This window comes from Streptomyces thermocarboxydus (assembly GCF_024760485.1).
GTDB classification, from domain to species: Bacteria; Actinomycetota; Actinomycetes; order Streptomycetales; family Streptomycetaceae; genus Streptomyces; species Streptomyces cellulosae.
On record NZ_CP058273.1, the window covers coordinates 769,562 to 881,646 of the forward strand.

Here is a 112,085-nt window from a genome sequence, read left to right on the forward strand (position 1 = left end):
AGGAGCACCACGTCTTCGTCGGTTCCCTCCGCGACAACCTGCGGCTCGCCCGCACCGACGCGGAGGACGCCGAGCTGTGGGCGGCGCTCGGCGCGGTCGACGCGGACGCATGGGCGCGGGCGCTGGAGGACGGCCTGGACACGGAGGTCGGCTCGGGCGGCTTCGCGCTCACCCCGGCGCAGGCGCAGCAGATCGCGCTGGCCCGGCTGGTGCTGGCCGACCCGCACACGCTGGTCCTCGACGAGGCGACCTCGCTGCTCGACCCGCGCGCGGCACGTCACCTGGAGCGCTCCCTGGCCCGCGTCCTGGACGGCCGAACCGTCGTCGCCATCGCCCACCGCCTGCACACGGCCCACGACGCGGACGTCATCGCCGTCGTCGAGAACGGCCGCATCAGCGAACTGGGCAGCCACGAGGAACTGGTCGCGGCGGACGGGGCGTACGCGGCTCTGTGGCGCAGCTGGCACGGGTGACCGGGGCGCGCCCGGGGGCTGTCCTGGGGTGGGGGTGGCCTCGAGGCAGGGTGAGCCGCAGCCCGGGTCTTCGGGACCAAGGTGTCCCGCGACCAATGGCCGGCCGCCTCTCGGGGGCGGCGCCGTGCCGCGCCGCCCGCGAGAGGCGGGTGCGCGCCCGCGCGCCTCGCGTGGCTCGTCGGCGGGCCGGCCCGCCGACGCCCTGCAGCGCGCCGTGGCCTCGCGGGGCGGGCGCCCCGGGTCGGAGGCACTCGCGGCACGGTGCCCCGAGTCGGAGGTGCCGACGCCCGGGACTGCGGGCCGGCGTCCGCCGGTCACCACGTGTGGCGTTGCGGGGTCGGGAGATCCGGTGGAAGGCTGGAAGCAGGCATCGGCTACGGGAGCGTCCGGGGCCCGGTGATCGGGTCTTGGCGGGTCCGGTGCCCGTGGAGCCGGCCCAGTGCGGGCCACGGCGGGCGTCGCGGCCCGCCCCACCCCCTGGAGGTGTCCGTGAACAGCGGTGACGGTTGGGGAGACGACGTCTACCAGCCCGACGGGTCCGAGATTCAGGACGACGCCGGGCTGCTGGACGCCGAGGACACGCTGGAGAGCGACGGTGTCGCCGACCCCCTCGACCGGGGCTGGTCCCCTCCCGAGCGGCCCTGGGCGGTGGAGCACTACGGCGTGACCGCCGCCGAGCAGCACGAGGGCGAGACGCTGGACCAGCGGCTGGCCGAGGAGCTGCCGGACCTGCCCGTGCCGGACGGCGACGACCTCGGTGATTCCACCGGCACCGACGGGGAACTCCTGGACAGCGAGGTCGGCGAGGCACGCTCCGGCCGGCTCGTCGCCCCCGACGAAGGGGCGCACGAGGACGAGGAGGAGGCGCTGGTCGCCTACGACGTCGGCATCGACGGCGCCGCCGCCTCCGCCGAGGAGGCCGCCGTGCACATCGTCGACGAGGACAGCCTGCCCGGCTGACCCCGCCGTGCCCTGACGCGGACGCGGAACCCAGACGCCCGAGGAGCACCCATGCAGAAGGACAAGCACCCCGACTACCACCCGGTCGTCTTCCGCGACCGGGCCGCCGGATACGCCTTCCTCACCCGGTCCACCGCGTCCAGCGCGCAGACCATCGAGTGGGACGACGGCGAGACCTACCCGGTGGTGGACGTGGAGATCTCCTCGGAGAGCCACCCGTTCTACACGGGCAAGGCCAGGACCGTGGACACCGAGGGCCGCGTCGCCCGCTTCCAGCGCCGTTACGGCGGCGAGAGCAGCGAGGGCGGGGGCGGAAGCAGCGGCTGATCCGCCGTCTATATGACGTTGAGCGCCACCGCGCAGCCCACTCCGCCCAGCAGCATGAACGCCGGCATCAGCACCTTCAGCTCCACCCAGCTGCCGGCGCGGAACCGCAGCGCCTTGGGCGGGCCGATCGGGTACCAGCGCTTGCGGCCCACGGGTATGGGCCACAGGATCGGGCAGCCGGAGACGGTCAGCGCGTCCCCGATGTCGTGCACGATCGCGCCGAGCACGATGGGCAGGCCGAGCCACAGGTATTCCTGACCGGGCTCGGTGAACAGCCAGCCGGCGCCGTTGCCCGGCTCGTCGAGGATGCCCGCGATGATCCAGGCGCTGGTCGCCGCCAGCAGCCACACCAGCACGTCGCTGCTGGAGCCTCGGGTCGCCCGCCACAACAGGCCCTCGATCGCCAGCACCATGTGCACGAAGAGGATGAAGAGGACCGCCCAGCGGCCGCCGGTGATCGCCAGGACCGAGGTGCCGCCGCCGATGAGGACCGCCCACAGCCAGGTGTGGGTGAGGGTGCGGTGACCGCCCGAGCGACGGGGGTCGGCCGGTTTCTTCGTCGCTTTGTAGACCGCGTAGGACAGCTTGTCGACGATCTCGCACAGCCAGCGGGAGACGGGCCCGAAGGCCCGCGAGATGGTGGCGGCCTTGTGGTCCAGGTCCGGGGCCAGCGCCGCGCCGGCGCAGATCAGCGCACCGGCCAGCAGCACGGGCCACGGCATCGGACGTCCGGCCGCGGCCGCCGCCGCTCCGACCCCGAGCCAGGCCGCGGCGCCCGACAGTGAGTGTGCTGGTCCCATCATGGCCTGTGCCCGCCCCATTCCTCTTTCGCCGCCGCCCGGTTGACCGGTGACGTTGACGCTGCGCCGGCGACACAGCGTAGCGGTAGTGATCTTCGGGCCGACAGCCGATTCCCGCATCGGGCGAGTGGGCAGGCAAGATGGGGTGGTGACCCTCATCGATCAGCTGCCGAAGACCGCCGACCCCGACGCCCTGTACGAAGCCTTCGAGTCGTGGGCGCAGGAGCGCGGTCTCACTCTCTATGCGCACCAGGAGGAGGCGCTGATCGAGGTGGTGTCGGGGGCGAACGTGATCGTCTCGACGCCCACCGGCTCCGGCAAGAGCATGATCGCCGCGGGCGCGCACTTCGCGGCGCTGGCGCGGGACGAGGTCACCTTCTACACGGCCCCCATCAAGGCGCTCGTCTCGGAGAAGTTCTTCGAACTGTGCAAGATCTTCGGCACCGAGAACGTCGGCATGCTCACCGGCGACGCGTCGGTGAACGCCGACGCCCCGGTGATCTGCTGCACCGCCGAGGTGCTCGCCTCGATCGCGCTGCGCGACGGCAGGAACGCCGACGTCGGCCAGGTCGTGATGGACGAGTTCCACTTCTACGCCGAGCCGGACCGCGGCTGGGCCTGGCAGATTCCGATCCTCGAACTGCCGCAGGCGCAGTTCGTGCTGATGTCGGCGACGCTCGGCGACGTCTCCTTCTTCGAGAAGGACCTCACCCGGCGCACCGGCCGGCCCACCGCTGTGGTCCGCTCGGCGACGCGGCCCGTGCCGCTGTCGTACGAGTACCGGTACACGCCGCTCACCGAGACGCTGACCGATCTGCTCGAGGCCCGGCAGGCGCCGGTGTACATCGTGCACTTCACGCAGGCGCAGGCCGTGGAGCGGGCGCAGGCGCTGATGAGCATCAACATGTGCACGCGGGAGGAGAAGGACAAGATCGCCGACCTGATCGGCAACTTCCGCTTCACCACCAAGTTCGGCCGCAACCTCTCCCGTTACGTGCGGCACGGCATCGGCGTGCATCACGCCGGCATGCTGCCCAAGTACCGGCGTCTGGTGGAGAAACTGGCGCAGGCCGGCCTGCTGAAGGTCATCTGCGGCACCGACACCCTCGGCGTGGGCGTCAACGTGCCCATCCGCACGGTGCTGTTCACCGCGCTCACCAAGTACGACGGCAACCGGGTGCGCACGCTGCGGGCGCGCGAGTTCCACCAGATCGCGGGGCGCGCCGGCCGGGCCGGCTTCGACACCGAGGGCTTCGTGGTGGCCCAGGCGCCGGAGCACGTCATCGAGAACGAGAAGGCGCTGGCGAAGGCGGGCGACGACCCGAAGAAGCGCCGCAAGGTGGTGCGCAAGAAGGCTCCCGAGGGGTTCGTCGCGTGGAGCGAGCAGACCTTCGAGAAGCTCATCGGGTCCGAGCCGGAGCCGCTGACCTCCCGCTTCCGCGTCACTCACACCATGCTGCTGTCGGTCATCGCCCGGCCCGGCAACGCCTTCGAGGCGATGCGCCGCCTCCTCGAGGACAACCACGAGCCGCGCAAGCAGCAGCTCCGCCACATCCGCCGCGCCATCGCCATCTACCGGTCGCTGCTGGACGGCGGCATCGTCGAGAAGCTCGACGAGCCGGACGCGGAGGGGCGCATCGTGCGTCTCACCGTCGACCTGCAGCAGGACTTCGCGCTCAACCAGCCGCTGTCCACGTTCGCGCTGGCCGCGTTCGAGCTCCTGGACCCCGAATCGCCGTCGTACGCGCTGGACATGGTGTCCGTGGTGGAGTCCACGCTGGACGACCCGCGGCAGATCCTCGCCGCCCAGCAGAACAAGGCGCGCGGCGAGGCGGTCGCCGCGATGAAGGCCGACGGGGTGGAGTACGAGGAGCGCATGGAGCGCCTCCAGGACATCACTTACCCGAAGCCGCTGGAGGAGCTGCTCTTCCACGCGTACAACACGTACCGCAAGTCCCACCCGTGGGTCGGCGACCATCCGCTGTCGCCGAAGTCCGTGGTCCGGGACATGTACGAGCGGGCGCTGTCCTTCACGGAGCTGGTGTCCCACTACGAGCTGGCCCGCACCGAGGGCATCGTGCTGCGCTACCTCGCCAGCGCCTACAAGGCGCTCGAGCACACCATCCCCGACGACCTGAAGTCGGAGGACCTGGAGGACCTGATCGCCTGGCTGGGCGAGACGGTGCGCCAGGTCGACTCCAGCCTGCTGGACGAGTGGGAGCAGCTGGCGAACCCGGAGGAGATGACCGCCGAGGAGGCCCAGGAGAAGGCCGACCAGGTCAAGCCGGTCACCGCCAACGCCCGCGCCTTCCGCGTCCTCGTCCGCAACGCCATGTTCCGCCGGGTGGAACTCGCCGCCCTCGACCAGGTGGACGAACTCGGCGAGATGGACGGCGAGTCCGGCTGGGACGCCGATGCGTGGGGCGAGGCGATGGACAAGTACTGGGACGAGTACGAGGAGCTCGGCACCGGTCCCGACGCCCGCGGCCCCAAGCTGCTCATCATCGACGAGCAGCCGGAGAACGGGCTGTGGCGGGTCCGGCAGATCTTCGACGACCCGAACGACGACCACGACTGGGGCATCAGCGCCGAGGTCGATCTGACCGCCTCCGACGCGGAGGGCCGTGCCGTCGTGCGGGTCACCGACGTCGGCCAGTTGTGAGCACAGGAGAGACGCACCCATGACGAACCCGGCCGAGAGCCTCGTCGATCTGCTCGACCTGGAGCAGATCGAGGTCGACATCTTCCGCGGCCGCAGCCCCCAGGAGTCCCTCCAGCGGGTCTTCGGCGGGCAGGTCGCCGGCCAGGCACTGGTCGCCGCGGGCCGCACCACGGAGGGCGACCGCCCGGTGCACTCGCTGCACGCGTACTTCCTGCGCCCGGGCCGGCCCGGGGTGCCGATCGTGTACCAGGTGGAGCGGGTGCGGGACGGCAGGTCGTTCACGACCCGCCGGGTCACCGCCGTGCAGCAGGGCCGCACGATCTTCAATCTGACCGCCTCCTTCCACAAGCCTGAACGGGGGGGTTTCGAGCATCAGTTGCCGCCGGCCCGCGAGGTGCCGGACCCCGAGTCGCTGCCGACGGTGGCGGACGAGATCAGGGAGCATCTGGGCGCGCTGCCGGAGCAGTTGGAGCGGATGGCGCGCCGGCAGCCCTTCGACATCCGCTACGTCGACCGGCTGCGCTGGAAGCCGGACGAGATCGAGGGCGCGGAGCCGCGCAGCGCGGTCTGGATGCGCGCGGTCGGGCCGCTCGGCGACGATCCGCTGGTGCACACCTGCGCGCTGACCTACGCCAGCGACATGACGCTGCTGGACGCGGTGCGGATTCCGGTGGAGCCGCTGTGGGGTCCGCGCGGCTTCGACATGGCGTCGCTGGACCACGCGATGTGGTTCCACCGGCCGTTCCGTGCGGACGAGTGGTTCCTGTACGACCAGGAGTCCCCCATCGCCACGGGCGGCCGCGGGCTGGCCCGCGGCCGGATCTACGACCGGGAAGGGCGCATGCTGGTCTCGGTCGTGCAGGAGGGGCTCTTCCGGGCGTTGTAGGGCGCGGGGCGGGCGCCGGGCGCGCCGGCGCTGTGTCTCCGGGTCGTCGGACACACCAGGGTTTCCGGACACGCCGGGCCCGCCAGGGTCACCAGGCACGCCCGACCTGGGCACCAACCTGGCCCCGCCCACTTCACGGGCGCCCCGCGCTCCGGACGGTTCGATGACGCCAGCGGGCGAGCAGGCCTCGGCGTCTGGCGCGGTCGCCGGCGGCCGGGGTGTCCGGGCGGGCCGGTGCGGCCGGCCGCCCCCCGGACGGGGGCGCGAGCGCCGGCCGACGCGACGCGGGTGGCTCGGGACTCGGACGCCGTCCGGTGCGAGGGAAACGGCCGGGACCCGGACGGCCGGGGCGCCGGACGGTGCCCCCGGGCCTCGTCCACCAGCCGGGCCAGGTCGGCCCGTAGCCAGGCGATCTCGTCCGGGTCGCGCGCGGTCATGAGGTCCGCCGCGATCCGTGCCCCTGGCGAGTCGGGGCTCCCGCCGCCGGGCGGACGGCGGCGGAACCCGTGTACGTGGGACCGCTCGTAGGGGTCCCGCACCACCTGCGCCACATGCAGCGGGTCGAGGAACGACGCGACCGCGCCCGCACGGGCCCAGGGGTCCTCGGCCTCCCGGAGCAGGAAACCCAGGTGCCTGCTGCGCCAGTTGCGGGGCCGCAGATCGATCCCGGAGTCCAGCAGGCCGCGCAGCCCCTCCGGCGTACGCCCGGTCAGCAGCGCCGCGTTCTTCTCGTCGTCACCGAACAGCCGTAGCTCGTCGGCGAGATAGAGCCAGACCACGGCGCGGTAGCGGTTCAGGTGGAACGCCACCGGAACGACCAGCCCCAGCCTCGCCAGCCGGGTGAAACGGGCCTTCGCCACCCCCAGCAGGGCGGCGCCCTCCGCGGTCCCCACGGCGTGGACGCTGCGGCGCAGTGCCTCAGGGAAGTCCGGTCCGGCGCGCAGCCGTTCGATCTCCGCCCGCGCGACCCGCCGCTCCGCTGCCACCCTGCCGGGCTCGGTGCGGATGCGGCCGAGTCGCACGGCCAGGTCGAACTCGGTGCGCCGCAGGCCGAGTTCCCGGGCCGCGCGGCCGGTCGTGATCCAGGTGTCGTCCTTCGCCACGGCCGGGCGGCCGACACCCGTGTCGAAAGCGGTGACCGTGCGCTGCGCGGTGGTGGTCGGCGTCTGTCGGGACATGCTCGTCTCCCCCGTGGGTCCGGTGGGCCGGCGCCGGTTGCGCCCGCTCCGGGAAAGACGGTAGCCGTTCCGTCACACTCCGCGTTCAGCCTGTGGATAACCCTCGCCGCACCCTCCACTCGGACGGTGAATCCGCAGGTCAGAGGTTCGTACCCGGTTCCGGTCGGTGGCGGGTGTCGACGTCCAGATGTTCGCCGACCCGGTTGACGAGCAGCGTCATCTCGTACGCGATGTGCCCGATGTCGGCCTCGGCGCCGCTGAGGACGCACAGGCAGCTCCCGGAGCCGGCCGCGGTCACGAAGAGCACCGCCTCGTCGAACTCCACCATGGTCTGCCGCACCCCGCCCGCGCCGAAGTGCCGCCCCGAGCCCTTGGCGAGGCTGTGCAGCCCGGACGAGACGGCGGCCAGATGCTCGGCGTCCTCGCGGCGCAGGCCCGTGCTCGCCCCCGTCACCAAGCCGTCGTTCGAGAGGATCAGCGCGTGCCGTACGTGTTCGACGCGCTGGGTCAGGTCGTCCAGCAGCCAGTCGAGTCCCTGGTTCTGCCCCATGTCGTGTGTCTCCCCCTGTTGTCCCCGTGTACCCCGTGTGTCGTCCCCTCCGGTCGGGAGGGTCCCTGCGCCAGCCTTCCCCACGACCGGGCGGCGGGCAAGGAAGATGAGGGCCCTGGGACACAAGATGACCGAGGAAGAGTGGCGGGCGTTCGTCTCTCAGGACACCCGCACCGGGAGACTGGCCACCGTCCGTGCCGACGGACGGAGCCTCTGGCGCCGGTCGGTTCGTGCTCGACGGGGACGACGTCGTGTTCAACACCGGCGCGGCGACCGTGAAGGGGCGCAACCTGGCCCGGGACGGGCGGGTCGCCCTCTGTGTGGACGACGACCGGCCGCCCTTCGCGTACGTGATCCGGAAGGGCCGGGCGCGCCGTCGGAGGACCCCGGGGAGCTGCGGCACTGGGCCGCCCGGATCGGGGGGCGGTACGTGGGCGAGGACCGCGCGGAGGAGTTCGGCGCCCGCAACGGCGTGCCGGGCGAGCTGCTGGTCCGGGTCCGGATCGACAAGGTGCTGGCCGAAAAGGGCGTGGCGGACCCACACCGGGCGGGGAGCTGAACTGAGCGCGGCGGACGGACGGACCCCGCCGCGCTCAGCCCACCGAGTCGAGCAGCCGGGCGGTGTGCATGCGCCCGGCGTACTCGACGAGCTGGATGAGCACCTCCTTGCCCGAGTCGCGCTCGCGGGCGTCGCACAGCACCACGGGCGTCCCCGGGTCGAGGTCGAGTGCCCGGCACACGACGCGCGCGTCGTGCCGCCGGGCGCCGGAGAAGCAGTTGACGGCGACGACGAACGGGATCTTGCGGTGCTCGAAGTAGTCGACCGCGAGGAAGCAGTCCTCCAGTCGCCGGGTGTCCGCGAGCACCACCGCGCCGAGCGCGCCCTGCGCCAGTTCGTCCCACAGGAACCAGAAGCGGTCCTGGCCCGGGGTGCCGAAGAGGTACAGGGAGAGCACGGAGCGGATGGTGATGCGGCCGAAGTCCATGGCGACGGTCGTGGTGACCTTGTGGTCGACGCCGTCGGTGTCGTCCACCGTCCGCCCGGCTTCGCTGAGCGTCTCCTCGGTGCGCAGCGGCCGGATCTCGCTGACCGCGCCCACCAGCGTGGTCTTCCCCACGCCGAAACCACCGGCGACCAGGATCTTCAGCGCCAGAGCCGTCGTCTCACCGGCGGGGGCGTCGGGGTGTTCGGGGACCATCGTTCGCTCTTTTCGTGAGGGTGTTCCAGACGCTCTTTCGTCACAGCGGGGAATGCGACACGGCTCTTGGCCAACGAGTGCTCACAGCGCCCGCAACCCCGCGATCACCTCGCGGAGCACCCGCTCGTCGGGCAGCTGGGCGGGCGGTACGGGCCGGCTGACGGTGACCCGGCCGCGTTCCAGCAGGTCGCCGAGGAGGACCCGGACGACGCCCACGGGCAGGTCGGCGCAGGCCGCGAGTTCGGCGACGGACTGGGTCTCCGGGCGGCACAGGTCGATCAGCGCGCGGTGCTCGGGGCCGAGCGCGGGGTCGTCACCGGCGGGCGCGGCGGGGTCGAGGCTGACGAGGGCGATGAGGTCGAAGCGCACACCGGAAGGGCCGGGTGCGGTGCGTCCGCCGGTCACGGCGTAGGGCCGGACCAGGGGGCCGGCCTCGTGGTCGTACCACTGGCTGCCCGGCTCGCGCGGGGCGCCGGTCGTGTCGTCGGTCATCTGCTCGGACCGCTTTCTCGTCTCATCCGGCCGGCGGCCGTGCGGCGACGCGCGGCGCGGTGTCCAGGTGCTCGCCCACGCGCCGGACGAGCCGTGCCATCTCGTAGGCCACGAGACCGATGTCGGCGGTGACGGAGGTGAGCACCGCGAGGCAGGAGCCCTCCCCCGCGGCGGCCACGAACAGGAATCCGTCGTCCATCTCGACCATGGTCTGGCGCACGCCGCCGGCCCCGAAGTGCCGTCCCGCTCCCTTGGCGAGGCTGTGGAACCCGGAGGCGACGGCGGCGAGGTGCTCGGCGTCCTCGCGGCCGAGGCCGCCGGAGGCGCCCATGGCGAGTCCGTCCCCGGACAGCACCACGGCATGCCGTACGTCGGTGACGCGGAGCACCAGGTCGTCGAGCAGCCAGTCGAGTTCGCCGGAGCGCCGGCCTGCGCCGGTGCGGGGTTCCTGGATCATGCGGGGTCTCCTTCGGTGCTGGGCCTCGCCGTGCCGCGTGCGGCGCCGGGCGGCCGGCCGCCGCCGCGCGTCCAGCCGTCGCGGTAGGCCGCCATGCGGTCCCGTACGAGTTCGGGGGTGCGGTCGTCGTCCCGGCTTTCGCCGCGTGCCGGCCCGGATGTGTCCGGCCGGCCGTCGCGGAGCTGGGGCGCCAGGCTGGCCTGGCGTACCCGGCGGGGCAGGTCGTCGGAGCCGGCCGGCTCCTCTGTGCGGTGCAGGCGCAAGGTGGCGGCTCCCTGAGGGCTCTGGGGCTCGTCGCCCGGGCCGGCGCCCCCGTACACGCCGGTGCGCGGCACGGCGTGAGGCACGGGGCGAGATGCCGGACGCGGCACTGGGTGGGGCTCGGACCGAGGTTCCTGATGCGGTACGGCGTGCGGCGCCAAAGGCGGCACGGCGTCCGGCGCGCGTCGGGGTTCCGGCGCGGAACGCGGCTCCAGCGTGGAACGGGGTTCCGGCGCCGACCGGGGTCCCGCCTCGGACGGGGGTTTTGACGCAGGTCCGGCTTCGGACGGCAGGTCGGCGACAGGGGCCACCAGGGCGCGCCGCGTGTCGGGGGCGGCGACGGCCCTGGGCTGCCGCGGCACCTGGACGGCACCGGGATGCGGGGCGGGGGCGGGTTCACGCGGCTCCCGGCCGGCCTCGGCGGACGCCCTGGCCGGCGTGCCGGGACGTTCCTGCTCGGTACGGTCGTCGAGGAGCGCGGTGGGGAGGAGGACGACCGCGGTGGTGCCGCCGTAGGGCGAGGTCTTGAGGTGCACCTTGACTGCGTGGCGGGCGGCGAGCCGGCTGACCACGAAGAGGCCGAGCCGGTCGCTGTCGAACAGGTCGAGCGCCTCGGACTCGGTGATGCGCCGGTTGGCCTCGGCGAGGGCGTCCTTGCCCATGCCGAGGCCGCGGTCCTCGACCTCGACGGCGTAACCGTTGCCGACGGGTTCGCCGGTGACGCGCACCCGGGTGTGGGGCGGGGAGAACTGCGCCGCGTTCTCGATGATCTCGGCGAGCAGGTGGGTGAGGTCCGCCACGGCCGCGCCCGCGACGGACGCCTCGGCGAGCTGCCGCACCTCCACGCGCGCGTAGTCCTCCACCTCGGAGACGGCCGCGCGCACCACGTCGGTCAGCGGGACGGGTTTGCGCCAGGCGCGGCCGGGGGCGGCGCCGGAGAGGATGATGAGGCTCTCCGCGTGGCGGCGCATGCGGGTGGTGAGGTGGTCGAGGCGGAACAGGTCGCTCAGCTCGTCCGGGTCGTCGGAGCGGCGCTCCATGCTGTCGAGCAGGCTGAGCTGACGGTGCACCAGGACCTGGCTGCGGCGGGCGAGGTTGACGAAGACGCCGCTGATCCCGCCGGCCAGCTCGGCGCGTTCCACGGCGGCGCGCAGGGCGGCCCGGTGGACGGTGCCGAGGGCCTGGGCGACCTGGCCGGTCTCGTCCTGCGCGGGTGGTCCGTGCGGGGCCTCCGCCCGGATGTCGATCTCCCCGCCTCCGCGCAGTTTCCGCATGGCCTCGGGGAGTTTGCGGTGGGCGATGTCGAGGGCGTCGTCGCGCAGGGCGACCAGTTCGATCACCAGGCCGCGTCCGATGCGAACCGAGATCACGAGCGAGGCCGCGGCGGCGAGGAGGCCGAACAGCACGGCGGCCCCCGCGGGTCCGAACAGGCCCCGTTCCACGGGGTCGGCGCGTCCGGCGACCGACTCCGCCGCATGCCGCTCGACGGTCCGCAGTTCGTCGCTCACGCGCGCGTGGGCGGCTTCCCAGGTGGCGCGGGGGACGGCTTCCGCGGCCCGCGCCCCGGGGTCGGCGGTGAGGATCTTGTCCTCCGCCGTGTACAGGACGGCGTAGGGGCGGCTGTCGGCGAGGGTGCTCCAGGCGGTGCGGGCCGCTCCGGGCAGGTCGGGCGCGGCGGAGGCGGTGAGGGTGCGGCGCAGTTCGACCGCCCCGGTGAACAGGCGCAGGCGGTCGCCGCCGAGGCTGCCGTGCAGCCGGGCCGCGGCGAGGATCGCGTCCTCCTGGGCGAGGGCCTCTCCCGCTCGGGAGAACTCGAGCAGTACGCGCGCGTCGGCGCCGAGTTCGGCGTCCTGGACGCCAGTGAGGGCGCCGCCCACGCGGAAGGCGCCGTCGATGGCGGCGGTGTACCGCTCGTACGTGCGGGCCCAGCCCGCGCGGCCTTCGCGGACCTCGGCGCGCAGCGGACGCAGCCGTTCCGCGGCGGTGACGAAGGCGTCGAGCCGTTCGGCGACCGCGCGGGGCAGCGTCTGACCGTCGGCGACGGTGCGGTCGTCGCCGAGCCTCAGCCGGGCGACGGCGCGGTCGGTGCGCTGCGCGAGACGGGTGAACTCCGCGGCCCCGACGGCCGCCGTGTCGGCCGCGCGGCGGACGGCGGCCGCCCGCTCGGCCTGGAGGGCGGTGACGGTGTCGGCGACCGGGGCGCGGACGGCGGAGTCGGCGCGCTGCACCTGGCGCAGCCGGGAGACGTCCTGGGCGGTGGTGACGGTGGCGTACCCCCACAGGGCGAGCAGGGAGACGACCGGCACCATCAGCAGGCAGATGACCTTGGCGCGGACGGTCCGGGGACCGGAGGGGCCGCGCAGACGCGGTACGCCCGCACCGGCCGGGTCCCCCGGGGGCATCGGTCCCTCGTCGGCGGGCGGTCCTGCGTGGGCGCGCCGGCCGCGGACGGGCGGCGGGGACGGCGCCTCGGCGCGGGCGCTCGGGGTCCTCCGGGGTGTGCGCATGGACTCCTCGCTCGTAGGGGCGTGCGGACCGCGGCGGTCAGTGGGCCGGACGCTCGGCCGGCCGCCGTGCGGAGGCGGACGCGTGGCGTTCCCCGGCCGCCGGGGACAGCGCCACGAAGGCGGACGTGATGAAGAGATACGCGCCGAGGCCGACGGCGAGCGGGAAGACGAACGACATCGCGCTCGCCCCGGGCAGCGGCTCGCCGGACGGCGTGACCCGCACGCTGACCGCGTACATGCCCGTGTAGTGCATGCTGCTGACGGCCGCGCCCATGATCAGGGAGGCGACGGTGACGGCGGCCGGGGAGCGGATGGCGAGGGCCGCCCACAGCGCGGCCGTGGCGGCGACGACGGCGATGAGGACGGACAGCGCGACGCGCCCCGGGTCGTAGCTCACCTCGCCGTGCAGCCGGACCGCCGCCATGCCCAGGTAGTGCATGCCGGCGACGCCGAAGCCGGTGGTGAGCCCGCCGAGGAGCAGGGCCTGGACCCGGCCGGGGTGACGGCCGACGGCGAACACGCCCGCGCAGACGAACAGCATGGCGACCACCAGGCTCAGCAGGGTGAGCGGCACGTCGTAGCGGATGTCGCTGCCGCTCACGCCGAAGCCGAGCATGGCCGTGAGGTGCATGGTCCAGATGCCGGTGGCGATCGCGGAGGCGGCGGTGAGCAGCCAGTTGCGCCGCACGGGGCCCGTGGCGGCGAGCGCGCGGACGGTGCAGCGCAGCCCCAGAGCGGCGCCGGTGCAGGCCATCGCGTACGACAGCACGGGGGTGAGCCACCCGAGGGTGGCGTGGTCCAGATGTCCCATGACCCGGGGACGCTAGGGGGCGCAGGCGCGCCGAGGGGGCGCGTTTCGAAAGCGGCGCGAAGTTGGCGCACCGGTGGCATGGTGCGACCGCATCGCGCTCGAACGTGCGCACACTGTGTCGCCGGTTCCGGTGAGGGATCATGCGGTGCATGAGCGACGACCACACACATGTGCAGGAGTTCTTCGGCGCCCGCGCCGCCGGCTGGGACCGCCGCTTCCCCGACGACGGCCCCGCCTACGCCGCGGCGGTGGCCGAGCTGGGGCTGCGCGAGGGCGGCCGGGTGCTGGACGCGGGCTGCGGCACCGGGCGGGCGCTGCCCGCGCTGCGCGCGGCCGTGGGACCGTCCGGGGTGGTACTGGGCGCGGATCTGACGCCGCAGATGCTGCGGGAGGCGGCGCGGGCCGGCCGGGACAGGGACGGGACGCTGCTGCTGACGGACGTGGCGGCGCTGCCGTTGCACTCGTCCTCGCTGGACGCGGTGTTCGCGGCCGGGCTGATCGCGCATCTGCCGCAGCCTGCCGAGAACCTGCGGGAGCTCCGGCGCGTGGTGCGGCCGGGCGGGGTGCTCGCCCTGTTCCACCCGATCGGACGGGCCGCCCTCGCCGCACGCCAGGGGCGCGAACTCACCCCGGACGACCTGCGCGCCGAGCCGAATCTGCGGGCCCTGCTCACCGGCGCGGGCTGGCGCATGACGTCGTACGCCGACGAGGACACGCGGTTCCTGGCGCTGGCGGTGCGGGACGCCTGAGGGGTGTCCGGCGTTCGCGGGGCTTTGGTGCAGGGTCGGCGAACAGGCACGCGCGCAGGGTCGATTCGCCCCGTCCGACCGGAAAGCTGCAGCTCCGGGCACGGGTGCGGGGTCGTGACAACGGGTGCGGGGTCGGCATATGGTGCGCGCCGACGGACGAACCGATGGGGAGGCTGGGATGGCCGGGACGGACCAGGAAGCCGTCGCCGCCGACGACGACGCGCTCTATGTGCTGACGGCGGCGCTGCTGACGCCCGCGAAGTTCCCCAGTGTGCTGGGCGACGACTACCCCGAGGCGTGCGCGGCGCTCGGCCTTCCGCCCGTGGCCGACGGCTACGGGCTGGTGCTCGGGCAGGACGGTGAAGGCGCCCGGTGGACCGTGGTCGTCGACGACGTCTCGCTGGTCGCGGTCGCGATCGCGTCCTGGGACTGCGGCATGGAGCACGACCTGTCACCGGACGAGCGCACGGTCGTCGCCGCGCTGCCCGGCTGGCCCCTCGCGGTGGCGGTGGCCGCGCCGAACGTGCCCGCGCCGCACGACCCCTCCCCCGACGTGGCGGACATGCCCCCGCTGACGCCGCCGACCGCGGAAGTGTGGGGACCGGCGCAGCGGCGCCTGGGGGCCGACGAGATCGCCCTGCAGTGGGCGACGTGGCGGGAGCAGGTGGACGACTCGCAGTTCCCCACGCCGGACTCGGCGCCGTCGGACGGCGGCGAGGATACCGGTGAGGGCGGGGCTGCCCCTGTGGGCGGGCACAGCGGGATCCGCCGGGTGCTGGCCGAGGCGCGCGCCTACGTCGACTCGCCGCCGCCGCTCGGGCGGGTGCGGTCGTCCTTCGCACCGGGCGGTGCGCGGACGCTGCGCGCGGACGGGCCGGGGTGGTCGCTGGTCGCACGGACCGACGACATCGCCTTCGTCCTGCTCGACGACGAACCCGGCGAGGTGCTTCCGGTAGGGCGGGGACCGGAACTGCCGGGGCTGCTGAAGGCGCTGGACGAGATGGCCGTACGGCCGCTGTGAGGCGGAGGGCGGGGTAGGGCGCCCGTCCGGTCCGCCCGCCCCGGCCCCCCCCCCCGGCGGGCACGCGCTACGGCCGCTCCGAGGCGCGTGTCCTCGGCGCACGGCGGGACGCACAGTGCCGTCCGCGCCTCGGACGTCCGGTATCTCGGGTGCCGCCCCTCCCCCGGGGCGGGGTCAGCCCGTACTCCGCCTCAGCGGCCCAGCTCCTTGCGGGTGGTCCTCCTCAGGCGTCGCCTCTGGGACGGGTCCAGGGCGAGGTAGGCGGCTGCCGGGACTCCCAGGATGATCAGGAGCGCGGCCCACCAGGGCAGCCATATCAGCAGGATGAGCCCGACCGCCGCACCCCCCGCGGCGATCTTCGCGTTCTTCGACATCTGCGTCGCCTCCTTCGCGGCCACTGCCGCTCTCTGACGTGAAAACGGGTCCGCGTCGGCGGCGGTTCCTGGCCGCCACCCTGAGACGCCCCTGAGATGCGACCCCTAAGGTCTCGGGCGGCTCACGGCCTCCTCCCCCACCATGGTGACTCACCTCACAGCGCAGGGGTACCCGCGGGACGCGTCGGGCGCCGGGAGGCGTCAGCGGGTGTCCACGCCCTCCAGCCCCGGCAGCAGCGACTCAAGTCCGCTGGGCAGCGCGGTGGGCAGTCCGCTCGGGAAGTCGCTGGGCAGCGCGGTCGGGAAGCCGGAAGGCAGTTCCGTGGGGAAGTCCGAGGGCAGCAGCCCGGTCGGGAACTCCGAGGGGAGGTCCAGCGACGGGCCGCCGGTGGCGGTCTCGGTGGGCTCCGTGTCGGGGCCGTCCTCGTCCGAGGTGACGAGCACGGCGATGGTGACGACCAGGGCGGCCACGATCACGGCGAGCACGAGGATCACCAGACGGCGCCTTCCGGGACCGCCTCCCGGTCCACCCCCGCCTCCGCCGTCGCCGGGCGGGCCGGAGGAGGACCCGTCGCCGTAGGACGGCGGGCCGAAGCCTCCGCCGTGCGGCGGGGGTGCGTCGTCCGGCGGGCCGGGCGGCTGCTGGGGCGGTTCGGGTGGCGTGGCCATGAACACATCGTCACCGCGGGGGCGCGGCCGCGCGAGAAGACGGCGGCGAAACCGCCCGCCAGTCGTGGCATTCCCGCGCGGGAAGCGCGCGGGGCGCACATCAGGCGCGCGGGTGCCTATGACGCCCGTCGGGGGCGGGTCGTCGTGGGTTGCTCGCGCAGTTCCCCGCGCCCCTGAGGGTGTTGCGGCGAACCCCGCCGCCGACGGCACGGCGCCCAGAACCCCCCACTCCACGTCGGGTGCGGGACGTCGTGGGTCGCTCGCGCAGTTCCCCGCGCCCCTGAGGGTGCTTCGGCGAACCCCGCCGCCGACGGCACGGCGCCCAGAACCCCCCACTCCACGTCGGGTGCGGGACGTCGTGCGTTGCTCGCGCAGTTCCCCGCGCCCCCGAGGGTGTAGCGGCGAACCCCGCCGCCGACGACACGGCCCCCGAACACCCCACTCCACGTCGGGTGCGGGACGTCGTGCGTTGCTCGCGCAGTTCCCCGCGCCCCCGAGGGTGTTGCGGTGAACGCCACCCAAGAAAGGGGCGCGAGGAACTGCACCACGCCCCACCCCGCCGCGGAGCCGCGACGACAGCTGGGGCCCGCCCCCAGGAGGACGGGCCCCAAGGGGGTCAGCCCCGCGCACCCAGCAGGTGGTCCATCGCCAGCTGGTCCAGCCGCTCGAAGGCCATGCCACGGGCCGCCGCCGCGTCCGGGTCGAAGTCCTCGAAGGCCGAGCGGTCGGCCAGCAGGGACTGGAGGCCGTCGCCCGCCGTCGGCTGGGCGAGCTCGTCCAGGCGGGCCGCGCGCAGCGCCTCCTGCACCTCCGGGTCCGCGCGGAAGGCGGCCGCGCGCTCCTTGAGGATCAGGTAGTTGCGCATGCAGCCGGCCGCGGAGGCCCACACGCCGTCGAAGTCCTCGGTCCGCGGCGGCTTGAAGTCGAAGTGGCGCGGGCCCTCGTAGCCGGCCGACTCCAGCAGGTCCACCAGCCAGAACGCGGCGCGCAGGTCGCCCGCGCCGAAGCGCAGGTCCTGGTCGTACTTGATGCCGGACTGGCCGTTGAGGTCGATGTGGAACAGCTTGCCCGCCCACAGCGCCTGGGCGATGCCGTGCGGGAAGTTGAGCCCGGCCATCTGCTCGTGGCCGACCTCCGGGTTGACGCCGTACAGCTCAGGGCGCTCGAGGCGCTCGATGAAGGCGAGGGCGTGGCCGATGGTCGGCAGGAGGATGTCGCCGCGGGGCTCGTTCGGCTTGGGCTCGATGGCGAAGCGGATGTCGTAGCCCTGGGAGGTGACGTACTCGCCGAGGAGGTCGAAGGCCTCCTTCATACGGTCCAGCGCGACCCGGACGTCCTTGGCGGCGCCGGACTCGGCGCCCTCGCGGCCGCCCCAGGCGACGTAGGTCTGCGCGCCGAGCTCGACCGCGAGGTCGATGTTGCGGATGGTCTTGCGCAGGGCGTAACGGCGCACGTCACGGTCGTTCGCGGTGAAGCCGCCGTCCTTGAACACCGGGTGGGTGAACAGGTTGGTGGTCGCCATCGGGACCTTCATACCGGTCTCGTCCAGCGCCTGGCGGAACCGCTTGATGTGCTCGGCGCGCTCGCTGTCGCTCGAGCCGAAGGGGATCAGGTCGTCGTCGTGGAAGGTCACGCCGTGCGCGCCGAGCTCGGCGAGGCGGCGGACGGACTCGGCCGGGTCGAGGGCGCCGCGGGTGGCGTCGCCGAAGGGGTCCCGTCCCTGCCAGCCGACGGTCCACAGGCCGAACGTGAACTTGTCCTCGGGGGTGGGCTGGTAGCTCATGCCGCGGCTCCTTGCTCGCTGAGACTATTTCGTCATGGCGGTTTACAAATTAGTATGCAGGAACACTTCTGGGAAGAGACACACCCCGCCGGTGCGCGGAAGAGGGAGAGACCGATGTCAGCAGCCGAGGGTCCGCTCGTCGTCGGCGTGGACACATCCACCCAGTCCACCAAGGCCCTGGTCGTCGACGTGGCGACCGGCAGGGTCGTCGCGAGCGGCCAGGCGCCGCACACGGTGACCTCGGGCGCGGGCCGGGAGAGCGACCCGCGCCAGTGGTGGGACGCGCTGACCGAGGCGCTGCGGCAGTGCGGCGAGCCGGCGCACGAGGCCGCGGCGGTGTCGATCGGCGGCCAGCAGCACGGGCTGGTCACGCTGGACGAGCACGGTGAGCCGGTCCGCCCGGCGCTGCTGTGGAACGACGTGCGCTCCGCCCCGCAGGCGAGCCGCCTGGTGGAGGAGCTGGGCGGCGCGAAGGCGTGGGCCGAGCGGACCGGCAGCCTGCCCACCGCGTCCTTCACGGTCACCAAGTGGGCCTGGCTGGCCGAGCACGAACCGGACGCGGTGCGCGCCACGAAGGCGGTGCGCCTCCCCCACGACTACCTGACCGAGCGGCTCACCGGGCAGGGCACCACCGACCGCGGCGACGCCTCGGGCACCGGCTGGTGGGCGTCCGCGACGGAGACGTACGACGAGGAGATCCTGGCGCACGTCGGTCTCGACCCGGCGCTACTGCCGCGCGTGGTGCGGCCGGGCGAGGTGGCGGGCACCGTGCGCGACGGGCACGACCTGCCGTTCTCCAAGGGGACGTTGGTGGCGTGCGGCACGGGTGACAACGCCGCCGCCGCGCTGGGCCTCGGGGTGCGTCCCGGCACGCCGGTGATGAGCCTCGGCACCTCGGGCACCGTGTACGCGGTGTCGCGGCACCGGCCCGCCGACCCGACCGGCACGGTGGCCGGCTTCGCCGACGCGCGCGGCGACTGGCTGCCGCTGGCCTGCACCCTCAACTGCACGCTCGCCGTGGACCGGGTCGCCGCCCTCCTCGGCCTGGACCGCGAGGCCGTCGAGCCGGGCCGGGGCGTCACGCTGCTGCCGTTCCTGGACGGCGAGCGCACCCCCAACCTCCCCCACTCCTCGGGCCTGTTGCACGGTCTGCGGCACGACACCACCGGCGGCCAGCTGCTCCAGGCCGCGTACGACGGCGCCGTGTACTCCCTGCTGGCCGCGCTCGACCTGGTCCTCGACGAGGACGCCGACCCGTCGACGCCGCTGCTGCTGATCGGCGGCGGCGCGCGCGGCACGGCCTGGCAGCAGACCGTACGGCGGCTGTCCGGGCGGCCGGTGCAGGTGCCGGAGGCGAAGGAGCTGGTCGCGCTCGGCGCGGCGGCCCAGGCGGCCGGCCTGCTGACCGGGGAGGACCCGGCCGCGGTGGCCCGGCGCTGGGGCACGGCGGAGGGGCCGGTGCTGGACGCGGTGGAGCGGGACGAGGAGACCCTGTCCCGGCTGGCCGGGGTACTCTCCGACGCGGCCCCGCTGCTGGAGCGCGCCCCGGGCAACGGCTGACGACGCCCCGGCGGGTGTCGCCCCACGGCGGCCCCGTGACGGCCGCCGTGGACGTCCGCCGGGCGTGGACGGCACCGAACCGAGGATTGACGGAGGAATGAGCGCACCGCTGCACAAGGCCCGCCCGGCAGGTCAGGGCCGTGCCCTGCCCGACACCCAGCAGGGCATGCGCCGCCGCAACCTGTCGCGGGTGATGCACACCGTCCGGGACGAGGGGCCGCTGTCCCGGGCCGCCGTCGCCTCCCGTATCGGGCTGACCCGTGCGGCGGTGTCCACACTCGTCGACGAACTCATCCGTACGGGGCTGCTGGAGGAGCTGGGCCCGGAGCGGCCCGGTCGGGTCGGCCGGCCCGGTTCCGCCCTCGCGGTCAGCGGGCGGGGTCCGGCCGGGATCGGCGCGGAGGTGGGCGTCGACCATCTCGCGGTGTGCGCGGTCGACCTGCGCGGGGAGGTGCGGGCGCGGGCGGTGCGGCATGTGGCGAACCGGGACCGCTCCCCCGAGCCCGTGCTCGGCGAACTCACCGAACTGATCCACCGGGTGGTGGCCGAGGCGGAGGGTGAGGGGCTGTGGCCGGCCGGACTCGCGGTCGCCGTCCCCGGTCTGGTGGCCCGTGACGCCCGCACGGTCGTCCGCGCCCCGAACCTGGGCTGGCTCGACACCGACCTCGCCCCGCTGCTCCCCGCGAAGCTGCCGCTGACGGTGGCCAACGAGGCCAACTTCGGCGCGCTCGCCGAACTGTGGCTCGGCGAGGACACCCCGCGCGACTTCCTGCACGTGTCGGCGGAGATCGGCATTGGCGCGGCCGTCATGGTGGACGGGCGCGTGCTGCACGGCAACCGGGGCTTCGCGGGCGAACTGGGCCACGTCCCGGTGTGGCCCGACGGCCCGTCGTGCGCCTGCGGCGGCCGGGGCTGCCTGGAGCAGTACGCGGGCGAGGAGGCGGTGCTGCGCGCGGCCGGCCTCGAACCCGGCGAGGACCGGGTGGGCCTGCTCGCGGGCCGCGCCGAACAGGGTGACGCCGCGGTACGACGCGCCCTGCACGACGCGGGCACGGCACTGGGCATCGCCCTGACCGGCGCGGTCAACCTCCTGGACCCCGAGAACGTGGTCCTGGGCGGCGCGCTGTCCGGCCTCGCCCCCTGGCTGCTGCCCTCACTCCGCTCGGAACTGGCCCGCCGCACGGCGGGCCCGCCCTGCCCGGTCTCGGTCTCGGCCCTGGGCCCGGAGGGCCCACTCCTGGGCGCGGCCCACTCGGTGGTCCGGGGCGTCCTGGACGACCCGGCGGCGGTGGCGGAACGGGGCTGAGGCAGGCGGGGACGCCTGTGGGCAACCCTCAGGCGTCCCGTCGGGCGAATCTACGGAGCTGTCCTTGGAGGCACCGCCGCGGCGAGGGCGCCGACGGCGATCGCGAGCCACATTCCGCCGCGCACCACAAGCAGGAGCACGGCGTGACGAACGGCATCACGCCACGCAGCGCACCCGCCACCGTGGCGGTGGCCGGGCCGAACACGGCCGTACTCACCGCGAAGGCCGCGAGCGTCGCGGTGGAGTGGTTGCCGAGCAGTGCGGTGTCGACCAGGGCCCCGGCCGAGGCGGCGATCATCGTCAGATACAGCGGAAGCGCTGCCGCCGCGATCTCGGTCCAGGTCCTGCGTCCGGCCGGTTCCGGCTTCTCGCTGATCACGGATTCGATCATCACACCGCGACAGCGGGAAGGTCAGCGGAATGGACCAACTCCGCAGCGGCACACGCCGGCTCACCCCGGCCGTGAAGGCTCCGTCCTCACGGCCGCAGGCTGCCGACGATGTCCGCCGTGGCCGTGAGGCCGCTGTGGATCGTGGGGGCGATGCTCGTGCTGGCCAGGTAGAAGCCCAGCAGCAGGCAGACCAGGGCGTGGGAGATCTTCAGCCCGCCGTTGCGCAGGAAGATCACCGCCAGGACCGAGAGCAGCAGCACCACAGAGATGGAAATGGCCATCGTCAACCTCCTCCGCCACACCTGTTTCGCGGCGTTCGGCCGCAAGTGTGGCGTAGCGGAGGGTTCGTCCGGGCGGCTGACCTGTCCTCCGAACGTGTGGTGTCACACCTTCCGGTGGGCGTCGAGGAACGCTTCCAGGCCCGCGAGGTCGTCGGTGTTGAGGTGGTCGACGTCCGCCGCGACCAGTTCGCCCCACAGCGCGTCCCGCGCGGGCCCCGGCACGTCCGGGGTGGCCCAGAACCGCACCCGCTGCCCATGGGCGTGGGCCGTGCCCACCAGTGTGCGCAGTTTCCGGCGTTCCGCCTCGGGGAACGCGCCGACGCCCTGCCAGGTGAAGTTCAGCGCCCAGTTGTCGCTGATGAGCGGCACGAACGAGGCCGGCGCGGGGCCGCCGAGGTCGGCCGGCCGGCCGTCGTAGAAGGCGTGACGGACGCGCTGTGCCTCCATGGGCGCGCGGGCGGCGCGGTCGCCCGAGACGACGGCGGTGACCGGGCCGGGGTGCACCCTGCCGTGGGCGTACGTCGTGAACAGGCCCTGGTAGCGGCGCAGTCGCCGGTCGAGTTCCGCGTAGGTGGACGCCCCCTCCGTCTTGAGGTCGATCAGCAGCTGGAGCGAGCCGCGGTCGCCGCGGTACACCGTGCCGCGGTTGGCGCGGACGCGGGCGGCGAGCGGGTCCAGGTACAGCGACTCCAGGGTGCGGGCGGGGTCGAGGTCCTCGGGGTCGTGGGCGACCAGCAGTTGTCCGCCGACAAGGTAGATGTCCGCCTCGACGCTGCCGAAGCGGTGGTCGAGGGCGTCGAACAGGGGGCGGGGGTGCTCGTAGTCGTTGTGGGCGTGCGCGCGCCACAGCGGGCGCGGGCGGGGCGGGTGTTGGCCCGCGAGGGCCCGCGTCGCGGGGAGGGCGAGAGGGCTCGCGAGGGCGACGCCCAGGGCGGTGAGGGCTCCGCGACGGGTGGTGAGGGCCATGCTCTGCCTCCCTGAAGTGCCGTACGGGGTCCCCGCGAGTATGGGGTCCCGTGGCACGCAAGGAGCAGAGGCGTGCGAGGAGTTGGCCGGTTCGTCGTCGTCCGTTCACCCAGGTGCGAGCGGCCCGCCCGCCCCGGACGGGGAGGACGGGCCGCCGGTGCGACATCCCGTCAGGGCGCGCGCAGATCCACCAGTTCCGCCAGCGCCTCCCGGTGGGCGCCCGCCGTGCCGTAGGCGATCGAGTCGGCCTTGGCACGCTTGAGGCGCAGATGCACCGGGTGTTCCCAGGTCATGCCGATGCCGCCGTGCAGCTGCAGGGCCTCCTCGGCGGCGCGGACGGCGACGGGCGCCGCGTAGGCCTGCGCCACGGTGACCGACACGTCCGTGTCCTCGCCGGTCGCGAGGGCGTCGGCGGCGGCCCGTGCGGCGGCGCGGAGGTTGACGATCTCCAGCCACAGCTGGGCGAGCCGGTGCTTGAGCGCCTGGAAGCCGCCGACAGGGCGGTTGAACTGCTTGCGGTCCTTCAGATACCGCACTGTTTCGGTCAACGCCCAGTCGGCGAGGCCGAGTTGCTCGGAGGCGAGCAGTCCCGCCCCGGCGCGCAGGGCTCGGCGTACGGCGGGCTCCGCGTCGCCGACGCGGCGGCCCGGGGCGGCGTCGAGGGCGACGCGGGCGAGGGGGCGGGTGAGGTCGAGGGACGTCTGCGGGATGACGGTGACCGCGTCGGCCGTCACCGCGTACAGCCCGCCGTCGTCCGCCGGCACGAGCAGGACGTCGGCGACGGCGGCGTCCGCGATGCCCGTCAGCTCGCCGTGCAGCGTGCCGCCGTCCGCGCGGACGGTGGCGTACGCGGCGCCGGGTGCGGTGTGCAGGCCCACGGCGAGCGCGCCGATCACGCGCCCGGACGCCAGGCCCTCGAGCAGGTCCCCGCCGTCCGCGCAGGCCAGCAGCGCCTCGGTCGCGACGACGGCGCTGGTCAGGTACGGCACGGGGGCGACCGCGCGCCCCAACTCCTCCAGGACGACCGCTGCTTCGCGGTGGGTCGCGCCCTGGCCGCCCCGGTCCTCGGGGACCAGCAGCCCGGCGAGGCCCATGCCGTCGGCGAGGGTCTTCCACAGGGCCGGGTCGTGCGGGGCGTCCGACTCGGCGCGGGCGAGCACGGACGTCGTGTCGCAGTGGTCGGTGAGCAGGTCCCGGACGGCGGCGCGGAGCGCCTCTTCCTCCTCCGAGTACAGAAGATCGCTCATCGGGCGAGGTCCTTCCAGGCGACGTCCTTGTCGGTGCGCGGCTCGGCGGGCAGGCCCAGGACGCGCTCGGCGACGATGTTCAGCAGGACCTCGCTGGTCCCGCCCTCGATGCTGTTGCCCTTGGAGCGCAGATAGCGGTAGCCGGCGTCGCGGCCGGTGAAGTCGACCAGTTCGGGGCGGCGCATGGTCCAGTCGTCGTACAACAGCCCTTCCTCGCCGCGCAGTTCCACCTCCAGGCCGCTGATCTCCTGGTTGAGGCGGGCGAAGGCGAGCTTCATGCCGGCGCCCTCGGGGCCGGGCTGTCCGGCGACGAGCTGCTGGCGGAGGCGTTCGCCGGTGAGCCGGGCGACCTCCGCCTCGACCCACAGCTTCAGCAGCCGCTGGTGCAGGTCGTGGGTGCGCAGTTCGGGGCGCTCGCGCCACGTCCTCGCGACCGGGCCGATCATGCCGCCTTCGCGGGGCAGCCGCATGCCGCCGATGGCGACGCGCTCGTTGTTCAGGGTGGTCTGGGCGACCCGCCAGCCGTCGCCGACCCCGCCGAGGCGGCGGTCGTCGGGGATGCGGACGTCGGTGAGGAACACCTCGTTGAACTCGGCCTCGCCGGTGATCTGGCGCAGCGGCCGCACCTCGACACCGGGGTCGGTCATATCGCACACGAAGTACGTGATGCCCCGGTGCTTGGGCACATCCGGGTCGGTGCGGGCGATGAGAATCGCCCAGCGGGCGAGGTGGGCGCTGGACGTCCACACCTTCTGCCCGTTGACCACCCAGTCGCCGCCCTCACGCACCGCGCGCGTGCCGAGCGCGGCCAGGTCGGAGCCGGCGCCGGGCTCGCTGAACAGCTGGCACCAGACCTCCTCCCCGGTCCACAGCGGCCGCAGGAAGCGCGCCTTCTGCTCGTCGGTGCCGTACTGCAGGATCGTCGGGGCGGCCATGCCCAGACCGATACCGATGCGGCGCGGGTCGTTGTCGGGGGCGCCCGCGGCCTCCAACTCGGCGTCGACGACGACCTGGAGGGAACGCGGCAGGCCGAGCCCGCCGAGCCCTTCGGGGAAGTGCACCCAGGCGAGTCCGGCGTCGAAGCGGGCGCGCAGGAAGTCCAGGCGCTCCGTCCCGGCGGGCGGGTGCGCGGCCAGGAACTCCCTTGTGCGGCGGCGCAGTTCGTCCGCGTCGGTCATGCTGCGGCTCCGTTCTCCAGCGACGGCAGCACGGTGACGCGGCCGGTGGTGACGCCGTCGGCGACCCGCTGCACGGCGTCGGCGGCCCCGGCGAGCGGGACGCGCTCGCTCACCAGCGGCTTGATCGCGCCCCGGGCGGCCAGCTCGGTGAGCTGCTCGTGGCAGTGCTGGACCAGCTTGGGGTTCTTGGTGTTGTACAGGCCCCAGTGCAGGCCGAGGATCGCGTAGTTCTTGATCAGGGCGTGGTTGAGGCCGGGGCTGGGGATGGTGCCGCTGGCGAAGCCGACGATCACGATGCGGCCCTCGAAGGCGACGGTCTTGGCGGACTGGGTGTACGCCTCACCCCCGACCGGGTCGAAGATCACGTCGGCGCCGCGTCCGCCGGTGGTCTCCTTGACCGCGGCGACGACGTCCTGCTCGCGGCGGTCGATCACCACGTCGCAGCCCAGCTCGCGGGCCACGACGGCCTTGTCGGCGCCGCCCGCCACGCCGATGACGGTGGCGCCGGCCGCCTTGCCGAGCTGCACGGCGGCGCTGCCCACCCCGCCCGCGGCGGCGTGCACGAGCAGGGTCTCGCCGGCCTCCAGGTGAGCTCGCCGGTGCAGGGCGAACCAGGCGGTCTGGTAGCCGATGTGCAGGGCGGCGGCCTCGGCGTCGTCCAGCGCGTCCGGGGCGGGCAGCAGAGCCGCGGCGTCCGCGAGGGCGTACTCGGCGAAACCGCCGTGCGGCAGGGCCGGGTTGGCGATCACGCGGCGGCCGTCCTCGGTCTCGCCGCAGATCTCCACGCCCGGCGTGAACGGCAGCGGCGGCCGCACCTGGTACTGGCCCCGGCACATCAGGGCGTCCGGGAAGTTGATGTTGGCGGCGCGCACCCGGAGCAGCACCTGCCCCTCGCCGGGGGTCGGCCGTCCGACGTCCGCGAGGCGCATCACCTCACGCGGCTCGCCGAGTTCGTGCACTTGCCATGCCTGCATGCGGGGCCTCCACGGGACGGTGAACGTCGTCTTCGCTGACCGGGTCCCCGCATACTAAGCGGTCGCTTGCCTCAAGGGAACCGTCCAGGAACCGTCCCGTGTCCCCGGACCGCGCCTCACCCCCTCTTCGGCCGGGCCCGGACATGCATCCGCTCCCCCTGCGGCCCGAAGAGGCTGAGGAACTCCACCGGCCCCTCCCCCGTCGACCCGAACCAGTGCGGCACGCGCGTGTCGAACTCGGCCGCCTCCCCCGCCGCCAGCACCACGTCGTGGTCGCCCAGTACCAGCCGCAGCTTCCCGGAGAGCACGTACAGCCACTCGTAGCCCTCGTGCGTGCGCGGTTCCGGCTCCAGCTTCCGCTTCGGCTCGAGCACCTTGTACGCCTGGAGCCCGCCGGGCTGCCGGGTGAGCGGCCAGTGGGTGCGGCCGCCGTGCACGATCGGCCGGGAGCGCACCCGCGGATCGCCCACCGGGGGCGCGCCGACCAGCTCGTCCAGCGACACCTGGTGGGCCTGCGCGATGGGCAGCAGCAGGTCGAGGCCGGGTTTGCGCTGCCCGGACTCCAGCCGGGACAGGGTGGACACCGAGATGCCGGTCGCCTCCGCCAGCGCCGCGAGCGTCACCTCCCGCTCCTTCCGGATCCGGCGCAGCCGGGGGCCCACTTCCGCGAGAACGTCGTCCGTCACCATGCGGACATTGCAGGTTCGGCAAACTTGTTTGTCAATCCGCCGGTGCCGAAGCGACCGTCGGCGGTGGAGGTGGTCACGATGACCGAGCAGGACCTGAACGAGCGGGACGACAGCCGCTACGACGTGGTCGTGGTGGGCGGCGGTGCGGCGGGGCTGTCCGCCGCGCTGGTGCTGGGGCGTGCCCGGCACCGCACGCTGGTGGTCGACGCGGGCGAGCCGCGCAACGCCCCGTCGGCGCACATGCAGGGCTATCTGAGCCGGGACGGCATGCCGCCGGCGGAGTTCCTGGCGCTCGGCCGGGAGGAGATCGCGCGCTACGGCGTGGAGCTGGTCCGGGACCGGGTGACGGACGTGGCCCGCGCCGGGGACTTCACGGTGACGCTGGAGCGGGGCGGCAGGGTGCGCGCGCGGCGGATCATCGTGGCGACCGGGCTGAAGGACGAGATGCCGGACGTTGCCGGGGTCGCCGAGCGGTTCGGGCGGGACGTGCTGCACTGCCCGTTCTGCCACGGCTGGGAAGTGCGCGACGAGCCCTTCGGGGTGCTGGCGTCGAGCGCGGCGGGCGTGCACCAGGCGCTGATGGTGTCCCGGTGGTCGAAGGACGTCATGTTCTTCCTGCACCGGGTCGCCGAGGAGGAGCTGACCGACCTGGACCTGCGCCGGCTGGCCGCGGCGGGCGTGGACGTGGTGCCGGGCGAGGTCGCCGGACTGGTCGTCGAGGACGACCGGCTGACCGGCGTACGGATGGCCGACGGGACCGTTCACTCCCGGTCGGTGGTGTTCGCCGCGCCGCGCCCGGTGCCGCAGACCGGACTGCTGGAGCGGCTGGGCGCGGAGATGGACGAGACGCCGTTCGGCACGTACCCGGTGGTCGACGGGAACGGGCTGACCAGCGTGCCGGGCGTGTGGGCGGCGGGCAACGCGATCGGGTTCACCGAGCAGGTGGTGCACGCGGCGAGCGGCGGCTACCGCGCGGCGACGGCGATCGTCGGGGACCTGCGGATGGCGGACCTGGACGCGGCGCTGGACGGCTGACCGAACGGTCCGGCACCCGGCCCCGGAGCAACCCCGACCGGCTCGGCGGCTGACCGAACGGTCCGCCACCCGGCCGCAAGGAGCAGGGCCGGTCCGGAAAACACGGAGGTGTGGAAGGCCCGCCTTCGTAGCACGATGACTGCATGTTGCTGTCCCGGCTGGCCCAGGTGTCGCAGGAGGTGGCCGCCACCTCGGCGCGGTCGCGGAAGACCGCGCTGCTCGCGGAGCTGTTCCGGGAGGCCGAGCCGGACGACGTCCCGGTCGTCATCCCGTATCTGGCGGGCCGGCTGCCGCAGGGGCGGATCGGGGTCGGCTGGAAGGTGCTGGGCAATCCGGTGCCGCCCGCCGCCGCGCCGTCCCTGACGGTGCGCGAGGTGGACGCGCTGCTGACCCGGCTGGCGAAGGTGTCGGGGCCGGGATCGCAGGCCGAGCGGGCCCTGCTGGTCGGCGAGCTGCTGGGCGCGTCCACCGAGGCGGAGCAGCGGTTCCTGCGGGGGCTGCTGACCGGCGAGGTGCGCCAGGGCGCCCTGGACGCGGTGGCGGTGGAGGGGCTGGCCCAGGCGACCGGCGCCGCCTCGGCGGACGTACGGCGGGCGGTGATGCTCGCCGGGTCGCTGCAGCCGGTCGCCGGGGCGCTGCTGGCGCAGGGGCCTCAGGCGCTCGAGCGGTTCCGGCTGACCGTCGGGCGTCCGGTGCAGCCGATGCTGGCGCACAGCGCCTCCTCGGTCGCCGAGGCGGTGGAGAAACTGGGCGTCTGCGCGGTCGAGGAGAAGCTCGACGGCATCCGCGTCCAGGTGCACCGCGACGGCGACACCGTACGGGTGCACACCCGCACCCTCGACGACATCACGGACCGGCTGCCCGAGGTGACCGAGGCGGCGCGCGGGCTGGACGTCGGGCGGTTCATCCTCGACGGGGAGGTGATCTCCTTCGACGTCACGGGGCGTCCGCGGTCCTTCCAGGAGACGGCCGGGCGGGTCGGGTCCCGGGTGGACGTGGCGACGGCGGCCCGGGAGACGCCGGTCTCCCCCGTGTTCTTCGACGCGCTGTCGGTGGACGGCCGCGACCTGCTGGACCTGCCGTTCGCCGAGCGGCACGCCGAGCTGGCCCGGCTGGTGCCGGAGCCGATGCGGGTGCGGCGCACGGTGGTGAACGGCCCCGGCGATCTGGAGGCGGCGGAGCGGTTTCTCGCCGAGACGCTGGAGCGCGGCCACGAGGGCGTCGTGGTGAAGGGCCTTCAGGCCCCGTACAGCGCGGGGCGGCGGGGCGCGTCCTGGCTGAAGGTCAAGCCGGTGCACACGCTGGACCTGGTGGTGCTGGCCGCCGAGTGGGGACATGGCCGGCGCACCGGCAAGCTGTCCAACCTGCATCTGGGCGCCCGCACCGCCGACGGCGGATTCGCGATGCTCGGCAAGACCTTCAAGGGCATGACCGACGCGATGCTGGAGTGGCAGACGGAGCGGCTGCGGGAGATCGCCGTCGACGAGAGCGGCTACACGGTGACCGTGCGCCCCGAACTCGTCGTGGAGATCGCCTACGACGGCCTCCAGCGCTCCAGCCGCTACCCGGCCGGCGTCACCCTGCGCTTCGCCCGGGTGGTGCGCTACCGCGAGGACAAGCGCCCGGAGGAGGCGGACACGGTCGAGACGGTGCTCGCCGCCCACCCGGAGGTACGGCCGTGACGGCGTCCCGCAGCGCGGGCCTGCTGCTGTTCCGGCGCACCGGTGAGGGCGTCGAGGTGCTGCTCGGCCACATGGGCGGCCCGTTCTTCGCGCGCCGGGACGCGGGGGCGTGGACCGTGCCGAAGGGCGAGTACGACCCGGCCGAGCCCGCGTGGGACGCGGCGCGCCGCGAGTTCGAGGAGGAGCTGGGGCTGCCCCCGCCGGAGGGTGAGGCGGTGCCGCTCGGGGAGGTCCGCCAGTCGGGCGGCAAGGTGGTCACGGCGTGGGCGGTGGAGGCCGACCTGGACCCGGCGTCGGTCGTGCCCGGCACGTTCACGATGGAGTGGCCGCCGAGGTCGGGGCGGACGCAGGAGTTCCCGGAGCTGGACCGGGTCGCGTGGTTCCCCCTGGACCGGGCCCGCGAGGTGATCGTGTCGGCACAGGCCGCGTTTCTGGACCGCCTGGCGGAGCACTCGCTCTAGGGGAGCCGACCGACCGCAGCCCCTCCGGCCCTCCCGCGTTGCGCGGCCCACCGGCGCGCGGGAAGGTCGTAAGCGCAGCCCGTCCCATGGAGGCCAGTGATGCACATCGCCACGGTGAATCCGGCGAACGGCGAGACCGTCAAGACGTACCACCCCATGGACGAGGACGAGGTGGAGCGCCGGCTCCAGCTCGCGGAGGCCACCTTCCGCACGTACCGGACCACCAGCTTCGAGGAGCGGTCGCGGCTGATGCACCACGCCGCCCAGCTCCTCGACGAGGACCAGGACGCCGTCGGCAGGATGATCACCACGGAGATGGGCAAGCCGGTCGCGCAGGCCCGCGCCGAGGCCGCGAAGTGCGCCAAGGCGATGCACTGGTACGCCGACCACGCGGCCGGGCTGCTCGCCGACGAGGAGCCCGCCGCGTCCGACGTGAAGGACTCCGGCGCCTCCCGGGCCCTGGTGCGGTACCGGCCGCTGGGCCCGGTGCTCGCGGTGATGCCGTGGAACTTCCCGCTGTGGCAGGTGGTGCGGTTCGCCGCCCCCGCCCTGATGGCGGGCAACGTCGGGCTGCTCAAGCACGCGTCGAACGTGCCGCAGACCGCCCTGTACCTGGAGGACCTGTTCCATCGCGCGGGCTTCACCGAGGGCACGTTCCAGACCCTGCTGATCGGCTCCGCCGCCGTCGACGAGATCCTGCGGGACGACCGGGTCAAGGCGGCCACCCTCACGGGCAGCGAGCCGGCCGGGCGGGCGGTGGCCTCGACGTGCGGCGAGATGATCAAGAAGACGGTGCTGGAGCTGGGCGGCAGCGACCCGTTCGTGGTGATGCCCTCGGCCGACCTGGACCGGGCCGCCGAGGTCGCGGTGACGGCGCGGACGCAGAACGCGGGCCAGTCCTGCATCGCCGCGAAGCGGTTCATCGTGCACACGGACGTCTACGACGCCTTCGTCGAGCGGTTCGTCGCCGGGATGAAGGCGCTGAAGGTCGGCGACCCGATGGACGAGGGCACCGACGTCGGCCCGCTCTCCAGCGAGCAGGGCCGCCAGGACCTGGAGGAGCTCGTCGACGACGCGGTACGGGCCGGCGCCACGGTGCTGTGCGGTGGCGAACGCCCGGACGGGCCGGGCTGGTTCTACCCGCCGACCGTGCTGGCCGGGATCGACCGGGAGATGCGCATCCACCGCGAGGAGGCGTTCGGCCCGGTCGCCACCCTGTACCGGGCGGACGATCTGGACGAAGCGGTACTCATCGCCAACGACACGCCGTTCGGGCTGAGTTCGAATGTGTGGACCCGTGACGAGGCGGAGATCGACCGGTTCGTCCGGGATCTCGAGGCGGGCGGCGTGTACGTCAACGGCATGACGGCGTCCCACCCCGCGTTCCCCTTCGGCGGGGTCAAGCGGTCGGGTTACGGGCGTGAGCTGTCCGGGCACGGAATCCGGGAGTTCTGCAACATCACCACGGTTTGGCACGGCGCGTGACGCCCGCACGGCTACGATCCCGACTGTGAACCGCGAAGTGACACTGCCTCTGATCGTCGACGACCGCGGCACCCTTCAGGTGGCGGCCGCCGACGTCAGCAAGCTGCTGCGCACGGTCGGCGGCCGGTGGGTCCGGCTCGTCGAGTCCGGCGAGGGCGGGCTCGACGAGGACACGGTCGCCGCGCTGACGATCGAACTCGCGAAGCTCGCCGACCGTATCGACGTGGCGTGCATCGCCCACAGCAGCGGCACCACCCCGTAGGACGTCAGGCCGGCCGCTGGAGGGTCCGCCAGAACAGCGCTTCGTAGCTCTGCAGCAGGTGTCCGTAGGCGCGGGCGCGGCTCTCGTCCAGGCGGCCGGTGTCCAGGGCCGCCTGGACGGCGCGTTCGGCGGCGCGGTCCAGATGCCCGGCCGGTGCGGCGAAGAAGTCGAAGAAGGCGCAGGCCTCGTCGTCGAAGCCGTAGTGGGTGCGCAGGGCCCCGGCGATGGCGGCGCAGTAGCCGCCCCAGGCGGAGAAGTTGGCGGTGATCGCGAGGACGGCGTCGGCCGGGGCGGCGTTGAGGGCCAGCCAGGCGACGTAGGCCGGGTAGGCCTGGCAGCCCGGCAGCGGGGCGTAGGCGGCGGCGCGGGTCTCGTCGACTCCGCAGGCCGCGGCGAAGGCGGGCAGCTTCTGCCGGGCGAGCGCCTCGCCCTCGGCCAGGGCGGTGAAATACGCGTCGGCCTCGGGTTGGCCGGAGGACCGCACGGCCAGCTGCAGGAAGGCGCGGCGGTCCGCCGGGATCACCCGCAGCTGCTCCAGGGCCAGGACGGCCAGCACCTCCCGGTCCGCCTCGCCGGAGGCGATCAGCGGCACCAGGGGGTTGGAGCGCGGGTCGGGAGCGAGCTCCGCGGTGAAGGTCGTCAGCAGGTCCCGGGCGTTGCGTGTCATCGCGTCCTCCGAGGCGTCGGTCACCCCGAGGTTGGCCCGGCCGCCGTGCGGGGGCAACCCGGCAGACCGGACCGCCCCCGCACGGGTGGGTCAGCGGATGGACATGCCCGAGAGGGTGCGGGCGATCACCAGGCGCTGGATCTCGCTGGTGCCCTCGAAGATCGTGTAGATCGCGGCGTCGCGGTGCATCCGCTCGACCGGGTACTCGCGGGTGTAGCCGTTGCCGCCGAGGATCTGGATGGCCTGGGCGGTGACCTTCTTCGCCGTCTCGCTCGCGAAGAGCTTGGACATCGAGCCCTCGGCCGCGGTGAACGGCTTGCCGTTGATCCCCATCCAGGAGGCGCGCCACACCAGCAGGCGGGCCGCGTCGATCTGGGTGCGCATGTCGGCGAGCTGGAAGGCGACGCCCTGGTTGTCGATGATCGGGCGGCCGAACTGCTCACGCGTCTTGGCGTAGTCGAGGGCGACCTCGTAGGCGGCGCGGGCGGTGCCCACGGCCATGGCGCCGACTGCCGGGCGGGAGGCCTCGAAGGTGGCCATGGCGGCGTTCTTCACGCGCTCGCCGCCCTTCTTGGCCTTCTCACGGGCGCGGGCGAGGCGCTCGTCCAGCTTCTCCTTGCCGCCGAGCAGGCAGGAGCCGGGCACGCGCACGTTGTCCAGGATGACCTCGGCGGTGTGCGAGGCGCGGATGCCGTGCTTCTGGAACTTCTGGCCCTGGGACAGCCCGGGGGTGTTCGGCGGGATGATGAAGGACGCGTGGCCCTTGGAGCCGAGCTCGGGGTCGACGACCGCGACGACGACGTGGACGTTGGCGATGCCGCCGTTGGTCGCCCAGGTCTTGGTGCCGTTGATGACCCACTCGTCCTTGGCCTCGTCGTACACCGCGCGGGTGCGCATCGACGCCACGTCGGAGCCGGCGTCGGGCTCGGAGGAGCAGAAGGCGGCGACCTTCACGTCGTTCACGTCGCCGTACATCTGGGGGATCCAGGTGCCGATCTGCTCCTCGGTGCCGTTGGCGAGGACGCCGACGGCGGCGAGGCCGGTGCCGACGATCGACAGCGCGATGCCCGCGTCGCCCCAGAACAGCTCCTCCATGGCCATGGGGATGCCGAGACCGGTTGCGTCGAAGTACTGCTGGGCGTAGAAGTCCAGGGAGTAGATGCCGACCTTGGCCGCCTCCTGGATCACCGGCCAGGGAGTCTCCTCACGCTCGTCCCATTCGGCGGCGGCGGGGCGGATGACGTCGGCGGCGAAGCCGTGCAGCCAGTCCCGCACCTCCTTCTGTTCGTCGTTGAGCTCCATGGTGAACTCGGCCATGACCCCTCCAGCGGCGGCGCACGTGCATGTTACTTGCGGTAACCCCAGTCTGTTACCGGCAAGTAGGAAAAGTCAACTCCCCAGGCAGGCCGGTATCCCGTTCGTTGTCGGGGCCGTGATCAGTGTTAGTTTGCGCAGGCGTCACCGATTCAGCACGGGTGGGGAGAGCACATGGACACCACACAGCGGACCGAGCAGCAGCGGTCCGCCGACCGACGCCGGCGCGAGCTGCTGGAGGCCGCCGACCGAGTGGTGCTGCGCGACGGGCCCGGGGCCTCGATGAACGCCATCGCCGCGGAGGCCGGGATCACCAAGCCGATCCTCTACCGGCACTTCGGCGACAAGGGAGGACTCTACGCCGCCCTCGCCAAGCGCCACACCGACGCCCTGCTGGACTCCCTGCGGGCCGCGCTGGACGCGCCCGCGGAGCGGCGGGAGCGGGTCGAGGCCACGCTGGACACCTACCTGGCGGCGATCGAGGCCAGGCCCCAGGTCTACCGCTTCCTGATGCACCCGGCGGAGGGCTCGCCCAGCGAGCAGGGCTTCGACGTGGGCAAGCACTCGGCGCCGCTGCTGCGCCGGATGGGCGAGGAGCTGGCCCAGGTGATCGAGGACCGCCTGGACCTCGGCCCCGGCAGCCACCAGCTGGCCCGGGTCTGGGGCCACGGCATCGTCGGCATGATGCACGCCGCCGGCGACTGGTGGCTGGGCGAACGCCCCTGCTCCCGCGCGGAGTTGGTGCACAGCCTGGCCGACCTGCTGTGGGGCCGGCTGGCCGCGGCCGGCGACAAGGTGGGCGGCCCGGGCTTCTGACCCGGGCCGGACCCCGGCTCAGGCGGGGCGGTGCCAGGAGGCGCGCGCGACCTGGCGCATCAGCTTGCGGTGACGGCGGCCTTCGAGGCGGTCGGCGTAGACCGTGCCGTCCAGGTGGTCGCTCTCGTGCTGGAGGCAGCGGGCGAAGAACCCGGTGCCGTGCACGGTGACCGGCTCCCCGGTCACCGTGAAGCCCTCGACCACCGCGTGGTCGTACCGCTCCGTCCCCGCCTCCAGGCCGGGCAGCGACAGACAGCCCTCGGGTCCGCGCACCACCACCCCGTCCGTCACCACCGGCCGCGGGTTCACCACGTGCCCTAGGTGCCGTACGTCCTCGTCGTCGGGGCAGTCGAAGACGAACACCCGCAGCGGCACGCCGATCTGGTTCGCGGCCAGACCCACGCCCTGGGCCGCGTACATGGTCGCGAACAAGTCCTCCACCAGATCCGCCAGTTCCGGACCGAACTCGGTGACCTCCCCGCACGGCGTGTGCAGGACGGGGTCTCCGAGCAGGGTGAGGGGCCGAACGCGTCCGTGGACGCCGGGGAGTGAGCCGAGTCGCATGGCCGCAAGGGTACGGTCCTGGTATCACCGCCCGTCCCACGACGGAGCCGCGGTACTGGAGGGCGAATGGATCTCGATAGGCTGAGCCCACACCACGTGGCCGTCAGGCACAGACGCGGCGCGTACGCAAGGAGGATCGAGAACTGATGGCAGGCAACTCGGACCCGCTCACGCCGCGGGCCAAGCTGGCCGTGACCGCGGGCAAGGCGGTCGCGGCGGCATCCCGCGCCGCGGGGCGCGGAAGCGGTTCGGTGATCGGCGGCCGGGTGGCCCTGAAACTCGACCCCGAGCTTCTCCACCGGCTCGCCGCGCACCTGGACGTGACCCTCGTCTCGGCGACCAACGGCAAGACCACCACCACCCGGCTCATCGCCGAGGCGCTCAAGGCGGCCGGCCCGGTCGTCTCCAACGCGCTCGGCGCCAACATGCCGGCCGGCATCACCTCGGCCCTCGCGGCCGGCGAGGACGCCCGCTACGGCGTCATCGAGGTCGACGAGAAGTACCTGGTCGGCGTCGCTCAGGCCACCGAGCCCAAGTGCATCGCGCTGCTCAACCTCTCCCGCGACCAGCTCGACCGCGCCGCGGAGACCCGCATGCTCGCGGAGGCCTGGCGCGAGGGCCTGGCCGGCTCCAAGGCCGTGATCGTGGCCAACGCCGACGACCCGCTGGTGGTGTGGGCCGCGTCGTCCTCCCCCAACGTGATCTGGGTGGCCGCCGGCCAGATGTGGAAGGACGACGCCTGGTCCTGCCCGTCCTGCGGCGGTGTGATGCAGCGCCCCGGCGACGACTGGTTCTGCGGCGAGTGCGGCTTCCGCCGCCCCACCCCGAGCTGGGCGCTCTCCGGCGACCACGTGCTCGACCCGCACGGCTCCGCCTGGCCGATCCACCTCCAGCTGCCGGGCCGCGCCAACAAGGCCAACGCCGCGTCCTCCGCGGCCGTCGCCGCCGTCTTCGGGGTGCCCCCGCAGGTGGCCCTGGAGCGCATGTACCAGGTGCAGGCCGTGGCAGGACGCTACGACGTCGTCCAGTTCCAGGGCCGTGACCTGCGGCTGCTGCTCGCGAAGAACCCCGCGGGCTGGCTGGAGACGTTCTCGCTGATCGACCCGCCGCCGACCCCGGTGATCCTGTCGGTGAACGCGCGCTCCGCCGACGGCACCGACACCTCCTGGCTGTGGGACGTCGACTACACCCGGCTCACCGGTCACCCGATCTGCGTCATCGGCGACCGGAAGCTGGACCTGGCGGTGCGCCTCGAGGTCGCCAACCAGCAGTTCCAGGTGTGCGAGAACCTGGACCAGGCGGTCCAGATGTCGCCGCCGGGCCGGATCGAGGTCATCGCCAACTACACCGCGTTCCAGGACCTGCGCCGCCGCGTCGGCAACTGACCACGACACCTCAGGGGACTTGAAGTGAGCGACAACCAGCTGCGGGTCGTCTGGATCTACCCGGACCTGCTCAGCACCTACGGCGACCAGGGCAACGTCCTCGTCGTCGAGCGCCGGGCGCGGCAGCGCGGCCTGGACGTGGCGCGGCTCGACGTGCGCAGCGACCAGCCGATCCCGACCTCCGGCGACATCTACCTGATCGGCGGCGGCGAGGACCGCCCGCAGCGGCTGGCCGCCGAGCGGCTGCGCCGGGACGGCGGGCTGCACCGGGCCGTGGAGAACGGCGCGATCGTCTTCTCGGTCTGCGCCGGCTACCAGATCCTCGGCCACGAGTTCATCAACGACCTCGGCCAGCGCGAGCCCGGCCTCGGCCTGCTCGACGTGGTGTCGGTGCGCGGCGAGGGCGCGCGCTGCGTGGGCGACGTCCTCGCGGACATCAACCCGCAGCTGGGTCTGCCCCCGCTGACCGGGTTCGAGAACCACCAGGGCATCACCCATCTGGGTCCCACGGCGCGCCCGTTCGCGCAGGTGCGCTTCGGCAACGGCAACGGCACCGGGGACGGCACCGAGGGCGCGTACAACGACACCGTGTTCGGCACGTACATGCACGGTCCGGTGCTGGCGCGGAACCCGCAGATCGCGGACCTGCTGCTGAAGCTGGCGCTGGACGTCAACGCGCTGCCGCCGACCGACGACCGCTGGTACGAGGCCCTGCGCAACGAGCGCATCGCCGCCGCCCAGCAGCCGGCGTAGGGCGCCGGAACAGCACTCCCGAGGAGGCGTCGGAGGGGCCTGACACGGCCCGTCTGACGCCTCCTCCGCACAGGTGAGCGGCGTCGTCCAGCAGGCGGACGCGGGATGCGGCGCAGGCCCCCTCAGCGGCTAGGGTGGCGGAGATCGAGCCGGACAGCGCGGTCCGGTCCCGGCCCACTTCGAGAAGGTTGTTTCGGGCTATGCGCATTGGTGTCCTCACGTCCGGCGGCGACTGCCCCGGCCTGAACGCCGTCATCCGGTCCGTCGTGCACCGCGCCGTCGTCGACCACGGCGACGAGGTCATCGGCTTCCGCGACGGGTGGAAGGGCCTCCTGGAGTGCGACTACCTCAAGCTCGACCTCGACGCGGTGAGCGGCATCCTGGCCCGCGGCGGCACGATCCTCGGCTCCTCACGGGTGCGCCCGGAACATCTGCGGGACGGTGTGGAGCGGGCCCGGGGCCATGTCGAGGAGCTCGGTCTCGACGCGATCATCCCCATCGGCGGTGAGGGCACCCTCAAGGCGGCCCGGCTCCTGTCCGACAACGGTCTGCCGATAGTCGGCGTGCCGAAGACCATCGACAACGACATCGCCGTCACCGACGTCACCTTCGGGTTCGACACGGCCGTCGGCGTGGCCACCGAGGCGCTGGACCGGCTGAAGACCACCGCCGAGTCGCACCAGCGCGTGCTGATCGTGGAGGTCATGGGCCGCCACACCGGCTGGATCGCGCTGCACTCCGGCATGGCGGCCGGCGCGCACGCCGTCGTGGTGCCCGAGCGGCCCTTCGACATCGACGAGCTGACCGCGAAGGTCGGCGAGCGGTTCTCGGCCGGGAAGCGGTTCGCCATCGTCGTCGCGGCGGAGGGCGCCAAGCCGAAGGCCGGGACCATGGACTTCGACGAGGGCGGCAAGGACGTCTACGGCCACGAGCGGTTCGCGGGCATCGCCCGGCAGCTCTCCCTGGAGCTGGAGGAGCGCCTCGGCAAGGAGGCCCGGCCGGTGATCCTCGGCCACGTGCAGCGCGGCGGCACGCCCACGGCGTACGACAGGGTGCTGGCCACCCGGTTCGGCTGGCACGCGGTGGAGGCCGTGCACCGCGGCGACTTCGGGCAGATGACGGCCCTGCGCGGCACGGACATCGTGATGGTGTCGCTGGCGGAGGCCGTCGAGACGCTGAAGACGGTGCCCGAGGAGCGGTACGCCGAGGCGGAGTGCGTGCTCTGACACCGCGGGCGCCCGGCGCCTGAGACCGGCTTCACAGACCCGCCCCCGGTGACGGACGTCGCCGGGGGCGGTTCTAGTCTGGTGCGGACCGATTGCGTACAACCTGGACGAAAATGGAGCCGGCGGATGGATCACAGCGGGCACGGCATGACCATGGATCTGCCGCCGTTCACGCTGGGCCGAGGGCTCGCCTGGTCGGCGGACCCGTTCTTCCTCGTCGCCTGCCTGCTGGCGCTCGCGCTGTACGGCTGGGGCGTGGTGCGGCTGGTCCGGCGCGGTGACCAGTGGCCGGTGGGCCGGACGGTCGCGTTCGTCGCCGGTGTGCTGAGCATCGGGCTCGTGATGTGCACCGCGCTGAACGACTACGGCATGGTGATGTTCAGCGTGCACATGGTGCAGCACATGGTCATCAGCATGGTGTCGCCGATCCTGGTCCTGCTCGGCGCCCCGATCACCCTGGCCCTGCGGGCCCTGCCCCCGGCGGCCGTGCGCGGCACGAAGGGGCCGCGCGAGCTGCTGCTGATGCTGCTGCACAGCCGCTACATGCGGGTCGTGACCCACCCGCTGTTCACCATCCCGATGTTCATCGCCAGCCTGTACGCCCTGTACTTCACCCCGCTGTTCGACTTCCTGATGGGGTCGGCGGTCGGGCACGCGGCGATGATGGTGCACTTCCTGGCCGTGGGCCTGGTGTTCTTCTGGCCGATCATGGGCGTGGACCCGGGTCCGCACCGGCCGGGTCATCTGATGCGGATGCTGGAGCTGTTCGCGGGCATGCCGTTCCACGCGTTCTTCGGCATCGCGCTGATGATGGCCTCCACCCCCATGGTCACCACCTTCCAGGACCCGCCCGCGTCGCTGGGGATCGACGTCTTGTCCGACCAGAGTGCGGCCGGCGGCATCGCCTGGGCGTTCAGCGAGGTCCCGTCGGTGCTGGTGCTGATCGCGCTGCTGTTCCAGTGGTACGCCTCGGACCAGCGGCAGGCCCGCCGCAAGGACCGCGCCGCCGACCGGGACGGCGACAAGGAGCTGGAGGCGTACAACGCCTATCTGGCCTCCCTGAACGCGCGCGGCAACTAGCGCGGCCCCGGGTTCCGTCCCGCACCGCCCTGCTTTTTCGAAACCGGGGCACCATGGAGGGAACGGACCTGGAGGAGGGTGTCGCGATGCCCGGTACCACGAACGGTTCCACCTCGACGAAGACCATGGGCGTGCTCACCGTCGGCGGCCTGGTGGCCGTGACGGCGTACACGGTGGCGCTCGGCAGCAACGGCTGGCTGTGGTTCATCTGGGTCGTGCTGGGCCTGCTCACCCTCGGCATGGTCGCCACCAGCAACGGCTGACCGGCAGCCACGGAGGGCGGCTCACCGCGGGGTGAGCCGCCCCGCCAGATGGACGCCCGGCTGGTACTTCGGCAGCCGGACGGTGATCTTCATGCCCGCGCCCGGGGCCGTCTCGATGACCAGGCCGTGGTCGTCGCCGTACACCTGGCGCAGCCGGTCGTCGACGTTGGACAGGCCGATGCCGCCGGTGGGGCTGACCTCGCGGGCGAGGATGCGGCGCAGCAGGCCGGGGTCCATGCCCGCCCCGTCGTCCTCGATGACCACCAGCGCCTCGGCGCCCGCGTCCTGCGCGGTGATCTGGATGTGGCACTTGTCGGCCTTGCCCTCCAGGCCGTGCTTGACGGCGTTCTCCACCAGCGGCTGGAGACACAGGAAGGGCAGCGCGACCGGCAGCACCTCGGGGGCGATCTGGAGGGTGACGGAGAGCCGGTCGCCGAAGCGCGCCCGCACCAGCGCCAGGTAGTGGTCGATGGCGTGCAGCTCGTCCGCGAGGGTGGTGAAGTCGCCGTGCCTCCGGAACGAGTAGCGGGTGAAGTCGGCGAACTCCAGCAGCAGCTCACGGGCTCGCTCGGGGTCGGTGCGCACGAAGGACGCGATCACGGCGAGCGAGTTGAAGATGAAGTGCGGGGAGATCTGGGCGCGCAGGGCGCGGATCTCCGCCTCGATCAGCCGGGTGCGGGACTGGTCCAGGTCGGCCAGCTCCAGCTGGACGGAGACCCAGCGGGCGACCTCCCCCGCGGCCCTGACCAGGACGGCCGACTCGCGGGGCGCGCAGGCGACGAGCGCGCCGTGCACCCGGTCGTCGACGGTGAGGGGGGCGACCACCGCCCAGCGGACCGTGCAGTCGGGGGTGTCGCACGTCAGCGGGAACGCCTCGCCGCGGCCGGTGTCCAGGGGGCCGGTGAGGCGCTCCATGATCTCGGTGCGGTGATGGGCGCCGACGCCGTCCCAGACGAGCACCTGCTCGCGGTCGGTGAGGCACAGGGCGTCGGTGCCGAGCAGGGAGCGCAGTTTGCGGGCCGATTTGCGGGCGGTCTCCTCGGTGAGGCCGGCCCGCAGCGGGGGCGTGGCCAGCGAGGCGGTGTGCAGGGTCTCGAAGGTGGCGTGCTCGACGGGGGTGCCGAGACCGGCGAGGCTCGTGGGCCGTGCCGTGCGCCGCCCCAGCCAGAACCCGGCGGCCAGCAGGGGCAGCACGGCCACGAGCAGCCCGGCGAGGAAACCGCTCATGCGGACACCTCCGTACGCAGCTCTTCCGGCAGGTGGAAGCGGGCCAGGACCGCGGCCGTGCCGGGCGGCACCCGGCCGGGCGTGGCCAGGGAGACCAGCACCATGGTGAGGAAGCCGAGCGGCACCGACCAGAGGGCGGGCCAGGCGAGCAGCGCGTGCCAGGGCCCGGCGCCCGGGTAGCCGGCCATGGTGGCCGCCACGGCGAGGAACGCCGAGCCGCCGCCGACGAGCATCCCGGCGGCCGCGCCCGGCGGGGTGAGCCGCCGCCACCAGATCCCGAGGACGAGCAGCGGGCAGAACGAGGAGGCGGACACGGCGAAGGCGAGGCCCACGGCGTCGGCCACGGGCAGCCCGCCGACGATGATGCTCGCGGCCATCGGCACCACCATGGCGAGCACCGTGCCGAGCCGGAAGTGGCGCACGCCCCGGGAGGGCAGCACGTCCTGGGTGATGACGCCGGCGACGGCCATGGTGAGTCCGGAGGCGGTGGACAGGAACGCGGCGAACGCTCCCCCGGCGACCAGCGCGCCCAGCAGGTCGCCGCCGGTGCCGCCGATCATCCGCCCGGGCAGCAGCAGGACGGCGGCGTCCGCGTCCCCGGTGAGGGTGAGCTCGGGGGCGTAGAGGCGGCCGAGGGCGCCGTAGACGGGGGGCAGCAGGTAGAAGGCGCCGATCAGGCCGAGGACGGCGACGGTGGTGCGGCGGGCGGCGACGCCGTGCGGGCTGGTGTAGAAGCGCACCACCACATGAGGCAGGCCCATGGTGCCGAAGAACGTGGCGAGGATCAGCCCGTACGTGGCGTACAGCGGGCGTTCCGCGCGGCTCTCGGCGCGGGACGGCGACAGGGCGTCGTCGGCGCCGTTCCCTGTGACGGGCACCTCGGAACCCTCGGCGAAGGTGAGGCGGGTGCCGCCGTCGATGCGGTGCGTGCCGGCGGGGAGGGCGACCTCCGCGTCCTTGTGTGCCAGGCCGTCGACGGTGCCGTCCACGGTGACGGTGAGCGGGGCGGTCAGGCGCAGGTCGACGGTGTCGTCGACGCGCACCACGCGCTGTTCCCGGAACTCGGCGGGCTCGTCGAAGGCGTGGCTGGGGGCGCCGTCGCTCTGCCAGGCGATCACCAGGAACAGGGCGGGCACCAGCAGGGCGGTCAGCTTCAGCCAGTACTGGAACGCCTGGACGAAGGTGATGCTGCGCATGCCGCCGGCGGCCACGATCACCGTGACGACGACGGCGACGATCACCGCACCGAGCCAGTCGGGCGCGCCGGTGAGCACGGTGAGGGTGAGTCCGGCGCCCTGCAGCTGGGGCAGCAGGTAGAGCCAGCCGACGCCGACGACGAGGGTGCCCGCGAGCCGCCGTACCGCGTGCGAGGAGAGCCGGGCCTCGGCGAAGTCGGGCAGCGTGTAGGCGCCGGAGCGGCGCAGCGGGGCGGCGACGAACAGCAGCAGCACCAGATAGCCGGCGGTGTAGCCGACCGGGTACCAGAGCATGTCCGGGCCCTGGACGAGGACGAGGCCCGCGATGCCGAGGAAGGAGGCGGCGGAGAGGTACTCGCCGCTGATGGCGGCCGCGTTGAGGCGGGGTCCTACGGTGCGGGAGGCGACGTAGAAGTCGGAGGTGGTGCGGGATATGCGCAGGCCGAAGGCGCCGACGAGGACGGTCGCGACGGCGACGAGCGCGACGGCGGTGACGGCGTAGGCGGAGTTCACGGCGGTGCGGTTCCCGGGGTCTCAGCGGTCCTCGACGAGCCGGACGAAGTCGCGTTCGTTGCGTTCGGCGCGGCGGACGTACCAGCGGGCGAGCAGGACCAGCGGGGGGTAGAGCCCGAAGCCGAGGACCGCCCACTCCAGACGGCGGGCGTCCGGGGCGGCGGCGAAGACCAGCGGCAGCGGGCCGACGAGCAGGGCGAGGACGGCGAACACGGTGAGTCCGGTGCGCAGCTGGATGCGCATCAGGGAGCGCACATAGGTGTGGCCGAGGGTGGTCTGCTCGTCGATCTCGGTGCGCGGGCGGTAGTAGCCGGAGGTGGGGCGTGCGCGGCGGGGCGGGCCGGTGACGACCACCCGGCGCTCGGCGGGTTCCTGGGGCATGTGCGGCTCTCCCCCTCGCCTAACCGGTGGTCCGGCGCATCAGCAGGTCCCGCAGCTCGCGGGCGTGGCGCCTGCTGACCTGGAGTTCCTCGGTGCCGATCAGGACGCTGACGGAGCCGGCGTCGAGCCGCAGCTCGCCGATGTGGCGCAGGGCTACCAGATGGCGGCGGTGGATGCGGACGAAGCCGCGGGAGCGCCAGCGCTCCTCCAGGGTGGACAGCGGGATGCGCACGAGGTGGCTGCCGCGGTCGGTGTGCAGGCGGGCGTAGTCGCCCTGGGCCTCGACGTGGGTGATGTCGTCGACGGCGACGAAGCGGGTGACGCCGCCCAGTTCGACGGCTATGTGGTCGGGGTCGGGCTCGTGCACGGGGATGCGCGGGGCGGGTTCGGGCGGGGCGGTGCCGCGCTGTGCGGCGGCCCGACGCACGGCTTCGGCGAGGCGTTCCTTGCGGACGGGTTTGAGCACGTAGTCGACGGCCTTGAGATCGAAGGCCTGGACGGCGAAGTCCTCGTGGGCGGTGACGAACACGACGAGCGGCGGCCGGGCGAAGCCGGTGAGCAGCCGGGCGAGGTCGAGTCCGTCGAGGCCGGGCATCTGGATGTCGAGGAAGACGACGTCGATGGCGTCGGGGCCGTCGGGTCCCGACTCCAGGGCGCGGTTGATGCGGCGCAGGGCCTCGGTGGCGTCGCCGGCGCCTTCCGCGCTCCCGATGCGCGGGTCGGCGTTCAGCAGGTAGAGCAGCTCCTCCAGCGAGGGGCGTTCGTCGTCGACGGCGAGGGCGCGCAGCATGAACGTGGAGTGTAGGGGGGATCTCCGGGTCGGGACCACGTGCCGGACAAGGGCGTTCCACCCGGTTCCGCGCCGGTCCCCCTCCGGGGGCGCACCCGGGGTGACCGTGGGGCCGGCGTGGATACAGTGCCCGCATGAGCAGCAGGCCCGCGCCGTTCGACGAACTCGACCGGAAGATCGTCACCGCCCTGATGGCGAACGCCAGGACGTCCTTCGCGGAGATCGGCGCCTCGGTCGGGCTGTCGGCGACGGCCGTGAAGCGCCGGGTGGACCGGCTGCGTGAGACCGGGGTGATCACCGGGTTCACCGCGACCGTGCGGCCGTCCGCGCTGGGCTGGCGCACCGAGGCGTACGTGGAGGTGTACTGCGAGGGGGCGGCGCCGCCGCGCAGGCTGGCGGAGGTGGTGCGCAATCATCCGGAGATCGCGGCGGCGATGACGGTGACCGGGGGCGCGGACGCCCTGCTGCACGTGCGGGCGCGGGACGTGGAGCACTTCGAGGAGGTGCTGGAGCGGATCCGTCAGGAGCCGTTCATCCGGAAGACGATCAGCGTGATGGTGCTGTCGCACCTGCTGCCCGACAGTCCTGAGGCAGGAGTGACACAGCCCGCCCCGGACGACGCACCGGACATGCGCTGAGGCCGGAGAAGACGCAGCATTCCTGCGTGGACACGCAGGATCTCTCACTTGTCGGCCGTGCGGCCGCGTTCCTACCGTGGACTCACCCCCTAGTCGGCACCGTGTGAAGCGGAGGAACCCCTTCGTGCCCGAATCACGTGTGGCGCGCCCACGGCGTTTTCTCGTCTGCGAACCCAGATTCTTCGCCGTGCGGTACGCGATCAATCCCTGGATGCGGCCGGACCGGCCCGTCGACGTCTCACTCGCCCGGCGGCAGTGGCTGTCGCTGGTCGACGCCTACCGCCGTCACGGCCATACCGTGGAGACCGTGGAACCGCTGCCAGCTCTGCCCGACATGGTGTTCGCCGCGAACGCGGCGGTCGTCGTGGACGGGCGTGTGTTCGGCTCCCGGTTCCACGCGCCGGAGCGGCGTCCGGAGTCGGTGCCGTACGCGGCCTGGTTCAAGGCACACGGGTTCGACGTCCAGCATCCGGAGTCGGTGTGCGAGGGCGAGGGCGACCTGGTGCCGGCCGGGCGCTGGATCCTCGCCGGGACCGGGTTCCGCACCACGCCCGAGGCGCACCGGGAGGCGCAGGAGTTCTTCGGGGTGCCGGTGATCGGCCTGACCCTGGTGGACCCGTACTTCTACCACCTGGACACGGCGCTGTTCGTGCTGGACGAGGAGAACGTCGCGTACTACCCGGAGGCGTTCTCGCCGGGCAGCCGTGAGGTGCTGGAGCGGCTGTACCCGGACGCGGTCCTCGCCACCCGTGAGGACGCCATGGCGTTCGGACTGAACTCCGTCTCGGACGGCCGTCATGTGTTCATCTCGCCGGGGGCGACGGCGCTCGCCGACCGGCTCGCCGGCCGCGGTTACGTCCCCGTCCCCGTCGACCTGTCCGAGTTCCACAAGGCGGGCGGGGGCATCAAGTGCTGCACTCAGGAGATCCGCTCATGACCTCTGCTCCCCGTACGCGTTCGTCCGCCGAGCTGATCGCGGCGGAGGAGCCGGTCCTCGCGCACAACTACCATCCGCTGCCCGTGGTCGTCGCCCGCGCGGAGGGCGCCTGGGTGGAGGACGTCGAGGGCCGGCGCTACCTGGACATGCTGGCCGGCTACTCGGCGCTGAACTTCGGCCACCGGCACCCGGCGCTGATCGAGGCGGCGCACCGCCAGCTGGACCGGCTGACGCTGACCTCGCGTGCCTTCCACAACGACCGGCTCGCGCAGTTCGCGGAGCGGCTGGCCGCGCTGACCGGCCTGGACATGGTGCTGCCGATGAACACCGGCGCCGAGGCGGTGGAGAGCGGCATCAAGGTGGCCCGCAAGTGGGCCTACGACGTGAAGGGCGTCCCCGCCGACCGGGCGACGATCGTGGTCGCGGCTGACAACTTCCACGGCCGGACCACGACGATCGTCAGCTTCTCCACGGACGAGACGGCCCGCGCCGGGTTCGGCCCCTTCACCCCCGGGTTCCGGGTGGTGCCGTACAACGATCTCGCGGCGCTGGAGGAGGCCGTCGACGAGACGACGGCGGCGGTGCTGATCGAGCCGATCCAGGGCGAGGCGGGCGTGGTGATCCCGGACGACGGCTATCTGGCCGGGGTCCGGGAGCTGACCCGCCGCGCCGGGTGCCTGTTCGTCGCGGACGAGATCCAGTCGGGGCTCGGCCGCACCGGGCGCACGCTGGCCGTGGAGCACGAGTCGGTGGTGCCGGACGTGGTGCTGCTCGGCAAGGCGCTGGGCGGCGGCATCGTCCCGGTGTCGGCGGTGGTGGCCCGGCGCGAGGTGCTCCAGGTGCTGCATCCGGGTGAACACGGGTCGACGTTCGGCGGGAACCCGCTGGCGGCCGCCGTGGGCACGGCCGTGGTGGAGCTGCTGGAGACGGGCGAGTTCCAGCGGCGCGCGGCCGAGCTGGGCGTGGTGCTGCGGGAGGGCCTGGAGGCACTGGTCGGCAAGGGCGTCACCGGGTTCCGCAGCCGTGGGCTGTGGGCGGGCGTGGACGTCGACCCGGCCCTCGGCACCGGCCGGGAGGTCAGCGAGCGCCTCATGCGCGAGGGCATCCTCGTCAAGGACACGCACGGCTCGACCGTCCGGCTGGCCCCGCCGCTGACCGTCACCGCGGACGAGCTGCGGGAGGCGCTGCGCACGCTGGAGAAGGTGCTCAGCCGCCACGTCTGACCGTCTTTCCGCCGCCCCCGCCGGACCTCTCCGGCGGGGGCGGCGGCGTGTCCGGGGACGTGCCGGACGACGGGCGCGGTGCACCGGTGGCCCACCTTCGGGAAGCCCTCGGCCGGTCATTGGGGTGAAGATGGGGTCTAGCGGGGACATATCGTGACAGAACACTCTCAGCGACAGAGAGGCCGTCTGTGGGCGGACAGAAGGAGCAGGGAGGAGTCCGGCAGGGGTTCGACGTGGCCGACGCCGCGCCGCTGCTGCTGGACCCGCACGGTCTGGTGACGGGCTGGACGGTGCACGCGGAGCGGCTGCTGGGCCACGGCGCGGCGGAGGCGGTGGGCCGGAAGTTCGCCGATCTGCTGGCGAACGAGGACGCCGAGCGGATGGAGGACCTGCTCGACCGGTGCCGCGCCGGCAAGGACTGGACGGGGCTGATGACGGCTGTCCGCCGGGACGGGCACCCGGTGGAGGTGGGGGCGCGGGTCACCCCGACCACGGCGCCGCAGGGCCGCCCGGCGGTGCTGGTGCTGCTGTCGGAGCTGGAGGAGGGCACGCGGGGCTGGGACATGAGCCGCGGCGTGCTGGAGCAGATCGTCGTCGGCAACCCCATCGGCATCGCCATCGTGGACACGGAGCTGCGCTACGTGTGGTCCAACGCGGCCCTGGAGCAGTGGGGCGGCGGGGAGGGCCGGACCCGTCTCGGCCTGCGGGTCGCCGACGTCCAGCCGGGCATGGACAGCGAGGCCGTCGAGGAGCGGATGCGGCACGTGCTGGAGACGGGCGAGCAGGTGGTCGGCTACGAGTACGTCGGCCGGGTGCGGTCGGCGCCGCTGCGGGAGACCGCGCACATGCTGTCGTTCACCCGCCTCGAGGACGACCGGGGCGACCCGATGGGCCTGTACTACACGGTCGTGGACGTCACCGACCGGCACCGTGCCCGGCAGCGCCTCGCCCTCCTGGACCGGGCCGGCCAGTACATCGGCCGCACCCTGGACGTGATGACCACGGCACAGGAACTGGCCGACGTCGCCGTGCCCGGCCTCGCCGACTTCGTCACCGTGGACCTGCTGGAGACGGTACTGCGCGGCGCCGAGCCGGCCCCGCTCACCGGGTCGGAACGGGTGCCGCTGCGCCGCGCGGGCCACCGGTCCCTGTACGAGGACCTGCCACGCACGGTCGTGGACAGCGGCGCGGTCGTCTCCTACCTGACGGACTCCCCGCCCGTGTGGTGCCTGACCACGGGGCGGTCCTGGCGGCAGGAGCAACTGGACCCGCTGGCCATGGAGTGGGCCGAGGGCGCGCCGGGCGGCCGGGAGTCCACGTTCCTGGAGCTGGGCCTGCAGAGCGTGATGATCGTCCCGATCCGGGCGCGCGGCATCACCCTGGGCCTCACCACGTTCTTCCGCCGCCGCCAGAACCCCTTCGACGCGGACGACCTGAACCTGGCCGAGGACCTGGTCTCGCGCGCCGCCGTCTGCGTGGACAACGCCCGTCGCTACACCCGCGAACGCGACGCCGCGCTGGTGCTCCAGCGCAGCCTGCTGCCGCGCCGGATGCCCGAACAGGACGCCGTCGAGGTGGCCGCCTGCTACCGGCCCGCCGACGAGCTGACCGGCCTGGGCGGCGACTGGTACGACCTGATCCCGCTGGCCGCCGCCCGGGTCGCGCTGGTGGTCGGCGAGGTGCCGGGGCACGGCATCGACGCCGCCGCGGCCATGGGGCAGCTGCGCACGGCGGTCCGCACGCTGGCCGCGATCGACCTGCCGCCCGAGGAGGTGCTGGCGCACCTGGACGACCTGGCCCTCCGCTCGGGCCATGACGACGGTGGCCTGGAGGGGGACGACAGCCGCGGGGAGGGCGGGGGCAGGCAGGGCAACACGGTCGGCGCCGCCTGCGTGTACGTGGTGTACGACCCGGCGGACGGGCGGTGCACGATGGCCGCCGCGGGCCATCCCGCGCCGGCGGTGGTGGCGCCGGACGGCACGGTCGGCTTCGTGGACCTGCCGCAGGGTCCCGCGCTGGGGGTGGGCGGTCCGCCGTTCGAGGCGGTGGAGGTGACCCTGGAGGAGGGCAGCACGCTGGTGCTGCACACGGACGGGCTGCTGGCGCACGGCGACGACAGCGCGGAGCAGGCCGGGCGGGAGCGGCTGCGGCGGGCCCTGGAGGGCACGGCGCGCGAGCTGCGGCCCAGCTGCCAGACGGTGGTCGACGCGCTGGTGCCGTCCCGTCCGGAGGACGACGTGGCGCTGCTGATGGCGCGGACCAAGCGGCTCGCACCGGAACAGATAGCGGCGTGGGAGCTGCCGCCGGACCCGGCGGTGGTGGCGGACGCCCGCAGGACCACCCAGGACCAGCTGGCCCGCTGGGGTATCGACGAGGAGCTGAAGTTCACCACGGAGCTGCTGGTGAGCGAGCTGGTGACGAACGCGATCCGGCACGCCTCCGGGCGGGTGCGGCTGCGGCTGATCCGGGAGCGGACGCTGGTGTGCGAGGTGCTCGACAGCGGCGCGAGCGCCCCGCATCTGCGGCATCCGCGCGCGATGGACGAGGGCGGCCGGGGACTGCTGCTGGTGTCGCAGCTCGCGGAGCGCTGGGGCACGCGGTTCGTACCCGACGGAAAGATCATCTGGGCGGAGCAGCCGCTGAGCACTCACCTGGAGTGAGGCGGGGCCATGGCAGGCACGACGATCGACTTCGAGGCGGTGTACCGGGCGCTGCCGGGCATGGTGGCGCTGCTGACCCCCGACCTGGTGTTCGCCGACGTCAACGAGGCGTACGTGCGCGGCACCGGGCGGTCACGCGAGTCCCTGCTGGGCCGCTACGTGTTCGACGTGTTCCCGGAGTCGGTGAACGCCCCCGCCGCGAACCACTCGCACCAGCTGCGGGCCTCGCTGCTGCGGGTGCTGGCCAGCGGCCGGCGCGACTCGATGGCCCTGCAGCGCTACGACGTCGAGTCCCCCGAGCACTCGGGGAACTGGCACGAGCACTACTGGTCGCCGGTGAACAGCCCGGTCCTCGGTCCCGACGGGCGGGTGCGGCTGATCGTCCACCGGGTCGAGGAGGTCACCGAGTTCGTGCGGGCCCGGGGGCTCGGCGGCGACGCGGCGGGACAGGTGCTGGAGGCCGAGCTGTACACGCGCGCCAGGGAGCTGCAGGAGCTCAACAACCGGCTGCGCGAGGCGCACGCCCGGGAGCGTGAGGTGGCCCTGGTGCTGCAGAAGGCGATGCTGCCCGCGAACCGGCAGGTGGGTCACCGGGCCGCGGTGCGCTACCGGCCGGCGGTGGGCGCTCTGAACGTGTGCGGGGACTGGTACGACCTGGTCGACCTGGTGGGCGGCGACCGCATCGGCGTGTCGGTGGGCGACGTGGTGGGCCACGGCCTGGAGGCGGCCGGGGTGATGGGCCAGCTGCGCAGCGCGCTGAGCGCCGCGTCGCGGGTGGCGGACGGGCCTGCCCAGGCGCTGAACGTGCTGGGCCGGTACGCGAACGTGGTGGACGGCGCCGAGTCGGCGACGGTGGTGACGACGTTCATCGACTTCGACCGGAACAGCATCACCTACAGCAGCGCCGGCCATCCGCCGCCGGTTCTGCTGCACGACGACGGCCGGGTTGAGTTCCTGGACCGGGCGACGGACCCGCCGCTGGACGCCCGTCCGGATCCGCGGCCGCGGCCGGAGGCGTCGACGGTCTTCTCGCCCGGGGCCACCCTCGTGCTCTACACGGACGGGCTGATCGAGCGGCGGCGGGAGGACATCGACGTGGGGCTGCGGCGACTGGCGGAGTCCCTGCGCCGGCACCGCACGCTGGCCCCGGAGCCGCTGGCGGACACGGTGCTGCGGGAGCTGCTGCCGCCGGGCGGCGCCACGGACGACACGGCGCTGGTGGTCGTACGACTGTGACGGGAACCGCGGTCAGGCGCCGGCGCGTTCGCGGTCGAGGCGGGTGGTGCGCTCCACGTCGGCCCGGTCCTCGGGGTCGTCGCTGGGCCGGCCGGCGAACCAGGCGTCGAGGATCTCCTGGAGCACCGGGACCGAGGTGAGCCGCAGGCTCAGCGCCAGCACGTTGGCGTCGTTCCAGCGGCGGGCGCCGTCGGCGGTGTACGCGTCGGTGCACAGGGCGGCCCGTACGCCGGGCACCTTGTTGGCGGCGATCGAGGCGCCGGTGCCGGTCCAGCAGCACACCACCGCCTGGTCGGCCCTTCCCTCGGCGACGTCGCGGGCGGCGGCCTCGGAGCAGGCGGCCCACCGCGGGTCGTCGCCGGGGCTCAGGGCGCCGTGGGCGCGCACCTCGTGGCCGCGCTCGCGCAGGGTGTCGACCAGGGCGCGGGCGACGGGTTCGTCCATGTCGGAGGAGACGGAGATCCGCATACCGTCGAGCGTACTCGGCGGTGCGCGGACGGCGACCGGACGGCGTGCGGGCGGCTGTCCGGTGAGGCGGGTTCCGGTTCCCGTCGAACCCGGTGCCGGGGCCCGTCACCCGGTCCTAGACTGGCAGTTCACGACGTGCCGGATGACCTGCTGGAACGCGGCGATCCCGTCGTTTCCCAGAGTCGAGGAGCGTGCTTTTGTTCTACTACCTGCTCAAATACGTGCTGTTGGGCCCGCTGCTCAGACTGGTCTTCCGGCCCCGGATCGAGGGTCTGGAGCATGTCCCGTCCTCCGGCGCCGCGATCGTCGCGGGGAACCATCTGTCGTTCTCGGACCACTTCCTGATGCCGGCCGTGCTGAAGCGCCGCATCACCTTCCTCGCGAAGGCCGAGTACTTCACCGGTCCGGGTCTCAAGGGGCGGCTGACGGCGTTCTTCTTCCACAGCGCGGGACAGATCCCCGTCGACCGCTCCGGCAAGGAGGCGGGACAGGCGGCGATCCGTGAAGGGCTCGGGGTGCTGGGCAAGGGGGAACTGCTCGGCATCTACCCGGAGGGCACCCGCTCGCACGACGGCCGCCTCTACAAGGGCAAGGTGGGCGTGGCGGTGATGGCCCTCAAGGCGGGCGTCCCGGTCGTTCCTTGCGCGATGATCGGCACGTTCGAGGCGCAGCCGCCCGGCCGGAAGATCCCCCGCATCCACCCGGTGGTGATCCGCTTCGGCGAGCCGCTGGACTTCTCGCGCTATGAGGGCATGGAGAACGAGAAGGCGGTCCTGCGGGCGATCACGGACGAGATCATGTACGCCATCCTCTCCCTCTCCGAGCAGGAGTACGTGGACCAGTACGCGGCCGACGTGAAGGCCGCGGAGGCCGAGCGCAAGGCCGAGGAGAGGCGGCGGACGCCGCGCCTGCCGCAGCGGTGAGTCTCGCGGCACATGAGTGACGGGACATGTATGAGGGGCGGCCGGGGAGTTCCGGCCGCCCCTCACTGTCGTGCGGTTACGGCTTCGGCGTGGCGTGCGGGGCGCAGGTCACGTCGGAGCGGTCCAGCTTCCCGGTGAGCAGGTAGGTGTCGACCCGGTCGTTGACACAGGGGTTGACCAGCCCGGTGACGCCGTGGGAGCCGGCGTCCCGCTCGGTGATGAGACGGGAGCCCTTGAATCGCTTGTGCAGTTCGACGGCGCCGCCGTACGGGGTGGCCGCGTCCCGCTCGGACTGGACGATCAGCACGGGCGGCAGGCCCTTGCCGGTCTTCACGTCGACCGGGGTGCGCTGGGCCACCGGCCAGGTGGCGCAGGGCAGGTTCATCCAGGTGTTGGCCCATGTCAGGAACGGGTGGTCGCGGTGCAGCCGCGTGGTGTCGCGGTCCCACGTGCGCCAGTCGGTGGGCCACTTGGCGTCGGTGCACTCGACCGCGTTGTAGACGGCGTTGCCGTTCTCGGCGGCCGCGTTGCCGACCGTGTCGGACAGGTCCGGGGCGGCGGCGTCGACCAGCGCCTGGGTGTTCCCGGCGGCGGCCTGGCTGAACACCTCGGCGACGGGGGCCCACGCGGAGTCGTAGTACGGGGCGCTCTGGAAGAAGCCGATCAGCTCGGCGGGGCCGACGACTCCGCCGAACGGCTCCTTCGCGGCGGCGGCGCGCAGCTTCAGCCACTGCTGCTGGACGGCGGCGCGGGTGGTGCCGAGGTGGTAGGCGGCGTCGTTCTTCGCGACCCAGTCCTGCCAGTCCTGCCAGCGGGTCTCGAAGGCGACGTTCTGGTCCAGGTTGGCCTGGTACCAGATCTTCTGGCGGGACGGGTTGACCACGCTGTCCACGACCATGCGGCGCACGTGGTCCGGGAACAGGGTGGCGTAGACGGCGCCGAGGTAGGTGCCGTAGGAGACGCCCAGGTAGTTGAGCTTCTTCTCGCCGAGCGCCGCGCGGATGACGTCGAGGTCGCGGGCGGTGTTCGGGGTGGTCATGTGGGGCAGCATGGTGCCGCTGCGCTCCAGGCAGCCCTCGGCGTACTCGCGGGCGAGCTTGCGCTGGGCGAGCTTGTCGGCCTCGGTGCGGGGCACCGGGTCGGCCTTGGGCGCCTTCACGAACTCCTGCGGGTCGCCGCAGGAGATGGGCGCGGACCTCCCCACGCCGCGCGGGTCGAAGCCGACGAAGTCGTACGCCTTGGCCGTGTTGGCCCAGACGGGGTTCTTCGACGTGACCCGGGCCGGGAAGCGCAGGCCCGAACCGCCGGGGCCGCCCGGGTTGTACAGAAGCGCACCCTGCCGTTCGGCGGGCGTGCCCGTGTTCGCGATGCGGTCGACGGCGAGCTTGATCTGCTTGCCGTTCGGCCTGGCGTAGTCCAGCGGCACGGAGACCCAGCCGCACTGGATGGGCCGGGGCAGGTTCCAGTCGGCGGGGCAGTCCTGCCAGTCGATGCCGGCCTTGGCGGCCCGGGCCGCGGCGACGGCCACGCCCTGGGCCTCACGGTCCTTGCCGTGGCGGGTGTCCGCCGTCGCGCTCGCGGTGGGCGCCGCGACGGCGCCGGCTATGAGCGCGGATGCGACGAGCACGCCGGCCGAACCGGCCGCCGCCATCCGCCTCTTCGGTCTGCTGTCCCTCAAGGGGGCCTCCCCGTACAAGGTTTCGATGTGTACGGGGGAGGATCCTCGTCTCCCTGAGGTCACGGGCGACAGAGGGGATGCGCCTTCTTTGCCAATCCGATAAGCGGACGTGGGAGTGGCGTCATGCGGACGCGGAGGTCGCGGGGGTGAAGGAGGCGGGCGCCCGGTCGAGCAGCCGGCTCAGGCGCAGGGCGTCCGGCGCCACCGCGCCGACCAGGACGGCGGGTCCGGTGAGCGGGAGGACGGCGAGACCCTCGGCGGGCACGCCGGGCGCGACCGGCTTGTCCTCGAACTCCGGGTCGCAGACGACGAGTTGCCCGACGGCGCGGTGTCCGCCCAATACAGCGGGGCCGTCCCAGCCGCCTTCGGCGCCGGGGCCGCAGTCGAGTTCCTGGTCGAGCACCGGGCGCCCGTCGACGCGCACGGTCAGCCGGGAGGTGAGCCGTCCGGGGTCCTCCCCGGTCCGCCCCAGCACGAGTTCCTCACGGAGGACCAGGCGGGCGCCGGGGGCGAGGTCGACGTGGGTGTGCACGGCCAGCTCGCTGCCCGTGACGGAGATCAACGGCTCGGGCAGCCAGTGCAGTTCGCCTCCGGCGGCGACGGTGATCCGTACGTCCTGGCGTGCCTGTCCTCCGTGCTGGCCCGGCAGGGCAAGGGTGGCGGCGGCCGAGCCGACCCGCAGCCGGGCGCCCGGTCCGACGTCGGCGCGGACGGTGAAGTGGTCCCCGCCGTGCGGGCCGCTCATCGCGCCGACGAGCACGACGTGCGCGGTGGCGCCGCTCCCCCGGGTGCGCCGCAGGGCCAGCGGACCCCGGCTCTCCAGCACGGGCAGGGCGGTGCCGCCCCGGCCGTCCGCGCGGGCGCGGATCTCCGCCTGGGCCCGGACGCCCGCGGTGTTCACGCCGCCCACGCGGCGAGCCGCTGCCGCACCCAGGCCGCCACCGCGGCGACCCCCTCGTCCTCGCGCAGCGACTGGAACACCACCGGCAGGTCCGCGCGTTGCGCCTTGGCGTCGACCGCCATCCGGCCGAGGTCGGAGCCGACGTACGGAGCGAGGTCCGTCTTGTTCACGACCAGCAGGTCGGCGGTGGTCACGCCGGGGCCGCCCTTGCGCGGGATGTCGTCCCCGCCGGCCACGTCGATCACGAAGATCTGCGCGTCGACCAGCCCCTTGGAAAAGGTCGCGGTGAGGTTGTCCCCGCCGGACTCGACGAGGACGAGGTCGAGCGGGCCGACCGAGTCCTCCAGGTCCTCCACGGCTTCGAGGTTGGCGGAGATGTCGTCGCGGATCGCGGTGTGCGGGCAGGCGCCGGTCTCGACGGCGGTGATGCGCTCGGGGGGCAGCACGGCCTCCCTGAGCAGGTACTCGGCGTCCTCGCGGGTGTAGATGTCGTTGGTCACGACGGCCAGCGACACCTCGTCCCGCAGCACCCGGCAGAGCGCGGCGACGGTAGCGGTCTTCCCCGACCCGACGGGCCCCCCGAGCCCGATCCGCAGGGCACGGCGCGCCCCGTCAGGTCTCCGGGCATCACCACCGAGGGCGGGGGGACCGGGGTAGGGGTCGATGTGATCACGATGCATGAGGCACCTCCGGGCGATTGGGGTGGACATATCGGGTGGGGAGCGGGCAACCCCCCAAGGGGACGCGGGGAACTGCGACAGCCCCCACGCACCCGCACCCAGCAACGAACCGAACCCGCAGGCCCGGCGAGCTGACGAACTCCGGGACGGCCACCCCCTCAGGGGCGCGGGGGACTGCGCGGACAACCCCCACGAACCCGCACCCGACGACGAACCTCATGACGCGAACAACCGCCCCGCGCGCCCCGCATGCGCCTCGGCGTACATCTCCAGCGCAGGCGCCGACGCCGCAGGCAAAGCATCGGTACCTTCCCGCACGACCCGCCGCGCGGCCCGCACCGCCGCCTCCGCCACCCGGTCCGCCTCCGGCGCCAGCCGAGCCAGCACCGCCGTCGCGTCGAACGGGTCGAGACTCAGCAGCCGTACCGTCGCCGTCGCGGGACCACCGACACTCTCGTACAGCGCACAGTGCGCCGCATCCTCCGCGCCGAGCCCGGCCGCCCGAGCGGCCACCCCCAGCACCACCGGCTGGTGCGCCCCCTTCGGGAACTGACGCCCCAGCGCGTCCAGTTCAGCACCGGGCCAGGCGGCCCGCACCGCCCGCAGCAACTGCCGTCCCAGCCTGCGTGCGGCCGCCCGCAGCGCCGGCGACGGCGTACGGGCGTCGGCGGCCGCGTCCAGAGCCGCCGGGTCCACGCCCAGCGCGGCGGACGCGGCCAGCGCGGCCGCCACCAGCCCCACCGTGTGCAGCCGCCCCCGGCAGAACTCCTCCAGGCTCGCCGCGCCGGTGATCCGCCCGGCGTGGACCGCGGCCTCCGCCCCGCCGGAGTGGGCATGCCCTCCGGCGGGAAAGCGGCCGTCGGCCAGGACGAGCAGCGCTGCCCTGGACATCAGAAGAGGAAGTAGCGCTGGGCGAGCGGGAGTTCCTCGGCCGGGGTCGCCTCGACGAGTTCCCCGTCGATGCGCACGGCGAAGCTGTCGGGGTCGATCCGCACATCCGGCAGGGCGTCGTTCTCCCGCATGTCCGCCTTGGTCACCGCACGCGTGGAGTCGATGACCGCCCACCGCTTGCCCAGCCCGAGCCGGTCGGGCAGCCCCGCGTCGAGGGCGGCCTGGGCGACGAAGTTGACCGAGTTGGCCGCGGGCGCCCGCCCGGTCGCGCCGAACATGGGCCGGGGCAGCACCGGCTGCGGGGTCGGGATGGACGCGTTGGCGTCTCCCATCTGCGCGTACGCGATCTGCCCGCCCTTGATGACCAGTTGAGGCTTGACCCCGAAGAACTTCGGCTCCCACAGCACCAGATCGGCCAGCTTGCCGCTCTCCACCGAGCCGATCTCGCCCGCCATCCCCTGCGCCACCGCCGGGTTGATGGTGTATTTGGCGACATAGCGACGGACTCGGTGGTTGTCGGCCCGCCCGTCGCCGGGCAGCGCGCCGCGCCTCCGCTTCATCACATGGGCCGTCTGCCAGGTCCGCATGATCACCTCGCCGACGCGTCCCATCGCCTGGGAGTCGGAGGAGATCACGGAAATGGCGCCCAGGTCGTGCAGCACGTCCTCCGCGCCGATGGTGGACGGCCGGATCCGCGACTCGGCAAAGGCGAGGTCCTCCGGCACGGCGGGGTTGAGGTGGTGGCACACCATCAGCATGTCGAGGTGCTCCTCGACCGTGTTGACGGTGAACGGCCGCGTCGGGTTGGTGGAGCTGGGCAGCACGTTCGGCTGGGAGACCACGGTCATGATGTCCGGAGCGTGCCCGCCGCCCGCACCCTCGGTGTGGTACGCGTGGATGCCGCGCCCGGCGATCGCGGCGAGCGTGTCGCCCACGAAACCGGCCTCGTTGAGGGTGTCGGTGTGGATGGCGACCTGGACGCCGGTCCGGTCGGCCGCGGTCAGCGCCGCGTGGATGACGGCCGGGGTGGACCCCCAGTCCTCGTGCAGCTTCAGCCCGACGGCGCCGCCCCGGATCTGCGACAACAGGGCGTCCTGCGACACGGTGTTGCCCTTGCCGAGCAGCCCGATGTTCAGCGGGTACGCCTCCATCGCCTCCAGCATCCGCGCCAGATGCCAGGGTCCGGGTGTGACGGTGGTCGCCTTGGAGCCCTCGGCGGGTCCGGTGCCGCCGCCGACCAGGGTGGTGATGCCGGAGGCCAGCGCCTCGTCGGCGATCTGCGGGCAGATGAAGTGGACGTGCGCGTCGATCGCCCCGGCGGTCAGGATGCGTCCGTTGCCGGCGATGATCTCGGTCTCGGGTCCGATCACCAGGTCGGGGTGGACCCCGTCCATGGTGTCGGGGTTGCCGGCCTTCCCGACGCCGGTGATCCGGCCGTCGCGGATGCCGACGTCGGCCTTGACGACACCCCAGTGGTCGACGACCACCGCGCCGGTGATCACCGTGTCGGGGGCGCCCTCGGCGCGGGTGACGGTGGCCTGGCCCATGGACTCGCGGATGACCTTGCCGCCGCCGAACACCGCCTCGTCACCGGCGCGTCCGGGGCCGCCCGAGCGGTCCTCCTCGATCTCGACCAGCAGATCGGTGTCGGCGAGACGGATGCGGTCGCCGGTGGTCGGCCCGAACAGGTCGGCGTACGCCTCGCGGGAGATCTCAGGCATCGAGCGGGCCCCCCGTCTCCCCACGGAGCCCAGGCACGGTGCGCGCCCCGGCGAGCGGTACAAGCTCCACCTCGACGGGGATGCCGGGCTCGAACCGTACGGCGGTGCCGGCGGGGACGTCGAGCCGCTTGCCGCGGGCCGCCGAACGGTCGAACCGCAGGCCGGGGTTGGCCTCGGCGAAGTGGTAGTGCGAGCCGACCTGGACGGGCCGGTCGGCCGCGTTGAGAACGGTCAGCCGGGTGGTGTCGCGGCCCTCGTTGTAGACGATCGGGCCCTCGGCGAACAGGATCTCTCCGGGTGTCACGGCGCTCCTTCCCGTCAGACGATGGGGTCGTGGACGGTGACGAGCTTGGTGCCGTCCGGGAAGGTGGCCTCCACCTGCACGTCGGGGATCATCTCGGGGACCCCCTCCATGACGTCGTCCCTGGTCAGCACCTTCCGCCCGGACGCCATCAGTTCGGCGACGGTCCGGCCGTCGCGGGCGCCCTCGAGGATGTGCGAGGTGATGAGGGCGACCGCCTCCGGGTGGTTGAGCTGCAGACCGCGGTCGCGGCGCTTCGCCGCCACGTCGGCCGCCACATGGATGAGCAGCCTCTCCTGCTCGTGCGGGGTCAGTTGCACGGCATCCACCTCACCGTCCTCACTCCGGGCCGTGCGGGGCCCGGTGGCCGCGGCCACGGGAAGGATCCCCGGTGGCGTGGACCCGGAGGCTAGCCGGGCGGCGTTTCCAGGACGTTAACCGCGCGCGGCCGGACGAAGGGTCCTACTGGCCGCGACCGACGTTCATCAGGGCGCGGGTGCCGTCGGCGAGGACCTGCGGCGGAATGTCGCCGAGCAGGGCCATCTGGGTGGCGAACCCCTGCACGAGCGCGATCATCGCGCGGGCCCTCGCGTCCACGTCGGCGTCCTCGGGCAGCAGTCCGGCGTCCTTGCAGCTCTCCGCCCTGCCGCCCCACGCCGTGCGGATCGCGGCGTAGCCGTCGGTCGGTACGCCCGTCAGCGCCGGGGCGCGGGTGGACTCCGTCCACACCTGGATCATCAGCCGCGGGAACAGCCGCTCCCCCGTGTGCCCAGGGTCGCCGGGCACAGCTCCCGCATCCTCGCCAGGGCGCGCGGGACCGGCCCCGCCGGAGATCAAGAAGGCCCCGTGCCCCGGTGTTCCGCGGCGATGCCGAAGCGGCCGTGTTCCCGGGGCGTGGACGCGGCCTCGTGCAGGCCCGACACCGCGCTGATCACCGGCTCCTCCCCCGCCCCCGCGACCTCCTCCAGCCGTCGCAGGTCCTCCGCGGAGACGAGGGCGACGAGCGGCTTCCCGTGCCGGGTCACGACGACCCGCTCACCGCCGTACACCACGCGGTTGATCAGGTCGGCGAGCTCGGCCCTGGCCTGGGTCACCGGAATCTCGTAAGCCATACGGCCATCATAACGTGACGTACGTCCTGTACATTTTTTACAGACAGCGAAGACAGGAGGGGCACCATGACGACGCGCCCGCCCGACCGGACCTTTGACCCCTACGACCGGCTGCTGGAGGAGCGGATCGTCGTCCTGGGCACGCGGATCGACGAGACCGCGGTGAACGACGTGACGGCCCAGCTCATCTACCTGGAGCACCACTCCCCGGACCGCGACATCTCCCTCTACGTGACCTCCCCCGGCGGCCCCTTCCACGCCATGTCCGCCCTGCACGACGCCCTGACGTACCTCACCTGCGACGTCGAGACGGTCTGCCTGGGCCGTGCGGAGGGCACGGCCGCGCTGCTGCTGGCCGCCGGCACGCCGGGCAAGCGGTACGTCCTGCCCGGCTCCCGGCTGGTGCTCCGTCAGCCCGCCCTCCCCGAGCCGGCGGAGGGCAGCGCGAGCGACCTGGCGATCCGGGCCGACGAACTGGCCCGGATCAGGGCCCGCACGGAGGAGCTGCTGGCCCGGCACACCGGCCGTCCCGTGGACCGGGTGCGGGCGGACCTGGAGCAGGACCTGTTCCTGGACGCGGAGGCCGCCGTGGAGTACGGCCTCGCCGACCGGATCGTGCCCCACCGCAGGGCCGCCCGCACCGCGACCGGCGCGAGGTGAGCCGAGGATGCTGCCGGAACTGCCGCCGCTGCCCGCGCTGACCCGGGCGGAGGCCGAGCTGATCGACCGTTACCTCGAGGTCGTCGACCTGTTGGGCCGGGTCAACCCGGCCCAGGGCGGCGACACCTACCGCGGCCTGCGCGCCGCCCAGGCACTGGTCGGCAAGGCGGTCGCGCTGCGCGACGCGCTGACCCTGATGCACCGGCGGGGCGAGAGCGAACTGCACGCCGAGACCCTGGCGCGCGCCCTGCGGGTGCTGGACGGCGAGCGGCGCACCGCGAGGGTCACGCTGCCGCCGCAGACGGGACGTTGACCGGAGCGGGCCCGGAGCGACGGGCCCGCTCGACGGCACACTCCGCGCCGAGTTGAAACGGACCGAACGGCGTACCCCCGTCCGGCGTAGACGAACCTCCTTTTTTCAGGCCGTCGAACTTGCGCACACCGCCCCGCAGAAGGGCGGAATTGACCGTTCCACCCCTGGTCCTGGCCTCACACGCCCTCTTGACGGCGTCTCGAACAGACGGCTGTCCACCCGAACGGGTGAGTGGTGAGTAACAACACAAACCCCCCGTTCCGTTGGGAAATCGCTCACGCCATGGGTCAAGATCCCTGACTGACGACAAGACCCCGCCGCCGCGGCGGGGCGATCCGGGCGGACGCCGAGTCCTGCCGCCGCCCGGATGACCGGTCGACAGGAGTGGATCGGCAGGAGTGGAGGACCCAAGCACGACGGGTCGCCGGTACGCGCGCAGTGCGCGTCCCGAGCAGCCCTTGGGGTGAAGCCGCGTCAGCGGCCGGGCTACTTCGCCAGCCCGAATCCGACAGGTCATCCTTCACAGGCGGCTGACGAAGGGTTGCGCATGAGTGCGCTCAATCGTGTCCCGTCTCTCATGGCCCGGGCCGGCACGGCCTCGGCCCTCACCCTCGCCGCCGTGGGCGGCTCGATCGTGGTACCGGGAGCGGCCGGGGAGGCCGCGGCGGCGACCTTGGGCACCAAGGCCCTGAAGGTCGCGGCGTCCAAGAAGGGGGCGCCGTACGCGTGGGGGGCGACCGGACCGAACCGGTTCGACTGCTCGGGCCTGACGCTGTACTCGTTCAAGAAGGCGGGGAAGAAGCTCCCCCGCACGGCCGCCCAGCAGTACAACAAGACGCGCCACATCTCCAAGAGCAGCCGTAAGGCCGGGGACCTGGTGTTCTTCCACTCCGGCAGCTACGTGTACCACGTCGGGATCTACGCGGGTAAGAACAAGATCTGGCACGCCCCGAAGACCGGGGACGTGGTGCGGCTGCAGAAGATCTGGACCAACAGCGTCTGGTACGGCCGCGTGAAGTGACGCGCGGAGGCGGCGGCGCCCGCGGGAGCGCCGCCGCCGGGCCGCGACCGGCCACGCGGGCCCATCGGCCCGCGTGACCTCCCGCAGGGGCCCGGCGGGGCCGTCCTCAGGACGACGTCCTCCCCGGGCCCCTCACGCCGTCCCCCGCGCATCGGAGACCTAGGGTCTGTCCGGCGGACCACGCCGAGGACGCGGGGTCTGGCACGCCCGTCTGGGTTGCAAGACGCTGCGCCTTTCCCCCGACTTGATCCGCCGGACAGGCCCTAAGGGGCGTCAGGGCTCTTTGTGCCTGCCGCCGCGATGACCGTCTCCGCGGGCCGGTCGGTTGCGGCGCCGGGCCACGGGAGCTCGACGGCGACCGTCTTGCCGCCCTCGCGCGTGGGGCGGATCCTCAGCCGGCCGCCGCACTCCGCGGTGAGCCAGCGGATGATGACCAGGCCGCGCCCGTTGTCCTGCTGGACGGCCGCGGGAAGCCGCTTGGGGAAACGAGGGTGGCTGTCCGTCACCCCGATGTGCACGCGCTCGTCGCGGACCAGGACGACGTCCACCGTGAACGTGGGCGACTGGCCCAGGGTGTGCTGCACCGCGTTGGTCGCCAGTTCGGAGACGATCAGCCGCACGGTGTCGCAGAATTCGGCGTCCGGTGGCAGCCCCCATTCCGCCAGCGCACCGGCCACATGGGCCCGCGCGGCGGCGACCGAGGCGGGATCGCTCGGCAGAGTGACGGATGCTTCCAGATGGTCTGCCATGGCGACGTCGTCCCTTTCCCACGGGACCGCAGTCCGACACGGAGCGGCTGGTTCGAGTACGGTCCCGCACTGGTGCTTCGTCGCCAGAGTGCCATCACCACAGGGTGCCGCGCGGCGATCCACCAAGATATGCATATATCTGTCGCTCGAAGCGGTGAACTCTGCGACGGGAGACCGTATCCGGTCGGCCCGGAAGGAGTAAGGAGAAGCCCATGCAGCACGGTCCCGCGGTGCGCCGCAGGAAACTGGGCGCCGAACTGCGCGCGCTGCGCACGGCGGCCGGGCTCACGAGCGGCGACGCTGCCCGGCTGGCGGGCTGGCACCAGTCGAAGGTGAGCCGGATCGAGACGGGCACGAGCGGGACGAAACCGGCCGACGTACGGTTACTTCTCGACGTCTACGGCGTGGACGACCCGCAGTTGCGGGAGTTGCTGCTGGTGCTGTCGGGCACCGGCGACGGCGACGGGCGGCACCACTGGTGGCACGCGTACCGGGGCGTGCTGCCCCCGACGTACCGCGACTACATCAGCCTGGAGTCGCAGGCGAGCGCGATGCGCACCCTGGAGACCGCGGTGGTCCCTGGGCTGCTGCAGACGCCCGAGTACGCGCGGGCGGTGACGGAGGCAGCCCTGGAGGGCGCGTCGGAGGAGCGGCTCGACGCCCTCGTGGAGGTGCGGCTGGCCCGGCAGGACGTGCTGCGGGCCGAGCCGCCGCTGGAGCTGTGGGCGGTGCTGGACGAGGCCGTGCTGCGCCGGGAGGTGGGCGGTCCCGAGGTGATGGCGCGTCAGCTGAACCGGCTGGTCGAGGCGTCCCGGCTGCCCCAGGTGCGGCTGCAGGTCATGCCGTTCAGCGCGGGTGCGCACATCGGCGTTACAGGTCCTTTCGTCATCTTTTCATTTCCGCGCACTTCTGACCTGGATGTGGTGGTGCACGACCACTTGACGACTAGTCACTACTTGGAACGGAAAGAAGACCTCCGGGCGTACTCGGAGGCCTTCGAGGCCCTGGCGAGCCACGCCCTCTCTCCCGAGGAATCGTCGGAATTCATCGCCGGCGCAGCGGCCGGCGCGTAAGGAGGCACCATGCCTGCACCGCCTCGGACCATCCCTTCCAGCCTCGTCCTGGGCGAAGTGCGGTGGCTGCGCAGCAGCTACAGCACGGGGGCGAACAACTGTGTGGAGACGGCCCGGCCGGCCGCCGGCCGGTCGGCCGGACTGCTGGCCGTGCGCGACAGCAAGGATCCGGACGGGCCCGCGCTGCTCTTCTCGTCCGACGCCTGGACGCGCTTCGTGACGACGGTCCACTGATCCGGCGTCCCCGTCCATGAACGGGACGAGTCCCGTCGTCCCACCGACCATCCGTTCCTCGCGCGACGCACGGCCGTGCCCCGCCGACTCATGGCCGCGTTTCGCCGATCACCCGTACAGCGCGTTCGATCTCTGGCCCGGACAGGTCCGCCCGGGCGGTCAGTCTGAGCCGTGAGATGCCGTCGGGCACGGAAGGAGGACGGAAGCAGCCCACGGACAGACCGGCCGTCCGGCAGTCGGCCGCCCAACGCACGGCCTGCTCCGGGGAAGGAGCGCGCACGGAGACGACCGCGGCGTCCGGACGCACCGCTTCCAGACCCGCGGCCGTCAGCCGGGCGTGCAGCTCGCGCGCGACCTCGTGCGCGCGTGCCGCACGCCCGGGTTCGCGCCGCAGCAGGCGCAACGCCGCGAGGGCCGCGCCCGCCGCCGCGGGGGCCAGCCCGGTGTCGAAGATGAACGTCCGCGCCGCGTTGACCAGATGACCGATCACCCGCACCGGTCCCAGCACCGCGCCGCCCTGACTGCCGAGCGACTTGGACAGCGTCACCGTCACGACGACGTCGTCGGCGCCCGCGATGCCCGCCGCGTGCGGGGCGCCCCGGCCGCCGTCGCCCAGGACGCCGAGCCCGTGCGCGTCGTCGAGCACCAGCCCCGCGCCGTGCTCCCGGCACGCCTCGGCCAGCGCCGCCAGCGGGGCCGCGTCGCCGTCCACCGAGAACACCGTGTCCGACACCGCCACCGCCGGGCCCTCGTGGCCGTCCAGCGCCTTGCGCACGGCGTCCGGGTCGCGGTGCGCCACCACCTGGGTCGTGCCCCGGGCCAGCCGGCAGCCGTCGATCAGCGAGGCGTGGTTGCCCGCGTCGGAGACGACCAGCGAGCCGTGCGGGGCGAGGGCGGTGACGGCGGCGAGGTTGGCCGCGTAGCCGGAGGAGAAAACCAGGGCCGCCTCGAAGCCGCTGAAGTCGGCCAGTTCGCGCTCGAGTTCGGCGTGCAGCTCGGTGGTGCCGGTGACCAGCCGGGAGCCGGTCGCGCCGCCGCCCCAGACGCGGGCGGCCCGCGCGGCCCCCTCGGTGACCTCGGGGTGCCGGGCGAGGCCCAGGTAGTCGTTGCTCGCCAGGTCGAGGAGCGGCGTGTCGGCCGGCCGGGGGCGCAGGGTGCGGACGAGCCCGGCCCTGCGGCGCAGTTCCGCCTGCTCGTCGATCCAGCCGAACGCCATGGGTCCTCCGCTGATTTTGTAGGCAGTGCACAGACATTAGCGGCAGGGCGCCCGGGCCACGGTGTGGTGATACCCACACCGCCGGACGGCTCTGTTGTACGAACTCTCCTTGGCCCGGAGGGGCCCGGTAGGACAGGATCGGCTTCCATGGACCTGCTGAACACGCTGGTGGACAAGGGGCTTCGGCGCGAGACGCCCACACGGGACGAGGCGCTGGCCGTCCTCGCGACGACCGACGACGAGCTGCTCGACGTGGTGGCGGCGGCCGGGAAGGTGCGCAGGCACTGGTTCGGCCGCCGGGTGAAACTCAACTATCTGGTGAACCTCAAGTCCGGGCTGTGCCCGGAGGACTGCTCCTACTGCTCCCAGCGGCTCGGCTCGAAGGCCGACATCCTCAAGTACACGTGGCTGAAGCCGGACGAGGCGTCCCAGGCGGCCGCCGCGGGACTGGCCGGAGGGGCCAAGCGGGTGTGCCTGGTGGCGAGCGGCCGCGGCCCGACGGACCGGGACGTGGACCGGGTGTCCGACACCATCAAGGCCATCAAGGAGCAGAACGAGGACGTCGAGGTGTGCGCCTGTCTGGGCCTGCTCTCCGACGGCCAGGCGGAGCGGCTGCGCGAGGCCGGCGCGGACGCCTACAACCACAACCTCAACACCTCCGAGTCGACGTACGGCGAGATCACGACCACGCACACCTACGCCGACCGGGTCGACACGGTGCGCAAGGCGCACGCGGCCGGTCTGTCCGCGTGCTCCGGGCTGATCGCGGGCATGGGCGAGACCGACGAGGACCTGGTCGACGTGGTGTTCTCGCTGCGGGAGCTGGACCCGGACTCGGTGCCGGTCAACTTCCTGATCCCGTTCGAGGGGACCCCGCTCGCCAAGGAGTGGAACCTGACGCCGCAGCGCTGCCTGCGCATCCTGGCGATGGTGCGATTCGTCTGCCCCGACGTCGAGGTGCGGATCGCCGGCGGCCGTGAGGTGCATCTGCGCACGATGCAGCCGCTCGCGCTGCACCTGGCCAACTCCATCTTCCTCGGTGACTACCTCACCAGCGAGGGCCAGGCCGGCAAGGCGGACCTGGAGATGATCGCGGACGCCGGCTTCGAGGTGGAGGGCGCCGGGGAGGTCACCCTGCCCGAGCACCGGACGGGCGGCGGGGCGTGCGGTTCCCACGGTGACACCGGCTGCGGTTCCCACGAAGGGGGCGGCTGCGGCTCGCACGAGGGCGGCGGCGTCTGCGGGACGGCCCCCGCCATCGCTCCCTCCCCCGCCGCCTCCGCCGACGAGCCGCGTCCCGACCTGGTGGCCGTGCGCCGCCGGGGCGCCGGAACGGACCTCGCGCCCAATGCCTGAGCCCGACACCTCCGTCGCCGCGCTGCTGGAGCTGGACCGGCGGCATGTGTGGCATCCGTACGGGCCCATGCCGGGGCGTCAGGAACCGCTCGTCGTCGCGTCGGCGAGCGGGGTCCGGCTGACACTGGCCGACGGGTCGGGCGAGCTGGTCGACGGCATGTCGTCCTGGTGGTCGGCGATCCACGGCTACAACCACCCGGTGCTCAACGAGGCCGCCCGGGACCAGCTGGGCCGGATGAGCCATGTGATGTTCGGCGGGCTCACGCACGAGCCCGCCGTACGGCTGGCGAAGCTCCTTGTCGACATGTCGCCGGAAGGTCTGGAGCATGTGTTCCTGGCCGACTCCGGGTCGGTGTCGGTCGAGGTCGCGGTCAAGATGTGCCTGCAGTACTGGCGTTCGCTGGGCCGGCCCGAGAAGCGGCGGCTGCTGACCTGGCGGGGCGGCTACCACGGGGACACCTGGCATCCGATGTCGGTGTGCGACCCCGAGGGCGGGATGCACGACCTGTGGTCCGGGGTGCTGCCGCGCCAGGTCTTCGCGGACGCCCCGCCCGCCGAGTACGAGGAGTCGTACGCCGAGCATCTGCGGGACCTGATCGGGCGGCACGCCCATGAGCTGGCGGCGGTGATCGTGGAGCCGGTGGTGCAGGGCGCGGGCGGCATGCGGTTCCACTCCCCCGCGTATCTGCGGGTGTTGCGGGAGGCGTGCGACGCGCACGACGTGCTGCTGGTGTTCGACGAGATCGCGACCGGGTTCGGGCGCACGGGCGCGCTGTTCGCGGCGGAGCACGCGGCGGTGTCGCCGGACGTGATGTGCGTGGGCAAGGCGCTGACCGGCGGTTATCTCACGATGGCGGCGACGCTGTGCACCTCGCGGGTGGCCGAGGGCATCTCGCGCGGCGAGGTGCCGGTGCTGGCGCACGGCCCGACGTTCATGGGCAACCCGCTCGCGGCGGCCGTGGCCTGCGCCTCCGTGGAACTGCTGCTCGGGCAGGACTGGCGCACGGAGGTCAAGCGCATCGAGTCCGGGCTCCGCGAGGGGCTGGCCGAGGCGGCCGGGCTGCCCGGCGTGCGGGACGTCCGCGTGCTGGGGGCGATCGGGGTGGTCCAGCTGGACCACGACGTCGACATGGCCGCGGCGACCCGGGCGGCCGTGCGGGAGGGCGTGTGGCTGCGTCCGTTCCGCGACCTGGTGTACACGATGCCGCCGTACGTCACGGGCGACGCGGACGTCGCGCGGATCACCCGCGCGGTGTGCGCGGCGGCGAAGGAGGGATGACATGCCGGTGCTGGTCGTGACGGGCACGAACACCGAGGTCGGCAAGACGGTGGTGACGGCCGCGGTCGCCGCGTCGGCGCTGGCCGGCGGCCGTTCGGTGGCCGTGCTGAAGGCCGCGCAGACGGGTGTCGGCCCGGACGAGCCCGGGGACGCGGCGGAGGTCGCGCGGCTCGCCGGGCCGGTCACGTCGGCCGAACTGGCCCGCTACCCCGAGCCGCTGGCCCCGGCCACCGCGGCCCGCCGGGCCGGGCGCACGCCCGTGCATCCGCACGAGATCGCCGAACGGGCCGCCAAGCTGGCCACCGAGCACGACCTGGTGCTGGTGGAGGGCGCGGGCGGTCTGCTGGTGCGGTTCGACGCGGCCGGCGGGACGCTCGCGGACGCGGCGGAGCTGCTGCGCGCGCCGGTCCTCGTGGTCGCGTCCGCCGGGCTCGGCACCCTCAACGCCACGGAGCTGACGGTGCGGGAGCTGCGCGGGCGTGGTCTCCACCCGGCCGGTGTGGTGATCGGCAGCTGGCCCGCGGACCCCGGGCTCGCGGAGCGCTGCAACCTGCTGGACCTGCCGGACGTCACCGGAGTACCGCTGCTGGGCGCCGTCCCGGAGGGCGCGGGACGGCTGGAGCAGGCCGCCTTCCGGGCCGCCGCCCCGCACTGGCTGGCGCCCCGGCTGGACGGCGTATGGGACGCGGAGGCCTTCCGCACGCGCGAGGCGCCGTCCCGTACGCGGTGATTCGCCGGGCGGGCCGACGGGGAGAATCGCCGTAGGCCCGACCCGGGGAGGTCCCCATGCAGCTGCGGTCCCCGCGCTCCGCGCGGACGGTGCGGGATCCCGTGCACCACCCGGTCTTCGCCCGCTGGTACGCCCGTTGCAGCGTCGCCGCCGAGAGCCGCGCGGGGCTGGCGGACGTACGGCGCAGGCTGCTCGGCGGTCTGTCCGGGCGGGTGATCGAGATCGGCGCGGGCAACGGCCTGAACTTCGCCCACTACCCGGGCACGGTCTCGGAGGTCGTCGCCATGGAGCCGGAGCGTGCCCTGCGCGCGCTGGCCGTGGAGGCGGCGCTGCGGGCGGACGTGCCGGTGGACGTCGCGCCCGGGGTGGCGGAGGCGCTGCCGGTGAAGAGCGAGGCGTTCGACGCGGTGGTGCTGTCGCTGGTGCTGTGCAGCGTGCGGGACGTGCCGCGCGCGCTGGCGGAGGTGCGGCGGGTGCTGCGGCCGGGAGGCGAGGTGCGGTTCTTCGAGCACGGCGCGGGCGGTGGGCGCGTCATGCACGCCGCCCAGCGGGCGCTGGACCGGACGCTGTGGCCGCCGCTGGCGGGCGGCTGCCATCTGTCCCGGGACCCGGTCGCGGCGCTGCGGGAGGCGGGCTTCGAGCTGGGCCCCTACCGGCGCATGACCATCCCGGAGAACGGGCCCGCGCTGCCGCAGTCGTTCTGCTGCCTCGGCACGGCGTGGCGGCCCCTCACGGACGCGGGGTCCGGCGGCGGGTGATCAGGCGCACCAGCGGCGCAGTTCGGCCGCGATGGCGTCGACGTCCGCGTCGCCCGTCTTGACCAGGCGGGCCAGGTCGCGCACCTGCTCGGGCGAGGTGACGACCTTCAGGCCACTGGCGACCAGGTAGGCGTACGCGACGGCGGAGGCGAACAGCGCGTTGGAACGCTCCAGCGCGGGGACGTGGATCAGCAGCTGGAGCAGCGCGGCGGCGCGGCTGTGCGGGGTGTCGTAGACGGGCACGTCGAATATCTCGGCGTCGTGCCGGGCGACGGCGGCGATCAGGGCGCCCCAGTCGGTGACCTGGGGGTCGCCGGGGGTCTGCTGCTCGGCGAGCATGAGCAGCCAGGCGAGGTCGATGCGTACGTGGTCCAAGGGTCAGCGGCGGCCTTCTCGCGTGCCCTCGCGGTCCCGGCCGAACTCCTCGGCGAAAACGCTCTCGTACTGCTTCATGAAGTCGGCGGCGGCCTCGACGAAGGCGCGTCCGGCTTCGCCGGTGTCCTGCCGGACGAGTTCCTCGATGTAGCGGTTGACGCTGATGCCTCGCGCCAGGGCACGCTCCCGGGCCGCGCGGGCGGTGCCCTCGTCCACGCGCACGTTCAGCTGGGTCTTCGCCATGCCTCGAAGCTAGCGCCGGAACGCTAGCAGCGGCAAGCGGGCGGGCCCGCGACCTTACGTGTCCCTTACACCGGTGTCCGGATCCGGCACTCCCGGGGGATGTTCCGGGCGGACCGGGCAGCCTTACCCTCTGCGCGACATGCTCGACCCGGCTGTTCACCGGAGGAGGCGGCCTTGTCCACACCCGCTGAGGAGCACGCCCCGGGCCTCGCGTCCGCCGGCGGAACCGCGGCCCGCGCTCGCGGACTGACCAAGGCGTACGGCTCGGGCGAGACGGCGGTGATCGCCCTGGACTCGGTGGACGTGGACGTCGCGCGCGGCCGCTTCACCGCGGTGATGGGGCCGTCGGGGTCGGGGAAGTCCACGCTGATGCACTGCCTGGCGGGGCTCGACACCGTCTCCGCCGGTCAGGTGTGGCTGGGCAACACGGAGATCACCGGGCTGAAGGACCGTGAGCTGACGCGGCTGCGGCGGGACCGCGTGGGGTTCATGTTCCAGTCGTTCAACCTGATCCCCACGCTGAACGCGCGCGAGAACATCACCCTGCCCATGGACATCGCCGGTCAGAAACCCGACGAGGCGTGGGTGGACCAGGTCGTCGACACGTTGGGCCTGCGGGACCGGCTGAAACACCGGCCCGCGCAGCTGTCCGGCGGCCAGCAGCAGCGGGTGGCCTGCGCGCGGGCCCTGGCCTCCCGCCCCGAGCTGATCTTCGCCGACGAGCCGACAGGCAACCTCGACTCGCGCGCCGGGCTCGAGGTGCTGGGCTTCCTCCGGGAGGCGGTGGACCGGCTGGGCCAGACGGTGGTCATGGTCACCCACGACCCGGGCGCCGCCGCCCACGCGGACCTGGTCCTGTTCCTGGCGGACGGCCGCATCGTGGACGAGATGCACCGGCCCACGGCGGAGTCGGTCCTGGAGCGGATGAAGCGGTTCGACGTCGTGCGGGGCGCGACACTCTCGGACGGCGGAGCGGGGGGCGTCGTGCCCGCGCCCGGGCCACCTGCGCGGATCCCGTCGGACGGCGGGGCGGGGGGCGCCGGGCAGCCGCACGCCGCATCGCCGGACGGCGAGGCCCGAACCGCCCCCGCTCCGGACGGGGTGCTGCCGGGACAGAGGCACTCGGACGCCGGACAGACGGGCGCCGGACGACCGGACGCTTCGCCGCCGGACGACGGGCACCAGGGCACTCCGCCCGCCGCCGGCGAAAAGCCGAACGTCCCGCCGCAAGGCGACGGGGCGGGCGCCGGAGAGGCGGGCCTTGGGCAGGCGCACCCCGCGTCACCGGGCCGAGGCGCACCCGGCGGCGACTCGCCCCGCGCCGGGGCACCGGGCGCGTCCGGCGGCGACGTCGCCTCGGACTCCGGGGAGGGCTGACGGCGTGCTGAAAGCGACCCTGCGGAGTTTTCTCGCGCACAAGGGGCGGCTGCTGCTGTCCGCCCTCGCCGTGGTGCTGTCCGTCGCGTTCGTCGCGGGCAGTCTGATCTTCTCCGACACCGTCAGCCGAACCTTCGACCGGCTCTTCGCCTCCAGTTCCGCCGATGTGACGGTGCAGCCGCGGGAGGACCTGAAGGCCGCGGTGCCGACCGGGGCCGTGGCGACGGTGCCCGCGGGGCTGGCCCGGCAGCTCGGCGGTGTCGAGGGCGTGGCGTCGGCGCACCCGGACGTCGAGGTGGAGAACGTCACCGTCGTCGACGACCGCAACGAGTCGGTGGGCCCGACCACCGGCGCGCCCACCCTCGCCGTGGACTGGCACGTCACCGAGCGCAGCGTGGTGGAGCTGACCTCCGGCCGCACCCCGCGCGGGGACGGCGAGGCCGTGCTGGACGCGGACACCGCGGACGCCAAGGGCGTCGAGATCGGCGACATGCTGACCGTGCAGGCGCAGCCGGGTTCGTTCCACGTCGAGGTGGTCGGCATCGCCACGTTCACCACCACCAACCCGGGCGCGGCCCTGGTGTTCCTGGACCCGGAGGTGGCGGCCACCCGTCTGCTGGGCGCGGCGGACCGGGCGACCAGCGTCTCCGTTGAGGCGGAGCCCGGCGTGCCGGACGCGGAGCTGAAGCGGCGGATCACCGCCGAACTCCGCTCCGGCGTCTACGCGATCCGGACGGCGGACGAGCAGGCGAAGACCGCATCCGAGGAGCTGGGCGCGTTCCTCGACGTCATCAAGTACGCGATGCTGGGATTCGCCGGGATCGCCGTGCTCGTGGGCGTGTTCCTGATCGTCAACACCTTCTCCATGCTGATCGCCCAGCGCACCCGTGAGCTGGGACTGCTGCGGGCGCTCGGCGCGGACCGGCGGCAGGTGCGGCGGTCGGTGCTGACGGAGGCGGTGCTGCTGGGGCTGACCGGTTCGACGGTGGGCCTGGCGGCCGGGGTGGGGCTGGCCCTCGGGCTGATCCGGCTGATGAGCGCCTTCGGGATGAACCTCAGGACGACCGAGATGGTGGTCGCCTGGCCCACGCCCGTCGCCGCGTACGTCGTGGGCGTGGGCGTCACCTTCGTCGCCGCCTACCTCCCCGCCCGTCGCGCGGCGGCCGTGTCGCCGATGGCCGCGCTGGCCGACGCGGAGGTCGCGGGGGTGGGCCGGCCGCTGCGGGCCCGCGGGCCCGCGCGGCGGCCGGAGGCGTCGTCGGCGCGATCGGCGCGGCGGCGCTGCTGGGCTGTGCGCTGTCCGGCGAGACGGCGACGGCGGCCTCCCTGCTGGGGCTCGGGGTGGTGCTCACCCTGGTCGCCACCGTCGTCGCGGGCCCGTTGCTGGTGCGTCCGGTGATCCGGGTGCTGGGCGCGGCGTTCCCCGTGCTGTTCGGCGTGGTGGGCCGGATGAGCCGGCGCAACGCCCTGCGCAACCCGCGCCGTACCGGGGCCACGGCCGCCGCGCTGATGGTGGGGCTGGCTTTGGTGGGCGGTCTGTCGGTGGCCAGCGCGTCGATGTCCCGGTCCTTCGACGAGCAGATCGACAGGACGCTCGGCGCGGACTTCGTGATCCAGAACGCCAACTTCATGCCGTTCCCGCCGGAGGTCACCGACCGGGTGCGGGACACGGAGGGCGTCGGGCTGGTCGTACGGCAGCGGTTCGCGCCGGTCGCGGTGCGGCTGCCGGACGGCGAGCGGATCGAGACGACCGCCGCCGGGTACGACGACGGCGTGGACGACGTCGCCCGGGTGACGTACACCGAGGGCGGCACCCGGGCCGCGCTGGCCGACGGCGGGATCGCCATGGACGCGGGGTTCGCCGAGGAGCACGGCGTGCGCCGGGGCGACCGGGTGCCGCTGGAGTTCCCCGGCGGGCGCACCGCCGAGTTCACGGTGGCCGCCCTGACCGACATGGAGAGCGGCGACGGCTTCGGGATGCGCGGCGGGCTGTTCTTCGGCATCGCGGCCGTGGAGCGCTACGTGCCGAGTGGCCAGGACTCCGCGCTGTACGTCAACGCGGCGCCGGGCACGTCGCCGGACGAGCTGCGCGACCGTCTCGAGGCGACGCTCGATCCGTATCCGCAGGTGCGGGCGCGCGACCAGGCCGACTACAAGGAGCTGGTGCACGAGCAGATCGCCGTGCTGCTGTACCTGGTGTACGCCCTGCTGGGGCTGGCGATCGTGATCGCGGTGCTGGGCGTGGTCAACACCCTCGCGCTGTCGGTGGTGGAGCGCACCCGGGAGATCGGGCTGCTGCGGGCGATCGGTCTGGGGCGGCGGCAGCTGCGGCGCATGATCCGGCTGGAGTCCGTGGTGATCGCGGTGTTCGGCGCGGTGCTGGGCCTCGGGCTGGGCCTGGTGTGGGGCGTGTGCATCCAGCAGGTGCTGGCGCTGGAGGGCATGACCGCGTTCGCGATCCCGTGGGGCACCGTCGTGGCGGTGGTCGTCGGGTCGGCGGTGGTGGGCGTGGCGGCGGCGCTGCTGCCCGCGCTGCGGGCGTCGCGGATGAACGTGCTGGAGGCGATCGCCCACGAGTGAGCCGCCCCTGCCGCAGACCCGCCCTACCGCAGGCCCACGTGGCGCAGGTCCCTCTACCGCAGGCCCAGCCGGGCGCAGTCCCACGGCAGATCCGCCCGCCGGGCCCACCCCGGCGGGTGGTCCGGATCGTGGAATTCCGTGATCACGCCCCCGCGGCCGTGCTGGGATCGGCCGTATGAGTGAACTTGCGAGCGCAGTTCGGATCCGGGCTGCCGGGCCCGGCGACCTCGACGCCGTGCTGGCGTTCTGGAAGACGGCCGCCGAGGGCACGAGCATCAGCGACGACCGGGACGGCGTGGAGCGGCTGGTCGTCCGCGACCCCGAGGCGCTGATCCTCGCCGAGCGGGACGGGGAGCTGGTCGGCACGGTGATCGCGGGGTTCGACGGCTGGCGGTGCCATCTGTACCGCCTGGCCGTGCACCCGGGCCACCGCCGCCAGGGCGTCGCGACGGCGCTGCTGGCCGCCGCGGAGGAGCGGTTCACGGCGCTCGGCGGGCGCCGCGCGGACGCGATGGTGCTCCAGCGCAACGAGACCGCCCATCATGCGTGGGGCGCGGCGGGGTATGCGCCGGAGGAACGCTGGCGGCGCTGGGTGAAGCCCCTCACCGGGTGATCCACGGCCCGCCGGTCCCTGCCCCCTCCGTCCCGCGAGGGCCGCCCGGCCCTCCGTGAAAGGTCGTGTCACCGCCCGTGGGCCCGCCTCCGGTTGCCGCCGACACCGCGCGTCCGACCCCGTCCTGTCCGACGATGGGACGGAGGTGACCCGATGACCGAAGTCCTCCTCCTGCTGGCGGCGATCCTGCTGTCGCTGCTGTGCGGGGCGTTCGTGGCGGCCGAGTTCTCCCTCACCACGGTCGAGCGGGCCGAGCTGGAGCGGGCGGTGGAGCGCGGCGAGCGGGGCGCCGCCGGGGCGCTCAAGGCCGCCCGCAGCCTGACCTTCCAGCTCTCCGGGGCCCAGCTCGGCATCACCGTCACCAACCTGGTGGTCGGCATGCTCTCCGAGCCGTCGATCGCCGCGCTGATCAGAGGCCCGCTGCGGGACCTCGGCGCCTCCGAGTCGCTGGCCCGCTCGCTGGCGCTGGTGATCGGCACCGGCCTGTCCACGGTGTTCCTGATGGTCGTCGGCGAACTGGTGCCGAAGAACTGGGCGATCTCCTCACCGCTCGCGGTGGCCAAACGGGTGGGCAACGCCCAGCGCTGGTTCAGCGCCGCGTTCCGCCCGTTCATCACCCATCTGAACAACTCGGCCAACCGCATGGTGCGCCGGATCGGGCTGGAGCCCGCCGAGGAGCTGGAGTCGGCGCGCAGCCCCCAGGAGCTGGCCGCGCTGGCCCGGCACTCCGCCAAGGAGGGCGCCCTGGAGCCGGACACCGCCGAGCTGTTCGTCCGCACGCTGAACCTCGCCGACCTCACGGCGGAGAACGTGATGACGCCCCGCGTCCAGGTCATCGCCCTGGAGGAGAGCGCGACCTGCGAGGACGTGGCCAACGCGACCCGGGCGACCGGGCTGTCCCGGTTCCCCGTGTACCGCGAGACGCTGGACCGGGTCGTCGGCACCGCGCACGTGAAGGACGTGCTCGCGCTGCCCGCCGAGCGCCGTCCCGAGGTGCCCGTGTCGGAGGTGATGCGCGAACCCCTGCTGGTGCCCGAGTCGCTGACCGTCGACCGGCTGCTCGACCGGCTGTCCGGCCGCCGCACCATGGCGGTGGTCATCGACGAGTACGGCGGTACGGCGGGCGTGGCCACCCTGGAGGACATCGTGGAGGAGGTCGTCGGCGAGGTCCGCGACGAGCACGACCCGCACGAGACGCCCGACCTGGCCCGGGCCGGCACGGACGAGGACGGCCACGAGCTGTTCTCCGCCGACGGTTCCGCGCGCCTGGACCAGCTGGCCCGGGTGGGGCTGCGCGCCCCGGAGGGGCCGTACGAGACGCTGGCCGGGCTGGTGGCCGCCCAGCTGGGCCGGATACCGGAGACCGGGGACACCGTCGAGGTGGCCGGCTGGCGTCTGGAGGTCGCGGACGCCTCGGGCCGCCGCGCGGCGCGCGTGCTGCTGCGGGCGCCCCTCGACGACGAGAGGCCGGACGGCGACGGGAACGCGTCCGCCGGCACCCATGACGACCCGGGGGCCCGCCGATGACCGCCGTGCAACTGCTGATCGGCCTGGCCACCCTGGTCGCCAACGCCTTCTTCGTCGGCGCGGAGTTCGCCCTGATCTCGGTGCGCCGCAGCCAGGTCGAGCCGTACGCGGACGAGGGTGACCGGCGCGCCAAGCGGGTGCTGTGGGGCCTGGAGCACGTGTCGGCGCTGCTGGCGGCGGCGCAGCTGGGCATCACGCTGTGCACCCTGGTCCTCGGCATCGTCGCCGAGCCGGCCATCGCGCATCTGCTGGAACCGGTGTTCCACGCGGTGGGCGTCCCGGAGGGCGCCGGGCACGCCGTGTCGTTCGTGATCGCGCTGACCCTCGCCACGTATCTGCACATGCTGCTGGGCGAGATGGTGCCGAAGAACATCGCGCTCGCCGAGCCGGTGCGCAGCGCGCTGCTGCTGGGCCCGCCGCTGGTGGCGCTGTCCCGCGCGCTGCGCCCGGTGATCTTCACGGTGAACGCCTTCGCCAACACGGTGCTGCGGCTGCTGCGGGTGGAGACGCGGGACGAGGTGACCGCGTCGTTCTCGGACGCCGAGCTGGCGCAGATCGTGAAGGACTCCGGCGAGGCGGGCCTGATCGACGACCGGGCCCGCGAGCGGCTCCACGACGCGCTGGAGCTGGGCCGGCGTCCGGTGCGGGACGTGGTGCTGCCGCTGGAGCGGGTGGTCTACGCGCGCGTGGGCATCACACCGGAGGAGCTGGAGCGGCTGTCGGCGGAGTCCGGCTTCTCACGGTTCCCGGTGGTGGACGAGCAGCGGCGGATCGTCGGGTATCTGCACGTCAAGGACGCCCTGGACGCCTCGCCGCGGGACAAGCCGTTCCGGCTCCGGGACATGCGGGCGATCGCACGGGTCCGCGAGAGCACACCCCTGGACGACGTCCTCACCGCGATGCGCCGTAGCCGCACGCATCTGGCGGCCGTGCTCGGCGACGACGGGCGGATGGCGGGGCTGGTGACGATGGAGGACGTGCTGCGGGAGCTGTTCGGGCAGCGGGCCTGAGGGGCGTCGCCCGTGCCGGAGGGCAGGGGGCCTGAGCGGCTGTTTCCGCCGGCAGGGAAGGTGACCGACCGGCGGGTATGTGCCAGGGGCTACCATTTCTGTCGCCATGCAGACGAACCCCACCCCCAGCACCCCCGCCCACACCAGCCTCGTGGCCCTGGGCGACTCCTTCACCGAGGGCATGTCGGACCTGCTGCCCGACGGCACCTACCGCGGCTGGGCCGACCTGCTCGCGGCCCGGATGGCCGCGGTCACGCCCGGCTTCCGGTACGCCAACCTCGCGGTGCGCGGCAAGCTGATCCAGCAGATCGTCGACGAACAGGTCGGCCGCGCCGCGGCCATGGGCGCCGAAGTGATTACCCTGGTCGGCGGCCTGAACGACACCCTGCGCCCCAAGTGCGACATGGGGCGGGTGCGGGACCTGCTCACCGAGGCCGTGGAGCGGCTGGCCCCGCACTGCAAGCAGCTCGTGCTGATGCGCAGCCCGGGCCGCCAGGGACCGGTGCTGGAGCGCTTCCGCCCGCGCATGGAGGCGCTGTTCACGGTCGTCGACGAGCTCGCCGCCCGGCACGACGCGGTGGTGGTCGACCTGTACGGGGCGCCCGCGCTCGGCGACCCCCGGCTGTGGGACGTGGACCGGCTGCACCTGACCGGCGAGGGGCACCGCAGGGTCGCGGAGGCCGTGTGGCAGAGCCTCGGCTACCCGGCGGAGGACCCGGAGTGGCACCTGCCCCCGGAGGCGACGCTGCCGCCGCACTGGGTGGCACGCCGCGTCGAGGACGTACGGTTCGCGCGCCGGCACCTGCTGCCGTGGATCGGCCGCCGGCTCACCGGCCGCTCCTCGGGCGACGGCCTGCCGCCCAAGCGCCCCGAGCTGCTGCCGTACGAGACGGCGTAGCGGTCCGTTCGTACGTTCCTCCAGGTCACCCCGTGGCGCGGGCCTGCATGAATCGCCAGTAGACTCCCTGTACGTGACTGCTGCGCCCGCCAAGCCCCGTATCCCGAACGTCCTCGCCGGACGCTACGCCTCCGCCGAGCTCGCCACGCTCTGGTCGCCCGAGCAGAAGGTGAGGCTCGAGCGTCAGCTCTGGCTCGCCGTGCTGAAGGCCCAGAAGGACCTCGGGATCGAGGTGCCCGACACGGCGATCGCCGACTACGAGCGGGTCCTCGACACCGTGGACCTGGCCTCGATCGCCGAGCGGGAGAAGGTCACCCGCCACGACGTGAAGGCGCGGATCGAGGAGTTCAACGACCTCGCCGGGCACGAGCACGTGCACAAGGGCATGACCTCCCGCGACCTCACCGAGAACGTGGAGCAGCTGCAGATCCGGCTCTCGCTGGAGCTGATGCGCGACCGCACGGTGGCCGTGCTGGCCCGCCTCGGCAAGCTCGCCGGGGAGTACGGCGAGCTGGTCATGGCCGGCCGTTCGCACAACGTGGCCGCGCAGGCGACCACCCTCGGCAAGCGGTTCGCGACCGCCGCCGACGAGCTGCTGGTGGCGTACGGCCGCGTCGAGGAGCTGCTGGGCCGCTACCCGCTGCGCGGCATCAAGGGCCCGGTCGGCACCGCACAGGACATGCTGGACCTGCTCGGCGGGGATGCCGGGAAGCTGGCCGAGCTGGAGCACCGGATCGCCGGCCACCTGGGCTTCTCCCAGGCGTTCACGTCCGTCGGCCAGGTCTACCCCCGCTCCCTGGACTACGAGGTCGTCACCGCGCTGGTGCAGCTGGCCGCCGCGCCGTCCTCGCTGGCGAAGACGATCCGGCTGATGGCCGGGCACGAGCTGGTCACCGAGGGCTTCAAGCCGGGCCAGGTCGGCTCGTCCGCGATGCCGCACAAGATGAACACGCGCTCCTGCGAGCGGGTCAACGGCCTGATGGTGATCCTGCGCGGCTACGCCTCGATGACGGGCGAGCTGGCGGGCGACCAGTGGAACGAGGGCGACGTGTCCTGCTCGGTGGTGCGCCGGGTCGCGCTGCCGGACGCGTTCTTCGCGCTCGACGGGCTGCTGGAGACGTTCCTGACCGTGCTCGACGAGTTCGGCGCCTTCCCGGCCGTCGTGGCCCGCGAGCTGGACCGCTACCTGCCGTTCCTCGCCACCACCAAGGTGCTGATGGGCGCGGTCCGCGCGGGCGTCGGCCGTGAGGTCGCCCATGAGGCGATCAAGGAGAACGCCGTCGCCACCGCGCTCGCCATGCGGGAGCAGGGCGCCGAGCGCAACGACCTGCTGGACAAGCTCGCCGCCGACGAGCGGCTGCCGCTCGGCCGGGACGAGCTGGAGGCGCTGATGGCGGACAAGCTGTCCTTCACGGGCGCCGCGAGCGACCAGGTGGCCACCGTGGCCGCCCGGATCGAGGAGATCGTCAAGCAGCACCCGGAGGCCGCCGGCTACACCCCCGGGGCGATCCTCTGAAGCGCTCCACCCAAGCGAGGCGCTTCACCCGGGAAGAGCTGGAGGCCGCCCGCGACCGCCTTGTGCCGGACGTGGTCGCGGACGGTCTGCGGGTGCTGTTCTGCGGCATCAACCCGGGCCTGATGACGGCCGCCACGGGCCACCACTTCGCGCGTCCCGGCAACCGCTTCTGGCCCGCGCTGCACCGCTCCGGTTTCACCCCACGGCAGCTTCCGCCGTCGGAGCAGGAGGAGCTGCTGTCGTACGGGCTGGGCATCACCAACGTGGTGGCGCGGGCGACCGCGCGGGCCGACGAGCTGACCGCGGAAGAGTACCGGGAGGGCGGGCGGGAGCTCGCCGTGAAGGTGGGTCGGCTGCGTCCGCGCTGGCTGGCCGTGCTCGGCGTGACCGCGTACCGGGCGGCGTTCGACGACCGCACGGCCAAGGTGGGGCCGCAGGTGAGGACGATCGGCGAGTCCCGGGTGTGGGTGCTGCCCAATCCCAGCGGGCTGAACGCGCACTGGACGCCGGCGGCGCTCGCCGAGGAGTTCGCGCGGCTGCGGGAGGCGGCGGAACAGGGGTGACCCCTGGGCTCCGCCCGTCCTAGGGCGGCGCCGTCTCCGTGACCACGGCGAGGAGCTGCACCGAGCCGCTCGGGTCGCGGTCGGCGAGCGCGACCGCGACCCAGCGGCCCGTCCCGTGCACCTCCCACAGCCAGGCCATGCCCGCGTGGTGACTCAGCCAGGCCCACGGCTCGGGCAGGTCCTCCCGCTCCGTGCGCAGCCGCACCGTCTGCAGGTTGTACGGATCGGTGTCGCCCCAGCGGGAGGCGAGCAGTTCGTACACCGCGTCGCGGTCCTTCTCGAACTGGTCCGCCGTCACCGCCCAGCCCGCCGGGTCGAGGTCAGGGCGGTCGCCGGACTCCAGCACAGCGACATGGTGGCCCGGACCCGAGAAGCCGACGTCCGACGGGCCGTGCTCCGCCGGGAAGGGCCGGAAGCACAGCTCGTCGATGAGGGCGATGTGCCGGGCGAGGTTCATGGCTCCAGTAAACCCGCCGCCACTGACAGTTGGCGGCGGGTCAACCGGTCTCTTCTCAGGCGTCCTGACGGCGCAGCCGCCACGCACCGGCCAGCAGGGCCGCGGCCGTCCAGCACCCGGACACGGCAAGTCCCGTCCACGGGCCGAGCGTTCCGTCGGGCTCGGCGCGCAGCACCGTCTGTCCGGCGCGGTCCGGCATGAAGTCGGCGACGGCGCCGAACGCGTCGCCGGCCACGAAGGACACGATCAGGATCAACGGGATCAGCACCGACAGGGTGGCCGTCCCGCTGCGCAGCAGCATCGCGAGTCCGGCCGCGAACAGGGCCATGAGCGTGAGGTGGACGGCGCCGCCGACGACACCGCGCACCTGGTCGGCGGTGGTCAGACCGTCGGCCGCGTCGCCGAGTCCGGCCAGGCCCGCCACAAGCGCGGCCGGCATCGTCACCAGGGCCACGACGAGAACCACGGCGGCGATCGCGGCCGCCTTGGCCGCGAACCACAGGCCCCGCCGTGGTACCGCCGTCAGTGACAGCCGTGCGGCGGCGCCCTCACGGTACTCGGCGGACACGGCCAGGGCGCCGAAGGTGACGGCGGCGACCTGCCCCAGGGCGGTGCCGGACAGGGCCGTGAACAGCGGGTCGGCGCCCGGGTCCCCGGGGTCGAGGCTCGCGAGCGCGGAGAACGCGGTGGTCACCGTGAACAGCACGAACAGGGTCGCGAGCAGCGGGCGGACGGTGCGGATCTTCAGCCACTCGGAGCGGAACACGGGGGTGAACGGCACGGTCAGGCCTCCTGGGGCTGGGCGGTGAACTCGGTGTCGGCGGCGGTCAGGTCCAGGTAGGCCTGCTCCAGGGTGCCTTCGTCGGCGGTGAGTTCGAGGAGCGGCACTCCCTCGGCGGAGGCGAGGCGCCCGATGTCGTCCACGCGCGCGCCCGACACGGTCCAGTGGCCGTCGGGGTGGCGCACCGCCCGGTGGCCGTGACGGGCCAGGGCGTTCTCCAGGGCGTCCGGGTCGGAGGTGCGGACGCGTACGGCGGGCCGCACGCGCGCGTCGATGAACTCCCGCATGGGGGTGTCGGCCAGCAGCCGGCCCCGGCCGAGGACGACGAGGTGGTCGGCGAACGCGGCGGTCTCGTGCATCAGATGACTGGACACCAGCACGGTCCGCCCCTCGTCCGCGAGGCGCCGCAGCAGAACGCGGATCCACACGATGCCCTCCGGGTCGAGGCCGTTGGACGGCTCGTCGAGCATCACCACCTCCGGATCGCCGAGCAGCGCGGCGGCGATGCCCAGCCGCTGCCGCATGCCGAGCGAGTACGTCCGCACCCGTCGGCGGGCCGCCGGAGCCAGCCCGGTCTCCTCCAGCACCTCGTCCACCCGGCGGTCCGGGATGCGGTGGGTCGCCACCAGGACGCGCAGATGGTCGCGGCCGGTGCGGGAGCCGAGCGCGGCGCCCGTGTCGAGCAACGCGCCCACAATGCGCAGGGGTTCACGCAGGGACGCGTACGGCCGGCCGCCGAGGGTGGCGGAGCCGGAGGTGGGGCGGTCCAGGCCGAGGACCAGGCGCATGGTGGTGGACTTTCCCGCGCCGTTGGGGCCGAGGAAGCCGGTGACGCGGCCGGGCGGCACGGTGAAGGTGAGGTCGTCGACGGCTCGTCGGGCGCCGTACTCCTTGGTGAGGTCGCGGACGTCGATGCTGGTCATGGTGTCAGCGTGGCGGACCGGCCCAGCGCGGGGCCTCCCCCCTGCGTGGAGATCGCCTCCCCCGCACGGGGGAGGCGGGCTGTCCGGGGGCGCTGGCACCATGGCGGAGTGATCCGCCTGCTGCGCCCGCTGCGGAGCGGGACGACGTACACCCGTGTGCTGCACCTGTGGGTGCCCGCGCTGCCGTTCAGCGTGTGGATGTTCGTCGATCCGCAGACTCCGTGGGTGCCGCTCCTGGTGCTGGTCCCGTTGGGGCTGGTCGCCGCGGTGCGCAAGGGCGAGCGGGTGCAGGCCCGCCTGCTGCTGACTCCGGCCGAGGCGGATCCGGGGATTTCCGAGGAGCCGTCGGCGGGCTTCCGGGACCGCGCGCACATCGCTCTGGATCCTGGTGCGCGTCGTCCTGGCCGCGGCCGCGTGGTGCGTCACGGTGTGGCTGCCGGTGCTGGTCCACTCCCTGGTGCTGCTGGCCGCCGGCTCGGCGCCCACCGGGGTGCCGGTGCTGGAGGACGTCCCCGGCCACTGGGCCTTCGCGCTGCTGGTCCCCGTCCCCCTGGTGCTGCTGTACGCGGCGCTGGTGGGGCTCGGGTCCCTCACCACGGCGGCCGCGCGCCGGCTGCTGGGCCCCTCACCGGTCGAACGGCTCGCCGCGCTGGAGGCGAGGACCGAACTCCTGCTGGAGCGCACGCGCATCGCCCGCGAGCTGCACGACTCGATCGGCCACGCGCTGACGGTCGCCGTCGTGCAGGCGGGGGCCGCCCGCGCCGCGAACAGCCCGGAGTTCACCGCGCGGGCCTTGACGGCCATCGAGGAGACGGGACGCACGGCGCTGGAGGACCTGGAGCGGGTGCTCGGCGTGCTCCGCGAGTCGGAGCGGCCCGCGAGCGCCCGGCCCACGCTCACCGACGCCGGCCGGCTGCTGGAGTCCGCGCGGGCGTCGGGCGCGAAGGTCGACGCCGAGGTCACCGGGCCCCTGGAGACCCTGCCGGGCCCGGTCTCCCGCGAGGGCTACCGCATCCTCCAGGAGGCGCTGACCAACGTGCTGCGGCACGCGGGCGCGGTGCCCGCCCGGGTCCGCGTGGCGGCGGCGGACGGTCTGCTCACCCTCGACGTGCGCAATCGGCTGCCGGACGACCGGCCCGCTCCGGGCCGTGGCAGCGGTCTGCGCGGGATACGCGAGCGGGCGGCGCTGCTCGGCGGGCGGGCGCACACCGGTCCGGACGGCGACGGCGACTGGCAGGTGCGGGTCGAACTGCCCCTGGGCTGATCTACGCTCGTCGACGACGAGCCTCTGGTGCGCGCGGGGCTCCGGGCCGTGCTGGAGGCGCAGCCGGACATCGAGGTCGCCGGGGAGGCGGCCGACGGCGCGGCGGTGATCCCGCTGGTGCGGCAGCTGCGTCCTGACGTGGTCGCCATGGACGTACGGATGCCGCTGCTGGACGGCATCGAGGCCACGCGCGCGCTGCTGCGGACGGTGGCGGACCCGCCGAGGATCCTCGTGGTGACGACGTTCGAGAACGACGAGTACGTGTACGAGGCGCTGCGCGCCGGGGCGGACGGGTTCCTGCTGAAGCGGGCCCGTCCCGCGGAGATCGTGCACGCGGTGCGGCTGATCGCGGAGGGCGAGTCGCTGCTGTTCCCCGCCTCGGTACGGCAGCTGGCGGCGGAGTACGGCGAGGGGGGCGGGAACCACGCGGCCCGCGCCGAGCTGGAGCGCGCCCGGCTGACGGAACGGGAGGGCGAGGTACTCCGGTTGATGGCGCGTGGGCTGTCGAACGCGGAGATCGCCACGCGCCTCGTGGTGGGCACGGAGACGGTGAAGTCGCATGTGAGCGCCGTGCTGGCGAAGCTGGGCGCGCGGGACCGGACGCAGGCGGTGATCACGGCGTACGAGTCGGGGTTCGTGGCGCCGGGCTGAGCGGGCGGTGTGAGAAGGCGGCCCGGCCGGGGTGCCCGCCCGGTGGTCGCCGGGGTGCGCCGCGCCGAGTACGATCCGCCCAACACGCGCACGAGCTGGGAGGACGGACGGTGGGGCGGCTGACCGGCGGGGATCCCTCGCTGCTGCGGAGGATCAACTCCGCGGTGGTGCTGCACGCGTTGCGGGCGACGGACTGCGCGACGCTGACCGAGGTGACCCGGGTGACGGGGCTGTCCAGGCCGACCGTCGAGGGCGTCGTGGAGGGCCTGATCGAGGCAGGTCTGGTCGTGGAGGCGGCGGCCGACGAGGGCGCCGCGCGCCGTCAGGGCCGCCCGGCGCGGCGGTTCCGCTTCCGGGCGGAGGCGGGTCATCTGCTGGGCCTGGAGATCGGCGTGCACCGGGTGGCGGCGCTGCTGGCCGACCTGGACGGCCGGGTGATCGGCGCGCAGGTGCGGGGCGTGGACGAGACGGTCGACGCCGACGAGCGTCTGGACCGGCTGCGGGCGGCCGTCGCGGAGCTGCTGCGGCGGGCCGGGGTGCCGCGCGGCTCGCTGCGGGCGGTCGGCGTGGGCACGCCCGGGATCGTCTCCGCGGACGGCACGGTGCGGCTGGGCACGGCGCTGCCCGGCTGGACGGGGCTGGGTCTCGGCGAGCGGCTGAGCCGTTCCTTCAAGTGCCCGGTGCTGGTGGAGAACGACGCCAACGCGGCGGTGGTCGCGGAGCACTGGAAGGGCTCGGCGAAGGGCCGGGACGACGTGGTGTTCGTGCTGGCGGGGCTGAGCCCGGGGGCCGGTTCGCTGATCGGCGGGCGGCTGCACCGCGGGTACGGCGGCGCGGCCGGTGAGATCGGGGCGCTGCATCTGCTGGGGCGTGAGGCGACGCCGGAGACGCTGCTGTCGACCACGGACGAGCCGCTGCATCCGCTGGACGAGCAGGCGGTGGCGCAGGTGTTCGCGCAGGCGCGTCAGGGCGACCAGCGGGCGCTGGCGGCGATGGACCGGTTCATCCAGCGGCTGGTCCACGACGTGGCGGCGCTGGTGCTGGCGCTCGACCCGGAGCTGGTCGTGATCGGGGGCTGGGCGGCGGGGCTGGACGGGGTCCTCGAACCCCTGCGCCGCGAGCTGTCCCGCTACTGTCTGCGCCCGCCGGAGGTCACCCTGTCCCTGCTGGGCGAGGCGGCGGTGGCGACGGGCGCGGTGCGGCTGGCGCTCGACCATGTCGAGGAGCAGCTGTTCGCCGTGGAGGGCACGGTGACGGCACGGCGGTGACGTACGCGCGCGCCGTGGGGCGGGACCCCACGGCGCGTCGACGGTGCGTCAGGAGCTTCTGCCGTCAGGACGCCTGGCGCTCGGGGCCGTGGTGTATCTCGACACCGCCGGAGTCGCCGAAGGTCAGACGGCAGGTGTCCGCGCGGTAGGTGGCCACGGAGAGGGCGGCGGTGCGGCCGCGGGCGATGTAGCGGGTGGTGACGACGAGGACGGGGGCGCCGGGCAGGCGGTCCAGTTCCCTCGCCTCGTCCGCGCCGGCCGAGCCGAGCTCCACCGCGTTCTCCTGGCGCTCCAGCTCCATGCGCTGCAGTTCGCGCAGCACCGCGCGGGCGCGCGCCGCGCCGGACGGGGCGTCGATGCCGGACAGGTCGGGCACCGAGGCGGCCGGGATGTACAGCAGCTCGGACGCGACGGGCTGGCCGCGGGAGACGCGGGAGCGGCGCACGACGTGCACGGCCTCGTCGGCGGCGATCACCAGGGGCTCGGCGAGCGCGGCGGGCGGCACCTCGAGCCGGCAGTCCACGGCGTGCCACGCGTCGTGCGGGCCGCCGGGCCAGGCGTGCTGCTCGCTGCCGACGGAGACACCCATGCGGGGCGGGGCGACGGTGGTGCCCACGCCACGGCGGCGCTGCAGCCGGCCCTCCAGCTCGAGCTGTTCCAGGGCCTGCCGGAGCGTGGCGCGCGCGACGCCGAAGCGGGCGGCCAGGTCGCGCTCGTTGGGCAGGATCTCCCCCACGGAGAACTCCGAGTCCAGCGCTTCGGTGAGCACGGTCTTCAGATGCCAGTACTTCGGCTCCGGCACCGTTTCCAGCTGCGTGGTCCCCACCCTGTCCTCCACGATCGCCGTGTCCGGCGGCGTTTTAGCGCCCTTGTTTATTAAAGGTTGTTTCACTTCTCTGCGACCATAGGGCGGCCACCGGACTTGGTCAATACCAATCGGCGGCGCGCCGGGGCCCCCGGTGCACGGTGCGGCGGGGGCTTCTGCGGGAGGGGTGCGAGACGCCTACGGGAGCGCGGTGAGGCCGGCGAGCTTGTCGGGGTTGCGGACCACGTAGACCGTGCGGATCCGGTCGCCGTCGGCGTCGATCTGCACCACCGTGTCGGGCTTCCCGCCGGACAGCACGAGCACGGCGGGACCGCCGTTGAGCTCGACCGTGCGGACGGACACGTCCGGCAGCCCCTTGCCGGCCACCCCGACGAAGAAGCGGCCCACATGGTCGGCGCCGTCGAGCACCCGCAGCGGGGCGCGCGCCTTGCCGCCGCTGTCGCCGACGAGGCGGACGTCCGGGGCGAGCAGCTCCATCAGGCCCGCCAGGTCTCCCCCGGCGGCCGCGTCCAGGAAGCGCTCGGTGAGGTCGCGTCGGCGGGCGGGGTCGACGTCGTAACGGGGGCGCCGCTCGTCGACATGGCGGCGGGCGCGGGCGGCGAGCCGGCGTACGGCTGCCTCGCCGCGGTCGAGCATGGCGGCGATGTCGGCGTACGGGTAGCCGAACGCCTCCCGCAGCACGAACACCGCGCGCTCCAGCGGGGAGAGCGTCTCCATGACGACGAGCACCGCGAGGGACACCGAGTCGGCGAGCACGGCGCGCTCCGCGGTGTCCGGCACGGTGTCGCCGAAGTCGGTGACGTACGGCTCGGGGAGCCAGGGGCCGACGTAGGTCTCGCCGCGCGCCTTGATCCGCCGGAGCCGGTCGAGGGCGAGGCGGGTGGTGATCCGCACGAGGAAGCCGCGTGGTTCGCGGACGTCGGTCCGGTCGGCGGCGGACCAGCGCAGCCAGGCGTCCTGGACGACGTCCTCGGCATCGGCCGCACGGCCCAGCATGCGGTAGGCGATGCCCATGAGGACGGGGCGGTGTTCCTCGAAGAGGGGGGTCGCGGTGTCGGCGGTCACCCGGCCATCCCAGCGGACCGGTGGCGAGGTGTCCAGGCGGCGCCCGGGCGCGTGGAGGCAGCCGGCGCGACGGGCTACCCGTCGGTAGCAATTGCTGACAAGCTGTCTACGGCGTCCGCCGCGACGCCCCTTTCCGCTCGCCCATGCTCGTCCGAACGAGGAGCACTCGATGTCCGCGACCGTCACCTACCAGGTCCCCTCTCCGCGAGGCCCGCAGTCCGTGACCCTCTCCTACGCGCGCGTAGGACGCGGGGAGCCGCTGCTTCTGCTGCACGGCATCGGGCACCACCGGCAGGCCTGGGACCCGGTCGTGGACATCCTGGCCACCGAGCGCGAGGTGATCGCCGTGGACCTGCCCGGCTTCGGCGCCTCGCCCGCCCTGCCCGACGGGCTCGACCACGACCTGCCCACCGTGACCACCGCCCTCGCGGGCCTGTGCGAGGCCCTGGAGCTGGACCGGCCGCATGTCGCCGGCAACTCCCTGGGCGGGCTGCTCGCCCTGGAGATGGGGCGGGCCGGGCTGGTGCGCTCGGTGACGGCGCTGTCCCCCGCCGGGTTCTGGACGCAGGCCGAGCGGCGGTACGCGTTCACCGTGCTGTCCGCCATGCGGGGCATCGCGGAGCGGATGCCGGTGCGGGTGGTCGAGGCGCTGTCCCGGTCCGCGGTCGGGCGGGGTGTGCTGACCAGCACGATCTACGCCCGGCCCGGGCGGCGGGCCCCGGAGGCGGTGGTCGCCGAGACACGGGCGCTGGCCGAGGCGAGCGGTTTCGCGCGGACGCTGCGGGCGGGCGGGTCCGTGCAGTTCGCGGAGGACGTACGGGGGGTTCCGGTGACGGTGGCGTGGGGGGCGCGGGACCGGTTGCTGATTCCCCGGCAGGGGGTGCGGGCGAAGCAAATCATTCCGCGGGCGCGGCTGGTTCGGCTGCCGGGGTGTGGGCATGTGCCGATGAACGACGATCCGGCGCTGGTGGCACGGGTGTTGTTGGACGGGAGTCGTTAGGCCGGTTTTTCACCGCGGGCCGGTGGGGGTTCGTCGCGCAGTCCCCGCACCCCTGGGGGTGTGTTGTTCATCCGGAGTTCGACGAGTGGGCGTAGGTGTGGGTGTGCCCACCCACCGCACCCTCGGAGGCGTACTCATGGCACACCGTCGCTCCTTGTTGAAGGGGTCCCTCGCTCTGTCGGCGGGGCTGGCCCTGCCCGCGTTCACCCGGTCGGGGCGGCCCTCCGCCGAGTGGGGCGTCCAGGCCGGGGACGTCACCCGCGACTCCGCGCTGGTGTGGGTGCGGTCGGACCGGCCGGCGCGGATGATCCTCGAGACCTCGGCGACGGAGTCGTTCCGTAACGTCCGCCAGGTGCGCGGGCCGTTGATCGGTCCCGGCACCGACTTCACCGGCACGGCCCGGCTGCGCGGGCTGCCGTCCGGCGAACAGGTCCACTACCGGGTGCTGCTCGCCGACCCCGACGACCCACGCCGTACGAGCGCGCCCGCCGCCGGAACCTTCCGCACCGTGCCGGACCGGCGGCGGGACGGGGTGCGGTTCGTGTGGTCGGGCGACCTCGCCGGACAGGGCTGGGGCATCAACCCGGCGTTCGGCGGCTACCGCATCTTCGGCGCGATGGAGCGGCTCGACCCGGATTTCTTCCTGTTCAGCGGGGACACGATCTACGCCGACGGGCCGATCGCGGCGACCGCCGAACTGCCGGACGGCAGCCTCTGGCGGAACGTCACCACCGAGGAGAAGTCCAAGGTCGCGGAGACCCTCGCGGAGTTCCGCGGCAACTTCCGTTACAACCTGCTGGACGAGCACCTGCGCCGGTTCAACGCCCGTGTGCCGTCCATCGTGCAGTGGGACGACCACGAGGTGCGCAACAACTGGTACCCGGGGCAGCGGATCGCGGACACCGACACCCGGTACACCGAGAAGGACGTCGACGTGCTGGCGGCCCGTGCCCTGCGGGCGTTCGGCGAGTACCACCCCGTGTCGACGCTGCGGCCCGGCGCCCGGGAAGGGCGCGTCCACCGGGTGCTGCGGCGGGGGCCGCTGCTCGACGTGTTCGTGCTGGACATGCGGACGTACCGGAACGCCAACTCGCCGGGCGACCAGGCCGTCGACCCGCAGGGCATCCTGGGCAGGGAGCAACTGGACTGGCTGAAGCGGGAGCTGGCGCGGTCGCGTGCGGTGTGGAAGGTGATCGCCGCCGACATGCCGGTCGGGCTGGTCGTGCCCGACACCACCGGGGGGCGCCCGCATGTCGAGGCGGTGGCACAGGGCGACCCGGGGGCACCGCTGGGGCGTGAGCTGCAGATCGCGGAGCTGCTGCGGTTCGTGAAGCACCGGAGGATCACCGGGACGGTGTGGCTGACGACGGACGTGCACCACACCGCGGCGCAGCACTACCGGCCCGAGCGGGCCGCGTTCGGCGATTTCGAGCCGTTCTGGGAGTTCGTCTCGGGGCCGCTCAACGCGGGCGCGTTCCCGGCCACGGAGCTGGACGGGACATTCGGTCCGGAGCGGGTGTTCCTGAAGGCGCCCTCGACCGCCAACGTCTCCCCCGCCGGTGGGTACCAGTTCTTCGGCGAGGTGGACATCGACGGCGGCAGCGGTGAACTGACCGTGCGGCTGCGGGAGATGGAGGGCACGGTGCTGTTCAGGAAGACGCTGCAGCCGGGCCTCGTCGGTCAGTAACACAGCATTTCGGACAGAAGCGGGCTTTACTCGTCAGTCACAGTACGTTCGTGATCGCGAAACACGATTCCTTCACAGTGACTGTATGAGTCGAGACATGTTTGACGTGACGAACAACCGTGACGGAGGGCGCACGCCCCGCGCCGCTGGAACCCGCTCGCCCGCGCCGCGCGCTGCGGGGAGGCGCTGCACGCATGGCGCACACGCCGCCACGGCCACGCGCCGCCGGCGCACGATACCGGCGGCGCTCCGCCGTCGCCCGAGCCGGCGGCGGTCGAGAGCGTGCTGTGGCGGATGCGGACGACGGTGCGGGACGAGCCGGGCGCGCTGGCCGCCCTGTGCACCGCGCTGGCCGAACGGCGGGTCGACATCCTGAGCCTGCAGACGCACCCGCTGGGCGCGCACACCGTCGACGAGTTCCTGCTGCGCGTGCCGGCCGGCACCGACCTCACCGCGGCGGTCGAGGCCGGCGGCGGCACGGACACCTGGGCCGAGCGGGCCGACGCCCACGACCTGGTGGACGGCCCGACCCGGATGCTGGGGCTGGCCGCCCGCACCGCGACGGACGCGGCGGAACTGCCGCTGGTGCTCCGCCAGTTGCTGGGACGCTGCACGATCCGCTCCCAGCCCGCGACGGCGTTCGGCGCCGGGCCGGGGGCCGTGCCGCCGGAGGGCGTCCTGGAGGACACCGTGATCCGGCTGCGCGACCCTGAGGGCGGTGTGCTGACGGTCGAGCGGCCGTATCTGCCGTTCACGCCCACGGAGTTCGCCCGTGCCCGGGCGCTGGTGGAGCTGGACGCCCGGCTCGGCCGGCGGCTGCCGGACGGCCGTGACGTGCTGGCGCTGTCCGAGGGCGGTCATGTCTCCGTGCGCCGCGCGGACACCGCCGACCTGGACGCGGCGCGGGCGATGCACGAGCGGTGCTCCGCCGAGACGCTGCGGCGCCGGTACCACGGCCCGGTCGGCGACGCGAGCCGCTACCTGGACCACCTGCTCAGCCCGCGCTTCGGCCGTACGCTCGCCGCGCAGACCGCGTCCGGCGACATCGTCGCCCTCGGCCATCTGCTGTGGGACGGCGACGAGACCGAGGTGGCGCTGATCGTCGAGGACGCCTGGCAGCGGCGGGGCATCGGCGCGGAACTGCTGTCGCGTCTCGTGGGCATGGCGGTCGAGGCGGGCTGCGCCCATGTGTACGCGGTGACGCAGGCGTCCAACACGGGCATGGTCGCCGCGATGCGCGGCCTGGGCCTCCCCCTCGACTACCAGATCGAGGAGGGCACCCTCGTCATCACCGCCCGTCTGACCCCCGCCCCGGCCGCCCGCCCGACGGAGGCCGGCGAGAGGGCGGCCCGGTACTGACCCGACGACGGAAAACGGCCCGGCACACCGAGGTGTGCCGGGCCGTCCCCTCCGTTCATGGGCGGTGTCCGTCAGCCCTGGGCCATCGCCTCCGGCCGGGCCGGGCGCGCGGACCGCGCGCCCAGGGCCTGGTCCAGGTCGGACCACAGGTCCTCGACGTCCTCCAGGCCGACCGAGAGCCGCAGCAGCCGGTCGGAGACGCCCGCGCCCCTGCGGTCGTCGGCGTCGACGATGCGGTGGCTGATGGACGCCGGGTGCTGGATGAGGGAGTCCACGCTGCCGAGGCTCACCGCCGGGGTGATCAGGCGGACGCCGGCGATCACCGCGTGCGGGTCGCCGTGGACCTCGAAGGCGACCATCGCGCCCCCGATGCGCGGGTAGTGCACCTTGGCCACGCGCGGGTCCGCGGCTAGGCGGGCCGCGAGCTCGGCGGCGTTCGCGGACGCGGCCCGTACCCGGACCGGCAGCGTCGACAGGCCGCGCAGCAGCAGATAACCGGCCAGTGGGTGCAGCACCCCGCCGGTGGCGAACCGCACCTGCCGCAGCCGCCCGGCGAACTCCTCGTCGCAGGCGACCACACCGGCCAGCACGTCGCCGTGCCCGCCCAGATACTTGGTGGCGCTGTGCAGCACCAGCCGCGCCCCCTGCTCGACGGGACGCTGGAGCACCGGCGTGGCGAAGGTGTTGTCGACGAGCAGCGGCACGGAGCCGCAGGCGTGGGCGACGGCCCGCAGGTCGATCTCGGCGAGCGTCGGGTTGGCGGGCGACTCGACCAGCACCAGGCCGGTGTCGGGGCGCAGCGCGTCCGCGACCCCGGCCGGGTCGGTCCAGGTGACCTCGGAGCCGAGCAGCCCGGCGGTCAAGAGATGGTCGCTGCACCCGTACAGCGGGCGCACGGCCACGACGTGCCGCAGTCCCATGGAGCCGCGCACCAGCAGGACGGCGCTGAGCGCGGCCATGCCGCTGGCGAAGGCGACCGCGGACTCGGTGCCCTCCAGGCGTGCGAGGGCGGTCTCGAAACGGGCGACGGTGGGGTTGCCGAGCCGTCCGTAGACCGGCGGGCCGTCGGGCTCGGCGCCGGTGGTGGCGAAGGCGTCGATACGGGCGGCCTCGGCCCGGCTGTCGTAGGAGGGGTAGGTGGTGGACAGGTCGATCGGCGGGGCGTGCAGTCCGAGTCCGGCGAGATCGTCGCGGCCGGCGTGCACGGCCTCGGTGGCGAGTGCTCTGGTGGTGCGTCGCGTGTCCATGCCGTGGTCCATGGCGCTCAGGGTGAACACCGGCCGGTTCTGTGCGGCCGGACCCCGTGCTACGTTCGGCCGATGGCCGAATCTGTCGTACTGGATCCGGTGGACCTCCATCTGCTGCGGCTGCTGCAGAACGACGCCCGGACCACCTACCGGGACCTCGCCGCACAGGTCGGGGTCGCGCCGTCCACCTGCCTGGACCGGGTGACCCGGCTGCGCCGCTGCGGCGTGATCCTCGGGCACCGCCTCCAGCTGGACCCGGCCAAGCTCGGCCGGGGCCTGCAGGCGTTGCTGTCGGTGCAGGTGAGACCGCACCGGCGGGAGCTGGTGGGACCGTTCGTGGAGCGGATCAGGGCGCTGCCGGAGTCGCTCACCGTGTTCCACCTGACCGGCCCGGACGACTATCTGGTGCATGTCGCGGTCGCGGACATGGCGGATCTGCAGCGGCTGGTGCTGGACGAGTTCACCGCGCGGCGTGAGGTGGCGCGGGTGGAGACGCGGCTGATCTTCCAGCAGTGGGACTGCGGTCCGGTCATGCCGCCTTCGCCCTCGGCTCAATCCGCGTGACGTGCGGCGGACGTCGTACCAGGATGGTCCGCATGTCACCAACCAACAGCGCGCTTCCCCGTCAGGTCGCCGACGCCTACGTCGACGAGCTCATCGCCCTCGATCCGATCACCGGGACGTACCTCGGCGTCAAGGAGAGTTCCTCCCGGCTGCCCGATCTCTCGCCCGCCGGTCAGGAGGCGGTCGCCGATCTGCTCCGGGCGACCCTGGCGCGGCTCGACGAGGCCGAGCGCCGGCCCGGTGCCGACAGCGACGCAGAGCGGCGCTGCGCACGGCTGCTGCGGGAGCGGCTGACCGCCGAACTCGCCGTGCACGAGGCCGACGAGCACCTGCGCGCGGTCGGCAACCTGGGCACGGTCGCGCACGCGGTGCGCGAGGTGTTCACGGTGACACCGGCGGAGACGGAGGAGGACTGGCGGGCGATCGCGGAGCGGCTGCGCGCGGTCCCGGCCGCGCTCGCCGGGTACCGGGAGTCGCTGGCGCTCGGCCTGGAGCGCACGCTGTACGCCGGGCCGCGTCCCACGGCGACGTTCGTCGGGCAGCTCGGCGAGTGGGCGGACACCGGCGAGGGCCGGGGCTGGTTCGAGGATTTCGCCGCGGCGGGCCCGGACGCGCTGCGCGCGGAGCTGGACGAGGCCGCCCGCGCGGCGACCGCGGCCGTGGCGGAGCTGCGGGACTGGCTGCGGGACGTGTACGCGCCCGCGGTCGAGGGTGCCCCGAACACGGTGGGCCGGGAGCGCTACGCCCGCTGGTCGCGCTACTACAACGGCACCGACCTGGACCTGGACGAGGCGTACGCGTACGGCTGGTCCGAGTACTTCCGGCTGCTGGGCGAGATGAAGAAGGAGTCCGAGAAGATCCTGCCGGGCGCCGAGACCCCGTGGGTGGCGCTGGCCCATCTCGACGAGCACGGCCGGCACATCGAGGGCGTGGACGAGGTCCGCGACTGGCTGCAGGGTCTGATGGACCAGGCGATCGACGCCCTGGACGGCACGCACTTCGACCTGGCCGAGCGGGTGCGGAAGGTGGAGTCGCGGATCGCCCCTCCGGGCAGCGCGGCGGCGCCGTACTACACGCCGCCGTCGGAGGACTTCTCCCGGCCGGGCTGCACGTGGCTGCCCACGATGGGCATGACCCGCTTCCCGGTGTACGACCTGGTGTCCACCTGGTACCACGAGGGCGTCCCCGGCCACCATCTCCAGCTGGCGCAGTGGGTGCACGTGGCGGAGAACCTCTCCCGCTACCAGGCGAGCGTCGGCATGGTCAGTGCCAACTGCGAGGGCTGGGCGCTGTACGCGGAGCGGCTGATGGACGAGCTGGGCTTCCTGACGGACGCGGAGCAGCGGCTCGGGTACCTGGACGCGCAGATGATGCGGGCGACCCGGGTGATCGTCGACATCGGCATGCACCTGGAGCTGGAGATCCCCGCGGACTCGCCGTTCCACCCGGGTGAGCGGTGGACGCCGGAGCTGGCGCAGGAGTTCTTCGGCGCGCACAGCAGCCGCCCGGCCGACTTCGTGGAGAGCGAGCTGACCCGCTATCTGACGATCCCGGGCCAGGCCATCGGCTACAAGCTGGGCGAGCGGGCCTGGCTGCTGGGCCGGGAGAAGGCCCGCGAGCGGCACGGCGACGCCTTCGACCTGAAGGCCTGGCACATGGCCGCGCTGTCCCAGGGGTCGCTGGGTCTGGACGACCTGGTGGACGAACTCGCGGCTCTCTAGCACGAGTCCAGCCGGTTCAGCGCCGGAATCCGCCCTCGGAATCGATGACCTGACCGGTGATCCAGCCCGCCTCGTCGGTGGCCAGCCACGCGAGGAGGCGGGCCGGGTCGTCGGGCATGCCCCAGCGTCCGGCGGGGAAGCGCGCGGCGATCGCGTCGTAGACCTCGCCGCTCAGGTAGTCGGTGTCGACGGGGCCGGGGTTGACCGTGTTCACCGTGACCGCGTGGTCGGCCAGTGCCGTCGCCAGGGACCGGGTGATGGAGGCCAGGGCGCCCTTCTGGAGGGCGTAGGCGATCTCTCCGGGCATGCCGCCGGCGATGTCCTGCCCGGAGGTCATCATCAGCACGCGTCCGCCCGGGGTGCCGGGTGGGAGGGCGGCGCGGTGCCGGGCGTGGGCCTGGACGAGCAGCAGCACGGAGCGGGCGTCGACGGCCCAGTGCGCGTCGAGCATGGCGGCGTCGACGGTGTCGAGGTCGCCGTCGGAGCCGCTGAGGGCGTGGTTGGCGACGAGGATGTCCAGGCGCCCGCCGAGCGCCTCGACGACGCGGGCGTGCAGGGCGGCCGGTTCCGCCGGGTCGCTGAGGTCGCCCGGTCCGGCGAGCACGCGCGCGTCGGGGTCGCCGAGCGCCTCGCGTACGGAGGCGACGACGTCCTCGATCCGGTCGGCGCCCCACGGCATGGCGGCGTCGTGCTCCACATGGTGGTGCAGACAGACGCTCGCGCCGTACGCGGCGAGCCTGCGGGCCACGGCGTGACCGATGCCGCCGCGTCGGCTCGCCCCGGTCACGAGGGCGGTGCGGCCCCGCAGCGGCAGGGGGTCGCGGCGGAGTTCCTCGGGCGGGGGCGGGGGAAGCTTCGGCACGGTCCCCATGATGGGTCGGGCCGACCGCGGGGGCACGCGAATAACCGCCCCCCCAGGTCAGGGCAGCGGCCGGAGCTGCACCAGGACCAGCCAGGTCTCCGGCCCGGGGCTGACCTGGGCGGCGCGCACGGCGTAGCGGCCGGGGCCGAGGGCGAGGCGGGCGTGGTCGGTGCCGGCGGCGTGGGTGCCGGGCCACGTCGCGTCGAACAGGACGACCGGACCGGGCACCTTCCACTGTGTCTCCTGCTGCCACTGCGCGACGGCGAGCGCGGCGGGGACGCTCGCCAGCAGGTCGTGCTCCGTGTTGCCGGCGACCCAGCGGACGAGGAGGGAGTGCTCGGGGAGGTAGGCCGTGGCGGCCGGTTCGTCGCCCAGGACGAGAGCGGCGGCGTCACCGACGGGGAGGAGCCCGACGAGCCCGTCGACCTCACAGGCCCGGTCGTAGTCCGAGGCGAACTCCTCGCCGTCGGCCCCCGTCCAGAACGGCAGCACCGTCTCCGGCACCACGACGAGCGGCCCGCCGCCCGACTCCACCCACTCGACCTTCCCCGGCTCCGCGTATCGCTCCATGGCGGAGAAACCTATCGGCTCGACTCCCTTACCGGACGGGCGGGTTCAGCATCCGCACGCGCCGGAGTCCACGACGGTGGTCAGCGGGTCGCCGGCCCCGCGCTCGAGGCCGCGCGGTGTCTCGTACGCGTAGCCCTCGCGCACCCAGTACTCGAAGCCGCCGAGCATCTCCTTGACGGGGTGGCCGAGTTCGGCGAGGGCGAGCGCGGCGCGGGCGGCCCCGTCGCAGCCGGGTCCCCAGCAGTACGTCACGACCGGCACGGCCGGATCGAGGAGGTCAGCGGCCCGCTCCGCGATCCGCGCGGTGGGCAGGTGCAGGGCGCCGGGCACATGGCCCTGGTCCCAGGCCTCGGCCGACCGTGAGTCCAGCAGGACGAAGCCGGGGCCGTCGCCGGACGCGAGCGCGGCGGCCACGTCGGAGACGTCGGTGTACAGGGCGAGTCTCGCGCGGAAGTGCGCGGCGGCCACGGCCGGGGAGGCGGGGGCGGTCCGCAGGACGGGGTTCACGGCGGTCGTCGTCATGACAGGAAAACTACGGGCGCCGACGGCGGTCCTGAAGGGGCGAATCCCGGTGCGGGTCTTGCTCCGCCGGGGATTTCCCTGCTACTTCTCGGCGATGACCGAGTATTCCCCGGACGCCACCGACTGGCGCATCCTCGACGTCCTCCAGCGGGACGGACGCGCCAGTTACGCCGAGCTCGCCCGTGCCGTGTCGATGTCCGCGAGCGCGGTCACCGAGCGGGTGCGGCGGCTGGAGGAGGCCGGGATCGTCCAGGGCTACGCGGCGGTGGTGGACCCGGAGCGGATCGGGCTGCCGGTCCTGGCGTTCGTCCGGCTGCGCTACCCGACCGGCAACTACAAGCCGTTCCACGACCTGGTCGCCGCCACGCCGGAGATCCTGGAGGCGCACCACGTGACGGGCGACGACTGCTTCGTCCTGAAGGTGGCCGCGCGGTCGATGCGACACCTGGAGGAGGTGTCGGGGCGGATCGGCGCGCTCGGCTCGGTGACCACCAGCGTGGTGTACTCCTCGCCGCTGCCGCGCCGTCCCGTGGGGCGGTGACCCGGCCGCACCGTCAGGTCCCGCGCTGCCGCAGCCGGGAGCCGGTGCGGTCCTTCTGGACCTCCAGCTGGGCGTGTATGCGGCGGCGCAGGTCGGGGACGTGGCTGACGATGCCGACGCTGCGGTCCCGTTCGCGCAGCGAGTCGAGGACGTCGAGGACCTCGTCGAGCGTCTGGTCGTCGAGGCTGCCGAAGCCCTCGTCGATGAAGAGCGTGTCCAGCCGCACCCCGCCCGCCTCGTCGGTGACCACGTCGGCGAGGCCCAGCGCGAGGGCGAGGGACGCGAAGAACGTCTCACCGCCGGACAGGGTCGCGGTGTCGCGCTCCCGGCCGGTCCAGGCGTCCACCACGTGCAGCCCGAGGCCGCTGCGGCCACGCCCCGCGCGGTCGTCGGAGTGGACGAGGGTGTAGCGGCCGGACGACATGCGGCGCAGCCGGACGGTCGCGGCGGCGGCGACCTGCTCCAGGCGCGCGGCGAGCACGTACGACTCGAGGCGCATCCGGCGTTCGTTCTCCGCCGAGGTGCCTGCGGTGAGGGCGGCCATGCGGGCCACGCGGTCGTACTCCTCGCGCAGCGGTCCGAGGCGGCGCACGGAGGCGGCGGCGCGGGCGGAGAGCCGGTCGAGTTCCGCGCAGCGGCGGGCGGCGGCGTCCCGCGCGGAGGCGGCCTCGCGGACGGCGCGGTCGGCGTCCTCGGCCGGCGCGCTGGGCTGCGGCGAGATCGACGGCGGGCTGCTGGGCGCGCGCCCGTCTCGGCTCGGCGAGGACGGCGCGTACGGCGGCCTCCTCGTCGTGCAGGCGTCCAGCCGGCGCTGCAGGTGCGGTGGCGTCGTCGTCGAGGAGGGCGTCGGCGGCGCCCGCGGGGTGTCGAAGCCGCGCGGAAGGCGGCGTCGGCGAGGCGGGCGTCGGCGTCCTTGAGCCGCCGTGCGGCCTCCTCGGCGGTGCGGCGCGCGTCGGCGGCCTCGGTGAGCAGCGCCGCCTCGCGTTCGAGCTGACCGGCGCGCGCGGCGACGCTGGGGGCGTTCCCGCGTGCCTGCGCCAACTCCTGCTCCAGCGAGGCTCGTTCGAGGTCGAGGCGTTCGCGGTGACCGACGCGGGCGGCGGCGCGGACGCCGCGTCGCGCTGGGCGGCGGTGCGCAGTTCGTGTGTCGCGTTCGGCGGCGCGCAGCTCCTCCTGGGCGCGTGCAGCGTGGAGGCGGCTCCCGCGCGCGGGCGTACTCCCGCTCCGCCTCGTCGAGTTCACGGCGAGCTGGTCGGCCGGGTGTCCCGGCGCCGCGGCCGCGGCGGCCAGCTCCTCCCGTACGGCGCTGAGCCGCTGGGCTTCGGCGCGCGGGGTCCTCGGCGTGCTGGTAGGCGGTGAGGGCGCGTTCCTCGGTCTCGCGGTCGACGTGTCCGGCGACCCTGCGGGCGGGGCGGGGTGTTCGGTGGCGCCGCAGACCGCGCAGGGCGCCGTCGGTGAGGCCCGCGGCGAGTTCGGCGGCGATGCCGCCCAGGCGCTGCTCCTTGAGGTCGAGCCAGTGCTGCCGGGCGGCGAGGGCCTGTTCGCGGGCGGCGTCGGCCTGTTCGGCGGCGGCTCGCGTCCCGGGTGAGCCGGTCGCGGTGCGGGCGGCGCGAGCCGTGCGGGCGGTGTCGCGCCGGGCGCGAGCTCCCCGGCGCGGGTCGCGGCCTGCTGGCGGTCGCGATGCGGTCCTGGAGGGCGGTGCGGGTGGCCTCCCAGCCGGCGAGCCACGCCTCGGCGTCCTCGCGGACCTCCTCGTCGGCGCGTTCCTGACGGTCAGGCCGGCGCGCTCGTCGAGGAGTTCGGTGAGGCGGCGCTCCGCGCGGCGGGCCGACTCCAGTCCGCCCAGCTCCTCGCGGCGCGGCGGCCGCGGCGGCGAGCCCGTCCGGTCCGGCGTCCGCGAGGGACACGGGGAGGAGGGGCGCGGGAGCGCTGCTCGGCGGCGGACGCGCGGCGGTGCTCGGTGTCGGCGAGTCCCGCAGTTCCAGAGCCGGGCGACGGTCTCGGCCTTGCGGCCCGGTCCATGCGGGCCTGGTCCTCGTCGTGGGCGCCGGACCGCTCCCGCAGCCGCTCGGCCCGCTCCCGGGCCTCGGCGAACCGCCGCTGCAGCCGGTGCCGTTCACGGGCCTCGTCGAGGGCGCGGCCCGCCTCGGCGCGGACGGACTCGGCGGTGGCGAGGCGGCATTGGGCGGCGGTGAGCTGTTCGCGGGCGGTGCTGCGGGCGACGGCGGCCGCGGTGAGCACGGCGTCGGCGAGGCCGGGCTCCCCTGGCGACAGCTCGGGCAGCTCCATGGCGCCGCCCGCGGCCTGCTGCATGCGGTGCGCGTCGGCGAGCAGCTCGGCGTCGCCGTCGCGCACACGGGCCTCGGCGGCGCGGCGGCGGTCGGCGAGGCGCTTCTCCACCTCGGCGAAACGGTGGGTGTCGAAGAGGCGGCCCAGCAGCTTGCCGCGGGCCTCTGCGTCGGCGCGCAGGAAGCGCGCGAAGTCGCCCTGCGGAAGCAGCACGACCTGGCAGAACTGCTCGCGGCTCATACCGAGCAGCTGGGTGATCTCCTCGCCGATCTCCTGGTGCGAGCGGCTGAGGTCCTTCCACGCGCCGGTGGCGGCGTCGCGCTCCCGCAGCCAGGTCTGCGCCTTGTCGGTGGTGGTGCCGCTGCCGCGCTTCTTGGGGCGCTCCCACGGGGGCTGCCGGGTGATCTCCAGGCGGCGTCCGGCGACGGTGAGTTCGAGGGTGACGGAGGTGCGGGTGGCGGGCGCGGCGTGGTCGCTGCGCAGGGTGGTGCCCTGGCCGCCCTGGCGGGCGCCGGGGACGGAGCCGTAGAGGGCGTAGCAGACGGCGTCCAGGACGGAGGTCTTGCCGGCGCCGGTGGGGCCGTGCAGCAGGAAGAGGCCGGCGGCGGACAGGGCGTCGAAGTCGACGCTCTGGGTGGTGCCGAACGGGCCGAAGGCGGTGATGTCCAGACGGTGCAGCCTCACCGGGCCACCTCCCGGGCGGCCTCGTCGGCGCGGACGGCGTCGAAGGCGTCCCGCAGCACGGTGCGCTCGTGCGCGTCGGGACCGGCGCCGCGCACATGGGCGACGAAGTCCTCGGCGATCTGCTGGTCGTCACGGCCGGCGAGGCGGCGGGCGTAGGACACGTCGGGGTCGTCCGGCGGCCGGTCCGGGTCGAAGACGAGGGCGAGGGTGTGCGGGAAGCGCTCGGCGAGCCGGGCCATGGGGTCGGCGGGGCGGACCGGGTCGGTGAGGGTCGCCTCGACCCACGCCTCCTCGTGCGGGGCGAGCGCGGGGTCGGCGAGCAGTTCCTCGAGGGTGCCGCGGATGCGGGCGAGGGGGCGCGGCACGGGGCAGTCGACGCGCTCGGCGGTGACGCTCCCGTCGGCGTCCAGGTCGACCAGCCACATGGACTTGCGGTGCCCGGCCTCGGAGAAGGAGTACGGCAGGGGGGAGCCGGAGTAGCGGACGCGGTCGGTGAGGGTCTGGCAGCCGTGCAGATGGCCGAGCGCCACGTAGTCGACGCCGTCGAACACGGTGGCGGGCACGGACGCGACACCGCCGACCGCGATGTCCCGTTCGCTGTCGCTGGGTCGGCCGCCGGTGACGAAGGCGTGGGCGAGGACGACGGAGCGGGTGCCGGGCGGGCGGGCGGCGAGGTCGGCGCGCACCCGGTCCATGGCGGCGGCGAGCACCGTCTCGTGCCCGGCGCGCTCCACGCCGAACTCGTCCCGCACCAGGGCGGGCTCCAGGTAGGGCAGGCCGTAGAAGGCGACGTCCCCGTGCGCGTCGGGCAGCAGGACAGGGGTGCCGCACGCGGAGGGCTCGGTCCGCAGGTGGATGCCGGCGCGGCCCATGAGCCCCGCGCCGACGCCGAGGCGGCGGGCCGAGTCGTGGTTCCCGGAGATCATCACCGTGGGCACGCCGAGGTCGGCGAGCCGGTGCAGCGCGTCGTCGAACAGCTCGACGGCGGACAGCGGCGGCACCGCCCGGTCGTACACGTCCCCCGACACCACCACCGCGTCCACCTCGCGCTCGCGCACGGTGGTGACGAGGTGACCGATGAACTCGGCCTGGGCACCGAGCATGCCGACCCGGTGGAAGGACCGGCCGAGGTGCCAGTCGGAGGTGTGCAGGAATCTCATGGTCCCGGCAGCGTATCGGGCGCCTCCGACAGCGCGGACGGTTGCTCCCGTATCACCCGTCACGTCCCGGCCATCGGCATGTCAGCCCGTTCCGGGGCGAATCACCCGTGGTGTCCGCATCGTCCCCCTGCCTCACCGGCATGTGCCGCCGGCGCCCGACCCCCGGAAGGCGCTCCCCCCCGCGAGGCCGCCCGACACGTCGCCGGGCGCCATAACGCACCCGAAAGTTTGCACGAACACGCTACGCTCGGTCTCCGGAACACAAGGTGATTGCTCCCAAACGTGCGTTTCGAGAGTGCTCGGCCGCGCACGGCGAAGGAACCCAGGGGTCGTCCGGGCCGACCGACGACCGTCGAATCCTTGAGCGGAGTCCACTGTGATCGACCTGCGGGTGCTCGGCCCGGTACGAGTCCTGGCCGACGACCGGGACCTGGACATCGGACACGCGCGCCAGCGCAGCCTGCTGGCCATGCTGCTGGTGGACGTGAACAACGTGGTGCCCAGGGAGCGGCTCGCCGAACTCGTCTGGGACGGCAGGCCCCCGCGCCGGGCACGCAACACGCTCGCCGGGTACGCGACCCGGCTGCGCAAGGTCCTTGCCTCGTTACCCGGGCGGCCGGTCCTGTCGTCCCAGGACGGCGGATACGTGCTGCGGGTGGACCCGGCGGCCGTGGACCTGTGCCGGTTCCGCGATCTGGCGGGCCGGGCCGCCGGCGTCGGGGACGACGAGGAGCGCTGCGGGCTGCTGCGGTCCGCGCTGGCGCAGTGGTCGGGCGTCGCACTCAGCAATCTGTGGGGCACCCGCGTGGAGTCGCTGCGCACGACCCTGGACAGCGAGCGGCGCGCCGTGCTGCTGGACTACTTCGACGCGCAACTGCGGCTCGGCCGACCCCAGGAGATCCTCACGCAGTTGCAGACGCTGACCGAGGAGCGGCCTTACGACGAGGAGCTGGCGCTCCGTCTGGTGCGGGCCCACTGCGACAGCGGGAACCCGGCGGCGGCGCTGCACGCGTACGAGGCGGCCCGGGCCCGGCTGGACCGGGAGCTGTCGACCCGCCCCGGCGAGGCCCTGCGCGCGGCGGGTGAGCGGCTGCTGCACCCGGTCCGCCCGGCGGACGGCGGGACCGCGAGCCCCGTCACGGCGCGGACGCATGAGCAGCTGCGCATGCCCGAGCCCACCGGGTGCTTCGTCGGCCGGGAGCGCGAACTGCGCGAGCTGGACGCGCTGCTGACCCCGGGCCGCGCCGCGCTGACGGTCACGGCGGCGCAGAGCAGCAACCTCGCGGTGATCAGCGGCATGGCCGGGGCCGGCAAGACGACGTTGTCCCTGCGGTGGGCGCAGCGGACCCGGGACTCCTTCCCCGACGGGCAGTTCTTCGTGGCGCTGCGCGGGCACGACCGGCATCTGCCGCCCCTGGAACCCGCCGAGACGCTCGCCCGGGTCCTGCTCGCGCTGGGACTCCCCGCCGCCGACATCCCGTTCCGGCTCGACGAACGGGCCGCGCTGTACCGGACGCTGCTCGTCGGACGGCGGGTGCTGATCGTGCTGGACGACGCGGCGGACCCCGAGCAGGTGCGCCATCTGCTGCCGCCGAGCGTGGACGGCAGCGCGGTCGTGGTGACGTGCCGGAACCGGATGCCGGGCCTGACCGCCACGTACTTCGCCGGTGAGGTGCTCCTCGACGCCCTGGACGACACCTCCGCGCTCGCCCTGCTGGCCTCGCTGGTCGGCAGCGCGCGTGTGGCGAAGGAGCCGGAGGCCGCGGCCGGGATCGTGCGGGCCTCCGGGCGGCTGCCGCTGACCGTGCGGCTGAGCGGCGCCTACGCCGCGAGCCATCCCGACGAGCCGCTGGGCGAGGTGCTCGCGCGGGTCCCCACGGTGGACGGCACGGACGCGCGCGGGGCGATGGGCCGGGCGCTGGCCCTGTCGTACGGCAAACTGGCGGAGCCCGAACGGCAGTTGTTCCGGCGGCTGGGTGTCGTCCCCGGCATCGAGTTCGGGCGGGAGGCGGTGGCGGCGCTCGCCGACGGTTCGTTCGCCGTGCTGGACGACCGGCTCGGGGCGCTGGTGCGCGCCAACCTGCTGTCCGAGTACGCCCCGCGCCGCTACCGGATGCACCACATGGTCAAGGAGTACGCCATGGGGCGCGCGGCCGAGGAGGACCCCTGGGAGCTGCGCCGGGACGTGCTGCTGCGGCTCTTGGAGTGGTACCGCAGGTCGGTGGAGCGCGTCAGCCTCGCCAACGGCATACAGATGGCGGGAGCACACCGGGGCGCGGACGGATCGTCCGACGCGCGGGAGGCCGTACGGACGCCGGGGCGGCCCGGGGCGGCGCCGGAGGGTACCGGGGGCGGCCCGTACGACGCCGACCTGGGCGGCGAGGCCGGCATCGCCTGGCTCGACCAGGAGAAGGCGGGCATCTGCGCGGCCATCAAGCTCGCCGCGGAGCTCGGGCTCGGCCCGGCGAGCTGGCGGCTGGCCGACGCGATGCTCGGCTTCATCCGGCTGCATCCGGGCGGGGACGACTGGTCGGCGGCGGTGGAGGCGGCGCAGAGCGCGGCCGCCAAGTCGGGCAACCCGCGGGCGAACACGGCGATGCTGCTGAACATGGCCGACTCCCGTTACCGGAAGGGACACCACTCCGGCGAGCGGCAGCTCGCGCGGGAGGCGCTGACCGTCAGCCGGGACGCGTCGTGGCCGGCGGGCGAGGCGCTCGCCCTGGCCGTGCTCGGCCGGTCGTACTGGTCGGTGGGCGCGACAGGGCTGTCGGACCGTTATCTGGGCGCCGCGCTGCGCATCCACGAGAGTGCCGGGGACCTGGCGGGGCAGGCCAACGCGCTGGGCCGGCTGGCCCGTAACGCCTATGACGCGGGCGATCCGGTGTCCGCCCTGCGTGACTTCCGGAGCTCGCTGGTGCTGGCGGAGCGGGCCGGTTCCCGGTTCGGGCAGATACGGCTGCCCGCGTACATCGCGCTGTCGCTCCGCCTGCTGGGCCGGTACGAGGAGGCGGACCACTGGTGCGAACTGGCCATCCGGGCAAGCCGTGAGATGGATTTCCACGAGGGCATGGCCATCGCGCTGACCTGTCGGGCGTCGCTCATGAGCGACCTGGGGGAGCACACCCGCGCGGTGACCACCGCGCGGGAGGCGCATGTCGCCATGCCGCATCTGTCGGACCCGCGTATCGAGGCGGACTGTCTGACAGGGCTGGGCGGCGTCGAGGCCGCGGCCGAGCAGACGGACCTGGCCATGCGCAGTTTCGGCCAGGCGCTGCTGATCTCGGAGGAGATCCACTACTGGCAGGGGGCGGCGCGCGCGCAGGCCGAGAGCGCGGCCGCGTACGTACGGCTCGGCCTGTACGAGGAGGCGCTCGCGGCCGGCCGGCGGGCCCGGCGCGTCCTGCACCGGTGCGACATGCGGCTGGTGACGGCGCAGACGCTCGCCTCGGAGGCGGACTGCGCGCTGGCGGCCGGTGACATCGCGGCCGCCGTCGCCGGTCACCGCCGCGCGGCCGCGCTGTACCGGGCGGCGGGCCACCCGCTGGGTGAGGTACGGGCGCTGCTCTCCTGGGGCCGCGCCGCCGCCACAGCCCCGGGCCACGGCCGCCCCACCCGCCCCTGGCGCCGCGCGCTGCGACTGGCGGAGCCCCTCGGCGTGCCGGAGGCAGCCACCCTGCGAACCCTCCTCACCACGTAACCGCCCCCACCGACGGCGGACCACCCACCGGCCGGGAGGCCAGGCCTCCGCCCACCCGGGGCCGCGCCTCCCGCCCGACGAGGACACACTCGCCTCACGGAAGCCCGATACGCCACGGACACCAGCCGCCCCCGCACGGCAGACCCCCTCGGACGAGGCACGCCCCCTGTGCGCTCCGCCCGACGCAGACGCCCCGCCGCCCCACCAGCGGCATGGCCACGCAGCAGGCACCCCCGAGCCGGCCCACCGGCCCAGTCGTCCCGGCGCGGTCGCCACGCCGAAGCGGCACTCGGCCGGGGCTCTCCGCCCGACGCAGACGCCCCGCCGCCCCACCAGCGGCATGGCCACGCAGCGGCCACCCCCGAGCCGGCCCACCGGCCGGTCGTCCCGGCGCGGTCGCCACGCCGAAGCGGCGCTCGGCCACCTGTACGTGCGTCAGGCCCGACGGCGCGTCGCCGCACCGTCCGAGCCCGCCGGCACAGCGCCCGGCGCGCAGGCTCCGCGCCCTGCGCCCGCGCAGCCACCAGGCCAGGGGGTCGGCACACAGCCCGCGGCCGCGGAACGCGCGGGCCGCCGCCGCGGCCGTGTGGCACGGGCCCAGCGGTTCCGGCGCCGGGCGCCTTGCCCGTCGGGGTGGTCAGGGGATGCGGACCACCGTGCCCGCGTACGTCAGGCCCGCGCCGAAGCCGACCAGGACCGCGAGGTCTCCCCCGCGCAGGGTGCCGGACGTGCGCATGCGGTTGAGGGCCAGGGGGATCGACGCCGCGGAGGTGTTGCCCTGGTCGACGATGTCGCGGGCCACGGCGACCTCGGCGGGGAAGCCCACGCTCTCCGCGACCGCCTCGATGATGCGCAGGTTGGCCTGGTGCGGGACGAACGCCTGGACGTCGCCGGGGCCGACGCCCGAGCGGGCCAGCACGTCCTGGACGATGCCGGGCAGGTGCGTCACCGCCCAGCGGAAGACCGTCGAGCCCCGCATGCGGATGACGGGGGCCGCCCGGCCCGGCTCCTCCCGCACGGTGATGGCCTCGCGCAGTGCGGGATCGGTGCCCCAGACCGTGGTCCCGATGCCCGGCTCCGTGCCGCGGCCGACCAGGGCCGCGCCCGCCCCGTCCGCGAACAGGAAGGCGGTCGAGCGGTCCGTCGGGTCGAGGATGTCGGACATGCGTTCGACGCCGATGACCAGGCAGGTGCGGGCCTGGCCGCTCGCGACGGACGCGGCGGCCAGGGAGAGCCCGACGGTGAATCCGGCGCAGGCGGCGGACACCCGCTCGGCGGGTGCCGTCGTCCCCAGCCGGCGCGCCATCTCCGCGGCGAGCCCGTCCCCCGCCGCGCCGGTGCCCGCCGTTCCAACGTCCGACATGGTGGCGACCAGTATCCGGTCGACCTCGTCCGGCGCCGCGCCCGCGTCGGCGAGCGCCTTCCCCGCGGCCGTGGCGGCCATGTCCGCGAGTGTCTCCTCGGGGCCGGCGAAGCAACGGGTGCGGATGCCGCTGCGGCGCAGGATCCACTCGGGTGAGGAGTCCAGAGTGCGGCAGATCTCCTCGTTGGTGACGATCCGTCGGGGCCGGTAGTCCCCGATGCCGAGCAGAACCGCGTGGTGACGATCCGGCTCGGGCACATGCGCGGCGTGCGTGGTGTTCACACGGGACTCCTGTCGTCGCCGGCAACTGCGGCATGCTCCCCCGCCCGCTGCCTCACCTGCTGCCTTCCCCTGGGCTACGCGCGAAGCCCGCCCGACCCCCCGTGGAATCCCGCTTGACAACAACATACCTACGGTATGTACTCACATACCCAAGGAATGTTAGTTGGAAGGATCAACAGTGACCTCAGGCACGCTCGCGCCCGGCGCCGAGCCCTCGACCGCGGGGAAGACACTGCTGCTGACGTCGGCAGCCACGTTCATGGCCTTCCTCGACACGACGATCGTCAACGTGGCCTTCCCGGCCCTGCACGAGGACTTCCCGAAGGAGTCCGTCACCGATTTGACCTGGGTGGTGACCAGCTACGGCATCCTCTTCGCCGCCCTGCTCACCCCGGCCGGGCGCTTCGCCGACGTCCTGGGCCGGCGCAAGCTGTTCCTGTGGTCGGTCGCGTTGTTCAGCGTCGCGTCCTTGGCCTGCGCCGTCGCACCCAACGTCGAGCTGCTCATCGCCGCCCGCGCCGTCCAGGGCATCGGCGCGGCCGGCATGATCCCCGCCGCGCTGGGACTCGTCCTGTCCGAGACACCCGCCGAGAAGCGGGCCGAGGCCATCGGTATCTGGGGCGCGGCCGGATCCATGGCGGCCGCCGCCGGTCCCTCGCTCGGCGGTCTGCTCGTCAGCGAGATCGACTGGCGCGCGGTGTTCGTCCTGAACATCCCGATCGGCATCGCCGTCCTTCTCGGCGCCCTGCGCCTGCCCGAGCGCCCGGCGGAGAACTCCAAGCTGCCCGACCTGCTCGGCACGGCCACCGTCACCCTCGGCATCGCCGGCATCGTCATCGGCCTCACCAAGGGCGGCGACTGGGGCTGGGACGCCGTCACCACGTGGGCCTGGATCGGCGCCGGTGTCCTCCTCGTGGCCTTCTCGCTGCTGCGCTCCGGCAAGCACCCGGCCCCGGCCGTGGAGACCGGCCTGTGGGGCACGTCGATGTTCGCGGCGGCCAACCTCACCGCGTTCCTGCTCGGCGCCGGTCTGTTCGTCTGGTTCCTGTCCGGCCCCCTGTACCTCACCACCATCTGGGGCTACTCGGTGCTGAAGGCCGGTCTCGCCGTCACCCCCGGAGCGGTGCTCTCCGCCGTCGCCGCCATCGCGGTGGGACGCCGTCTGAAGCCGGAGCAGCAGCGGCCGGTGGTCATCGTCTCGGCCGCCGCCTTCCTCGCGCTGAGCATCTGGGCGTACACGGGCCTCGGCTCCGACCGTGAGTTCCTGGCTCTGTGGCTTCCGTACGGCGCCCTCGGCGGGGCCGTGCTCGGTGCGGCGCTCACCAGCGTGACCACCGCGGCCTCCATCTCCGTGCATCCGCTGAAGTTCGCCACCGGCACCGGAATGAGCACCACCGCACGGCAGTTCGGCGGAGCGGTCGGCGTCGCCTCGATGGCGGCGGTGTTCGCCGCCGGCGATCTGAGCACCCCGCAGCCGTACCTCGACGCGTTCCTGCTCGCGGGCATCTACATCGCCGCCTCCGCGGTGCCCGGGTTCTGGCTGTTCACCAAGAAGTCGATGGCGCAGATCGCCGAGACCCAGCGGCAGATCCAGGCCCACATGCGGGCGCAGGCGGAGGCCGCCGCCAAGGCCGCGGCCGCCGCGTCCTCGGCCGACCGGTCCTGACCCCACCCCCGAGAACGCCGGCCGCGGTCCTGTCCCCCGTGGCCGTGGCCGGCCCGGGCGGGGTCGCGGCTACCACGCAGCCGCGGCCCCGCCCCACGTCGACGGCGCGCACCCCGCCGCGGCGAAAAAAACCGATCCGCCGCGAGGGGAGGGCAACCCCAGCCCGTAACACAGGACGAGAGCCCATCGGTTCATGAGGGGAATTGATGAACACAGTCCTCGACTGGCTGGACTCCCCCGCGCCCGAGCGTGGAATCCACTACTACCGAAACGGCGACTGGCACTTCAGCGACTACGCGGGCATCGCCTCGGCGGCCCGCCGCACAGCCGCCTTCCTGCACGACAACGGCGTCACCAAGGGCGTCGTGTCGCTGCTCGTCGAGGAGCCCGAAAGCTTTGTACCGGCGTTCCTCGGCACCATGTACGCGGGGGCCACCCCGTCCCCGATCGCCTCGCCCGTCGCCTTCGGCGGACACGAGGCCTTCACCGAGCACGCGGCCGCGATCCTCGGCGCCGCCGCGCCGGCCGCCGTGCTGACCGACCACCGGCTCGCCCCGCTCGCCGCCGCGGCGAGCGCCAGGGCCGGGACCGGAGAACCCCTGGTCCTGCCCGAGCCGGACGGCCTGCCCGCCGACGACGGCCCGGCCCGCCGGACGGCGGATCTCGCCCTGCTCCAGTTCACCTCCGGTTCCAGCGGTACCCCCAAAGGGGTCCGGGTCACCGGCGACAATCTCACCACCAACGTCCGCGCCATCCACGGCTGGCTCGGCGTGACGAGCGAGGACTCCTGCTCGTCGTGGCTGCCGCTCTACCACGACATGGGCCTCATCGGGACCTTCCTGGGCTCCGTCGTGGCCCAGATCGACCTGTGGCTGATGAGCCCCGTCGACTTCATCCGCTCCCCGGCCCGCTGGCTCGACTGCCACGGAAGGCACGGGGTGACCATCACCACCGCCCCCAACTTCGGCTACGGGTACGCGACATCCCGCGTGCGCGACGAGGAGCTGGCGGGCGCCGACTTCTCGGCCTGGCGGGTCGCGATGAGCGGCGCCGAGCGCGTGGACGCGGGCGTGGTCGCCGGCTTCACCGCCCGGCTCGCCCCGTACGGCTTCGACTCCCGTGCGATCACGCCCTGTTACGGCATGGCGGAGACCACGCTCGCCGTCACCGGGGTCCGCCCCGGCCTCGGCGCGCGCATCGTCCGCCCGGCCGGGCCGGTGGACACCGGGGCGCCGGTGACCGTCTCCGGCACCGGCACCCTCGGCGCCGACCGGCCGGAGGAGCCCGCGGGCTGGATCGCCTCCTGCGGCCGGCCGGTGCCCGGGACCGCCGTGGAGATCGTGGACGACGACGGCACACCGCTGCCGGACGGCACGTTCGGGGAGATCCGGGTGAGCGGCACGTCCGTGGCCGACGGCTACCAGACGGCCGACCCGGCCGCCGATCGGGCCTTCGGCGACGACGGACTGCGCACCGGCGACGCCGGTTTCCTGCTCGACGGCGAGCTGTACGTGGTCGGCCGGATCGGCGACAGCCTCAAGGTCCGCGGCCGCAAGGTGCACGCCGAGGACCTGGAGGCGGCGCTCGTCTCCGTTCCCGGGGTGCCACCGGGCCGCTGCGCGGTGGCGCTCGGCGACCGCGACGGACGCCCGGGCGCGGTGATCGTCGTGGAGGCGCCCGGCGACGGCTGGCTGGAGGCCGTGCGAGGCGCGCTGCGCTCCGCCCTGGACACCTCGGTCGCCCTGACCGTGGTGCGGGCCCGGCGCGGAACGATTCCGCGGACCTCGAGCGGCAAGCCACGCCGTCGGCTGCTGTGGCGGCTGGCGGGCGAGGGCACGCTCGCCGGCGACGTCCTGCACCGCACACACGGGCCTGACGACCCGACCGAACCGACCGCACCGCGACTGGATGGGGCTGCCCTATGAGCGTCACGACCCCCGGGCTCGTACTCGACGTCACCGAGACGGCCCCCGAGACCGCCGCCGAGCAGCGCGGCCGACTCGCCGACTCCGCTGCTCTGTACCGCCGCTGGGAACGCCAGCAGTGGGCCGTCGCCCAGGTCGCCCCGGCCCGGGACGCGGCCACCTGGGAGTCCCTCACGCCCTTCTCGCGCGAACAGATGCTCGGCTCGCTCGGCGAGCTGGAGGTGGGCGAGGTCACGGTGACGCACACGCTGGGCGCGCTGATCGACGCGCCGCCCACGGAGGACGACCGGATCTTCCTGTGCACCCAGCTGGCCGACGAGGCCCGCCATGTGCGGTTCTTCCAGACCTATCTCGAGGACGCCTGCCGGACGGGCCTGGACGCGGTCGAGGAGGGCGCCGACTACTCCGAGGTCTTCACGCCCGTGCTCACCCGCGCCACCGACGCGGTGCGTCAGAACCCAGAGGACCGCGAGTCCTGGTACCGCGCCCTCGTCCACTACCACCTGATCACGGAGGGCGTGCTCGCCGCGACCGCCCTGCGCACCACCCGCTTCCTCGCCCGCCGGCTGAAGCTGGAGGCACTCGAAGAAGGACTCACGAACGTCACGCGCGACGAGTCCCGCCATGTCTCCTACGGCCTGCGCGCCGCGCAGGACGGGGTCGCCGGCGGGTTCGCCCAGGTGGTCGAGGACGCGCACTTCGAGTCGCTCGGCGCGGCGGCCTGGGTGCTCATCGGTCCCTCCCGGCACAACCCGGTGCCCGCGCTCCACGCGGCCCTGCTCAGCCGCGCCGCCCAGATCCGGGGCAGCGTCGAGATCGCCCGGGAGCGACTGGCCAAGCAACTGCGCCTGGTCGGTCTGCCGCACGTGGCCGAGAAGGCCGTCGCCTCCTGGGACCTCGCGGTGGAGACCGCCCTCGACGCCTACGCCGAGCGCTGGAACGCGCCGCACCCGATCCGGGCCGCCGCGGCCTGAGCACCGCCGGTCCCCGCGCCGCACCGGCGGCGCCCGGGACAAGACACAAGCCACAGAGCCAGGAAAGGGACGAAAGAGACATGGACAACGGCACGTCGCGCGCACAGGTCCGCCGGATCGTCGGAGAGATGAGCCCGCTGGGCGCCCGTGAGGCGAACTCCGGGGACCGCCTCGTCGAGGACCTCGGCTACGACTCGCTCGCCGTCATCGAGCTCTCGCTCCGTATCGAGCAGGAGTTCACGCTGGCCGACCTCGGCACCGGCCCCACGGCCGACATCACCACGGTCCAGGACATCGAGGACTTCGTCGTTCAGCAGCAGGCGGCACCGAGCGACGCCGCCTGATCCACCCACCCGCCCAGAGAGGTACGACGAGAAGATGACGACTTACGATCTGCGCAGCGAGACGGACGATCCGCTGGCGCTCTCCCACGAGGAGTCCGTGCGTCTGCTGCGCGGGGCCCCGTGGCAGCGGCTCGCCATCATGGGCGACAGCTTCGCCGCCGGTCTCGGCGACCCGAGCGAGGGCTACGCCCATGTGCCGTGGCCGCGGCGGGTCTCGGCCGCGCTCGGCGCGGACAAGCCCGGCTTCGCCTATCTGAACACGGGCGTCAAGGGCAAGCGGACCGGTGAGGTGCGCGCCGAGCAGCTCGACGAGGTTCTCGCCTTCCGGCCGGACCTGGTCAACGTGGCGGCCGGCGGCAACGACCTGTTCGACGCCGAGCCGGACCTGGACGGCGTCGAGGCCGACCTCGACGCCATGTACGGGGCGCTGCGGGCGCAGGGGGCGGACATCTTCGCGTTCACCGTGACCAACGTCTTCGAGTCGGTACCGGAACTGGCCGTCTTCAGCGACCGTACGGCGGCCCTCAACGACCGCATCCGCGCGGTGGCCCGGCGCCACGACGCCGTGCTGATCGAGATGTGGCACCACCCCGTGCGGCTGCGCCCCAACCTGATGAGCGCCGACGGCATCCACTTCGCCATGGAGGGGCACGCCGCCCTCGCCGCGGAGATCGTCAAGGCCCTCGGCGCGCGCAGCGCGCAGCGCGCGGAGACGTGATGGGCGCCGGCCCCACCGCGCGGTACGTCGTGGTCGGCGCGGGCTCGGCCGGCTGTGTGCTGGCCGAGCGGCTCAGCGCCGACGGCGACGCACAGGTGGTGCTCATCGAGGCGGGCGGCCCGGACCGGCGCGCCGAGATCGGCATCCCCGCCGCCTTCCCCTCCCTGTTCGGCACCTCCGCGGACTGGGGCTACCGCACGACCCCGCAGCCGGGGCTGGGCGGGCGGACCCTGAACTGGCCGCGCGGCCGCACGCTGGGCGGCTCGTCCTCGCTCAACGCCCAGATCTGGACCCGCGGCCATCTGGCGGACTTCGACGGCTGGGCCGAGGACGACGGGTGCGCCGGCTGGTCGGCCGGGGAGGT

At 73.7% G+C, this 112,085-nt stretch carries 110 protein-coding genes and 4 pseudogenes (2 of these 114 running past the window's edge); 62 read left to right on the forward strand and 52 right to left on the reverse strand.

The features are described 5' to 3' along the window. The 3 genes from AY578_RS03565 to AY578_RS03575 form a co-directional block, all read left to right on the forward strand. Positions 1-473 carry the end of an ABC transporter ATP-binding protein gene (locus tag AY578_RS03565; RefSeq protein WP_215187973.1) on the forward strand. The gene continues 1,309 nt to the left of window position 1, outside the view, so 473 of the gene's 1,782 nt are visible here — the last part of the coding sequence; the start codon falls outside the window, past its left edge; it ends in the stop codon at positions 471-473. A 489-nt stretch (positions 474-962) separates the two neighbouring features. Beyond that, complete coding sequence (locus AY578_RS03570; protein ID WP_020700111.1) at positions 963-1,433, forward strand: DUF5709 domain-containing protein; 471 nt, start codon at positions 963-965, stop codon at positions 1,431-1,433. Positions 1,434-1,484: 51 nt separating this feature from the next. Continuing rightward, positions 1,485-1,760, forward strand: coding sequence for a type B 50S ribosomal protein L31 (locus AY578_RS03575; RefSeq protein WP_019524691.1), 276 nt, complete (start codon positions 1,485-1,487; stop codon positions 1,758-1,760). Between the two features lie 8 nt (positions 1,761-1,768). On the opposite strand, the gene AY578_RS03580 is transcribed toward AY578_RS03575, so the two are convergent. Continuing rightward, entirely contained in the window at positions 1,769-2,563 is a 795-nt protein-coding gene (locus AY578_RS03580) for a metal-dependent hydrolase (RefSeq protein WP_026243788.1), read from the reverse strand. 145 nt (positions 2,564-2,708) lie between these two features. Between AY578_RS03580 and AY578_RS03585 the strand changes: the two genes are divergently transcribed. Together AY578_RS03585 and AY578_RS03590 are read left to right on the forward strand one after the other, a co-directional pair. Beyond that, positions 2,709-5,222, forward strand: a complete 2,514-nt coding sequence (locus tag AY578_RS03585; protein ID WP_026243789.1) for a DEAD/DEAH box helicase — start codon at positions 2,709-2,711, stop codon at positions 5,220-5,222. 19 nt (positions 5,223-5,241) lie between these two features. Further along, positions 5,242-6,108, forward strand: a complete 867-nt coding sequence (locus AY578_RS03590) for an acyl-CoA thioesterase (RefSeq protein WP_161231527.1) — start codon at positions 5,242-5,244, stop codon at positions 6,106-6,108. Here the strand turns inward: AY578_RS03590 and AY578_RS33970 are convergent. Together AY578_RS33970 and AY578_RS03600 are read right to left on the reverse strand one after the other, a co-directional pair. Further along, positions 6,045-7,286, reverse strand: coding sequence for a DUF6397 family protein (locus AY578_RS33970; RefSeq protein WP_420341302.1), 1,242 nt, complete (start codon positions 7,284-7,286; stop codon positions 6,045-6,047). The two genes, AY578_RS03590 and AY578_RS33970, sit on opposite strands and share 64 nt — an antisense overlap. Before the next feature lie 139 nt (positions 7,287-7,425). Further along, positions 7,426-7,836, reverse strand: coding sequence for a roadblock/LC7 domain-containing protein (locus tag AY578_RS03600; RefSeq protein ID WP_019524696.1), 411 nt, complete (start codon positions 7,834-7,836; stop codon positions 7,426-7,428). Positions 7,837-7,951: 115 nt separating this feature from the next. On the opposite strand from AY578_RS03600, the pseudogene AY578_RS03605 reads away from it, so the two are divergent. After that, a pseudogene (locus AY578_RS03605) lies at positions 7,952-8,395 on the forward strand (PPOX class F420-dependent oxidoreductase). A 34-nt stretch (positions 8,396-8,429) separates the two neighbouring features. Here AY578_RS03605 and AY578_RS03610 read toward each other — a convergent pair. The 5 genes from AY578_RS03610 to AY578_RS03630 form a co-directional block, all read right to left on the reverse strand. Next, positions 8,430-9,035 (reverse strand): GTP-binding protein, encoded by a 606-nt coding sequence (locus tag AY578_RS03610; RefSeq protein ID WP_258902024.1) that lies wholly within the window; start codon positions 9,033-9,035, stop codon positions 8,430-8,432. Between the two features lie 81 nt (positions 9,036-9,116). Beyond that, complete coding sequence (locus AY578_RS03615) at positions 9,117-9,527, reverse strand: DUF742 domain-containing protein (RefSeq protein ID WP_019524698.1); 411 nt, start codon at positions 9,525-9,527, stop codon at positions 9,117-9,119. A 22-nt stretch (positions 9,528-9,549) separates the two neighbouring features. Beyond that, a complete protein-coding gene (locus AY578_RS03620; protein WP_019524699.1) occupies positions 9,550-9,984 on the reverse strand; it encodes a roadblock/LC7 domain-containing protein in 435 nt (144 codons plus the stop codon). After that, a complete protein-coding gene (locus AY578_RS03625; RefSeq protein ID WP_240800968.1) occupies positions 9,981-12,752 on the reverse strand; it encodes a sensor histidine kinase in 2,772 nt (923 codons plus the stop codon). The genes AY578_RS03620 and AY578_RS03625 overlap by 4 nt, the downstream gene beginning before the upstream one ends. Before the next feature lie 37 nt (positions 12,753-12,789). Continuing rightward, a complete protein-coding gene (locus tag AY578_RS03630; RefSeq protein WP_215188365.1) occupies positions 12,790-13,563 on the reverse strand; it encodes an MHYT domain-containing protein in 774 nt (257 codons plus the stop codon). Positions 13,564-13,712: 149 nt separating this feature from the next. Here AY578_RS03630 and AY578_RS03635 point away from each other — a divergent pair, with 149 nt between their 5' ends. Next, positions 13,713-14,312: a class I SAM-dependent methyltransferase gene (locus AY578_RS03635; RefSeq protein WP_019524702.1), complete on the forward strand. Its 600-nt coding sequence runs from the start codon at positions 13,713-13,715 to the stop codon at positions 14,310-14,312. A gap of 178 nt (positions 14,313-14,490) precedes the next feature. Beyond that, positions 14,491-15,333 (forward strand): hypothetical protein, encoded by an 843-nt coding sequence (locus tag AY578_RS03640; RefSeq protein WP_258902025.1) that lies wholly within the window; start codon positions 14,491-14,493, stop codon positions 15,331-15,333. A gap of 191 nt (positions 15,334-15,524) precedes the next feature. On the opposite strand, the gene AY578_RS03645 is transcribed toward AY578_RS03640, so the two are convergent. The 3 genes from AY578_RS03645 to xylA form a co-directional block, all read right to left on the reverse strand. Continuing rightward, the gene (locus AY578_RS03645; RefSeq protein ID WP_026243791.1) at positions 15,525-15,707 is read right to left on the reverse strand and encodes a tail-anchor membrane protein; all 183 of its coding nucleotides are present in this window, start codon (positions 15,705-15,707) and stop codon (positions 15,525-15,527) included. A 201-nt stretch (positions 15,708-15,908) separates the two neighbouring features. After that, positions 15,909-16,376 carry a hypothetical protein gene (locus tag AY578_RS03650; RefSeq protein WP_234008060.1) on the reverse strand — a complete coding sequence of 156 codons (468 nt, stop codon included), beginning with the start codon at positions 16,374-16,376 and terminating at the stop codon, positions 15,909-15,911. A 616-nt stretch (positions 16,377-16,992) separates the two neighbouring features. Further along, on the reverse strand, positions 16,993-18,159 hold the full coding sequence (xylA, locus tag AY578_RS03655) for a xylose isomerase (RefSeq protein WP_019524706.1): 1,167 nt from the start codon (positions 18,157-18,159) through the stop codon (positions 16,993-16,995). A gap of 114 nt (positions 18,160-18,273) precedes the next feature. Here xylA and xylB point away from each other — a divergent pair, with 114 nt between their 5' ends. Beyond that, on the forward strand, positions 18,274-19,719 hold the full coding sequence (gene xylB, locus AY578_RS03660) for a xylulokinase (RefSeq protein ID WP_019524707.1): 1,446 nt from the start codon (positions 18,274-18,276) through the stop codon (positions 19,717-19,719). A gap of 97 nt (positions 19,720-19,816) precedes the next feature. Continuing rightward, positions 19,817-21,025, forward strand: coding sequence for an ROK family transcriptional regulator (locus AY578_RS03665; RefSeq protein ID WP_019524708.1), 1,209 nt, complete (start codon positions 19,817-19,819; stop codon positions 21,023-21,025). Between the two features lie 28 nt (positions 21,026-21,053). Here the strand turns inward: AY578_RS03665 and AY578_RS03670 are convergent, their stop codons facing one another. The 7 genes from AY578_RS03670 to AY578_RS03700 all read right to left on the reverse strand — a co-directional run bounded on the left by AY578_RS03670 (position 21,054) and on the right by AY578_RS03700 (position 26,751). Next, positions 21,054-21,404, reverse strand: a complete 351-nt coding sequence (locus AY578_RS03670) for a hypothetical protein (protein WP_240318742.1) — start codon at positions 21,402-21,404, stop codon at positions 21,054-21,056. Positions 21,405-21,502: 98 nt separating this feature from the next. Next, on the reverse strand, positions 21,503-21,697 hold the full coding sequence (locus AY578_RS03675; protein WP_004934647.1) for a hypothetical protein: 195 nt from the start codon (positions 21,695-21,697) through the stop codon (positions 21,503-21,505). Between the two features lie 102 nt (positions 21,698-21,799). After that, positions 21,800-22,663 (reverse strand): phosphatidylinositol-specific phospholipase C/glycerophosphodiester phosphodiesterase family protein, encoded by an 864-nt coding sequence (locus tag AY578_RS03680; RefSeq protein WP_019524710.1) that lies wholly within the window; start codon positions 22,661-22,663, stop codon positions 21,800-21,802. 170 nt (positions 22,664-22,833) lie between these two features. Next, positions 22,834-23,910 carry an acyl-CoA dehydrogenase family protein gene (locus tag AY578_RS03685; RefSeq protein WP_019524711.1) on the reverse strand — a complete coding sequence of 359 codons (1,077 nt, stop codon included), beginning with the start codon at positions 23,908-23,910 and terminating at the stop codon, positions 22,834-22,836. Continuing rightward, entirely contained in the window at positions 23,907-25,088 is a 1,182-nt protein-coding gene (locus AY578_RS03690) for an acyl-CoA dehydrogenase family protein (protein ID WP_136237357.1), read from the reverse strand. The genes AY578_RS03685 and AY578_RS03690 overlap by 4 nt, the downstream gene beginning before the upstream one ends. Next, complete coding sequence (locus AY578_RS03695; protein ID WP_028959897.1) at positions 25,085-26,062, reverse strand: NADPH:quinone oxidoreductase family protein; 978 nt, start codon at positions 26,060-26,062, stop codon at positions 25,085-25,087. The genes AY578_RS03690 and AY578_RS03695 overlap by 4 nt, the downstream gene beginning before the upstream one ends. A gap of 116 nt (positions 26,063-26,178) precedes the next feature. Beyond that, positions 26,179-26,751: a helix-turn-helix domain-containing protein gene (locus tag AY578_RS03700; protein ID WP_019524714.1), complete on the reverse strand. Its 573-nt coding sequence runs from the start codon at positions 26,749-26,751 to the stop codon at positions 26,179-26,181. Positions 26,752-26,829: 78 nt separating this feature from the next. Between AY578_RS03700 and AY578_RS03705 the strand changes: the two genes are divergently transcribed. The 5 genes from AY578_RS03705 to AY578_RS03725 all read left to right on the forward strand — a co-directional run bounded on the left by AY578_RS03705 (position 26,830) and on the right by AY578_RS03725 (position 31,676). Continuing rightward, entirely contained in the window at positions 26,830-27,786 is a 957-nt protein-coding gene (locus tag AY578_RS03705) for an NAD(P)/FAD-dependent oxidoreductase (RefSeq protein WP_026243793.1), read from the forward strand. 143 nt (positions 27,787-27,929) lie between these two features. Then, positions 27,930-29,468, forward strand: a complete 1,539-nt coding sequence (locus tag AY578_RS03710) for an ATP-dependent DNA ligase (RefSeq protein WP_215187790.1) — start codon at positions 27,930-27,932, stop codon at positions 29,466-29,468. Further along, positions 29,465-29,929 (forward strand): NUDIX hydrolase, encoded by a 465-nt coding sequence (locus AY578_RS03715; RefSeq protein ID WP_137209542.1) that lies wholly within the window; start codon positions 29,465-29,467, stop codon positions 29,927-29,929. Before AY578_RS03710 ends, AY578_RS03715 begins: the two co-directional genes overlap by 4 nt. A 99-nt stretch (positions 29,930-30,028) precedes the next feature. Beyond that, a complete protein-coding gene (locus tag AY578_RS03720; protein WP_215048599.1) occupies positions 30,029-31,414 on the forward strand; it encodes an NADP-dependent succinic semialdehyde dehydrogenase in 1,386 nt (461 codons plus the stop codon). A gap of 25 nt (positions 31,415-31,439) precedes the next feature. Further along, positions 31,440-31,676, forward strand: a complete 237-nt coding sequence (locus AY578_RS03725) for a DUF6213 family protein (RefSeq protein WP_026243794.1) — start codon at positions 31,440-31,442, stop codon at positions 31,674-31,676. 4 nt (positions 31,677-31,680) lie between these two features. Here AY578_RS03725 and AY578_RS03730 read toward each other — a convergent pair whose 3' ends face one another. Continuing rightward, complete coding sequence (locus AY578_RS03730; protein ID WP_137209540.1) at positions 31,681-32,343, reverse strand: thiaminase II/PqqC family protein; 663 nt, start codon at positions 32,341-32,343, stop codon at positions 31,681-31,683. Positions 32,344-32,433: 90 nt separating this feature from the next. Further along, complete coding sequence (locus AY578_RS03735) at positions 32,434-33,660, reverse strand: acyl-CoA dehydrogenase family protein (RefSeq protein WP_019524721.1); 1,227 nt, start codon at positions 33,658-33,660, stop codon at positions 32,434-32,436. Positions 33,661-33,831: 171 nt separating this feature from the next. Here AY578_RS03735 and AY578_RS03740 point away from each other — a divergent pair, with 171 nt between their 5' ends. Then, positions 33,832-34,473, forward strand: a complete 642-nt coding sequence (locus AY578_RS03740; protein ID WP_019524722.1) for a TetR/AcrR family transcriptional regulator — start codon at positions 33,832-33,834, stop codon at positions 34,471-34,473. 18 nt (positions 34,474-34,491) lie between these two features. On the opposite strand, the gene def is transcribed toward AY578_RS03740, so the two are convergent. After that, positions 34,492-35,037 (reverse strand): peptide deformylase, encoded by a 546-nt coding sequence (gene def, locus AY578_RS03745; RefSeq protein WP_019524723.1) that lies wholly within the window; start codon positions 35,035-35,037, stop codon positions 34,492-34,494. A gap of 146 nt (positions 35,038-35,183) precedes the next feature. On the opposite strand from def, the gene AY578_RS03750 reads away from it, so the two are divergent. The 5 genes from AY578_RS03750 to AY578_RS03770 all read left to right on the forward strand — a co-directional run bounded on the left by AY578_RS03750 (position 35,184) and on the right by AY578_RS03770 (position 39,744). Next, positions 35,184-36,422 carry a Mur ligase family protein gene (locus AY578_RS03750; RefSeq protein WP_019524724.1) on the forward strand — a complete coding sequence of 413 codons (1,239 nt, stop codon included), beginning with the start codon at positions 35,184-35,186 and terminating at the stop codon, positions 36,420-36,422. A gap of 24 nt (positions 36,423-36,446) precedes the next feature. Further along, on the forward strand, positions 36,447-37,175 hold the full coding sequence (locus AY578_RS03755; protein ID WP_019524725.1) for a type 1 glutamine amidotransferase: 729 nt from the start codon (positions 36,447-36,449) through the stop codon (positions 37,173-37,175). Between the two features lie 200 nt (positions 37,176-37,375). After that, positions 37,376-38,401, forward strand: coding sequence for a 6-phosphofructokinase (locus AY578_RS03760; protein WP_019524726.1), 1,026 nt, complete (start codon positions 37,376-37,378; stop codon positions 38,399-38,401). Between the two features lie 126 nt (positions 38,402-38,527). Further along, a complete protein-coding gene (locus AY578_RS03765) occupies positions 38,528-39,481 on the forward strand; it encodes a cytochrome c oxidase assembly protein (protein WP_019524727.1) in 954 nt (317 codons plus the stop codon). 86 nt (positions 39,482-39,567) lie between these two features. Further along, positions 39,568-39,744, forward strand: coding sequence for a hypothetical protein (locus tag AY578_RS03770; protein ID WP_026243795.1), 177 nt, complete (start codon positions 39,568-39,570; stop codon positions 39,742-39,744). A 21-nt stretch (positions 39,745-39,765) separates the two neighbouring features. Here AY578_RS03770 and AY578_RS03775 read toward each other — a convergent pair whose 3' ends face one another. Genes AY578_RS03775 through AY578_RS03790 form a run of 4 tightly spaced genes read right to left on the reverse strand, consistent with a single transcriptional unit; the run spans position 39,766 to position 43,851 of the window. Continuing rightward, positions 39,766-40,971 carry a sensor histidine kinase gene (locus AY578_RS03775; protein ID WP_028959894.1) on the reverse strand — a complete coding sequence of 402 codons (1,206 nt, stop codon included), beginning with the start codon at positions 40,969-40,971 and terminating at the stop codon, positions 39,766-39,768. Next, positions 40,968-42,680: a sodium/solute symporter gene (locus AY578_RS03780; RefSeq protein WP_019524730.1), complete on the reverse strand. Its 1,713-nt coding sequence runs from the start codon at positions 42,678-42,680 to the stop codon at positions 40,968-40,970. The genes AY578_RS03775 and AY578_RS03780 overlap by 4 nt, the downstream gene beginning before the upstream one ends. 21 nt (positions 42,681-42,701) lie before the next feature. Further along, positions 42,702-43,061, reverse strand: coding sequence for a hypothetical protein (locus tag AY578_RS03785; RefSeq protein WP_019524731.1), 360 nt, complete (start codon positions 43,059-43,061; stop codon positions 42,702-42,704). A 19-nt stretch (positions 43,062-43,080) separates the two neighbouring features. Then, the gene (locus AY578_RS03790; RefSeq protein ID WP_019524732.1) at positions 43,081-43,851 is read right to left on the reverse strand and encodes a LytR/AlgR family response regulator transcription factor; all 771 of its coding nucleotides are present in this window, start codon (positions 43,849-43,851) and stop codon (positions 43,081-43,083) included. Positions 43,852-43,985: 134 nt separating this feature from the next. On the opposite strand from AY578_RS03790, the gene AY578_RS03795 reads away from it, so the two are divergent. From AY578_RS03795 to AY578_RS03815, 5 genes are all read left to right on the forward strand, one after another. Continuing rightward, complete coding sequence (locus AY578_RS03795; RefSeq protein ID WP_019524733.1) at positions 43,986-44,489, forward strand: Lrp/AsnC family transcriptional regulator; 504 nt, start codon at positions 43,986-43,988, stop codon at positions 44,487-44,489. Between the two features lie 124 nt (positions 44,490-44,613). After that, positions 44,614-45,426: a dimethylargininase gene (gene ddaH / locus AY578_RS03800; RefSeq protein ID WP_026243796.1), complete on the forward strand. Its 813-nt coding sequence runs from the start codon at positions 44,614-44,616 to the stop codon at positions 45,424-45,426. Continuing rightward, positions 45,423-46,649, forward strand: a complete 1,227-nt coding sequence (rocD, locus tag AY578_RS03805) for an ornithine--oxo-acid transaminase (protein WP_019524735.1) — start codon at positions 45,423-45,425, stop codon at positions 46,647-46,649. Before ddaH ends, rocD begins: the two co-directional genes overlap by 4 nt. A 188-nt stretch (positions 46,650-46,837) precedes the next feature. Continuing rightward, positions 46,838-49,309, forward strand: a complete 2,472-nt coding sequence (locus AY578_RS03810; protein WP_258902026.1) for a SpoIIE family protein phosphatase — start codon at positions 46,838-46,840, stop codon at positions 49,307-49,309. A 9-nt stretch (positions 49,310-49,318) separates the two neighbouring features. Then, positions 49,319-50,545: a PP2C family protein-serine/threonine phosphatase gene (locus tag AY578_RS03815; RefSeq protein ID WP_210637098.1), complete on the forward strand. Its 1,227-nt coding sequence runs from the start codon at positions 49,319-49,321 to the stop codon at positions 50,543-50,545. A 12-nt stretch (positions 50,546-50,557) separates the two neighbouring features. Here AY578_RS03815 and AY578_RS03820 read toward each other — a convergent pair whose 3' ends face one another. Beyond that, positions 50,558-51,013, reverse strand: a complete 456-nt coding sequence (locus tag AY578_RS03820) for an RpiB/LacA/LacB family sugar-phosphate isomerase (protein ID WP_019524738.1) — start codon at positions 51,011-51,013, stop codon at positions 50,558-50,560. A gap of 197 nt (positions 51,014-51,210) precedes the next feature. Here AY578_RS03820 and AY578_RS03825 point away from each other — a divergent pair, with 197 nt between their 5' ends. Next, entirely contained in the window at positions 51,211-51,936 is a 726-nt protein-coding gene (locus AY578_RS03825) for a lysophospholipid acyltransferase family protein (RefSeq protein WP_028959891.1), read from the forward strand. Between the two features lie 76 nt (positions 51,937-52,012). Here AY578_RS03825 and AY578_RS03830 read toward each other — a convergent pair whose 3' ends face one another. The 9 genes from AY578_RS03830 to AY578_RS03870 all read right to left on the reverse strand — a co-directional run bounded on the left by AY578_RS03830 (position 52,013) and on the right by AY578_RS03870 (position 59,220). Next, positions 52,013-53,587 carry an alpha/beta hydrolase gene (locus AY578_RS03830; protein ID WP_370879082.1) on the reverse strand — a complete coding sequence of 525 codons (1,575 nt, stop codon included), beginning with the start codon at positions 53,585-53,587 and terminating at the stop codon, positions 52,013-52,015. Positions 53,588-53,735: 148 nt separating this feature from the next. Then, the gene (locus AY578_RS03835) at positions 53,736-54,524 is read right to left on the reverse strand and encodes an urease accessory protein UreD (protein ID WP_258902028.1); all 789 of its coding nucleotides are present in this window, start codon (positions 54,522-54,524) and stop codon (positions 53,736-53,738) included. Next, entirely contained in the window at positions 54,512-55,195 is a 684-nt protein-coding gene (ureG, locus tag AY578_RS03840) for an urease accessory protein UreG (protein WP_161108213.1), read from the reverse strand. The genes AY578_RS03835 and ureG overlap by 13 nt, the downstream gene beginning before the upstream one ends. A gap of 216 nt (positions 55,196-55,411) precedes the next feature. Then, positions 55,412-56,086: an urease accessory protein UreF gene (locus tag AY578_RS03845; protein WP_258902031.1), complete on the reverse strand. Its 675-nt coding sequence runs from the start codon at positions 56,084-56,086 to the stop codon at positions 55,412-55,414. Then, complete coding sequence (locus tag AY578_RS03850; protein WP_258902032.1) at positions 56,086-57,807, reverse strand: urease subunit alpha; 1,722 nt, start codon at positions 57,805-57,807, stop codon at positions 56,086-56,088. Before AY578_RS03850 ends, AY578_RS03845 begins: the two co-directional genes overlap by 1 nt. Next, complete coding sequence (locus AY578_RS03855) at positions 57,800-58,111, reverse strand: urease subunit beta (RefSeq protein WP_019524745.1); 312 nt, start codon at positions 58,109-58,111, stop codon at positions 57,800-57,802. Before AY578_RS03855 ends, AY578_RS03850 begins: the two co-directional genes overlap by 8 nt. Before the next feature lie 14 nt (positions 58,112-58,125). Further along, complete coding sequence (locus AY578_RS03860; RefSeq protein WP_199781939.1) at positions 58,126-58,428, reverse strand: urease subunit gamma; 303 nt, start codon at positions 58,426-58,428, stop codon at positions 58,126-58,128. 142 nt (positions 58,429-58,570) lie between these two features. Then, the gene (locus AY578_RS03865) at positions 58,571-58,894 is read right to left on the reverse strand and encodes a TetR family transcriptional regulator C-terminal domain-containing protein (protein ID WP_258902035.1); all 324 of its coding nucleotides are present in this window, start codon (positions 58,892-58,894) and stop codon (positions 58,571-58,573) included. A 47-nt stretch (positions 58,895-58,941) separates the two neighbouring features. Further along, positions 58,942-59,220, reverse strand: coding sequence for a type II toxin-antitoxin system Phd/YefM family antitoxin (locus AY578_RS03870; protein ID WP_019524748.1), 279 nt, complete (start codon positions 59,218-59,220; stop codon positions 58,942-58,944). Positions 59,221-59,286: 66 nt separating this feature from the next. Here AY578_RS03870 and AY578_RS03875 point away from each other — a divergent pair, with 66 nt between their 5' ends. The 3 genes from AY578_RS03875 to AY578_RS03885 all read left to right on the forward strand — a co-directional run bounded on the left by AY578_RS03875 (position 59,287) and on the right by AY578_RS03885 (position 61,214). Beyond that, complete coding sequence (locus AY578_RS03875) at positions 59,287-59,880, forward strand: ATP-dependent Clp protease proteolytic subunit (protein ID WP_161231379.1); 594 nt, start codon at positions 59,287-59,289, stop codon at positions 59,878-59,880. 7 nt (positions 59,881-59,887) lie between these two features. Next, positions 59,888-60,193: a hypothetical protein gene (locus AY578_RS03880; RefSeq protein WP_019524750.1), complete on the forward strand. Its 306-nt coding sequence runs from the start codon at positions 59,888-59,890 to the stop codon at positions 60,191-60,193. A gap of 547 nt (positions 60,194-60,740) precedes the next feature. Continuing rightward, positions 60,741-61,214: a C40 family peptidase gene (locus tag AY578_RS03885; RefSeq protein ID WP_026243801.1), complete on the forward strand. Its 474-nt coding sequence runs from the start codon at positions 60,741-60,743 to the stop codon at positions 61,212-61,214. A 263-nt stretch (positions 61,215-61,477) separates the two neighbouring features. Here AY578_RS03885 and AY578_RS03890 read toward each other — a convergent pair whose 3' ends face one another. Then, entirely contained in the window at positions 61,478-61,963 is a 486-nt protein-coding gene (locus AY578_RS03890) for an ATP-binding protein (protein ID WP_028959885.1), read from the reverse strand. Between the two features lie 212 nt (positions 61,964-62,175). Here AY578_RS03890 and AY578_RS03895 point away from each other — a divergent pair, with 212 nt between their 5' ends. Both AY578_RS03895 and AY578_RS03900 read left to right on the forward strand, forming a co-directional pair. After that, positions 62,176-63,036 (forward strand): helix-turn-helix domain-containing protein, encoded by an 861-nt coding sequence (locus AY578_RS03895; RefSeq protein WP_161231592.1) that lies wholly within the window; start codon positions 62,176-62,178, stop codon positions 63,034-63,036. 9 nt (positions 63,037-63,045) lie between these two features. Then, positions 63,046-63,270 (forward strand): DUF397 domain-containing protein, encoded by a 225-nt coding sequence (locus AY578_RS03900; RefSeq protein ID WP_161231591.1) that lies wholly within the window; start codon positions 63,046-63,048, stop codon positions 63,268-63,270. 88 nt (positions 63,271-63,358) lie between these two features. On the opposite strand, the gene AY578_RS03905 is transcribed toward AY578_RS03900, so the two are convergent. Next, positions 63,359-64,486, reverse strand: a complete 1,128-nt coding sequence (locus tag AY578_RS03905) for an 8-amino-7-oxononanoate synthase (protein WP_258902037.1) — start codon at positions 64,484-64,486, stop codon at positions 63,359-63,361. A 147-nt stretch (positions 64,487-64,633) separates the two neighbouring features. Between AY578_RS03905 and bioB the strand changes: the two genes are divergently transcribed. The 4 genes from bioB to AY578_RS03925 are packed head-to-tail and all read left to right on the forward strand — an operon-like array spanning position 64,634 to position 68,609. Then, on the forward strand, positions 64,634-65,842 hold the full coding sequence (bioB, locus tag AY578_RS03910) for a biotin synthase BioB (protein ID WP_019524756.1): 1,209 nt from the start codon (positions 64,634-64,636) through the stop codon (positions 65,840-65,842). After that, positions 65,835-67,121 carry an adenosylmethionine--8-amino-7-oxononanoate transaminase gene (locus AY578_RS03915; protein WP_136237365.1) on the forward strand — a complete coding sequence of 429 codons (1,287 nt, stop codon included), beginning with the start codon at positions 65,835-65,837 and terminating at the stop codon, positions 67,119-67,121. The genes bioB and AY578_RS03915 overlap by 8 nt, the downstream gene beginning before the upstream one ends. Position 67,122: 1 nt before the next feature. Beyond that, positions 67,123-67,851 carry a dethiobiotin synthase gene (bioD, locus tag AY578_RS03920; RefSeq protein ID WP_019524758.1) on the forward strand — a complete coding sequence of 243 codons (729 nt, stop codon included), beginning with the start codon at positions 67,123-67,125 and terminating at the stop codon, positions 67,849-67,851. 56 nt (positions 67,852-67,907) lie between these two features. Next, entirely contained in the window at positions 67,908-68,609 is a 702-nt protein-coding gene (locus AY578_RS03925) for a class I SAM-dependent methyltransferase (RefSeq protein ID WP_028959883.1), read from the forward strand. Here the strand turns inward: AY578_RS03925 and AY578_RS03930 are convergent, their stop codons facing one another. Both AY578_RS03930 and AY578_RS03935 read right to left on the reverse strand, forming a co-directional pair. Further along, positions 68,610-68,984 (reverse strand): fic family toxin-antitoxin system, toxin component, encoded by a 375-nt coding sequence (locus AY578_RS03930; RefSeq protein ID WP_122212817.1) that lies wholly within the window; start codon positions 68,982-68,984, stop codon positions 68,610-68,612. 3 nt (positions 68,985-68,987) lie between these two features. Then, a complete protein-coding gene (locus AY578_RS03935; protein WP_019524761.1) occupies positions 68,988-69,227 on the reverse strand; it encodes a hypothetical protein in 240 nt (79 codons plus the stop codon). Positions 69,228-69,401: 174 nt separating this feature from the next. Here AY578_RS03935 and AY578_RS03940 point away from each other — a divergent pair. From AY578_RS03940 to mug, 8 genes and pseudogenes are all read left to right on the forward strand, one after another. Then, positions 69,402-70,193: pseudogene (locus AY578_RS03940) on the forward strand (ABC transporter ATP-binding protein); the annotation flags it as partial. Between the two features lie 415 nt (positions 70,194-70,608). Next, a pseudogene (locus AY578_RS03945) lies at positions 70,609-73,184 on the forward strand (ABC transporter permease). Positions 73,185-73,359: 175 nt separating this feature from the next. Then, entirely contained in the window at positions 73,360-73,797 is a 438-nt protein-coding gene (locus AY578_RS03950) for a GNAT family N-acetyltransferase (RefSeq protein WP_026243802.1), read from the forward strand. A gap of 153 nt (positions 73,798-73,950) precedes the next feature. Beyond that, on the forward strand, positions 73,951-75,324 hold the full coding sequence (locus tag AY578_RS03955; protein ID WP_137209519.1) for a hemolysin family protein: 1,374 nt from the start codon (positions 73,951-73,953) through the stop codon (positions 75,322-75,324). Next, entirely contained in the window at positions 75,321-76,334 is a 1,014-nt protein-coding gene (locus tag AY578_RS03960) for a hemolysin family protein (RefSeq protein WP_161108204.1), read from the forward strand. The genes AY578_RS03955 and AY578_RS03960 overlap by 4 nt, the downstream gene beginning before the upstream one ends. 106 nt (positions 76,335-76,440) lie before the next feature. Next, a complete protein-coding gene (locus tag AY578_RS03965; protein ID WP_258902039.1) occupies positions 76,441-77,232 on the forward strand; it encodes an SGNH/GDSL hydrolase family protein in 792 nt (263 codons plus the stop codon). A gap of 73 nt (positions 77,233-77,305) precedes the next feature. Next, positions 77,306-78,748, forward strand: a complete 1,443-nt coding sequence (purB, locus tag AY578_RS03970; RefSeq protein ID WP_019524768.1) for an adenylosuccinate lyase — start codon at positions 77,306-77,308, stop codon at positions 78,746-78,748. Positions 78,749-78,810: 62 nt separating this feature from the next. Further along, on the forward strand, positions 78,811-79,311 hold the full coding sequence (gene mug, locus AY578_RS03975) for a G/U mismatch-specific DNA glycosylase (RefSeq protein WP_028959878.1): 501 nt from the start codon (positions 78,811-78,813) through the stop codon (positions 79,309-79,311). Positions 79,312-79,330: 19 nt separating this feature from the next. On the opposite strand, the gene AY578_RS03980 is transcribed toward mug, so the two are convergent. From AY578_RS03980 to AY578_RS03990, 3 genes are read right to left on the reverse strand one after another with little or no spacing between them, the layout of a single operon-like run. After that, entirely contained in the window at positions 79,331-79,768 is a 438-nt protein-coding gene (locus tag AY578_RS03980) for a hypothetical protein (protein WP_028959877.1), read from the reverse strand. Positions 79,769-79,823: 55 nt separating this feature from the next. Next, positions 79,824-80,549 (reverse strand): ABC transporter permease, encoded by a 726-nt coding sequence (locus AY578_RS03985; protein WP_258902057.1) that lies wholly within the window; start codon positions 80,547-80,549, stop codon positions 79,824-79,826. A 2-nt stretch (positions 80,550-80,551) separates the two neighbouring features. Next, positions 80,552-81,472 (reverse strand): ABC transporter ATP-binding protein, encoded by a 921-nt coding sequence (locus AY578_RS03990; protein WP_258902058.1) that lies wholly within the window; start codon positions 81,470-81,472, stop codon positions 80,552-80,554. A gap of 108 nt (positions 81,473-81,580) precedes the next feature. On the opposite strand from AY578_RS03990, the pseudogene AY578_RS03995 reads away from it, so the two are divergent. The 3 genes and pseudogenes from AY578_RS03995 (at position 81,581) to AY578_RS04005 (ending at position 84,655) form a co-directional block, all read left to right on the forward strand. Further along, a pseudogene (locus tag AY578_RS03995) lies at positions 81,581-82,736 on the forward strand (sensor histidine kinase). 24 nt (positions 82,737-82,760) lie between these two features. Continuing rightward, entirely contained in the window at positions 82,761-83,387 is a 627-nt protein-coding gene (locus AY578_RS04000) for a response regulator (protein ID WP_051101651.1), read from the forward strand. 110 nt (positions 83,388-83,497) lie between these two features. Then, positions 83,498-84,655: an ROK family transcriptional regulator gene (locus AY578_RS04005; protein ID WP_019524775.1), complete on the forward strand. Its 1,158-nt coding sequence runs from the start codon at positions 83,498-83,500 to the stop codon at positions 84,653-84,655. A 64-nt stretch (positions 84,656-84,719) separates the two neighbouring features. On the opposite strand, the gene AY578_RS04010 is transcribed toward AY578_RS04005, so the two are convergent. Both AY578_RS04010 and AY578_RS04015 read right to left on the reverse strand, forming a co-directional pair. Beyond that, complete coding sequence (locus AY578_RS04010; RefSeq protein WP_019524776.1) at positions 84,720-85,481, reverse strand: GntR family transcriptional regulator; 762 nt, start codon at positions 85,479-85,481, stop codon at positions 84,720-84,722. Positions 85,482-85,658: 177 nt separating this feature from the next. Next, positions 85,659-86,546, reverse strand: coding sequence for an RNA polymerase sigma-70 factor (locus tag AY578_RS04015; protein WP_019524777.1), 888 nt, complete (start codon positions 86,544-86,546; stop codon positions 85,659-85,661). Between the two features lie 169 nt (positions 86,547-86,715). Between AY578_RS04015 and AY578_RS04020 the strand changes: the two genes are divergently transcribed. From AY578_RS04020 to AY578_RS04030, 3 genes are all read left to right on the forward strand, one after another. Beyond that, positions 86,716-87,546 (forward strand): alpha/beta fold hydrolase, encoded by an 831-nt coding sequence (locus AY578_RS04020; protein WP_019524778.1) that lies wholly within the window; start codon positions 86,716-86,718, stop codon positions 87,544-87,546. Positions 87,547-87,682: 136 nt separating this feature from the next. Next, positions 87,683-89,233 (forward strand): alkaline phosphatase D family protein, encoded by a 1,551-nt coding sequence (locus tag AY578_RS04025; protein ID WP_026243803.1) that lies wholly within the window; start codon positions 87,683-87,685, stop codon positions 89,231-89,233. A gap of 186 nt (positions 89,234-89,419) precedes the next feature. Continuing rightward, complete coding sequence (locus AY578_RS04030) at positions 89,420-90,592, forward strand: GNAT family N-acetyltransferase (protein ID WP_258907224.1); 1,173 nt, start codon at positions 89,420-89,422, stop codon at positions 90,590-90,592. A gap of 71 nt (positions 90,593-90,663) precedes the next feature. On the opposite strand, the gene AY578_RS04035 is transcribed toward AY578_RS04030, so the two are convergent. After that, entirely contained in the window at positions 90,664-91,851 is a 1,188-nt protein-coding gene (locus tag AY578_RS04035) for a trans-sulfuration enzyme family protein (protein WP_026243804.1), read from the reverse strand. A 60-nt stretch (positions 91,852-91,911) separates the two neighbouring features. On the opposite strand from AY578_RS04035, the gene AY578_RS04040 reads away from it, so the two are divergent. Then, on the forward strand, positions 91,912-92,403 hold the full coding sequence (locus tag AY578_RS04040) for an Lrp/AsnC family transcriptional regulator (protein ID WP_019524782.1): 492 nt from the start codon (positions 91,912-91,914) through the stop codon (positions 92,401-92,403). 32 nt (positions 92,404-92,435) lie between these two features. Next, the gene (locus AY578_RS04045) at positions 92,436-94,124 is read left to right on the forward strand and encodes a DUF885 domain-containing protein (RefSeq protein ID WP_019524783.1); all 1,689 of its coding nucleotides are present in this window, start codon (positions 92,436-92,438) and stop codon (positions 94,122-94,124) included. 16 nt (positions 94,125-94,140) lie between these two features. Here the strand turns inward: AY578_RS04045 and AY578_RS04050 are convergent, their stop codons facing one another. Genes AY578_RS04050 through AY578_RS04060 form a run of 3 tightly spaced genes read right to left on the reverse strand, consistent with a single transcriptional unit; the run spans position 94,141 to position 96,078 of the window. Next, positions 94,141-94,986, reverse strand: a complete 846-nt coding sequence (locus tag AY578_RS04050) for an SDR family oxidoreductase (protein WP_026243805.1) — start codon at positions 94,984-94,986, stop codon at positions 94,141-94,143. 57 nt (positions 94,987-95,043) lie between these two features. Beyond that, positions 95,044-95,556 carry an immunity 21 family protein gene (locus AY578_RS04055; protein ID WP_019524785.1) on the reverse strand — a complete coding sequence of 171 codons (513 nt, stop codon included), beginning with the start codon at positions 95,554-95,556 and terminating at the stop codon, positions 95,044-95,046. 45 nt (positions 95,557-95,601) lie between these two features. Beyond that, a complete protein-coding gene (locus tag AY578_RS04060) occupies positions 95,602-96,078 on the reverse strand; it encodes a rhodanese-like domain-containing protein (RefSeq protein ID WP_161108198.1) in 477 nt (158 codons plus the stop codon). 94 nt (positions 96,079-96,172) lie between these two features. Between AY578_RS04060 and AY578_RS04065 the strand changes: the two genes are divergently transcribed. Further along, positions 96,173-96,619, forward strand: coding sequence for an Lrp/AsnC family transcriptional regulator (locus tag AY578_RS04065; RefSeq protein ID WP_137209506.1), 447 nt, complete (start codon positions 96,173-96,175; stop codon positions 96,617-96,619). Positions 96,620-96,632: 13 nt separating this feature from the next. Here AY578_RS04065 and AY578_RS33975 read toward each other — a convergent pair whose 3' ends face one another. After that, on the reverse strand, positions 96,633-97,211 hold the full coding sequence (locus AY578_RS33975; RefSeq protein WP_420341303.1) for an SbcC/MukB-like Walker B domain-containing protein: 579 nt from the start codon (positions 97,209-97,211) through the stop codon (positions 96,633-96,635). A gap of 230 nt (positions 97,212-97,441) precedes the next feature. Between AY578_RS33975 and AY578_RS33980 the strand changes: the two genes are divergently transcribed. Then, entirely contained in the window at positions 97,442-97,978 is a 537-nt protein-coding gene (locus tag AY578_RS33980) for a hypothetical protein (RefSeq protein ID WP_420341304.1), read from the forward strand. Then, on the forward strand, positions 97,962-98,207 hold the full coding sequence (locus AY578_RS33985; RefSeq protein ID WP_420341305.1) for a hypothetical protein: 246 nt from the start codon (positions 97,962-97,964) through the stop codon (positions 98,205-98,207). Before AY578_RS33980 ends, AY578_RS33985 begins: the two co-directional genes overlap by 17 nt. A gap of 185 nt (positions 98,208-98,392) precedes the next feature. On the opposite strand, the gene AY578_RS33990 is transcribed toward AY578_RS33985, so the two are convergent. Continuing rightward, on the reverse strand, positions 98,393-99,592 hold the full coding sequence (locus AY578_RS33990; RefSeq protein ID WP_420341306.1) for an AAA family ATPase: 1,200 nt from the start codon (positions 99,590-99,592) through the stop codon (positions 98,393-98,395). Next, positions 99,589-100,752: an exonuclease SbcCD subunit D gene (locus tag AY578_RS04075; RefSeq protein WP_161231028.1), complete on the reverse strand. Its 1,164-nt coding sequence runs from the start codon at positions 100,750-100,752 to the stop codon at positions 99,589-99,591. Before AY578_RS04075 ends, AY578_RS33990 begins: the two co-directional genes overlap by 4 nt. A 376-nt stretch (positions 100,753-101,128) precedes the next feature. Between AY578_RS04075 and AY578_RS04080 the strand changes: the two genes are divergently transcribed. Continuing rightward, positions 101,129-104,449: an AfsR/SARP family transcriptional regulator gene (locus AY578_RS04080; protein ID WP_019524790.1), complete on the forward strand. Its 3,321-nt coding sequence runs from the start codon at positions 101,129-101,131 to the stop codon at positions 104,447-104,449. 637 nt (positions 104,450-105,086) lie between these two features. Here AY578_RS04080 and AY578_RS04085 read toward each other — a convergent pair. Then, on the reverse strand, positions 105,087-106,094 hold the full coding sequence (locus AY578_RS04085; RefSeq protein WP_019524791.1) for a beta-ketoacyl-ACP synthase 3: 1,008 nt from the start codon (positions 106,092-106,094) through the stop codon (positions 105,087-105,089). Positions 106,095-106,272: 178 nt separating this feature from the next. On the opposite strand from AY578_RS04085, the gene AY578_RS04090 reads away from it, so the two are divergent. The 6 genes from AY578_RS04090 to AY578_RS04115 form a co-directional block, all read left to right on the forward strand. Continuing rightward, positions 106,273-107,760 (forward strand): DHA2 family efflux MFS transporter permease subunit, encoded by a 1,488-nt coding sequence (locus tag AY578_RS04090; RefSeq protein WP_258902061.1) that lies wholly within the window; start codon positions 106,273-106,275, stop codon positions 107,758-107,760. A 206-nt stretch (positions 107,761-107,966) separates the two neighbouring features. Further along, the gene (locus AY578_RS04095; protein ID WP_258902062.1) at positions 107,967-109,685 is read left to right on the forward strand and encodes an AMP-binding protein; all 1,719 of its coding nucleotides are present in this window, start codon (positions 107,967-107,969) and stop codon (positions 109,683-109,685) included. Further along, positions 109,682-110,659 (forward strand): ribonucleotide-diphosphate reductase subunit beta, encoded by a 978-nt coding sequence (locus tag AY578_RS04100; protein WP_161232776.1) that lies wholly within the window; start codon positions 109,682-109,684, stop codon positions 110,657-110,659. Before AY578_RS04095 ends, AY578_RS04100 begins: the two co-directional genes overlap by 4 nt. A gap of 80 nt (positions 110,660-110,739) precedes the next feature. After that, positions 110,740-111,003, forward strand: coding sequence for an acyl carrier protein (locus AY578_RS04105; protein ID WP_019524794.1), 264 nt, complete (start codon positions 110,740-110,742; stop codon positions 111,001-111,003). A 34-nt stretch (positions 111,004-111,037) separates the two neighbouring features. Further along, positions 111,038-111,721, forward strand: a complete 684-nt coding sequence (locus AY578_RS04110; protein WP_019524795.1) for an SGNH/GDSL hydrolase family protein — start codon at positions 111,038-111,040, stop codon at positions 111,719-111,721. Further along, positions 111,721-112,085: the start of a GMC family oxidoreductase gene (locus AY578_RS04115; RefSeq protein WP_137209499.1), read on the forward strand. Its footprint extends 1,252 nt past the window's final position; 365 of the gene's 1,617 nt are visible here — the first part of the coding sequence; it begins with the start codon at positions 111,721-111,723; its stop codon lies beyond the right edge, outside the window. The genes AY578_RS04110 and AY578_RS04115 overlap by 1 nt, the downstream gene beginning before the upstream one ends.

Coding starts and splice junctions, on each gene's coding strand:
- AY578_RS03575 (WP_019524691.1), top strand. CDS start 1,485: ATGCAGAAGGACAAGCACCCCGACTACCACCCGGTCGTCTTCCGCGAC.
- AY578_RS03580 (WP_026243788.1), bottom strand. CDS start 2,563: ATGATGGGACCAGCACACTCACTGTCGGGCGCCGCGGCCTGGCTCGGG.
- AY578_RS03590 (WP_161231527.1), top strand. CDS start 5,242: ATGACGAACCCGGCCGAGAGCCTCGTCGATCTGCTCGACCTGGAGCAG.
- AY578_RS33970 (WP_420341302.1), bottom strand. CDS start 7,286: ATGTCCCGACAGACGCCGACCACCACCGCGCAGCGCACGGTCACCGCT.
- AY578_RS03600 (WP_019524696.1), bottom strand. CDS start 7,836: ATGGGGCAGAACCAGGGACTCGACTGGCTGCTGGACGACCTGACCCAG.
- AY578_RS03610 (WP_258902024.1), bottom strand. CDS start 9,035: ATGGTCCCCGAACACCCCGACGCCCCCGCCGGTGAGACGACGGCTCTG.
- AY578_RS03615 (WP_019524698.1), bottom strand. CDS start 9,527: ATGACCGACGACACGACCGGCGCCCCGCGCGAGCCGGGCAGCCAGTGG.
- AY578_RS03620 (WP_019524699.1), bottom strand. CDS start 9,984: ATGATCCAGGAACCCCGCACCGGCGCAGGCCGGCGCTCCGGCGAACTC.
- AY578_RS03625 (WP_240800968.1), bottom strand. CDS start 12,752: ATGCGCACACCCCGGAGGACCCCGAGCGCCCGCGCCGAGGCGCCGTCC.
- AY578_RS03630 (WP_215188365.1), bottom strand. CDS start 13,563: ATGGGACATCTGGACCACGCCACCCTCGGGTGGCTCACCCCCGTGCTG.
- AY578_RS03635 (WP_019524702.1), top strand. CDS start 13,713: ATGAGCGACGACCACACACATGTGCAGGAGTTCTTCGGCGCCCGCGCC.
- AY578_RS03640 (WP_258902025.1), top strand. CDS start 14,491: ATGGCCGGGACGGACCAGGAAGCCGTCGCCGCCGACGACGACGCGCTC.
- AY578_RS03645 (WP_026243791.1), bottom strand. CDS start 15,707: ATGTCGAAGAACGCGAAGATCGCCGCGGGGGGTGCGGCGGTCGGGCTC.
- AY578_RS03650 (WP_234008060.1), bottom strand. CDS start 16,376: ATGGCCACGCCACCCGAACCGCCCCAGCAGCCGCCCGGCCCGCCGGAC.
- xylA (WP_019524706.1), bottom strand. CDS start 18,159: ATGAGCTACCAGCCCACCCCCGAGGACAAGTTCACGTTCGGCCTGTGG.
- xylB (WP_019524707.1), top strand. CDS start 18,274: ATGTCAGCAGCCGAGGGTCCGCTCGTCGTCGGCGTGGACACATCCACC.
- AY578_RS03665 (WP_019524708.1), top strand. CDS start 19,817: ATGAGCGCACCGCTGCACAAGGCCCGCCCGGCAGGTCAGGGCCGTGCC.
- AY578_RS03675 (WP_004934647.1), bottom strand. CDS start 21,697: ATGGCCATTTCCATCTCTGTGGTGCTGCTGCTCTCGGTCCTGGCGGTG.
- AY578_RS03680 (WP_019524710.1), bottom strand. CDS start 22,663: ATGGCCCTCACCACCCGTCGCGGAGCCCTCACCGCCCTGGGCGTCGCC.
- AY578_RS03685 (WP_019524711.1), bottom strand. CDS start 23,910: ATGAGCGATCTTCTGTACTCGGAGGAGGAAGAGGCGCTCCGCGCCGCC.
- AY578_RS03690 (WP_136237357.1), bottom strand. CDS start 25,088: ATGACCGACGCGGACGAACTGCGCCGCCGCACAAGGGAGTTCCTGGCC.
- AY578_RS03695 (WP_028959897.1), bottom strand. CDS start 26,062: ATGCAGGCATGGCAAGTGCACGAACTCGGCGAGCCGCGTGAGGTGATG.
- AY578_RS03700 (WP_019524714.1), bottom strand. CDS start 26,751: ATGGTGACGGACGACGTTCTCGCGGAAGTGGGCCCCCGGCTGCGCCGG.
- AY578_RS03705 (WP_026243793.1), top strand. CDS start 26,830: ATGACCGAGCAGGACCTGAACGAGCGGGACGACAGCCGCTACGACGTG.
- AY578_RS03710 (WP_215187790.1), top strand. CDS start 27,930: ATGTTGCTGTCCCGGCTGGCCCAGGTGTCGCAGGAGGTGGCCGCCACC.
- AY578_RS03720 (WP_215048599.1), top strand. CDS start 30,029: ATGCACATCGCCACGGTGAATCCGGCGAACGGCGAGACCGTCAAGACG.
- AY578_RS03730 (WP_137209540.1), bottom strand. CDS start 32,343: ATGACACGCAACGCCCGGGACCTGCTGACGACCTTCACCGCGGAGCTC.
- AY578_RS03735 (WP_019524721.1), bottom strand. CDS start 33,660: ATGGCCGAGTTCACCATGGAGCTCAACGACGAACAGAAGGAGGTGCGG.
- AY578_RS03740 (WP_019524722.1), top strand. CDS start 33,832: ATGGACACCACACAGCGGACCGAGCAGCAGCGGTCCGCCGACCGACGC.
- def (WP_019524723.1), bottom strand. CDS start 35,037: ATGCGACTCGGCTCACTCCCCGGCGTCCACGGACGCGTTCGGCCCCTC.
- AY578_RS03750 (WP_019524724.1), top strand. CDS start 35,184: ATGGCAGGCAACTCGGACCCGCTCACGCCGCGGGCCAAGCTGGCCGTG.
- AY578_RS03760 (WP_019524726.1), top strand. CDS start 37,376: ATGCGCATTGGTGTCCTCACGTCCGGCGGCGACTGCCCCGGCCTGAAC.
- AY578_RS03765 (WP_019524727.1), top strand. CDS start 38,528: ATGGATCACAGCGGGCACGGCATGACCATGGATCTGCCGCCGTTCACG.
- AY578_RS03770 (WP_026243795.1), top strand. CDS start 39,568: ATGCCCGGTACCACGAACGGTTCCACCTCGACGAAGACCATGGGCGTG.
- AY578_RS03775 (WP_028959894.1), bottom strand. CDS start 40,971: ATGAGCGGTTTCCTCGCCGGGCTGCTCGTGGCCGTGCTGCCCCTGCTG.
- AY578_RS03785 (WP_019524731.1), bottom strand. CDS start 43,061: ATGCCCCAGGAACCCGCCGAGCGCCGGGTGGTCGTCACCGGCCCGCCC.
- AY578_RS03790 (WP_019524732.1), bottom strand. CDS start 43,851: ATGCTGCGCGCCCTCGCCGTCGACGACGAACGCCCCTCGCTGGAGGAG.
- AY578_RS03795 (WP_019524733.1), top strand. CDS start 43,986: ATGAGCAGCAGGCCCGCGCCGTTCGACGAACTCGACCGGAAGATCGTC.
- rocD (WP_019524735.1), top strand. CDS start 45,423: ATGACCTCTGCTCCCCGTACGCGTTCGTCCGCCGAGCTGATCGCGGCG.
- AY578_RS03815 (WP_210637098.1), top strand. CDS start 49,319: ATGGCAGGCACGACGATCGACTTCGAGGCGGTGTACCGGGCGCTGCCG.
- AY578_RS03820 (WP_019524738.1), bottom strand. CDS start 51,013: ATGCGGATCTCCGTCTCCTCCGACATGGACGAACCCGTCGCCCGCGCC.
- AY578_RS03830 (WP_370879082.1), bottom strand. CDS start 53,587: ATGGCGGCGGCCGGTTCGGCCGGCGTGCTCGTCGCATCCGCGCTCATA.
- ureG (WP_161108213.1), bottom strand. CDS start 55,195: ATGCATCGTGATCACATCGACCCCTACCCCGGTCCCCCCGCCCTCGGT.
- AY578_RS03845 (WP_258902031.1), bottom strand. CDS start 56,086: ATGTCCAGGGCAGCGCTGCTCGTCCTGGCCGACGGCCGCTTTCCCGCC.
- AY578_RS03850 (WP_258902032.1), bottom strand. CDS start 57,807: ATGCCTGAGATCTCCCGCGAGGCGTACGCCGACCTGTTCGGGCCGACC.
- AY578_RS03870 (WP_019524748.1), bottom strand. CDS start 59,220: ATGGCTTACGAGATTCCGGTGACCCAGGCCAGGGCCGAGCTCGCCGAC.
- AY578_RS03875 (WP_161231379.1), top strand. CDS start 59,287: ATGACGACGCGCCCGCCCGACCGGACCTTTGACCCCTACGACCGGCTG.
- AY578_RS03880 (WP_019524750.1), top strand. CDS start 59,888: ATGCTGCCGGAACTGCCGCCGCTGCCCGCGCTGACCCGGGCGGAGGCC.
- AY578_RS03885 (WP_026243801.1), top strand. CDS start 60,741: ATGAGTGCGCTCAATCGTGTCCCGTCTCTCATGGCCCGGGCCGGCACG.
- AY578_RS03890 (WP_028959885.1), bottom strand. CDS start 61,963: ATGGCAGACCATCTGGAAGCATCCGTCACTCTGCCGAGCGATCCCGCC.
- AY578_RS03895 (WP_161231592.1), top strand. CDS start 62,176: ATGCAGCACGGTCCCGCGGTGCGCCGCAGGAAACTGGGCGCCGAACTG.
- AY578_RS03900 (WP_161231591.1), top strand. CDS start 63,046: ATGCCTGCACCGCCTCGGACCATCCCTTCCAGCCTCGTCCTGGGCGAA.
- AY578_RS03905 (WP_258902037.1), bottom strand. CDS start 64,486: ATGGCGTTCGGCTGGATCGACGAGCAGGCGGAACTGCGCCGCAGGGCC.
- bioB (WP_019524756.1), top strand. CDS start 64,634: ATGGACCTGCTGAACACGCTGGTGGACAAGGGGCTTCGGCGCGAGACG.
- AY578_RS03915 (WP_136237365.1), top strand. CDS start 65,835: ATGCCTGAGCCCGACACCTCCGTCGCCGCGCTGCTGGAGCTGGACCGG.
- bioD (WP_019524758.1), top strand. CDS start 67,123: ATGCCGGTGCTGGTCGTGACGGGCACGAACACCGAGGTCGGCAAGACG.
- AY578_RS03925 (WP_028959883.1), top strand. CDS start 67,908: ATGCAGCTGCGGTCCCCGCGCTCCGCGCGGACGGTGCGGGATCCCGTG.
- AY578_RS03935 (WP_019524761.1), bottom strand. CDS start 69,227: ATGGCGAAGACCCAGCTGAACGTGCGCGTGGACGAGGGCACCGCCCGC.
- AY578_RS03950 (WP_026243802.1), top strand. CDS start 73,360: ATGAGTGAACTTGCGAGCGCAGTTCGGATCCGGGCTGCCGGGCCCGGC.
- AY578_RS03955 (WP_137209519.1), top strand. CDS start 73,951: ATGACCGAAGTCCTCCTCCTGCTGGCGGCGATCCTGCTGTCGCTGCTG.
- AY578_RS03960 (WP_161108204.1), top strand. CDS start 75,321: ATGACCGCCGTGCAACTGCTGATCGGCCTGGCCACCCTGGTCGCCAAC.
- AY578_RS03965 (WP_258902039.1), top strand. CDS start 76,441: ATGCAGACGAACCCCACCCCCAGCACCCCCGCCCACACCAGCCTCGTG.
- AY578_RS03980 (WP_028959877.1), bottom strand. CDS start 79,768: ATGAACCTCGCCCGGCACATCGCCCTCATCGACGAGCTGTGCTTCCGG.
- AY578_RS03990 (WP_258902058.1), bottom strand. CDS start 81,472: ATGACCAGCATCGACGTCCGCGACCTCACCAAGGAGTACGGCGCCCGA.
- AY578_RS04020 (WP_019524778.1), top strand. CDS start 86,716: ATGTCCGCGACCGTCACCTACCAGGTCCCCTCTCCGCGAGGCCCGCAG.
- AY578_RS04025 (WP_026243803.1), top strand. CDS start 87,683: ATGGCACACCGTCGCTCCTTGTTGAAGGGGTCCCTCGCTCTGTCGGCG.
- AY578_RS04035 (WP_026243804.1), bottom strand. CDS start 91,851: ATGGACCACGGCATGGACACGCGACGCACCACCAGAGCACTCGCCACC.
- AY578_RS04040 (WP_019524782.1), top strand. CDS start 91,912: ATGGCCGAATCTGTCGTACTGGATCCGGTGGACCTCCATCTGCTGCGG.
- AY578_RS04045 (WP_019524783.1), top strand. CDS start 92,436: ATGTCACCAACCAACAGCGCGCTTCCCCGTCAGGTCGCCGACGCCTAC.
- AY578_RS04055 (WP_019524785.1), bottom strand. CDS start 95,556: ATGGAGCGATACGCGGAGCCGGGGAAGGTCGAGTGGGTGGAGTCGGGC.
- AY578_RS04060 (WP_161108198.1), bottom strand. CDS start 96,078: ATGACGACGACCGCCGTGAACCCCGTCCTGCGGACCGCCCCCGCCTCC.
- AY578_RS04065 (WP_137209506.1), top strand. CDS start 96,173: ATGACCGAGTATTCCCCGGACGCCACCGACTGGCGCATCCTCGACGTC.
- AY578_RS04075 (WP_161231028.1), bottom strand. CDS start 100,752: ATGAGATTCCTGCACACCTCCGACTGGCACCTCGGCCGGTCCTTCCAC.
- AY578_RS04095 (WP_258902062.1), top strand. CDS start 107,967: ATGAACACAGTCCTCGACTGGCTGGACTCCCCCGCGCCCGAGCGTGGA.
- AY578_RS04100 (WP_161232776.1), top strand. CDS start 109,682: ATGAGCGTCACGACCCCCGGGCTCGTACTCGACGTCACCGAGACGGCC.
- AY578_RS04105 (WP_019524794.1), top strand. CDS start 110,740: ATGGACAACGGCACGTCGCGCGCACAGGTCCGCCGGATCGTCGGAGAG.
- AY578_RS04110 (WP_019524795.1), top strand. CDS start 111,038: ATGACGACTTACGATCTGCGCAGCGAGACGGACGATCCGCTGGCGCTC.